At 72.7% G+C, this 92,404-nt stretch carries 85 protein-coding genes and 1 pseudogene (1 of these 86 cut by a window edge); 50 read left to right on the top strand and 36 right to left on the bottom strand.

Annotated elements, in window-relative coordinates:
* The 3 genes from ACFWE1_RS14215 to ACFWE1_RS14225 form a co-directional block, all read right to left on the bottom strand.
* A protein-coding gene (locus ACFWE1_RS14215) for a VOC family protein (protein WP_376934059.1) crosses the window boundary here: on the bottom strand, positions 1 to 285 show its 5' portion. The gene continues 120 nt to the left of window position 1, outside the view; 285 of the gene's 405 nt are visible here — the first part of the coding sequence; it begins with the start codon at positions 283 to 285; the stop codon falls past the left edge of the window.
* A gap of 168 nt (positions 286 to 453) precedes the next feature.
* Positions 454 to 741: a DUF1905 domain-containing protein gene (locus tag ACFWE1_RS14220; RefSeq protein WP_376934060.1), complete on the bottom strand. Its 288-nt coding sequence runs from the start codon at positions 739 to 741 to the stop codon at positions 454 to 456.
* An 11-nt stretch (positions 742 to 752) separates the two neighbouring features.
* Positions 753 to 1,133, bottom strand: a complete 381-nt coding sequence (locus ACFWE1_RS14225) for a DUF1761 family protein (RefSeq protein WP_376934061.1) — start codon at positions 1,131 to 1,133, stop codon at positions 753 to 755.
* A 78-nt stretch (positions 1,134 to 1,211) separates the two neighbouring features.
* Between ACFWE1_RS14225 and ACFWE1_RS14230 the strand changes: the two genes are divergently transcribed.
* On the top strand, positions 1,212 to 1,841 hold the full coding sequence (locus ACFWE1_RS14230) for a TetR/AcrR family transcriptional regulator (RefSeq protein WP_376934062.1): 630 nt from the start codon (positions 1,212 to 1,214) through the stop codon (positions 1,839 to 1,841).
* Positions 1,842 to 2,015: 174 nt separating this feature from the next.
* A complete protein-coding gene (locus ACFWE1_RS14235; RefSeq protein WP_376934063.1) occupies positions 2,016 to 2,687 on the top strand; it encodes a DUF6766 family protein in 672 nt (223 codons plus the stop codon).
* A gap of 62 nt (positions 2,688 to 2,749) precedes the next feature.
* On the opposite strand, the gene ACFWE1_RS14240 is transcribed toward ACFWE1_RS14235, so the two are convergent.
* Positions 2,750 to 3,058: an ATP-dependent DNA ligase gene (locus tag ACFWE1_RS14240; RefSeq protein WP_376934064.1), complete on the bottom strand. Its 309-nt coding sequence runs from the start codon at positions 3,056 to 3,058 to the stop codon at positions 2,750 to 2,752.
* Positions 3,059 to 3,215: 157 nt separating this feature from the next.
* Here ACFWE1_RS14240 and ACFWE1_RS14245 point away from each other — a divergent pair, with 157 nt between their 5' ends.
* From ACFWE1_RS14245 to ACFWE1_RS14265, 5 genes are all read left to right on the top strand, one after another.
* On the top strand, positions 3,216 to 3,395 hold the full coding sequence (locus ACFWE1_RS14245; RefSeq protein WP_376934065.1) for a hypothetical protein: 180 nt from the start codon (positions 3,216 to 3,218) through the stop codon (positions 3,393 to 3,395).
* Positions 3,396 to 3,510: 115 nt separating this feature from the next.
* Positions 3,511 to 3,720, top strand: coding sequence for a heavy-metal-associated domain-containing protein (locus tag ACFWE1_RS14250; protein ID WP_376934066.1), 210 nt, complete (start codon positions 3,511 to 3,513; stop codon positions 3,718 to 3,720).
* A gap of 125 nt (positions 3,721 to 3,845) precedes the next feature.
* Positions 3,846 to 4,649: a hypothetical protein gene (locus tag ACFWE1_RS14255; protein ID WP_376934067.1), complete on the top strand. Its 804-nt coding sequence runs from the start codon at positions 3,846 to 3,848 to the stop codon at positions 4,647 to 4,649.
* Positions 4,646 to 6,928, top strand: coding sequence for a heavy metal translocating P-type ATPase (locus ACFWE1_RS14260; protein ID WP_376934068.1), 2,283 nt, complete (start codon positions 4,646 to 4,648; stop codon positions 6,926 to 6,928). Before ACFWE1_RS14255 ends, ACFWE1_RS14260 begins: the two co-directional genes overlap by 4 nt.
* A gap of 64 nt (positions 6,929 to 6,992) precedes the next feature.
* Positions 6,993 to 7,301: a YHS domain-containing protein gene (locus ACFWE1_RS14265; RefSeq protein ID WP_376934069.1), complete on the top strand. Its 309-nt coding sequence runs from the start codon at positions 6,993 to 6,995 to the stop codon at positions 7,299 to 7,301.
* A 161-nt stretch (positions 7,302 to 7,462) separates the two neighbouring features.
* On the opposite strand, the gene ACFWE1_RS14270 is transcribed toward ACFWE1_RS14265, so the two are convergent.
* Positions 7,463 to 10,288, bottom strand: coding sequence for an FAD-binding and (Fe-S)-binding domain-containing protein (locus tag ACFWE1_RS14270; protein ID WP_376934070.1), 2,826 nt, complete (start codon positions 10,286 to 10,288; stop codon positions 7,463 to 7,465).
* A 77-nt stretch (positions 10,289 to 10,365) separates the two neighbouring features.
* On the opposite strand from ACFWE1_RS14270, the gene ACFWE1_RS14275 reads away from it, so the two are divergent.
* The 6 genes from ACFWE1_RS14275 (at position 10,366) to ACFWE1_RS14300 (ending at position 18,438) form a co-directional block, all read left to right on the top strand.
* The gene (locus tag ACFWE1_RS14275) at positions 10,366 to 11,016 is read left to right on the top strand and encodes a GntR family transcriptional regulator (protein ID WP_376934071.1); all 651 of its coding nucleotides are present in this window, start codon (positions 10,366 to 10,368) and stop codon (positions 11,014 to 11,016) included.
* A gap of 188 nt (positions 11,017 to 11,204) precedes the next feature.
* A complete protein-coding gene (locus ACFWE1_RS14280; protein ID WP_376934072.1) occupies positions 11,205 to 12,533 on the top strand; it encodes an MFS transporter in 1,329 nt (442 codons plus the stop codon).
* Positions 12,530 to 14,380, top strand: a complete 1,851-nt coding sequence (locus ACFWE1_RS14285; protein ID WP_376934073.1) for a glycoside hydrolase family 2 protein — start codon at positions 12,530 to 12,532, stop codon at positions 14,378 to 14,380. Before ACFWE1_RS14280 ends, ACFWE1_RS14285 begins: the two co-directional genes overlap by 4 nt.
* The gene (locus ACFWE1_RS14290; RefSeq protein WP_376934074.1) at positions 14,355 to 15,383 is read left to right on the top strand and encodes a DUF2804 domain-containing protein; all 1,029 of its coding nucleotides are present in this window, start codon (positions 14,355 to 14,357) and stop codon (positions 15,381 to 15,383) included. The genes ACFWE1_RS14285 and ACFWE1_RS14290 overlap by 26 nt, the downstream gene beginning before the upstream one ends.
* Positions 15,380 to 16,450, top strand: coding sequence for a LacI family DNA-binding transcriptional regulator (locus tag ACFWE1_RS14295; protein ID WP_376934075.1), 1,071 nt, complete (start codon positions 15,380 to 15,382; stop codon positions 16,448 to 16,450). Before ACFWE1_RS14290 ends, ACFWE1_RS14295 begins: the two co-directional genes overlap by 4 nt.
* Before the next feature lie 167 nt (positions 16,451 to 16,617).
* Complete coding sequence (locus tag ACFWE1_RS14300; RefSeq protein WP_376934076.1) at positions 16,618 to 18,438, top strand: oleate hydratase; 1,821 nt, start codon at positions 16,618 to 16,620, stop codon at positions 18,436 to 18,438.
* Between the two features lie 120 nt (positions 18,439 to 18,558).
* Here ACFWE1_RS14300 and ACFWE1_RS14305 read toward each other — a convergent pair whose 3' ends face one another.
* Positions 18,559 to 19,218 (bottom strand): fasciclin domain-containing protein, encoded by a 660-nt coding sequence (locus tag ACFWE1_RS14305; protein ID WP_189083914.1) that lies wholly within the window; start codon positions 19,216 to 19,218, stop codon positions 18,559 to 18,561.
* A gap of 225 nt (positions 19,219 to 19,443) precedes the next feature.
* Between ACFWE1_RS14305 and ACFWE1_RS14310 the strand changes: the two genes are divergently transcribed.
* From ACFWE1_RS14310 to ACFWE1_RS14325, 4 genes are read left to right on the top strand one after another with little or no spacing between them, the layout of a single operon-like run.
* Positions 19,444 to 21,195 (top strand): cytochrome c biogenesis protein CcdA, encoded by a 1,752-nt coding sequence (locus ACFWE1_RS14310; RefSeq protein ID WP_376934077.1) that lies wholly within the window; start codon positions 19,444 to 19,446, stop codon positions 21,193 to 21,195.
* A 56-nt stretch (positions 21,196 to 21,251) separates the two neighbouring features.
* Complete coding sequence (gene sigK / locus ACFWE1_RS14315) at positions 21,252 to 21,836, top strand: ECF RNA polymerase sigma factor SigK (RefSeq protein WP_376934141.1); 585 nt, start codon at positions 21,252 to 21,254, stop codon at positions 21,834 to 21,836.
* Positions 21,833 to 22,627 carry an anti-sigma factor domain-containing protein gene (locus ACFWE1_RS14320; protein WP_376934078.1) on the top strand — a complete coding sequence of 265 codons (795 nt, stop codon included), beginning with the start codon at positions 21,833 to 21,835 and terminating at the stop codon, positions 22,625 to 22,627. Before sigK ends, ACFWE1_RS14320 begins: the two co-directional genes overlap by 4 nt.
* A gap of 13 nt (positions 22,628 to 22,640) precedes the next feature.
* A complete protein-coding gene (locus tag ACFWE1_RS14325) occupies positions 22,641 to 23,963 on the top strand; it encodes an MFS transporter (RefSeq protein ID WP_376934079.1) in 1,323 nt (440 codons plus the stop codon).
* On the opposite strand, the gene ACFWE1_RS14330 is transcribed toward ACFWE1_RS14325, so the two are convergent.
* From ACFWE1_RS14330 to ligD, 6 genes are all read right to left on the bottom strand, one after another.
* Positions 23,960 to 24,109 carry a hypothetical protein gene (locus ACFWE1_RS14330; protein ID WP_376934080.1) on the bottom strand — a complete coding sequence of 50 codons (150 nt, stop codon included), beginning with the start codon at positions 24,107 to 24,109 and terminating at the stop codon, positions 23,960 to 23,962. The genes ACFWE1_RS14325 and ACFWE1_RS14330 overlap by 4 nt on opposite strands.
* Positions 24,106 to 24,750 (bottom strand): M15 family metallopeptidase, encoded by a 645-nt coding sequence (locus tag ACFWE1_RS14335; RefSeq protein WP_376934081.1) that lies wholly within the window; start codon positions 24,748 to 24,750, stop codon positions 24,106 to 24,108. The genes ACFWE1_RS14330 and ACFWE1_RS14335 overlap by 4 nt, the downstream gene beginning before the upstream one ends.
* Before the next feature lie 79 nt (positions 24,751 to 24,829).
* Positions 24,830 to 25,540 carry an SOS response-associated peptidase gene (locus tag ACFWE1_RS14340; RefSeq protein WP_376934082.1) on the bottom strand — a complete coding sequence of 237 codons (711 nt, stop codon included), beginning with the start codon at positions 25,538 to 25,540 and terminating at the stop codon, positions 24,830 to 24,832.
* A 65-nt stretch (positions 25,541 to 25,605) separates the two neighbouring features.
* Complete coding sequence (locus ACFWE1_RS14345) at positions 25,606 to 25,956, bottom strand: type II toxin-antitoxin system PemK/MazF family toxin (protein ID WP_376934083.1); 351 nt, start codon at positions 25,954 to 25,956, stop codon at positions 25,606 to 25,608.
* Positions 25,950 to 26,192 (bottom strand): ribbon-helix-helix protein, CopG family, encoded by a 243-nt coding sequence (locus ACFWE1_RS14350; RefSeq protein ID WP_376934084.1) that lies wholly within the window; start codon positions 26,190 to 26,192, stop codon positions 25,950 to 25,952. The genes ACFWE1_RS14345 and ACFWE1_RS14350 overlap by 7 nt, the downstream gene beginning before the upstream one ends.
* Before the next feature lie 56 nt (positions 26,193 to 26,248).
* Positions 26,249 to 27,478, bottom strand: a complete 1,230-nt coding sequence (ligD, locus tag ACFWE1_RS14355; RefSeq protein ID WP_376934085.1) for a non-homologous end-joining DNA ligase — start codon at positions 27,476 to 27,478, stop codon at positions 26,249 to 26,251.
* A 58-nt stretch (positions 27,479 to 27,536) separates the two neighbouring features.
* On the opposite strand from ligD, the gene ACFWE1_RS14360 reads away from it, so the two are divergent.
* Positions 27,537 to 28,019, top strand: coding sequence for a hypothetical protein (locus ACFWE1_RS14360; protein ID WP_376934086.1), 483 nt, complete (start codon positions 27,537 to 27,539; stop codon positions 28,017 to 28,019).
* Positions 28,020 to 28,065: 46 nt separating this feature from the next.
* On the opposite strand, the gene mraY is transcribed toward ACFWE1_RS14360, so the two are convergent.
* The 4 genes from mraY to ACFWE1_RS14380 form a co-directional block, all read right to left on the bottom strand.
* Positions 28,066 to 29,160: a phospho-N-acetylmuramoyl-pentapeptide-transferase gene (gene mraY / locus ACFWE1_RS14365; RefSeq protein WP_376934142.1), complete on the bottom strand. Its 1,095-nt coding sequence runs from the start codon at positions 29,158 to 29,160 to the stop codon at positions 28,066 to 28,068.
* Between the two features lie 57 nt (positions 29,161 to 29,217).
* On the bottom strand, positions 29,218 to 30,219 hold the full coding sequence (locus ACFWE1_RS14370) for an NAD(P)H-dependent flavin oxidoreductase (RefSeq protein WP_376934087.1): 1,002 nt from the start codon (positions 30,217 to 30,219) through the stop codon (positions 29,218 to 29,220).
* Positions 30,216 to 31,055: a flavin reductase family protein gene (locus tag ACFWE1_RS14375; RefSeq protein WP_376934088.1), complete on the bottom strand. Its 840-nt coding sequence runs from the start codon at positions 31,053 to 31,055 to the stop codon at positions 30,216 to 30,218. Before ACFWE1_RS14375 ends, ACFWE1_RS14370 begins: the two co-directional genes overlap by 4 nt.
* Positions 31,056 to 31,208: 153 nt before the next feature.
* Positions 31,209 to 31,529 carry a hypothetical protein gene (locus ACFWE1_RS14380; protein ID WP_376934089.1) on the bottom strand — a complete coding sequence of 107 codons (321 nt, stop codon included), beginning with the start codon at positions 31,527 to 31,529 and terminating at the stop codon, positions 31,209 to 31,211.
* A gap of 151 nt (positions 31,530 to 31,680) precedes the next feature.
* On the opposite strand from ACFWE1_RS14380, the gene ACFWE1_RS14385 reads away from it, so the two are divergent.
* The 3 genes from ACFWE1_RS14385 (at position 31,681) to ACFWE1_RS14395 (ending at position 33,036) form a co-directional block, all read left to right on the top strand.
* Positions 31,681 to 32,223, top strand: a complete 543-nt coding sequence (locus ACFWE1_RS14385; RefSeq protein ID WP_376934090.1) for a GNAT family N-acetyltransferase — start codon at positions 31,681 to 31,683, stop codon at positions 32,221 to 32,223.
* Positions 32,224 to 32,305: 82 nt separating this feature from the next.
* Positions 32,306 to 32,668, top strand: a complete 363-nt coding sequence (locus ACFWE1_RS14390; RefSeq protein ID WP_376934091.1) for a hypothetical protein — start codon at positions 32,306 to 32,308, stop codon at positions 32,666 to 32,668.
* Positions 32,665 to 33,036 (top strand): hypothetical protein, encoded by a 372-nt coding sequence (locus ACFWE1_RS14395; protein WP_376934092.1) that lies wholly within the window; start codon positions 32,665 to 32,667, stop codon positions 33,034 to 33,036. The genes ACFWE1_RS14390 and ACFWE1_RS14395 overlap by 4 nt, the downstream gene beginning before the upstream one ends.
* 364 nt (positions 33,037 to 33,400) lie before the next feature.
* Here ACFWE1_RS14395 and ACFWE1_RS14400 read toward each other — a convergent pair whose 3' ends face one another.
* Entirely contained in the window at positions 33,401 to 34,759 is a 1,359-nt protein-coding gene (locus tag ACFWE1_RS14400; protein ID WP_376934143.1) for a pyridoxal phosphate-dependent decarboxylase family protein, read from the bottom strand.
* Between the two features lie 297 nt (positions 34,760 to 35,056).
* Between ACFWE1_RS14400 and ACFWE1_RS14405 the strand changes: the two genes are divergently transcribed.
* A complete protein-coding gene (locus ACFWE1_RS14405; protein ID WP_376934093.1) occupies positions 35,057 to 35,974 on the top strand; it encodes a DNA-3-methyladenine glycosylase family protein in 918 nt (305 codons plus the stop codon).
* A 27-nt stretch (positions 35,975 to 36,001) separates the two neighbouring features.
* Here ACFWE1_RS14405 and ACFWE1_RS14410 read toward each other — a convergent pair whose 3' ends face one another.
* Positions 36,002 to 36,409: a winged helix-turn-helix transcriptional regulator gene (locus ACFWE1_RS14410; protein WP_376934094.1), complete on the bottom strand. Its 408-nt coding sequence runs from the start codon at positions 36,407 to 36,409 to the stop codon at positions 36,002 to 36,004.
* A gap of 122 nt (positions 36,410 to 36,531) precedes the next feature.
* On the opposite strand from ACFWE1_RS14410, the gene ACFWE1_RS14415 reads away from it, so the two are divergent.
* From ACFWE1_RS14415 to ACFWE1_RS14435, 5 genes and pseudogenes are all read left to right on the top strand, one after another.
* Positions 36,532 to 38,820 carry an LLM class flavin-dependent oxidoreductase gene (locus tag ACFWE1_RS14415; protein WP_376934095.1) on the top strand — a complete coding sequence of 763 codons (2,289 nt, stop codon included), beginning with the start codon at positions 36,532 to 36,534 and terminating at the stop codon, positions 38,818 to 38,820.
* Positions 38,821 to 38,845: 25 nt separating this feature from the next.
* Positions 38,846 to 39,193: pseudogene (locus tag ACFWE1_RS14420) on the top strand (DMT family transporter); the annotation flags it as partial.
* Positions 39,194 to 39,302: 109 nt separating this feature from the next.
* Positions 39,303 to 40,049, top strand: a complete 747-nt coding sequence (locus ACFWE1_RS14425; protein WP_376934096.1) for an ABC transporter ATP-binding protein — start codon at positions 39,303 to 39,305, stop codon at positions 40,047 to 40,049.
* Positions 40,049 to 42,136 carry a YhgE/Pip family protein gene (locus ACFWE1_RS14430; RefSeq protein WP_376934097.1) on the top strand — a complete coding sequence of 696 codons (2,088 nt, stop codon included), beginning with the start codon at positions 40,049 to 40,051 and terminating at the stop codon, positions 42,134 to 42,136. Before ACFWE1_RS14425 ends, ACFWE1_RS14430 begins: the two co-directional genes overlap by 1 nt.
* A 59-nt stretch (positions 42,137 to 42,195) precedes the next feature.
* Complete coding sequence (locus ACFWE1_RS14435; RefSeq protein ID WP_376934098.1) at positions 42,196 to 42,777, top strand: TetR/AcrR family transcriptional regulator; 582 nt, start codon at positions 42,196 to 42,198, stop codon at positions 42,775 to 42,777.
* Between the two features lie 210 nt (positions 42,778 to 42,987).
* On the opposite strand, the gene ACFWE1_RS14440 is transcribed toward ACFWE1_RS14435, so the two are convergent.
* Positions 42,988 to 43,917, bottom strand: a complete 930-nt coding sequence (locus ACFWE1_RS14440; protein WP_376934099.1) for a LysR family transcriptional regulator — start codon at positions 43,915 to 43,917, stop codon at positions 42,988 to 42,990.
* A 70-nt stretch (positions 43,918 to 43,987) separates the two neighbouring features.
* Here ACFWE1_RS14440 and ACFWE1_RS14445 point away from each other — a divergent pair, with 70 nt between their 5' ends.
* From ACFWE1_RS14445 to ACFWE1_RS14455, 3 genes are all read left to right on the top strand, one after another.
* Entirely contained in the window at positions 43,988 to 45,040 is a 1,053-nt protein-coding gene (locus ACFWE1_RS14445; RefSeq protein WP_376934100.1) for a YeiH family protein, read from the top strand.
* Positions 45,041 to 45,172: 132 nt separating this feature from the next.
* A complete protein-coding gene (locus ACFWE1_RS14450; protein ID WP_376934101.1) occupies positions 45,173 to 46,471 on the top strand; it encodes an LCP family protein in 1,299 nt (432 codons plus the stop codon).
* A 110-nt stretch (positions 46,472 to 46,581) separates the two neighbouring features.
* Positions 46,582 to 47,136 carry a hypothetical protein gene (locus ACFWE1_RS14455; RefSeq protein WP_376934102.1) on the top strand — a complete coding sequence of 185 codons (555 nt, stop codon included), beginning with the start codon at positions 46,582 to 46,584 and terminating at the stop codon, positions 47,134 to 47,136.
* Positions 47,137 to 47,288: 152 nt separating this feature from the next.
* Here the strand turns inward: ACFWE1_RS14455 and ACFWE1_RS14460 are convergent, their stop codons facing one another.
* From ACFWE1_RS14460 to ACFWE1_RS14470, 3 genes are all read right to left on the bottom strand, one after another.
* Positions 47,289 to 50,987: an efflux RND transporter permease subunit gene (locus tag ACFWE1_RS14460; RefSeq protein ID WP_376934103.1), complete on the bottom strand. Its 3,699-nt coding sequence runs from the start codon at positions 50,985 to 50,987 to the stop codon at positions 47,289 to 47,291.
* A gap of 184 nt (positions 50,988 to 51,171) precedes the next feature.
* Positions 51,172 to 51,396: a hypothetical protein gene (locus ACFWE1_RS14465; protein ID WP_376934104.1), complete on the bottom strand. Its 225-nt coding sequence runs from the start codon at positions 51,394 to 51,396 to the stop codon at positions 51,172 to 51,174.
* Between the two features lie 78 nt (positions 51,397 to 51,474).
* Positions 51,475 to 53,262 (bottom strand): cation:proton antiporter, encoded by a 1,788-nt coding sequence (locus ACFWE1_RS14470; protein WP_376934105.1) that lies wholly within the window; start codon positions 53,260 to 53,262, stop codon positions 51,475 to 51,477.
* 68 nt (positions 53,263 to 53,330) lie between these two features.
* On the opposite strand from ACFWE1_RS14470, the gene ACFWE1_RS14475 reads away from it, so the two are divergent.
* Together ACFWE1_RS14475 and ACFWE1_RS14480 are read left to right on the top strand one after the other, a co-directional pair.
* Positions 53,331 to 54,146, top strand: a complete 816-nt coding sequence (locus ACFWE1_RS14475; protein ID WP_376934106.1) for a DNA/RNA non-specific endonuclease — start codon at positions 53,331 to 53,333, stop codon at positions 54,144 to 54,146.
* Between the two features lie 63 nt (positions 54,147 to 54,209).
* Entirely contained in the window at positions 54,210 to 55,127 is a 918-nt protein-coding gene (locus tag ACFWE1_RS14480; protein WP_376934107.1) for an NAD(P)-dependent oxidoreductase, read from the top strand.
* Between the two features lie 33 nt (positions 55,128 to 55,160).
* On the opposite strand, the gene ACFWE1_RS14485 is transcribed toward ACFWE1_RS14480, so the two are convergent.
* On the bottom strand, positions 55,161 to 55,661 hold the full coding sequence (locus tag ACFWE1_RS14485; protein WP_376934144.1) for a MarR family winged helix-turn-helix transcriptional regulator: 501 nt from the start codon (positions 55,659 to 55,661) through the stop codon (positions 55,161 to 55,163).
* Positions 55,662 to 55,712: 51 nt separating this feature from the next.
* Here ACFWE1_RS14485 and ACFWE1_RS14490 point away from each other — a divergent pair, with 51 nt between their 5' ends.
* The 3 genes from ACFWE1_RS14490 to ACFWE1_RS14500 all read left to right on the top strand — a co-directional run bounded on the left by ACFWE1_RS14490 (position 55,713) and on the right by ACFWE1_RS14500 (position 57,269).
* On the top strand, positions 55,713 to 55,943 hold the full coding sequence (locus ACFWE1_RS14490; RefSeq protein ID WP_230768481.1) for a hypothetical protein: 231 nt from the start codon (positions 55,713 to 55,715) through the stop codon (positions 55,941 to 55,943).
* A gap of 84 nt (positions 55,944 to 56,027) precedes the next feature.
* The gene (locus ACFWE1_RS14495) at positions 56,028 to 56,672 is read left to right on the top strand and encodes a hypothetical protein (RefSeq protein ID WP_376934108.1); all 645 of its coding nucleotides are present in this window, start codon (positions 56,028 to 56,030) and stop codon (positions 56,670 to 56,672) included.
* 3 nt (positions 56,673 to 56,675) lie between these two features.
* The gene (locus tag ACFWE1_RS14500; RefSeq protein WP_376934109.1) at positions 56,676 to 57,269 is read left to right on the top strand and encodes a DUF1349 domain-containing protein; all 594 of its coding nucleotides are present in this window, start codon (positions 56,676 to 56,678) and stop codon (positions 57,267 to 57,269) included.
* A gap of 175 nt (positions 57,270 to 57,444) precedes the next feature.
* On the opposite strand, the gene ACFWE1_RS14505 is transcribed toward ACFWE1_RS14500, so the two are convergent.
* Together ACFWE1_RS14505 and ACFWE1_RS14510 are read right to left on the bottom strand one after the other, a co-directional pair.
* Complete coding sequence (locus tag ACFWE1_RS14505) at positions 57,445 to 58,758, bottom strand: FAD-binding oxidoreductase (protein WP_376934110.1); 1,314 nt, start codon at positions 58,756 to 58,758, stop codon at positions 57,445 to 57,447.
* A gap of 108 nt (positions 58,759 to 58,866) precedes the next feature.
* On the bottom strand, positions 58,867 to 61,020 hold the full coding sequence (locus ACFWE1_RS14510) for a S9 family peptidase (RefSeq protein WP_376934111.1): 2,154 nt from the start codon (positions 61,018 to 61,020) through the stop codon (positions 58,867 to 58,869).
* A 140-nt stretch (positions 61,021 to 61,160) separates the two neighbouring features.
* Here ACFWE1_RS14510 and efeU point away from each other — a divergent pair, with 140 nt between their 5' ends.
* The 3 genes from efeU to efeB all read left to right on the top strand — a co-directional run bounded on the left by efeU (position 61,161) and on the right by efeB (position 64,600).
* Positions 61,161 to 62,009 carry an iron uptake transporter permease EfeU gene (gene efeU / locus ACFWE1_RS14515; RefSeq protein ID WP_376934112.1) on the top strand — a complete coding sequence of 283 codons (849 nt, stop codon included), beginning with the start codon at positions 61,161 to 61,163 and terminating at the stop codon, positions 62,007 to 62,009.
* Positions 62,010 to 62,081: 72 nt separating this feature from the next.
* The gene (gene efeO, locus ACFWE1_RS14520) at positions 62,082 to 63,290 is read left to right on the top strand and encodes an iron uptake system protein EfeO (protein ID WP_376934113.1); all 1,209 of its coding nucleotides are present in this window, start codon (positions 62,082 to 62,084) and stop codon (positions 63,288 to 63,290) included.
* Positions 63,291 to 63,295: 5 nt separating this feature from the next.
* On the top strand, positions 63,296 to 64,600 hold the full coding sequence (gene efeB / locus ACFWE1_RS14525; RefSeq protein WP_376934114.1) for an iron uptake transporter deferrochelatase/peroxidase subunit: 1,305 nt from the start codon (positions 63,296 to 63,298) through the stop codon (positions 64,598 to 64,600).
* 16 nt (positions 64,601 to 64,616) lie between these two features.
* Here the strand turns inward: efeB and ACFWE1_RS14530 are convergent, their stop codons facing one another.
* The 3 genes from ACFWE1_RS14530 to ACFWE1_RS14540 form a co-directional block, all read right to left on the bottom strand.
* Entirely contained in the window at positions 64,617 to 65,033 is a 417-nt protein-coding gene (locus ACFWE1_RS14530) for a hypothetical protein (RefSeq protein ID WP_376934115.1), read from the bottom strand.
* Between the two features lie 48 nt (positions 65,034 to 65,081).
* Positions 65,082 to 65,570: a LysM peptidoglycan-binding domain-containing protein gene (locus tag ACFWE1_RS14535; RefSeq protein WP_376934116.1), complete on the bottom strand. Its 489-nt coding sequence runs from the start codon at positions 65,568 to 65,570 to the stop codon at positions 65,082 to 65,084.
* 100 nt (positions 65,571 to 65,670) lie between these two features.
* A complete protein-coding gene (locus ACFWE1_RS14540) occupies positions 65,671 to 67,131 on the bottom strand; it encodes a PLP-dependent aminotransferase family protein (RefSeq protein WP_376934117.1) in 1,461 nt (486 codons plus the stop codon).
* Positions 67,132 to 67,206: 75 nt separating this feature from the next.
* On the opposite strand from ACFWE1_RS14540, the gene ACFWE1_RS14545 reads away from it, so the two are divergent.
* From ACFWE1_RS14545 to ACFWE1_RS14565, 5 genes are all read left to right on the top strand, one after another.
* Entirely contained in the window at positions 67,207 to 67,851 is a 645-nt protein-coding gene (locus tag ACFWE1_RS14545; protein ID WP_376934118.1) for a pyridoxamine 5'-phosphate oxidase family protein, read from the top strand.
* A gap of 275 nt (positions 67,852 to 68,126) precedes the next feature.
* Positions 68,127 to 71,186 (top strand): AAA family ATPase, encoded by a 3,060-nt coding sequence (locus ACFWE1_RS14550; protein ID WP_376934119.1) that lies wholly within the window; start codon positions 68,127 to 68,129, stop codon positions 71,184 to 71,186.
* Positions 71,187 to 71,307: 121 nt separating this feature from the next.
* The gene (locus ACFWE1_RS14555; protein ID WP_376934145.1) at positions 71,308 to 71,763 is read left to right on the top strand and encodes a glutathione peroxidase; all 456 of its coding nucleotides are present in this window, start codon (positions 71,308 to 71,310) and stop codon (positions 71,761 to 71,763) included.
* 42 nt (positions 71,764 to 71,805) lie between these two features.
* The gene (locus ACFWE1_RS14560) at positions 71,806 to 72,444 is read left to right on the top strand and encodes a TetR/AcrR family transcriptional regulator (protein ID WP_376934120.1); all 639 of its coding nucleotides are present in this window, start codon (positions 71,806 to 71,808) and stop codon (positions 72,442 to 72,444) included.
* A 62-nt stretch (positions 72,445 to 72,506) separates the two neighbouring features.
* The gene (locus tag ACFWE1_RS14565) at positions 72,507 to 73,457 is read left to right on the top strand and encodes a DUF389 domain-containing protein (protein WP_376934121.1); all 951 of its coding nucleotides are present in this window, start codon (positions 72,507 to 72,509) and stop codon (positions 73,455 to 73,457) included.
* Positions 73,458 to 73,529: 72 nt separating this feature from the next.
* Here the strand turns inward: ACFWE1_RS14565 and ACFWE1_RS14570 are convergent, their stop codons facing one another.
* The gene (locus ACFWE1_RS14570) at positions 73,530 to 76,295 is read right to left on the bottom strand and encodes an immune inhibitor A domain-containing protein (protein ID WP_376934122.1); all 2,766 of its coding nucleotides are present in this window, start codon (positions 76,293 to 76,295) and stop codon (positions 73,530 to 73,532) included.
* Positions 76,296 to 76,715: 420 nt separating this feature from the next.
* Here ACFWE1_RS14570 and ACFWE1_RS14575 point away from each other — a divergent pair, with 420 nt between their 5' ends.
* Positions 76,716 to 77,441, top strand: a complete 726-nt coding sequence (locus ACFWE1_RS14575; RefSeq protein WP_376934123.1) for an NYN domain-containing protein — start codon at positions 76,716 to 76,718, stop codon at positions 77,439 to 77,441.
* A gap of 223 nt (positions 77,442 to 77,664) precedes the next feature.
* Here the strand turns inward: ACFWE1_RS14575 and ACFWE1_RS14580 are convergent, their stop codons facing one another.
* The 3 genes from ACFWE1_RS14580 to ACFWE1_RS14590 form a co-directional block, all read right to left on the bottom strand.
* Positions 77,665 to 78,357: an HAD hydrolase-like protein gene (locus tag ACFWE1_RS14580; RefSeq protein WP_376934124.1), complete on the bottom strand. Its 693-nt coding sequence runs from the start codon at positions 78,355 to 78,357 to the stop codon at positions 77,665 to 77,667.
* Between the two features lie 62 nt (positions 78,358 to 78,419).
* Positions 78,420 to 79,115: an endonuclease NucS gene (gene nucS, locus ACFWE1_RS14585; RefSeq protein ID WP_376934125.1), complete on the bottom strand. Its 696-nt coding sequence runs from the start codon at positions 79,113 to 79,115 to the stop codon at positions 78,420 to 78,422.
* Between the two features lie 48 nt (positions 79,116 to 79,163).
* Positions 79,164 to 79,718, bottom strand: a complete 555-nt coding sequence (locus ACFWE1_RS14590) for a dihydrofolate reductase family protein (protein ID WP_376934126.1) — start codon at positions 79,716 to 79,718, stop codon at positions 79,164 to 79,166.
* A gap of 98 nt (positions 79,719 to 79,816) precedes the next feature.
* On the opposite strand from ACFWE1_RS14590, the gene ACFWE1_RS14595 reads away from it, so the two are divergent.
* Positions 79,817 to 80,461, top strand: a complete 645-nt coding sequence (locus tag ACFWE1_RS14595; protein WP_376934127.1) for a pyroglutamyl-peptidase I — start codon at positions 79,817 to 79,819, stop codon at positions 80,459 to 80,461.
* Here the strand turns inward: ACFWE1_RS14595 and ACFWE1_RS14600 are convergent.
* Positions 80,458 to 81,711 carry an MFS transporter gene (locus ACFWE1_RS14600; protein ID WP_376934128.1) on the bottom strand — a complete coding sequence of 418 codons (1,254 nt, stop codon included), beginning with the start codon at positions 81,709 to 81,711 and terminating at the stop codon, positions 80,458 to 80,460. The two genes, ACFWE1_RS14595 and ACFWE1_RS14600, sit on opposite strands and share 4 nt — an antisense overlap.
* A 394-nt stretch (positions 81,712 to 82,105) precedes the next feature.
* Between ACFWE1_RS14600 and tdh the strand changes: the two genes are divergently transcribed.
* The 3 genes from tdh (at position 82,106) to ACFWE1_RS14615 (ending at position 85,531) form a co-directional block, all read left to right on the top strand.
* Positions 82,106 to 83,149: an L-threonine 3-dehydrogenase gene (tdh, locus tag ACFWE1_RS14605; RefSeq protein WP_243569811.1), complete on the top strand. Its 1,044-nt coding sequence runs from the start codon at positions 82,106 to 82,108 to the stop codon at positions 83,147 to 83,149.
* A gap of 17 nt (positions 83,150 to 83,166) precedes the next feature.
* Positions 83,167 to 84,375, top strand: coding sequence for a glycine C-acetyltransferase (locus tag ACFWE1_RS14610; protein WP_376934129.1), 1,209 nt, complete (start codon positions 83,167 to 83,169; stop codon positions 84,373 to 84,375).
* Between the two features lie 85 nt (positions 84,376 to 84,460).
* Positions 84,461 to 85,531, top strand: coding sequence for a LacI family DNA-binding transcriptional regulator (locus ACFWE1_RS14615; protein WP_376934130.1), 1,071 nt, complete (start codon positions 84,461 to 84,463; stop codon positions 85,529 to 85,531).
* A gap of 6 nt (positions 85,532 to 85,537) precedes the next feature.
* Here ACFWE1_RS14615 and ACFWE1_RS14620 read toward each other — a convergent pair whose 3' ends face one another.
* Both ACFWE1_RS14620 and ACFWE1_RS14625 read right to left on the bottom strand, forming a co-directional pair.
* Positions 85,538 to 86,884, bottom strand: a complete 1,347-nt coding sequence (locus tag ACFWE1_RS14620) for an MATE family efflux transporter (RefSeq protein ID WP_376934131.1) — start codon at positions 86,882 to 86,884, stop codon at positions 85,538 to 85,540.
* 64 nt (positions 86,885 to 86,948) lie between these two features.
* Positions 86,949 to 87,323: a YccF domain-containing protein gene (locus ACFWE1_RS14625; protein WP_376934132.1), complete on the bottom strand. Its 375-nt coding sequence runs from the start codon at positions 87,321 to 87,323 to the stop codon at positions 86,949 to 86,951.
* Between the two features lie 75 nt (positions 87,324 to 87,398).
* Between ACFWE1_RS14625 and ACFWE1_RS14630 the strand changes: the two genes are divergently transcribed.
* Together ACFWE1_RS14630 and ACFWE1_RS14635 are read left to right on the top strand one after the other, a co-directional pair.
* A complete protein-coding gene (locus ACFWE1_RS14630) occupies positions 87,399 to 89,408 on the top strand; it encodes a M13 family metallopeptidase (protein ID WP_376934133.1) in 2,010 nt (669 codons plus the stop codon).
* A gap of 125 nt (positions 89,409 to 89,533) precedes the next feature.
* Positions 89,534 to 90,439, top strand: coding sequence for a serine hydrolase (locus tag ACFWE1_RS14635; protein ID WP_229781845.1), 906 nt, complete (start codon positions 89,534 to 89,536; stop codon positions 90,437 to 90,439).
* On the opposite strand, the gene ACFWE1_RS14640 is transcribed toward ACFWE1_RS14635, so the two are convergent.
* Positions 90,436 to 92,112: an alpha/beta fold hydrolase gene (locus ACFWE1_RS14640; RefSeq protein WP_376934134.1), complete on the bottom strand. Its 1,677-nt coding sequence runs from the start codon at positions 92,110 to 92,112 to the stop codon at positions 90,436 to 90,438. The two genes, ACFWE1_RS14635 and ACFWE1_RS14640, sit on opposite strands and share 4 nt — an antisense overlap.
* Positions 92,113 to 92,404 lie beyond the last annotated feature (292 nt).

Here is a 92,404-nt window from a genome sequence, read left to right on the forward strand (position 1 = left end):
GGCGGCCCTGGCCCGTTCGACGAGTTCGTCGACCGCTTCGCGGCTGGGGAGGTCGAAGGAGACGGTGACCTTCGAGGGGGTGTCGGGTCCGCCGATCAGCTCCTCGGTGCCGCCGACGCTGGCGTACATCTCGCGGCTGGAGAGCATGACGTACTGCTCGGGGGCGATGGCGAAGCAGGACACGTTGTGATCCGACATCTCGGTGTTGAGGACCCAGCCGAGGGCGGTGTAGAAGGCGGTCGCGCGTTCGACGTCCGTGACGGGACAGCTGATGAAGAGACTCATGGGGGTCATACTTGTAAAATAAAAGTGCCGCGTCAAGACCTGGTTCGGGTGGCGCCGGCGGCGGCCTCGCTGCGACCGGCGCCGAGCCGTTGGTGCCGGTGGTGCTCGCGCTGCTCATCGGCGCAGGAGGCATCCTGCTGCTCCGGCGCGCACGCCGCGCGACACCATTCAGTTGAGGCGCGCGGTGAGGTGGATCGTGACGGTGTCGCCGTCGCCCTTGCCGATGCGCGAGCGGACGGCGGCGGACACCGGCAGCTTGTGGGTGCCGTCGCCGAGTGCCATGAAGGCACCCCGGAACGGCTCGCCGTCGACGGTGCCCTCGACCTTGACGAGCCCGCGGGTGCCGAAGATCTCGGCGGAGCCGGGCAGCTGGGCGCACGTCCACGTGTCGCCCTCGCGGACCTTGCCCAGCACGGAGGTGAAGGTGAGGTCGAGCGGGGTGGGGTGGTCGGTCATGACGACTCCGTTCAGAGGAAGGCGCCGACGATGGCGCCGATGATGACGAGTTTGGCCAGCCAGTCGGTGAAGTGCACGGCGGCGACGGGGACCGGAGTGTTCTCGTGCACGACGGACCCGAGCAGCAGCACTGCGGGGATCACTGCCAGGGCCAGCCCGAGCAGGGCGCCCGTGCCGGCGCCGTGCCAGTCACCGGCGACCATGAGCCCGAGGACGAGCAGCGAGACGAGCAGGCTGCGGAGCACGACGAGGAGCATCTGGACGACGGCGGGGATGCCGGGACGCGGCGTGCTGCTCGACGCGATGAGCCGGGCGACCGGCGGGGTGGCGTAGAGCACCGCGCTGGCTGCGAAGGAGGCGATGGTCGCGAGTGCGACGCCGAGGAGAGCCATGCGCTTTCCTTTCAGTACTGGTGAGTACTAATGACCGTAGCCCCGTGATTTAGTCCCGTCAAGTACTAAAGTGAAACTATGCCCGTCGCTCCCCGAACTCGAGGCCGCCCGCCGGGCCTGGCCGGCCAGGCGCTGCTGGCCGAGGCGCGGGCCGTCTTCCTCGAGCGCGGCTACACCGCCACGACGATGGACGAGATCGCCACCCGCGCCAGGATCTCGAAGAGCTCGCTGTACCGTGAGCACCCGTCGAAGTCGGAGCTGTTCGCGGCGGTCGTCGCGGACTGGGCGGCCTCCGGCAGTGACGCGACGCGTCCGATGCTCGAGCGGCTCACCGCGGCCGCGGAGCCACGCGACGGCCTCGTCGAGCTCGGTCACGGCATGCTGCGCGGCATGCTCTCGCCACCCGTCGTCGAGATGCGGCGGCTCGTGATCACCGAGGCGAAGGTGCAGCCCGAGGTGGCCGCGGCGTACCGCCGGGACAGCTGGGAGCGCAACGTCGCGGCCCTCGCGACGTCATTCGAGGCGCTCCACCGCGCCGGCGCACTCACGATCGACGACCCCCGGGCTGCGGCCGCCGAGTTCACGTGGCTCGTCGTGGGCGCCCCCCTCAATGCCGCGCTGCTCGGCGAGCGGTTCGAGGGACTCGACACTCACGTGTCGAGCGCGGTCACGACGTTCCTCGCCCGCTACGGCACCTCGACGGGGTAAGGGGACGCCGCGGCATCGGTACCGCGTCCCGCACCGCGCTTCAAGCCCCTGCCGGCCGCCCGCACCCCGGGGCTAGCGTGCGGGCATGAGAGTCGTGTTCACCGGATGGCTGGTGTGCATCGCCGCCGGAATCGTCTACATGCTGGTCATCGGGCTGCTCGGGAGGTCGGTGTGATGCGCCTCCGTCAGCACGCGCTGAGCGTGTTCTTCGCGGTGATCTTCCTCGCGGCGCTCGCGGGCCAGGCGGTCACGGGCCTCGCGCTGACCAACGAGGAGCAGGCCTCGCACGGGCTGCCGTCGGTCGGCCTCAGCGAGTACCTGCTGTCCTCGCAGTTCGTGGTCGACGTGGCCGAGAACTGGCAGTCGGAGTACCTGCAGTTCTTCCTCTTCATCCTGACGACGATCTGGCTCGTGCAGCGCGGCAGCCCGGAGTCGAAGAAGCCGGGCGACGAGGGGGTCGGCTCGGACGAGTCCCAGCTGGTCGGGCGCTACGCCCGCCCGGACTCGCCGGCCTGGGCCCGGGTCGACGGATGGCGCCGCTGGCTCTTCTCCAACTCGCTGCTGCTCGTGATGGGGGCCGTCTTCCTGCTGTCGTGGCTCGCGCAGTCGATCGCCGGCATGGTCGCCTTCAACGCGGAGCAGGCCGAGCACGGCCAGGCCGCGGTCGACTGGCTCGGCTACGCCGTCTCGGCCGACTTCTGGAACCGCACGCTGCAGAACTGGCAGTCGGAGTTCCTGGCCGTCGGCAGCATGGTGGCGTTCTCGATCTTCCTGCGACAGCGGGGCTCGTCCGAGTCGAAGCCCGTGGGAGCGCCGCACGAGGCGAGCGCCGTCGCTGCCGAGTAGCGGGGCCCCACGTCGGGACGATCGCGGTACCGGGTTCGGCTCACTCCGGCGCCGGGTTCGGCTCATTCCGGCAGCGGCTCGCCGTCGTCCGGTTCGGAGGTGACGAGCAGGCCGCTGTTCGTCGAGGCGACCCCGGCGAGCTGGGCGAGCCAGCGACGGTTCAACCGCGGAGGGCGGTTGCCCGCGTAGACGAAGGCGAGTTCGGTGCTCGGCCCGATGACGATGGTGCGGGCGCCGCCGTCGAGTCCGCTGCCCAGGGTCAGGCTGAAGGTCTCCGAGCGTCGGAGCTTGTCGAGGATGACCACCTGCAGGTGCGCGAGCGTGCGGTCCGGGACCTCGAAGTCGCGGGTGCTGTATCCGATCCTGCCCATCCGGCGACCGTACGCCCGCCGGACGGGCCGGGCGAGTGCGTTGACATCGCCGTGATGCTGTGCGCCGTCTGCCGAGCAAACCCGTGTCAACCCGCTTCTGCGCGACGGCACTCCGCGATGGACTGGGGGAAGTCACCCCAGGAACGGAGGACCCATCGTGCCCGCAGCCGATCCCGACCAGCGCCGTGAGCAGCTCACCGCGGCCCCGAAGGCCGACCCCGGCGACGCCGCGCCGCGCGTGAAGGTCACCGAGCGCGACGAGGACGTGACGCGTATCGACGTCGCCGACTCCGCGGCCGTCCGGCCGGGCAAGCCGGGCCCGAGCCGCGAGGAGTAGTGAACTCCCGCAGTCCCTTCCGCGATCCTGCGTGACTCGCGGAATACCCCCCGAGGGTATATCGTTGTGTCGTGCACAGGTACCCCGACGGGTACGAGGGCGAAAGGGAGAAGCGATGACCGCCAACGAGTACCAGGTGACCGGCATGACCTGCGGGCACTGCGAGCTGTCGATTCGCGAAGAGGTCGGCGAGCTCGCCGGCATTCAGGACATCCAGGTCAGCGCGCAGACCGGTCGGCTCGTCGTGAGCTCGGCCGGCGAGATCGACGACGCCGCGGTGCTCGCGGCCGTCGAGGAGGCCGGCTACTCGGCCGTGCGCATCTGATGCGGGCCGGGGCACGACTCGCCCTTTACGGGGCGGGGCTCGCGGTGGCCTTCGGCGGCGCGTTCGCGCTCGCCGGGGTCGTCGTCCCCGACTCCGTGGTGGCGGCATGGGCGGAAGGAAGCGACATGGACACGCACGGTGAAGACCAGAACGCGCACGGCGGGGCCGGCACGGAGACGGCGGCGCACGCGCCGAACGGCGTCTCGATCGAGGCGGACGGCTACCTGCTCTCGCCGGTGACGGCGCCCGGCGCCGTCGGCGAGGCGGGCGAGCTCCGCTTCCAGGTGCTGGATGCCTCGGGCCATCCCGTCACCGAGTACATGAGCTCGCACGAGCGCGAGCTGCACACCATCGTGGTGCGCTCCGACGGTGACGGCTTCCGGCACGTGCACCCCGTGCTCGACGAGGCGAGCGGCGTCTGGTCGCTGCCGTGGACGTGGGACGCGGCCGGCAGTTACCGGCTGTACGCCGACTTCACCCCCGCGGGCGAGGACGCCGAGGGCGTCACCCTCAGCCGCACGGTCGACGTGGTGGGCGAGTTCGCCCCCGTCGTCGCCGAACCGACCCGGCGCAGTGAGGTCGACGGCTTCGTCGTCACCCTCGACGGCGAGCTCACCGCGGGCACCACGGGCGAACTCACCCTCACCGTCGAGCGCGACGGACGACCCGTCACCGAGCTCGAACCGTACCTCGGCGCCTTCGGGCACCTCGTGGCGCTGCGGCAGGGCGACCTCGCCTTCCTGCACGTGCACCCCGAGGGCGAGGAGCCCGACGCCGGTGCGACGGGCGGGCCCGAGATCGCCTTCGCGGCGAACGCGCCGACGCCCGGCCGCTACCTGCTCTACCTCGACTTCCAGGTCGACGGACAGGTGCACACGGCCGAGTTCGTGGTCGACGCGTCGGCAGCAGCGGAGGAGGCGCACCGATGAGCACCGCAGCACCGCTCAGCGCCGGCGCTGGAGCCGGCAGCGGCATCGAGCTCGAGATCGGCGGCATGACCTGCGCCTCCTGCGCGAACCGCATCGAGCGCAAGCTGAACAAGCTCGACGGCGTGCAGGCGACCGTCAACTACGCCACGGAGAAGGCGAAGGTCACCGTGCCCGAGGGCTACGACCCGGCGCTGCTCATCGCCGAGGTCGAGAAGACCGGCTACACCGCCCTCCTGCCCGCCCCGAAGACGAGCGAACGCGCGGGCGACTCGTCGGCCGACGACGCCGACCACGACCCCGAACTGACCTCGCTGCGCCAGCGGCTCATCGGCTCGATCGTGCTCACCGTGCCGGTCATCGCGATGGCGATGATCCCCGCGCTGCAGTTCACGTACTGGCAGTGGGCCTCGCTCGCGCTCGCCGCGCCCGTCATCGTGTGGGCGGCCTGGCCGTTCCACAAGGCCGCGTGGACCAACCTCAAGCACGGCGCCGCGACGATGGACACGCTCATCTCCATGGGCACCTCGGTCGCGCTGCTCTGGTCGGTCTACGCCCTGTTCTTCGGCACCGCGGGCGTGCCCGGCATGACCCACCCCTTCGAGTTCACGATCGCGCCCTCCGACGGCGCCGCGAACATCTACCTCGAGGTCGGCGCGGGCGTGACGATGTTCATCCTCGCGGGCCGCTACTTCGAGAAGCGCTCGAAGCGGCACGCCGGGGCCGCGCTGCGCGCCCTGCTGGAGCTCGGCGCCAAGGAGGTCTCGGTGCTGCGCGACGGGGCCGAGGTGAAGATCCCGGTCGAGCAGCTCGCAGTCGGCGACGAGTTCATCGTGCGCCCGGGCGAGAAGATCGCGACCGACGGGGTCGTCGTCTCCGGCAGCTCCGCCGTCGACGCCTCCATGCTCACGGGCGAGTCCGTGCCCGTCGAGGTGGCCGAGGGCGACCCCGTCACGGGCGCCACCGTCAACGCCGGCGGCCGGCTCGTGGTGCGGGCGACCCGCATCGGCTCGGACACCCAGCTCGCGCAGATGGCGAAACTCGTCGAGGACGCGCAGACGGGCAAGGCCGAGGTGCAGCGCCTCGCCGACCGCATCTCCGGGGTCTTCGTGCCGATCGTGATCGTCGTCGCCGTCGTCACGCTCGGCGCGTGGCTCGGCGCCGGCTTCCCGGTCGCCGCGGCCTTCACCGCCGCCGTCGCGGTGCTCGTGATCGCCTGTCCCTGCGCGCTCGGCCTCGCGACCCCGACCGCACTCCTCGTGGGCACGGGCCGAGGCGCACAGCTCGGCATCCTGATCAAGGGACCCGAGGTGCTCGAATCGACGCGCAAGGTCGACACCGTCGTGCTCGACAAGACCGGCACGGTCACCACCGGCAAGATGACCCTCGTCGACGTGATCACCGAGTCGGGCGTCGACCGCGCCGAGCTGCTCCGCTTCGCGGGCGCGCTGGAGGATGCCTCGGAGCATCCGATCGCGCAGGCCATCGCCAAGGGGGCCACCCAGGAGGTCGGCCGGCTGCCCGTGCCCGAGGACTTCGCGAACGTCGAGGGCAAGGGCGTGCAGGGCATCGTCGACGGATCCTCGGTCGTCATCGGCCGCGAATCGCTGCTCGCCGACTGGGCGCTGGCCCTGTCCCCGGAGGTGGCCGCTGCCAAGGCGCACGCCGAGGGCGAGGGCAAGACGGTCGTCGCCATCGGCTGGGACGGGCGGGCGCGAGGCATCCTCGTCGTCGCCGACACCGTCAAGCCGACGAGCGCCGAGGCGATCGCTCAGCTGAAGGAGATCGGGCTCACCCCCGTGCTCCTGACCGGTGACAACGAGGCCGTGGCCCGCCGGATCGCCGCCGAGGTCGGCATCGAGCAGGTCTACGCCGAGGTGCTGCCCCGGGACAAGGTCGACGTCGTCGCCCGCCTCCAGGCGGAGGGCAAGGTCGTCGCCATGGTCGGCGACGGGGTGAACGACGCACCGGCGCTCGCGCAGGCCGACCTCGGCCTCGCGATGGGCACCGGCACGGATGTCGCGATCGAGGCATCCGACCTGACCCTCGTGCGCGGCGATCTGCGCAGCGCCGTCGACGCGATCCGGCTCTCCCGCAAGACCCTCAGCACGATCAAGACGAACTTGTTCTGGGCCTTCGCCTACAACACGGCGGCTATCCCGATCGCGGCGCTCGGCATGCTGAACCCGATGCTCGCCGGCGCGGCGATGGCGTTCTCGAGCGTGTTCGTCGTCGGCAACAGCCTGCGGCTGCGCGGCTTCCGCAGCGTCGCGAAGGACTGAACACCGACGTTCCGCGGCCAGCCACGGTCGCTTCCACCCCAACCGAGACACGAAAGGCATCATCATGACGAACGACCCCCAGGCGGCCTCCTGCTGCAGCACCGGCCTGACGGCGAGCGACGCCGCCCACACCGCTGCGGTCAGCGGCCATGGCAAGGCCAACCTGCTCGTCGTCGGCGGCGGCGGCGGCGGCGGCGCGGCCGACGACCAGACCACCTGCCCCGTGATGGTCGGCAGCCCGGTCAGCAAGGCCGCGGCCGAGGCCGTCGGGCTGTTCCGCGACTACGAGGGCGAGCGGTACTACTTCTGCTGCGCCGGCTGCGGGCCCGCCTTCGACGCCGACCCGGCCAAGTACGCGGCGAACGTGGCCTAGCGGCGATGAAGGTGGCCGGGGTCCGAAGCTCCCCCGAACCTGCGGACCACGCCGGCCACCTCACTCTTGCTGTTTCCAGATCAGGCCAAAGCGTTACAGGCGAATCCAAGATTTTTTGAAAATTCTTGGGACGGCCCGGATTCGAGCTGAATCCGGGCCGCTCAGGGCCGGGTCGCGGCCTCGAGCAGCTCCAGCAGGTGGCGGTACGGGCGGCCCGTCGCCCGGGTCATCCCGATCTCGCACGTGCGGTTCGCGGAGACGTGCCAGTCGGCGTCGGCGGCGATCACCTCGGCCGCCTCGCGGGCGGTCGCGCTCGCCGAGAGCTCCGGGTGCAGGAGTCCGCGGTCGCCCGCGAACGCGCAGCAGCTCCAGTCGTCGGGCAGCACGACCTCGGCCGCGACGGCGTGCGCGATGCGGTCGATCGCGCCGCCCGCGCCGAGCGCCGTCGTCGAGCAGGTGTGGTGCACGGCGACCCGGCCGACGGGCGCCGTCACCTCGAGCCGGGGCAGGATCCGCTCGGCGGCGAACTGCGTCGCATCGACGAAGTGCAGGGCCGGCGCCTCGCGTCCCGCGACGGCGGCGAGGTGCTGCATCGTCTCGAGCCCCTCGGTGCAGGAGGCCGCGTCGCAGACGATCGGCAACCGGCCGCCGTCGCTCGCGGCGAGGAGCGCGGGCAGCACCCGCTCCGTCATGGCCCGGTAGCCGTCGAGGTAGCCCTTCGACTTCCACGGCGTGCCGCAGCACAGCGAGCCGATGCCCTCGGGCACGACGAGCCCGACGCCGGCCCGCTCGGCGAGTTCGATCAGCGCCGACGTCGCGCCGATGCCGCCGGGCTCCGGGCCGAACATCGTGCCGATGCAGGCTGCGAAGAACACCGCCTCGGCCGTCGTCGGGTCGCCACCCGGTTGCGGGCGCTTCGCGCCGCCGCGCGGCAGGCCGCCGTCGTACTCGGGCACCGTGTCGCGGCCGAGGAGTGCCCGGCCGACCGTCGTCGCCGCCTTCGGCAGCGCCGCGGGCAGCGCGTTCGCGACGGTGAGCGCCGCACCGCCGAGGCGGGTCACCGGGCCCCAGGCCGAGGCGGCGGCCGACCAGCCGGCGTTCAGCACCGGGTTCCGGCGCTCGGCGCGCAGCCGCCGCACCAGATCGCCGGTGTTGATGTCGACCGGGCAGGCGATGGCGCAGAGCCCGTCGACCGCGCAGGTCTGCTCGCCGTCGTACTCGTAGTCGTCGCGCAGCTCGGCGGCGAGGGCGGTGTCGCCCGCCGCCTCGGCGCTCGCGATGTCGCGACGGAGGGCGATGCGCTGGCGCGGGGTCAGCGTGAGGTCCGTGCTCGGGCACGTCGGCTCGCAGTACCCGCACTCGACGCAGCGGTCGACCTCGGCCTCGACCGTGGGCACGAGCTTCAGGTTGCGCAGGTAGGAGTCGGGCTCGTCGGAGAGCACCACGCCGGGGTTCAGCAGCCCGCTCGGGTCGAACAGCCGCTTCACCTCGCGCATGATCGCGTAGAGCTCGTCGCCGTACTGACGCCGCACGAACGGCGCCATGATGCGCCCGGTGCCGTGCTCGGCCTTGAGTGAGCCGCCCTGCTCGAGCACGAGCTGCACGAGGTCCTCGGTGAAGCGCTCGTAGCGGGCGAGTTGCGCGGGGTCGTCGAACCGCTCGCCGAGCATGAAGTGCAGGTTGCCGTCCTTCGCGTGGCCGAAGATCACCGAGTCGTCGTAGCCGTGCGCGGCGAAGAGCTCGATGAGGCGCTCGCAGGTGGGCAGCAGCCGCTCGACGGGCACGACGATGTCCTCGAGCAGGGCGGTGGTGCCGCTCGGGCGGGCGCCCGCGACGGTCGTGTACAGGCCCTTCCGCACATGCCAGAGCGCGGCCCGCTCGGCGGCGTCGACCGTGAACGCGGCGGGCGTGGCGAGCGGCAGCGCGTCGAGCAGGGGTGCGGCGCCGGCCAGCGCGGCGTCGAGCGCCTCGGCGGTCTCGGCCTGGTACTCGACGAGCAGGGCGGTGTGCCCCTCGACCGCGAGGGCGGCGATCTGCGCGGGCACGTCGGCGGCCCGCTGGGCGACGAGGAGGGACGTGGCATCCATCAGCTCGATCGTCGCCGCGCCCGTCGCGACGAGCCCGGGCAGCGCGGCCGTGGCCTCGCGCAGCGAGGGAAGCACGAGCAGCGCGGTCGCCGCGCGGGGCAGCAGCGGCACGGTGTCGAACACCGCCTCGGCGACGAAGGCGAGGGTGCCCTCGCTGCCGACGACGAGGTGCTCGAGGATGCGCAGCGGCTCGGCGAAGTCGAGCAGGGCGTTCAGGCCGTAGCCCATGGTGTTCTTCATCGAGAACTGCTGCCGCACGCGCTCGACCGAGGCGGGGGAGGCGAGCAGGCGCTCGCGCAGTCGCAGCAGGCCGGCGTGCAGCTCGGGCTCGCGGGCGGCGAGGAGCTCGGCCGCATCCGGCGCCCCCGTGTCGAGCACGGTGCCGCTCGGCAGCACGAGCCGGAGCGAGGCGATCGTGCGGTACGCGTTCTGGGTGATGCCGCACGCCATGCCGCTCGAGTTGTTGGCGATGACGCCGCCGATGGTGCAGGCGATCTCGCTTGCCGGGTCGGGGCCGAGCTTGCGGCCGTGCCGCGCGAGCCGCTGGTTCACCTGGCGCACGGTGGCGCCGGGTTCGACGCGGACGGTGCGTCCCTCGTCGCCGACGCGGATGCCCCGGAAGCGCGCGCGGGTGTCGACGAGCAGCTCGTCGGTGACGCCCTGGCCGGACAGGCTCGTGCCGCCGGAGCGGAAGGTGATCCTGCGGCCGGCGGCCCGCGCGGCGGCGAACACGGCCGCGACCGCCTCGGCGTCGCCCGGGGTGACGACGGCCTCGGGTACGAAGAGGTAGTGCGAGGCGTCGTGGGCCTTCGCGAAGCGGTCGATGGAGCGCTGGCTCACCGTGACGCGCTCGCCGAGGAGGGCGGAGTCGAGGACGCTGGCGACGGCGGCAGGCGACATTAGGTGCTCCAGATTGTTAGACAAGTATACCGAGATGGTCGGACAAGTATACTGACGCGCGGCGGAAGGGCGAGCGCATGGTCGAGGGGATCCGGGTCACCGGCGTGGTCGACGCCGTCGCCGAGGCGCTGCGTGCGGCCGCGATCGGCGGCGAGCTCGAACCCGACCGCCCGGTCACCGAGGCCTGGGTCGCCGCCCGCTTCGCCGTCGCCCGGCCGAGCGCCAAGGCCGCGATCGAGAAGCTCGTGGGCGAGGGCGTGCTCGAACGCACCGCGCACCGCAGCGCGAGGGTGCGCCGGCTCGACGCCGACGCGGTGCGCGACGTCTACCGCACGCGGCGCCGCATCGAGAGCGCCGCGATCCGCGAACTCGCGGGGGAGCGGAGGCGGCCGGATGCCGCGGCCGAGGCGGATGCCGAGATCGCCGCGCACCTCGGCGGCTCGAGCGTCGACATCGTCGACCCCGACCTGCGGTTCCACTCGGCGATCGTCGACGCCCTCGGCAGCGAGCGCACGAGCCGCGCCTACCGCTCGCTCATCGAGGAGGTGCGGCAGTGCATGGCGCAGGTGCAGGGCCGTGGACTGATCTCGGTCGACACGATCCTCGCCGAGCACGAGCGCATCCTCGAGCTCATCGCGGCCGGCGACGGTGAGGCCGCCGTGGCCGTGCTCGCCGAGCACCTCGGCCGGGCCGAGGAGCGCCTGGCCGCCGCCGTCTCCACCCCCTGAGCCCGACCTCCAGCCCCGACTTGCCCAACTTTCATGAAAGTCGGGCAACTCGGGAACTGGGTCTCCGATGTGAGCTGCGCTTCCGACTTGCCCAACTTTCATGAAAGTTGGGCAAGCTGCTAGGGTTCCCGTGATTTCAACGTTGAAACCCGGGTCAGCCCCGCCCGACCGCAAGGAGTCCCCGAGCCATGGCTTCCCCCGCGCCGCTCGGCGCCCGCACCTGGACGGCGGTGCTCGTCGTCGGCCTCGTCGGCCAGCTCGCCTGGGTCATCGAGAACATGTACCTCAACGTGTTCGTCTACGACACCATCTCGACCGATCCGGCGGTCATCGCCTGGATGGTCGCGCTCAGCGCGATCGCCGCGACCGCCGCCACGCTGCTCTTCGGCGCCTGGTCGGACCGCCTCGCCCGCCGCCGCGAGTTCATCGCGATCGGCTACATCGCCTGGGGGCTCGTGACCGCCGCCTTCGGCCTGGTCGGCGCTGGCGCTGCGGGCGCGGCCGGCGGGGAGGCATCCGCCGTCGCGAGCGCCGGGGCGACCGTCGCGACCGCCGTGATCGCGATCATCGCCCTCGACTGCGTGATGAGCTTCATCGGCTCCGGTGCCAACGACGCCGCCTTCGCGGCCTGGGTCACCGACTCCACCGTGCCCGCGAACCGCGGGCGCGTCGACGGCTGGCTCGCGGTCATGCCCCTCGTCGGGATGCTGCTCGTCTTCGCCCTGCTCGACCCGCTCACGCAGGAGGGGCGCTGGGAGCTCTTCTTCGGGATCGTCGGCGGCCTGACCGCCGCCACCGGCGTCGCGGCGTGGTTCCTGGTGCGCGACCGCGGCGTCGCCCGGCACGAGCACGGCGTGCTCAAGGCCGTGGTGGACGGGCTCCGGCCCGCGACGGTGCGGCGCGAGCCCGCGCTGTTCGCGACGCTCGCGATCTGGGGCGTGATCGGGGTCAGCTCGCAGGTGTTCCTGCCCTACGTGCTCATCTACCTGCGCTACTCGCTCGAGCTCGACGGCTACGCGATCGTGCTCGGCGTCGTGCTGCTGCTCGCCTCCGCGCTGAGCGTCGTGGGCGGGCGGCTCATCGACCGCTTCGGCAAGGTGCGCGTGCTGCCGTACGCCGTCGCCGCCTTCGCGGCGGGACTCCTCGCGATGATCTTCGTGCGCGACGCCGTCGGCGTCATCGCCGCGGCCACCGTGATGATGGCCGGGATGATGGGCTCGATCGCCGCGGTGTCCGCACTGACTCGCGACCACACGCCCGCGGACCGAGCGGGCGGCGTGCAGGGCGCGCGCATGATCCTGGCCGTCATGCTGCCGATGATCATCGGGCCGGCGATCGGCGCGGCCGTCATCTCCGGCTCGGCGCACCGTTACGTCGAGCTCGGGGTCGCGCATCCGGTGCCGGGCCCGGAGATCTTCGCGGCGGCGGCCGTCGTGCTGCTGCTCGTGCCGCTCGGCATCGCCCTGCGCGCGCGGGTCCTGCGTCGCACGGAACCCGTCATGGCGGACCGCGGATGAGCCGGCGCACCCCCTGGGCCGACGACCTCGACCCCGACCACCCGCTGCCGGAGTATCCGCGCCCGCAGCTGGTCCGCGAGCACTGGCAGAACCTCAACGGCCGCTGGGCGTACGCGGTCACCGGCGACGCCCTCGAGCCGCGCGAGTGGGACGGCGAGATCGTCGTGCCGTTCTCGCCCGAGGCCGAGCTCTCCGGCGTCGGCCGGCAGCTGCAGCCCGACGAGCACCTCTGGTACCGGCGCACGGTTCGGCTCGAGGGCGGGGCCCGTGGCGGCCGGGTGCTGCTGCACTTCGGCGCGGTCGATCAGCGCTGCAGGGTGCTCGTCGACGGAGTGCAGGTGGGCGGGCACCGCGGCGGCTATCTGCCGTTCACGCTCGACGTGACCGCGCAGCTCGGCGACGGCGAGCCGCACGAGCTCGTCGTCGACGTGGTCGACCCGAGCGACACCTCGTTCCACTCGCGCGGCAAGCAGGCGTTGCGGCGCGGGGGCATCTGGTACACCGCGCACTCGGGCATCTGGCAGACGGTGTGGCTCGAGCGGGTTCCGGCGGTGCACGTCGCGGCGCTGCGGGTGCGGCCGCTGCTGGACGCGGAGGCGGTCGAGCTCGTCGTCGACGCGGGCGGATGGCCCGAGGCATCCGCTCCACTCGAGGCATCCGCTCCGCTCGAGGCGAGCGTGATCGTGCGCGCCGCCGGCTGCGAGGTCGCGCGGGTCACCGGCCCCGTCGGCGAGCCCCTGCGCCTGCCGGTGCCGCAGCCGCGCCGCTGGCACCCCGACGACCCCTTCCTCTACGAGCTCGAGGTGCGGCTCGGCGAGGACCGCGTCGAGAGCTACTTCGGCATGCGCTCCGTCGGCATCGCGCCCGACGCGCACGGCCGACCGCGGCTCGTGCTGAACGGCGAGCCGATCCTGCACGCCGCCGTGCTCGACCAGGGCTACTGGCCCGACGGCCTCTGCACGCCGCCGTCCGACGCGGCGCTCGTGCACGACATCGAGGAGATGCGGGCGCTCGGCTTCACCGCCCTGCGCAAGCACATCAAGATCGAGCCGCTGCGCTGGTACCACCACTGCGACCGGCTCGGCATGCTCGTCTGGCAGGACTTCGTGAACGGCGGACGCCGCTACCACCCGGCCGTCGTGACGCTGCCGGTGAAGCTGCCGCTGCGGCTCGACGACCGGCGGCATCGCAGATTCGGCCGGCAGGACGCCGAGGGGCGCGCCGAGTTCCTGGCGGAGCTCGAGGAGACGGTCCGCCTGCTCGGCAACGCCCCGAGCATCGCCGTGTGGGTGCCGTTCAACGAGGGCTGGGGGCAGTTCGATGCGCTCGCCGTCACCGCGCGGCTGCGCGAGCTCGACCCCGACCGGGTGATCGACCACGCGAGCGGCTGGCACGACCAGGGCGGCGGCGACCTGCGCAGCCTGCACGTGTACTTCCGCAAGCTCCGTCCCGAGCGCGGCTGGCGGCGCGAGCGGCGGGCGATCGTCGTCTCGGAGTACGGCGGCTACAGCCTGCGCCTGCCGGGCCACGAGTTCGGGCCGCGCGAGTTCGGCTACCGTCGATACGCCGGCGTCGACGAGCTCACCGAGGCCTTCGTCGCCCTGCACCGCGACGAGATCGCCCCCGCGATCGACGCCGGGCTCGGCGGCTACGTCTACACCCAGCTCGCCGATGTCGAGGACGAGCTGAACGGGCTCCTCACGGCCGACCGCACGGTGCGGAAGCTGCACGCCGACCGCGTGCGCGAGGTGAACGCCGAGCTCGCCGCCCGCTTCGCGACGGCGGTCGCGCCCGCGCCGCACCCCACGAGAAAGGCCCAGGATGCCTCGCACGATCACCGAGCGTGAGCTCACCGCCCCCGTCGCGCTGCGCGGCGCCGACAACCGGCTGAACCCGGCCGCGGTCGGCTGGACGCGCACGCCCCTGCACGACACTTCGGGCATCGACGGCCGGCGCAGCTGGGGGCGCAACAAGCGCTGGGAGTACTGGGCGGTGACGACGCCGACCCATCTCGTGGCGCTCACGGTCTCCTCGATCGACTATGCGGCGGTGCACGGCGTGCTCGTGCACGACCGGCGCACCGGGCGCACCCTCGACCGCGGGGCGATCGTGCCGTTCGGCCGCGGGGCGACCCTGCCCGCCTCCCTCGGCGACGGCCCCGCCCGGGCGCGGGCGAAGCACCTCGCGATCGACCTCGAGGAGACCGCCGAAGGCACGCTGCTGCGCGCCGAGGTGCTGGGCGCCCGCATCGAGATCCTGGCCGAGCTGCCGGCCGGTCACGAGCGGCTCGGGGTCGTGGTGCCGTGGTCGAAGCGACGGTTCCAGTACACGGTGAAGGACGTCGCCCGCCCCGCGCGCGGTCGGCTCGAGCTCGACGCGCCGGAGCTCGGCGCCCCCGAGATCGTTGAGCTGCCGCTCGGCGAGAGCTGGGCGGTGCTCGATCACGGCCGGGGCCGCTGGCCCTACCGCATGGTGTGGAACTGGGGCGCCGCCTCGGGCCGCGTCGGCGACCGCGTCGTCGGACTGCAGCTCGGCGGCAAGTGGACCGACGGCACCGGCTCCACCGAGAACGCGATCGTCGTCGACGGCCGGCTCCGCAAGCTCAGCGAGGAGCTCGACTGGGAGTACGACGAACGGAACTGGCTCGCACCCTGGCGCATTCACGGCGCGAGCGCCGAGCTGCGCTTCGAGCCGTTCTGGGACCGGGTCAGCGCGACCGAGCTCGGCGTGTTCGGCTCGCACGGGCACCAGTGCTTCGGCCACTACTCGGGCTGGGTCGAGGCCGGCGGCGAGCGCATCGAGCTCGACGGCCTGCTCGGCTGGGCCGAAGACGTGCGGAACCGCTGGTGAGCCCCCGTCGCTCGGCCGGGCCGACGCTGAAGGACGTCGCGGCCATCGCCGGCGTCTCGTACCGCACCGTCTCGAACGTGATCAGCGGCAAGGCGCCCGTGAGCGCCGCGACGCGCGCCCGGGTCGAGGCCGCCGTCGCCGAGCTCGACTACCGCCCGCAGCTCGCGGCGCGGCAGCTGCGCGTCGGGCGCAGCAATCTGCTGACCCTCTCGGTGCCGTTCCTCTCGCTGCCGTACTTCGCCCAGCTGGCGCACGCCGTCGTCACCGCGGCGGAGGCGGTCGGCTACGACGTGGTCGTCGACGAGACCCACGGCGATCCCGAGCGGGAGCTGCGCGCGGCATCCGGGTACCGCACCCTGCTGAGCGACGGCATCCTGCTGTCGGCCATGTCGATCGGCGACGAGGAGCTGATGGCGGCCCGCGGTCGCACCCCGCTCGTCGTGCTGGGCGAACGCATCCGCGCCGCCCGGGTCGACCGCGTCGTCGTCGACAGCGTGACGAGCACGCGTGACGCGACCGCGCACCTCATCGCCGCGGGTCGGCGCACGCTCGGCTTCCTCGGCACGGTTCCGGATGCCTCGAGCGGCGCCGCCGCCGCCGACCTGCGCCTCGAGGGGTTCCGCACGGCGCTTCGCGCGGCCGGGCTCGACGCGGACCCCCGGCACCTGCTCGAGGTGTCGCCGTGGGATCAGCGCTCGCCCGACGGCGACTACTCCCGCGAGGAGGGCCACGCGCGGGTGCGGGGGCTGCTCGCCGGGCCGGACGGCCTCGCGGGGCTCGACGGCCTTGTCTGCGCGAACGACCTGCTCGCGATCGGTGCGCTGCGCGCGCTGCGGGAGGCGGGGGTGGACGTGCCCGGCCGCGTCGCGGTCGTCGGCTGGGACGACGCCCCGGAGTCGGCGTACACGGTGCCGCCGCTGACGAGCATCGCGCCCGATCTCGGCGAGCTCGCCCGGCTCGCCGTCGCCTCGGTGCTGCGGCTCGTCGACGACCCCGACTCGCCGCCGCGCGTCGAGCAGGCGCCGTACCGCCTCGTGCCCCGCGCCTCCGCGCCCCCGGTTCCCTGAGCCTGTCGAAGGGAACGGGCCGCCGCTTCGACGAGCTCAGCGAACCAGGGGCTCAGCGAACCAGGGCGGCTCAGCGAACCCGCGGGTGCAATCCGCGCGAACCGGGTTAGCGTGGGGAGCAGGATGCGCCGCGCATCGTCGCGACGCGACGTTCCGGGGGGAGACGCATGTACTACAGCACGGGCAATTACGAGGCATTCGCGAGGCCGCGCAAGCCGGAGCGATCCGAGCGGGCGTCGGCGTGGTTCGTGGGGGCGGGGCTCGCCTCCATGTCCTCCGCGCTCTTCATGATCCGCGACGGCCAGCTGCCGGGGGAGCGCATCACGATCCTCGAGCGCTTGCCGCTGCCGGGCGGCGCGCTCGACGGCATCAAGAAGCCTGCGAAGGGCTTCGTCATCCGCGGCGGGCGCGAGATGGAAGACCACATGGAGTGCCTGTGGGACGCGTTCCGCACGGTGCCGTCGCTCGAGATCGAGGGCGCGAGCGTGCTCGACGAGTTCTTCTGGCTCAACAAGGACGACCCGAACTTCTCGCTCTGCCGCGTCACCGAGCAGCAGGGGCAGGACGCGCACACGAACAACCTCTTCGGGCTCAACGACACCGCGCAGAAGGACATCGTGCGCATCTTCCTCGCCACCCGTGAGGAGATGGAGCGCAAGCGCATCGACGAGGTGTTCTCGAAGGACTTCCTCGAGAGCAACTTCTGGCTGTACTGGCGCACCATGTTCGCCTTCGAGGAGTGGCACTCCGCGCTCGAGATGAAGCTCTACCTGCACCGCTTCGTGCACCACATCGGCGGGCTGCCCGACCTCTCGGCGCTCAAGTTCACGAAGTACAACCAGTACGAATCGCTCGTGCTGCCGATGTACCGCTGGCTGCTCGACCAGGGGGTCACCTTCCACTTCGACACGCAGGTCACGGACATCGACTTCGCGATCGACGGGGAGGGGGCGGATGCCTCGAAGCGCGCGACCCGCATCCACTGGGTGCAGGACGGCGCAGAAGGCGGCGTCGACCTCGGCGACGACGACCTCGTGCTCGCGACCATCGGCGGCCTCACCGAGAACTCCGACGAGGGCGACCAGCACACGCCCGCGAAGCTCGACGAGTCCCCGGCGGCGGGCTGGGCGCTCTGGCAGAACATCGCGGCGAAGCATCCGTCCTTCGGCCGTCCCGAGGTCTTCTGCGGCGACATCGCGAAGACCAAGTGGGAGTCGGCGACGGTCACGACGCTCGACGAACGGATCCCCGAGTACATCCGCCGCATCGCGAAGCGCGATCCGTTCAGCGGCAGGGTCGTGACGGGTGGCATCGTGACCGCGCGCGACTCGGCGTGGTTGATGAGCTGGACCGTGAACCGGCAGCCGCACTTCAAGCAGCAGCCCGCCGACCAGATCGTGGTCTGGGTGTACGGCCTGATCGTCGACGTGCCGGGCGACTACACGGGCAAGACGCTGCAGGAGTCGACGGGTGAGGAGATCACCCGCGAGTGGCTCTACCACCTCGGCGTCCCGGTCGAGGAGATCGACGGGCTCGCCGCGGAGGCCGCGAGCTGCGTGCCGGTGATGATGCCGTACGTCACCTCGTTCTTCATGCCGCGGGAGGCGGGCGACCGGCCCGCGGTGGTGCCGGCGGGCGCGCAGAACTTCGCCTTCATCGGGCAGTTCGCCGAGACCACTCGCGACTGCATCTTCACCACCGAGTACTCGGTGCGCACGGGGATGGAGGCCGCGTACCAGCTGCTGGGCGTCGACCGCGGCGTGCCGGAGGTGTTCGGCTCGACGTACGACGTGCGCTGGCTGCTGAACGCGACGAGCCGGCTGCGCGACGGCGCGGAGGTGGGGCTCCCGGGGCCGAAGTTCCTCCGCGAGCGGCTGTTCGCGAAGCTCGACGGCACCCAGATCGGTGAGCTCTTGACGGACTACGCGCTCATCCCCGAGCGCGGCGCGACGACGAAGCGCGAGCGCACGGACGACGCCATCGAGTGAGCGGCGCCCAGAACACCGAGTTGCCCGACTTCCATGAAAGTCGGGCAACTCGGGGGTTCCCGATGAACTCGGGGCTCCCGATGCGGGGCGTGTGCGTCGTGCTGCCGACGCAGGCCGGGATCACATCGGGGGCATCAGCACGCCGTCGATGAGGTAGACGGTCGCGTTGGCGGTGTGCACGCCGCCACAGATCACGTTGGCGTCGTTGACCTTGAGCGAGTCACCCGAGCCAGTCACCTCGACCGTGCCGCCCTGCACCGTGGTCTGCGTGCCGACGACCTCGTCGGGCGAGAGCTGACCGGGCACGACGTGGTACGTGAGGATCGAGGTGAGCGTCGCCGAGTCGGTCTTCAGGGACTCGATCGTCGCCGGGTCGATCTTCGCGAAGGCGTCGTCGACGGGCGCGAACACGGTGAACTCGTCGCCGTTCAGCGTGTCGACGAGGTTCACGTCGGGGTTCAGCTGACCGGAGACCGCCGCGACGAGCGTCGTCAGCAGCGGGTTGTTCGAGGCCGCGACGGCGACCGGGTCCTGCGACATGCCGACGATCGAGCCGGCGCCGTCGGGCACCTGCTCGGCGTAGGCCGCGCAGCCGGAGCCCACGAGGTCGGCGGCGGGGTCGGTCTCCATCGACTCGGCCGAGGGAGTCGACTCCGTCTTCGGCGTCGACTCCTCGCTGGGAGTGGACGAGCCGCCCATGCTGCACCCGGCGAGGCCGAGCGAGGTGATCGCCGCGAGGGCGACGAGGGCGGATGCGGTGCGAGTGCGGATCGTGCGCATGGACTTCCTCCTTCGGATGCGTCGGCCCGGTTCTGGCCGACACGGGGGATTCGGAGGCATCCGCCGATCGGATTGGACGGATCGCGGATGCCTCACCGGCACCTCGCCGGCACCTCGCCGGCACCCGCCCGGCACCGCGTCGGCCGCCTCGCCGAGCCATCCGATCCGGCGTCCGCTCCGAATCCCTGGCAGCCCACCCGTCGCCCAGCTGAATCGAGGGACCCCATGATCGCGCTCGCCCTGATCGGCCTGGCCGGCGGTCTCATCACCGGGATCTCGCCGTGCATCCTGCCCGTGCTGCCCGTGATCCTGCTTTCGGGCGGCGCGCAGAGCGCCCGCAGCGCCACGGGGACCGCGGTCGACCCCGACGGCGTCCCGTCCGCCGCCCCTCCCGGCCCGAGCCGCTGGCGGCCCTACCTCGTCATCGCCGGCCTCGTCGTGAGCTTCAGCCTGATCACCCTCGCCGGCTCGCTCGTGCTGGGCCTGCTCGGCCTGCCGCAGGACGTGCTGCGCTGGGCGGGCCTCGTCGTGCTCGTGCTCATCGGCGTCGGCCTCATCGTGCCGCGCTTCGAGGAGCTGCTCGAGAAGCCCTTCGCGTGGATCCCGCGGCGCAGCGTCGGCACCGAGGGCAACGGCTTCATCCTCGGCCTCGTGCTCGGCACCGTCTACGTGCCCTGCGCGGGGCCTGTGCTCGCCGCGATCACCGTCGCCGGTTCGACCGGCCGCATCGGGGTCGAGACGATCGTGCTCACCGTGACCTTCGCGCTCGGCGCCGCGGCGCCCCTGCTGCTGTTCGCGCTCGCCGGCCGTCGGGTCGCCGAGCGCGTCGCCGCGTTCCGCAAGCACCAGCGGGGCGTGCGGATCACCGGCGGCATCGTCATGATCGCGCTCGCCGTGGGCCTCGTCTTCGACCTGCCCGGCGCGCTGCAGCGGCTCGTGCCCGACTACACGGGCGACCTGCAGCGCCAGCTCGCGCAGTCCGAGGAGGTCACCCAGGCCCTCGACCTCGGCGGCCTCGTCACCGACGAGAACCGCCAGCTCGACCAGTGCACCAATGGCGCCGCCGAGCTCGAGTCCTGCGGACCCGTGCCGTCGATCCGCGGCATCCAGCAGTGGTTCAACACGCCCGACGGCGCCGCCGTCGACCTCGACGAGCTCCGCGGCCGGGTCGTGCTCATCGACTTCTGGGCCTACTCCTGCATCAACTGCCAGCGTTCGATCCCGCACGTCGTCGCGTGGGACGAGGCGTACCGCGACGCCGGGCTCAGCGTGATCGGCGTGCACTCGCCCGAGTACGCCTTCGAGAAGGAACCGCGCAACGTCGAGGCCGGCATCCGCGACTTCGGCATCGACTACCCCGTCGCGCTCGACAACGACCTCGCGACGTGGACGAACTTCCGCAACCGCTACTGGCCCGCGCACTACCTCGTCGACGCCGACGGCGTCGTGCGCCAGGTCTCCTTCGGCGAGGGCCATTACGCCGACACCGAGCGGCTCATCCGGCAGCTCCTCCAGGTCGCGGACCCGGGAGTCGCCCTGCCCGTGGCCACCGAGGTCGCCGACGAGACGCCCGACGCCGGTTCGACCACACCCGAGACCTTCCTCGGCACCACGAAGCAGGCGAACTTCGGCGGCGAGGAGCCATACCGGCGCAGCACGAGCTCGTTCGCCTTCCCCGAGAAGCTCGCCGACGACCGCTTCGCCCTCGACGGCGCGTGGGCGCTCGACACCCAGTCGATCGCGCCGGCCGACGGCGGGAAGGCCGCCGTGCGGCTCTCGTACCTCGCGAGCGAGGTGCGCATGGTGCTCGGCGGCGAGGGCACCATCACCGTCCGCGACGGCGGGACGACGCAGCGGATCGAGATCTCCGGCGTCCCCCGCTCGTACGCCGTCCACCAGTCCGACTCGCCTGAGCGCGGCACCCTCGACGTCACGGTCGAGGGCGACGTGCAGGCCTACTCCTTCACCTTCGGATGACCCAGCTGCTGGACCGACCTCGGGTCGGCCGGGCGACGCTCGGCCGGGGGTCTGCCATGCTTGGTCGGGTGAGCGTCGGTGAGGGCAGCAGCGGGGAGCCGTCGATCGACGTGCTGTTCGCGCGCACGGCCGGCGGCGACCGGGCCGCGTTCGGCGAACTGTACGACCGCACCGCCCCGCGGGTCTTCGGGCTCGTGCGGCGGATCCTGGTCGACGCGGCCCAGGCGGAGGAGGTCACGCAGGACGTGTTCCTCGAGGTCTGGCAGCAGGCGGCGCGCTTCGATGCGAGCCGCGGCGCCGCCGTCGCCTGGCTCCTGACGATCGCGCACCGGCGGGCGGTCGACCGGGTGCGCTCCGCGCAGGCGAGCGCCGAGCGCGACCTCCGCGCCGGCATCCGCGAGCTCGCCACGCCAGCCGAGGACGTCGAGGAACGCGTCGAGCTCAGCGTCGAGCACGAACGCGTGAGCGCCGCGCTCGGCGAGCTCAGCGAGGCGCAACGCACCGCGCTCGCCATGGCCTACTACGAGGGGAAGAGTCAGTCGGAGATCGCGGACGCGCTCCACCTGCCCCTCGGCACGGTGAAGACCCGATTGCGCGACGGCATGATCCGGCTGCGCCACCTGCTGGGGGTGACCTCATGACCGAACCCGACGAGGTGCTCCGCGCGCTCGCCGCGGCCTACGCGCTCGACGCGCTCGACGGCGACGAGCTGCGCCGCTTCGAGGCCGAGCTCGCCCGATCTCCCGAACTCCGGGCCGAGGTCGACGGCTTCCGCGCCGTCGCCGCCGGGCTCGGTGCCGAGACGCCTGAGATCGCGCCGCCGCCCTCGCTCAAGGCCGGGCTGTTCGCGCGGCTCGACGAGACGCCGCAGCTGCCGGCGGTGGATGCCGAACCGCTCGCCGAGCCCGTCGCGGCGCCCGAGCCCATCGCTGCGCCCTCGCCCGTGTCCGAGGCATCCGAGCCGCCCGTCGACGAGCTCGCCGCCCGTCGCCGGCGACGTCGCCTCGTCGCGTCGCTGGCCGCCGCGGCCTCTGTCGCGATCCTCGCGATCGGCGTGGTGATCGGGATCGGCTGGTCCGGCCCGAACGGCTGGGGTGCGCAGCGCGAGCTCGCCGCCCTCGAGGCGGCGCCGGACGCGCAGCGGCAGACGGTCGAGGTGTCCGGCGGCGGCGAGGTGACCGTGCTCTGGTCGGCCGAACTCGGGCGCAGTGCGGTCATGGCCGACGGCCTGCCCGAGCTCGGCTCCACGCACGACTACGAGCTCTGGTACATCGACGAGGCCGGGCCGGCGCCCGCGGGGCTCGTCGGCGCGAACAGCTGGCGCGTGCTGGAGGGCGACTTCGTCGACGGCATGGTCGTCGGGCTCACGGTCGAACCGGCCGGCGGATCCGAGCAGCCCACCACGGAGCCCATCGCCGCGGTCCAGACGTGAGCGCGGTTCAGACGTGAGCGCCGCGCTCGACCGGCTCGCCCGCGAGGTCGCCGCCGACGACGAGTTCCGCCGCCGGCTGCAGCGCCGCACGCTCGCGGTCGTGGTCGCGAGCCAGGTGCTCGGCGGCGCCGGCCTCGCCGCCGGCGTGACCGTGGGAGCGCTGCTCGCGCAGGAGGTGCTCGGCAGCGACGGGCTCGCCGGCGTCCCGACGGCGCTGTTCACGCTCGGCTCGGCGCTCGCCGCATTCCTCGTCGGCCGGGTCACCCAGCGCCGGGGACGTCGACTCGGGCTCGGCCTCGGCTTCGCCGCGGGCGGCATCGGCGCGGCGGGCGTCGTCGTCGCCGCCATCGCCGACAACGTGCCGCTGCTGTTCCTCTCGCTCTTCGTCTACGGGGCGGGCACCGCGACCAATCTGCAGGCGAGGTACGCGGGCGCCGACCTCGCGACGCCGCGCACCCGCGGCACCGCCGTCAGCATCGCGATGGTGTCGACGACGCTCGGCGCGGTCGCCGGCCCGAATCTGGTCGAGCCGCTCGGCCGGCTCGCCGAATCCTGGGGCATCCCGGCGCTCGCGGGGCCGTTCCTGCTCGGCGGGGCCGCCTACGTCGCGGCGGGTGCGGTGCTGCTCGCGCTGCTGCGGCCCGACCCCTTCCTGCTCGCTCGCCGGCTGCCGGATGCCGAGGCGCCCGCTCCCGCCGAGGCATCCGCTGCGGCCGAGGCATCCGCTCCCGCCGCGTCCAGCGTTGCGCCCCCGCCCGCCCGCCCGAGGCCCGGCGCGTACGCGGGCGCGACCGTGATGGTGCTCACGCAGATCGCGATGGTCGCGATCATGACGATGACGCCGGTGCACATGCGCGCCCACCACCACGGCCTCAGCGAGGTCGGCCTCGTCATCGGCCTGCACATCGCCGCGATGTACCTGCCCTCGCTCGTCACGGGCGTGCTCGTCGACCGGCTGGGCCGCACGCCGATGGCGATCGCCGCGGGCGTGACGCTGCTGGCGGCGGGCGTGGTGGCGGCCGTCGCCCCGGCGGACTCGCTCGGGCTGCTGATCCTCGCGCTCGTGCTGCTCGGCCTGGGCTGGAACTTCGGCCTCATCGCCGGCACCGCGCTCGTCGTGGACGCCACCGTGCCGGCGAACCGGGCGCGCACCCAGGGCACGATCGACGTGCTGATCGCCCTGGCCGGCGCCGGCGGCGGCGTGATGTCCGGCGTCGTGATGGCGGCGTCGAGCTACGCGGTGCTGGCCCTCGGCGGCGGCGTGCTCTCGCTCGTGCTCATCCCGGTGCTGTTCTGGGCGAGCCGTGCGCACCGTCGCGCGCAGCGGCCCGCCTAGAACAGCCCCCACAGCTGGGCGAACATCGCGACCGCGGGCACGAGTGGGAGCATGAGCCAGACGGCGAACACCGGCGCGGCGCAGACGCCCAGCACGAGCAGTGCCAGCGCGGACCCGGCGACGCCGAGACGGTCGAGCCGGCTCACGAGGCGTCCGGGAGCATCGCCGGGCACTCGCCGCCGGGCTCGGTCGAGCGCTCGAAGTGCCACATCTCGTTCGCGTACGTCTGGCAGAGGCCGTAGTCGGCGCCGTGCTGCGAGAGCCAGCTGTCGGCGTCGGTGGGGCCGATGTCGATCGCCCGGCCGGTGACGTGGTTCGAGCCCTCGGGGGTGCTCACGAAGCGGCGCGCCTCCTCCAGGCTGCCGTACTCGAGCACCGCGTCGTCGAGCAGCTGCTGCTGGTACTCGGCGCTGCGCCAGCCGCTCGTGATGCGGAACTCGATGCCGTCGTTCGCGGCGTCCGCGGCGGCGGCGCGGACGGCCGCCAGCAGCTCGCCGTCGAGCAGCGTGATCGCGGGCACTTCGTCGTCGAGCGAGATCCATTCCCCCTCGGGAATGTACCCGTCGGATTCGTCGATGGTGCCGTCGCCGGGGTCGCCGCCGGCCTGCTGCGCCTCTTCCGCGGGAGCGCCGATTCCTCCCGCGCCGATGCCGGACATGCCGCCGCCGGTCGCCGCCGCGGCCCCGAGGAGCGCGGCGCCGACGGCCACGAAGGCGAGCACGGCGGCGAGGGCGCCGAGCACGGCGACGCGGCGGCGGCGGGTGACGGAGTCGTGATGGGTTCGCATACGACGAGTCGACCGCAGCGCCCGTTGCCGGGCCGTCTCGGAATCCGCATACACGGGCGATACCCCGCCCGCGACCGCCTCAGTCGGCGGGGAGCGGCTCGATCAGCGTTGGGTCGTGCGGGTCGATCGCGCGGTGGGAGTTGACCCGGCGGTCGACCTCGTACTCGCGGATAGTGGGCGCGACGCGGTCGGATGCCTCGAGCAGGAAGTCGACCATCGCCTGCATGCCGCCCGCGTCGAGCTTCGCCGGATCGAGGTACCGCTCGACCTCGTCGAGCGGGAGGTACACGGGCATGCGCTCGTGGATCTCGCCCGAGGCATCCCGTGCCTCGCGCGTGATGATCGACGCCGAGACCTGCCAGCTGCCGTCGTCGAGCCGCCTGGCGGTCGAGATGCCGGCGGCCGCGAGCAGCTCGCTCTCGCCGTGCAGGTAGTGCGCCTGCTTCTTGCCGGGCTCACCCGTCCACTCGTAGTAGCCGCGCATCGGCACGATGCAGCGGCCCTGGGCGAACGCGCCCTTCCACAGCCCGTTCGTCGCGACGGTTTCGATGCGGGAGTTGAACTGCGGCCGCTTCGACTCCTTCATGAACGAGGGGTGGAAGTTCCACACCGCGGGCTCGAGCCGCCGCACGAAGGCGCCCGTCTCGCGGTCGGCGCGCTCGCGCACGATCGGGATGGTGTCGGTGGGCGCCAGGCTGTAGTTCGGCCGCCAGTCGGGAAAGTCGTCTTCGGCCTCGAACACCTCGGTGAGATCGTCGGCCTGCTGCGAGACCACGAACCTTCCGCACATGCTGCCTCCCCGGATCGCCTCCAGCCTGCCACCGACCACCGACGTCCGCATCACGTGGGCCGGCTCTAGCAGCCGGTGACCAATCGGACGCCCGCCCCGAGCTCGCTCAAGAGATACGCCGGGAGCCGTCCGGTCGGGTACGTCTGGAGATACTCGCGTCCAACCGGCCCGAGCTGCGTCACGAGTGCGACGGAGTCCTTGTCGAGTCCGCTCGCCACGGCCGGGATCAGCACGTTGCCCGGGAACGCCTCCTGGGCCAGGTTCGAGGTCAACGGAATGATCAGCACGGTGTTGATCGACGTGGCCATCAGCCAGTCGTCCTGGAAGACGATCGCGGGTCGCACCTTCGCCGGTTCGGAGCCCCGCGGCTCGCCGAAGTCGGCCCAGACCACATCGCCGCGGGCCAGGCTCACCATTCGTCGTCGTTCTGAATGGCCCGCCGGACGGCCTCGAGCATCGGCTCGTCGCGAGGTTGACCGGCTCGGCGAAGCGCGTCCTCGGCGATCGAGGTCAACTGACTCGTGTCCTCGAGCTCGTCGGCGTACCGGGTCGCGGCGCGGCGGTAGAACTCGGAGCGCGTCATTCCAGTGCGCGCGGCGATTCGCTCGAAGCGCTCGAAGTCCCGGTCCGGGAGAGAGATCGCGGTCTTCATGCAGCGAGTATAACCAGTATAACGCATGGTAGCCAAGATTCCTGCACCGGCCCCGCTCAGTCCGGCCGCCGTCCCGCCCACGGGTCGTAGTCGGCGATGAGCGGCTCCTGCGGCGGGCGCTCGCCCTCGGGCACGTGCTGCAGGTTCACCCGCACGCGGTACCAGAGCGAGCTCGCCCCACGCATGCCGTCGACGAGCACGTCGGCCGGGTGCAGCGCCGCGGCGGAGGACGGATGCCTCGCCCGCCACTCCTCGAGGGCGGCGAGCGCCTCGGGCTTCGTCTCGGTGCGGGCGAGCTCGATGAGCGGCATCGTCGAGGTGCGGCGGCCCGAGGCATCCGCTCCTCTCGGTGGCTTCTCTGCCGGGCCGAGCCGTTCGGCGAGGGCGAGCAGCCCGTCGAGCGATCCGGCGGCGTCGTCGATGCCCGCCGCGGGATCGCCGCGCTCGGCGAAGCGGCGCAGCACCGTGGTGACGGTGAAGTCCTCGGGCCGCGCGGTGCGCACCTCGTCCCAGTCGAGCGGCGTCGACACGCGAGCGTCGGCGAGCGGCCGCACCGAGTACGCCGAGGCGACGGTGCGGTCCTTCGCGTTCTGGTTGAAGTCGACGAACACGGTCTCGCCGCGCTCCTCCTTCCACCAGCGGGCCGTCGCGAGGCCCGGGGCGCGATCGGCCATCTCGCGGGCGAGCGCCTCGGCTGCGAGGCGCAGTTCGGGGTAGCTCCAGCGCGGCTCGATGCGCACGTTCAGGTGCATGCCCCGGGAGCCCGAGGTCTTCGGCCAGGCGACGAGGCCGTGCTCCGCGAGCACCTCGCGCGCGATGAACGCGGTGTCGACGATCTGCGACCAGTCGACGCCGGGCATCGGGTCGAGGTCGACCCGGAGCTCGTCGGGGTGGTCGAGGTCCTCGGCGCGCACCGGATGCGGGTTGAGGTCGATGCAGCCGAGGTTCACGACCCAGGCGAGCCCGGCGCGATCGCGCACGACGGTCTCCTCGGCCTCGGTGCCCGAGGCGTAGTGCAGGGTCGCGGTGTCGATGAAGTCGGGGTGCTGCTCGGGCACCCGCTTCTGGAAGAACGCCTCGCGGTCGATGCCCTTCACGAAGCGCTTCAGCACCATCGGTCGTCCGCCCGCGCCGCGGAGGGCGCCGTCGGCGACGGCGAGGTAGTAGTCGACGAGATCGCGCTTGGTCAGGCCGGCGTCGGGGAAGACGACCTTGCCGGGATGGCTCAGTCGCACCTCGTGGCCGTCGACCTCGATGACCACGGCGTCGTCGGAGCGGGCCGCCATGTCACCACTCTAGGTGGTTTCATGCCAACGCGGCGTATCGTCGGAGCCGGAGGCGACCATGGATCTCGAACCGGTGCTCACGAAGCTCGACCGCATCGCGGGCGGCCGCGCGGCGGGCGAGAGGGCCGACGACGAGCTCGTCGAGCAACCGCGCACGCGTCGCGCGTTCACCTGGATCAGCTGGCTGCTCGCCCTGGAGCTGCTCATCGGGCTCGCGGCCCTGGTCGTGGCGATCGTGCTGTTCGCGCAGGGCACGGTGCTCGCGTTCCCGGTGTGGATGCGGATCCTCGTCGTGCTGGGCATGACCGCGACGCTGTTCTACTTCGCCTGGCGCGCGCAGAAGGGCTACCGCTGGGCGTACTCCCGGCTTCGGCTGTTCAGCAAGATCTTCCCGGTGATCACCCTCGTCATGGCGGCCATCCCCGGGTTGTTCCCGTTCTGGATGGTGACGGAGCAGATCGTGTTCAGCCTGATCCTCATCGGCATCGCCGACTTCCTCGACAGCGACCACATGCGCCGCGTGTTCCGCCGCCCGGAGTGAGCCGCGGCGACGTGCGCGGGTGACGTCGTGCGCGGGTGACGTCGCGTCAGCTCTGCAGCCATTCGAGGTAGAAGCTGCCGACGCCGGCGGCGACGAGGAGCCCGCCGATGATCCAGAACCGCACCACGATGGTGACCTCGGCCCACCCCTTCAACTCGAAGTGGTGATGGATCGGACTCATCAGGAAGATCCGCTTGCCGTGCGTGAGCTTGAAGTACGCCCGCTGCACGATCACCGACCCCGTCTCGATCACGAACAACCCACCGATCAGCACCAGCAGCAGCTCCGTACGACTCACGATCGCCAACGCCGCGAGCGCACCGCCGAGCGCCAGCGAACCGGTGTCGCCCATGATGATCTTCGCCGGGTTCGTGTTCCACCAGAGGAAGCCGATCAGCCCACCGGTGATGGCGGTGGCGACGATCGCGAGGTCGAGGGGGTCGCGGACCTCGTAGCACCGCGCGAAGTTGTCGTTGTCGGGCGCCAGGCGGGAGCAGGCCTGGTTGAACTGCCAGAACCCGATCACGACGAACGACCCGATCGCGAGGATCGACGCCCCACCGGCGAGCCCGTCGAGCCCGTCGGTCACGTTCACCCCGTTCGACGCGGCCGTCGAGATCAGACAGATCCAGACCACGTACAGGATCGTCCCCGCGATCGTGCCGAACACCATGAAGTCCAACGGCAGATCCCGGATGAACGAGATCTTCGTATCCGCCGGCGTCGTGCCCTGCGCATTCGGGAACTGCAACGCCAACAACGCGAACGTGCCCGCCACCACGACCTGCCCGGCGACCTTCGCCCACCCCCCAAGGCCCAGGCTCTGCTTCTTCCGCGTCTTCAAGAAATCGTCGATGAACCCGACCACCCCGAGCCCGACCATCATGAACAGCACCAGCAACGCCGACGCCGTCGCACCCTCACCGCTCAGCAGCGTCGCCCCGAAATACCCGAACAGGGTGCCCAGGATGAAGATGATCCCACCCATCGTGGGCGTGCCCCGCTTCACATGATGCGACTGCGGCCCATCGTCACGGATGAACTGCCCCCACCCCAAACGCACGAACAACCGGATGAACACCGGCGTCAGAAAGAGCGTGAACGCGAGCGACAACGCCCCGGCAGTCAGTAGTGCTCTCACGAGGAGCATTCTCCCAGTCGATCGGCGAAGCGCGTCAATCCGCGCCCCCCGGCGGGTTCAGCCCCAGCGACCGAGCAGGGCCGAGGCATCCCGCGTGAACTCGTCGAGGATCTCGGCGACCGGCCGCACCGAGCGCAGCAGCCCGACCCCCTCGCCGGCGTCGACCGGCACGAGCCGGTGGTCGCCCGCCGAGTTCGCGGCCGTGAACTCCGCGCGGAACCCGTCGAGCGCGTCGCCCGAGCCGCGGAGCTCGTCGACCCGCCCCGCCCATTCCTCGACGAAGGCGTTGCGCACGACCCGCTCGGGGAACCGCTCCGGCCAGGGCAATCCGAGCGCCGCATCCGCCGCGCTCGTGTTCACGGTGTCGTCGCCCGTCGCGGCGAGCAGCACCGGCCGTGCGGACTCCGGTGTCAGCGCCTCGGGGCTCGCCATCAGCGCGGTGCCCACCCAGGCGCCGTCGGCGCCGGCCGCGAGCACCGCCGCGAGGCTGCGGCCTGAGGAGATGCCGCCCGCGGCGAGCACCGTCGTCCGGCCGCCGATCCCATCGAGCACGGCATCGAGGAGGCTGAGCGTGCCCATGCGCGGGTCGCCGTGGCCACCGCCCTCGCTGCCGCGGGCGACGACGACGTCGACACCCGCGTCGGCCGCGAGCACGGCCTCCGCCGGGGTGTACACCTGCGTGGCCGCGAGCGCGCCGATGGCGTGCACCCGCTCCACCCAGTCGAAGTGCTCGGAGAAGCCGATCGACACGAGGTGGGGGCGGGCCGCCAGGGCGAGCTCGAGCAGCTCGGGGTCGCGGCGGAGTCCCCAGCCGACGAGGCCGACCCCGAAGGGGAGCGCGGATGCCTCGGCATCCTCCCGGCCTGCCGCTTCGAACTCGGCGAGCTGCGCCGAGAGCTTCGTCGCGGATCCGGCGCTGCCCATGCCGATGAGGCCGAGCGCGCCGGCCCGCGAGACGGCGTGCGCGAAGCGGCCGCCGGCGACCCCGCCCATCGGGGCCGCGACGATCGGAACGCGCAGCCCGAGCGAAGCGGACCACGTCGTGGCGAGACCGGTCACGGTTGCACCTCCTGTTCGGCCGCCCAGCGCAGGAACGCGGGGTCGGCGGAGACGATCCTGGACACCTCTTCGCCGCCGTCGCAGCGGCAGAGGCTCACGACGGCACCCTCGGCGTCGAGCTCACGCAGCGCCCAGGTACCCCCGAAGCCCTCCCAGCGGGCGAGCTCCTCGAGCGGGGCGCTCGCGGGCTCCGGCTCGAGGGCCGGCGGCCCGAGCTCCGGCGGCCCGGCCGCGGTGGGGGAGCTGCGCGTCCAGCCGAGCTCCTCGCCGCGGTCGAAGAAGTGCCGGAAGGCGTAGATCAGGGGGCGCCAGGCACCGGGGTCGATGTGCTGCGTGCCCGGCACGTGCAGCTCGGGCAGCGCGTGCACCCGCACGACCTCGACCTCGACCATCGCGTAGCCGGGGTCGACGCCCGGGGTGATCCGGCGCACCTCGCCCTCGAACTGCAGCGGCGCCTCGCGCACTCGCGGCGGGGCGACGAGCTCGGAGCGCTGCTCGGTGAGGCCGGCGAGCTCGAACTTGCGGCGCTCGGTGCGGTAGCGGTGCGCCTTCGCTGCGGGCACCGGGTCGCGGCCGGTGACCGCGGCGAGGCGTTCGACGTTGCGCCACTGGCCCGACGACGGGAAGTTGACGGTGAGTTGCGGGCGCTCGACGAGGTTCGCGTAGGACTGCCCGTCGGTCTCGAGGCCGAGCACGAGCATGCGCCCGAGCGCCCAGTGGCTGGACGCCGGGGCGAGGTTCGCGGTGCCGTCGGCGTTCTGCGTGGCGACGAGGTAGACCGGGGTGCCGACGTACAGCACGCTCGGCTCGATCACGAGGTGCTCGTCGTGTCGCATGGCTGCCTCCCGTCCTGGCCGATGCCTCCACGCTACGCCTGCCGTGCGGCGGATGACGCGGGCCCGTGGGTCCTCGGGGTCATCGCCCTGCACGCATGGCGAAGGGCGGCGCTCCGAGTGGAGCACCGCCCTTCGGCGCGTCCGTCGAGGCCGCTAGAGCGTCTCGGGGAGATCCAGGAGCTCGCGGGAGCGCTGAATTTCCCTGATGATGTCCGCGAAGCTTCCGCCGAAGGCAGGTCCGAGGTCGGCATCCGTGTAGACCGACTGCCCCCACAGACTGACGTAGACGTTGACCCCGCTCGGCGTGCTCGAGTCGTTCTGCTTGGTCCACACCGTCGGAACGTTCGGGTCGCCGACCGGACCGACCGGTGCGGGAGGAGCGGGCGTTTCCGCTTGCGCGGCGATCGCCGGCATTCCGAAGACGAAGGCGCCGACGAGGGCGCCCGACACGGAGATCTTGGCGAGCTTGTTCATGAGTGCGGATCCTTTCGCGTGTTCCCCCCGGATCCACGGTCCATTAAGCGGGTCATCGCAGATACGCCGCATCCGGGTGAGCACTGAAGGTCTGCGACCGCGCCGACTGAGGTGCGCGTCACGCGGCGCACCGCTCCGGTAGCGTCATCGGATGCTGAGCATCCGATGGGTGACGGTCGACGACGCGGCCGGGGTCGCCGCAGTGCATGTGAACGCGTGGCGGGTCGCCTACGCGGACCTGATCGACCAGGCCGTCCTGGATCGGCAGAGCGTCGAGACGCGCACGGAGATGTGGCGGCATTGGATCACCCGTTCGCAGCTCGGGGAGGCGCCCGACGGCTACGGCGAGGTCGCGCACCGCCTGCTCGTCGCCGAGCTCGACGGTGAGATCGCCGGCTGGGCGAGCTTCGGCGGCGGACGAGACGACGACAGCCGCGAGCTCGCCGAGCTCGCCGGGCTCTACGTCGACCCGAACGCCTGGGCGCGCGGGGTCGGTCACGCGCTGATCGAGCGGGCGCAGCACGAGCTCGCCGCAGCGGGCTGGACCGACGCCTACCTCTGGGTGCTCGACGGCAACGATCGCGCCATCCGCTTCTACGAGCGGCACGGCTGGCGCGCCGACGGCGGCGAGAAGTTCGGTGAGGGCGGGAGCGTCGAGGGGTTGCACGAGCTGCGCTACGTGCGCCCCCTCTGAGACGGGATGCCTGGGCGCGCAAGTTCTCCACAGCGCGACCTGAAGCGCCGGCCGCACGTCTTGAGGTGATCAGGCTGGTGGTATGCGGATCGGAGTCTATGTCGATGGGCTCAACCTGTACTACGGTGCGCGTGGGCTGTGCACGCGCTCGACCCCCGGGTGGCGGTGGCTGGATCTTCGCCGCCTCGCCGATGCGATCGTTGCGCGTCGATCCGCATGGGGCGGATCGACGATCGATCGAGTCGTGTACTGCACGGCCAGGATCAGCGGGGCCTCGAACACGAGCGGGCAGCGCGACCAGGACGTCTATCTCCGCGCACTGCAACGGTCGGGGTCGGTGGACGAGTTCGCGATGGGCAATTACGTTTCGCGGGTCTCGTCCGCGCCGCTCGCCGTCGCCGATCGGAAGCTCGGCCGGTCCTCACGCTCCCGAGCTGGCCGATGATGATCCAGCATCGAGATGGCCGCCCCCACCCGGACGCGGTGTTCATGGCCTCGGTGGCCCGACGCGAGGAGAAGGGTTCGGATGTGAACGTGGCGTCGCATCTGCTGCTCGACGTGCTCGAACGAAGGGTCGATGCGGCGGTGGTGATCAGCAATGACAGTGATCTAGCGTTCCCGATCGCACAGGCGCGAGAGCGTGTGCCCGTCGGTACGGTGAATCCGACGAAGAACTACCGCGCGGGGAAGCTCGGCGGGACCCCGCTCGACGGGGTCGGTGGGCACTGGTGGTACCAGCTCACTGCGGGCGACGTGAAGGGGGCGCAGCTGCCGGACCGGGTCGGAACGCTCACGAAGCCGGCCGGCTGGTAGAGGCTCGCGGGCGAGCGTGATAACCTTGCGGTATACCACTCGGCCCCTCAGGGGCCGAGTTTTTTCTTGGCGTCTATGCGTGCTCCAGTTGCCAGAGGTGCGGGTTCACAGCGGATCCGAGTCCCTGTCATAGCCCGGTCATAGGGTCGGCGCGCAGCCTTGGGGTGTGTCGACGAGCACGATCGCATCGGTTCGGATGCGATGGCGGCGCGACGCGGGTTCCGCGACGACTCCCTCCTGTCGCGGCCCGCGCGCGCCGCGCTCGCGGCATGACGGTGCCGGCCGGGCTGGCCCCGCCACCGCCGGGTGATCGGGTCCCGACGATGCGGCGGGCGGCCCCCGGCGCACCGCCGCCCGGCCCGCCTCACTCCATGGAGTCGAGGATCCCCACGAGCTGCTCGAACGTCGTCATCGGGTTCACGATCGCGAAGCGGGTGTTCGGCCGGCCATCGTGCGAGCTCGGTGTGACGAAGGCGCGCTGCTCCTCGAGCAGCCGCGCGGACCAGCGCTCGTAGTCGTCCATCGTCCACCCCTCGCGCTCGAACACGACGATCGAGAGCTCAGGGTCGCGCACGAGCCGCAGTTCCGGCCGCGAGCGGATCTCCTCGGCGATGCGCTGGGCGAGCTCGAGCGAGTTCGTGATGGCCGCCCGATACGCCGCCGCGCCGTAGCTCGCGAGCGAGAACCAGAACGGCAGCCCACGCGGTCGCCGGGTGAGCTGCACGGCGTAGTCGGAGGGACTCCACTCGGGCTTGCCGGTCAGCGTGTCGAGGTACTCGGCGTGCTGCGTGTGCGCGCGGCGGCCGATCTCGGGGTCGCGGTAGATGAGGGCGCAGGCGTCGAAGGGCGCGAAGAGCCACTTGTGCGGGTCGACGATGACCGAGTCGGCACGCTCCACGCCGCGGTACCGGGGGCGGGCGAGGGGGGAGAGCATGCCGGTCAGGCCGTAGGCGCCGTCGATGTGCAGCCAGAACTCGAACTCGTCCTTGAGGGCGGCGATCGAGGCGACGTCGTCGACGATGCCGAAGTTCGTCGAGCCGGTCGTCGCGATGACCGCGAACACGTCGTCGCCGTGCTCCTCGAGCGCGGCGCGCACGGCGTCGCCGCGCAGTCGCCCGTCGGGGGCCGCCGGCACCAGCACGAGCTCGACGTCCATGACCTTCGCGGCGGACTTGTTCGAGGAGTGCGCCTCGGTGCTGCAGACGAGCTTCCAGCGGGCGGGCGTGGGCAGGCCCGCCGCGGTACGTCGCTCGCGGGCCGCTTCGCGCGCGGCGACGAGGGCCGAGAGGTTGCCGATGGTGCCGCCCTGCACGAAGACGCCACCGGCGCCGGCGGGCAGGCCGAACTCCTTGGCGAGCCAGGTGAGGACCTCGTTCTCGGCGTGCACCGCCCCGGAGCCCTCCATCCAGCTGCCGCCGTACAGGCTCGACGCCGAGACGACGAGGTCGAAGGCCATCGCGGCCTTCGTGGGCGCGGCCGGGATGAAGGACAGGTACTGCGGATGGTCGATCGTGATGCAGGCCGGGGCGAGCACGTGCTCGAACACCGAGAGGGCGCGCGTCGCGCCGATGCCCTGCTCGTCGATCGTGCGACCAGCGAGGCGGCTGAGCTCGGCCTCGGTCTCGGGCTTGTCGAGCGGGGTATCGGTCGACAGCAGACGGCGGCGCGAGTAGTCGAGCACGAGGTCGACGATGGCCTGGGTCTCGGCGGTGACGGCGTGCATCCGCGTGGGGTCGACGGCCGGTGCCGGGGTGATGGCCTCGGCGTCGGCGGTGGTGCTGGTGGGGGAGTCGGCTGCGGTGCCCATGTCTGTCCTCTCGACGGCACGGGCCAGTCTGAACCGTCATGGGGCCTCGCGCAACTTCTACGCATGAATCCAGTCTGTCGCGCAATCAATCATCATGATCACCTCCCGTTGGGTCACTTTCTTGCGCTCGAGTGGCGTAGTGCGACGGGAGACGGATGGTCCGCGGGAGCGCGAGCCCAGCTCGTCGTCGGCGGGATGGCGCACACTGGACTGGTGACCCCGGACGCGCGACTCGACTGGCGGGCGCCTCATCCGAGCGAGCTGCATCAGACGGTCGGTTCGCTCCGCCGGGGGCCCGGCGACCCCGCGTACCTGACCGCGCCCGATCGTTCGGTCTGGCGCGCGACCCGCATGGCGGAGGGTCCGGCGACGATGCGGCTCTCGCAGCGCGGCGCCGACGAGTTCCGCTGCGAGGGGTGGGGGCCGGGGGCGGCCGCCGCGGTGGCCTCGGCGCCCGAGCTGCTCGGGGCGCGCGACGACACCGCGGGATTCGAGCCGGGGCTTCCCGAGCTCGTCGAGGCGCACCGGCGCAACCCGGGGCTCCGGGTGCCGCGCAGCGGCCGGGTGCTCGAGGCGCTCGTGCCCGCGATCCTCGAGCAGAAGGTGATCACGCTGCAGGCCCACGAGTCGTGGCGGGTGCTGCTGCGTCGCTTCGGAGAGCCGGCGCCCGGTCCGACGCCGCGGCCGATGCTGGTGCCGCCGAGCGCCGAGGGGTGGCGCATGATCCCGAGCTGGGAGTGGCATCGGGCCGGCGTCGATCCGCAGCGCTCCCGGGCGATCGTGCGGGTCGCGGCGCTCGCCGAGCGCGTGGAGGAGGCGGCGCGGATGACGCCGGCCGACGCCCTCGCCCGGCTCACCGCGTTGCCGGGCGTCGGTCCGTGGACGGCGGCCGAGGTCGCCCAGCGTGCCCTCGGCGACGCCGATGCGGTCTCGGTCGGCGACTACCACCTCGCCAACTTCGTCGGCCATGCGCTCGAGGGGCGCGACATGAGCGACGAGGAGATGCTCGTCGCCCTGGCTCCGTGGGCCGGCCAGCGCTACCGGGTCATCCGCCTGCTCGGCCTCGCCGGGCATCGCGGGCGGCCGCGTCGCGGACCGCGGATGCCGTTCGTCGACCACCGCGCCCGCTGAGCCCGGAACCCCGCGGCACGGCCGGCGTCAGCCCGCCTGTCCGGCCGTGCGCTCCTCGTCGGCCTGCCACTCGACGAGTGGTTGCAGCAGCTCCATGAGCTGCAGCGCGCGCGAGCTCGGCGTGTACCGGATCGTCACGGGCGTCGTGGCGCGGACGTGCCGCTCGAGCAGGCCGTCGGCCTCGAGCTCGCGCAGCCGGGCGGCGAGCACGCGGTCGGAGATGCCGGCGACGGTGTCGCGGTACTCGGAGAAGCGGCGGGCGCCGCGCACCCCGGCGAGCAGGATGGCCGCGTTCCACTTGCGCCCGGCGAACTCGATCGCGCTCGTGAAGCGGCGGCAGGCCTCGTCGTCGATGTGGCCGAGCTCGTGCAGCCGGGCCGAGCGGCGGGCGTCGAGCTCGTCGGGCTGCGCCTCGGAGTCGGGGGAATACGCCATGGGCCGCGCTCCGTTCCACTCGGGTGATGGCACTTCCTTCGAGTAAGTAGCTTACCCGCTGCATGCGCGGCGCGCGGCATCCCGAGCATGATGGACGCGACCGCCCCGGAACGGAGCATGGAATGCACTACGGACGCCCTCTGCAGTTCGGCACCTTCGTCACGCCCGTGAACGACCCGCCCCAGCGCGCGGTGCAGCTCACCGAGCTGAGCGAGCAGCTCGGCTACGACCTCGTGACCTTCCAGGACCACCCGTACCAGCCCGCCTTCCACGACACGTGGACGCTGCTGAGCTGGGCGGCCGCGCGCACGAGCCGCATCCACCTCGCCGGCAACGTGCTGAACCTGCCCCTGCAGCGCGAGCCCGCCGTGCTCGCCCGCGCCGCCGCGAGCCTCGACCTGCTAAGCGACGGGCGCTTCGAGCTCGGCCTGGGCGCCGGCGGCTTCTGGGACGCCATCGAGGCGATCGGCGGACGCCGGCTCACGCCGGGCCAGGCGGTCGACGCGCTCGACGAGGCGATCCGTATCATCCGCGGCACCTGGGACGTCTCCGAGCGGGGGCGCTTCGCCGTCGAGGGCGACTACTACCGGGTCGACGGCGCCAAGCGCGGGCCCGCTCCGGCCCACGACATCCCGATCTGGATCGGGGCGCTGAAGCCGCGCATGCTGCGCCTCATCGGCCGGGCGGGCGACGGCTGGCTGCCCTCGCTCGCGTACCTGCAGCCGGGCGACTACGCCGAATCGGCGGCGCGCATCGACGAGGCGGCGACGAAGGCGGGCCGGAACCCCGCCGAGATCCGCCGGTTGCTCAACGTCGCCGGGCGCTTCACGGCCGGCCGCGGCGGCGACGTCCGCACTCGCGGCGGCATGGTCGAGGGCGCACCGGCCGACTGGGTCGAGCAGCTGCTGCCCTTCGTGGTCGAGGACGGCGCCGACACCTTCATCCTCGCCGGCGACGACCCGGCGAGCATGCAGCGGTTCATCGAGGAGGTCGCCCCCGCGCTGCGGGAGGCGGTCGAGCGGGAGCTCGGCGCGGATGCCTCGGCCGGCGCCATCCGCAGCACCGCGGCGCTCGCGAAGCGACGCCCCGGCATCGACTACGACGGGCTGCCCGCCTCGCTCGCCGCCACGGCCATCGAGCCCGGCGACGCGAAGTTCTCCCGGGTGCGCTCGACGTACCTGCGCGGCGGCGACCCGGGCCTCGTGCTCCAGCCCGCGACGCGCGAGGAGGTCGTCGAGGCGGTCGCCGTCGCGCGCGCCCACCGCGACGTGCCGCTCAGCGTCCGCAGCGCCGGGCACGGCATCAGCGGGCGCTCGACGAACGACGGCGGCCTCGTGATCGACCTCTCCCGGATGCGTCGCATCGAGGTGCTGGACGAGGCATCCCGGCTCGTCCGCATCGAACCGGGCGCGCGCTGGGTCGACGTCGCGGCCGCCCTCGAGCCGCACGGCTGGGTGCTCAGCTCCGGCGACTCCGGCGGCGTCGGCGTCGGCGGGCTCGCGACCGCCGGCGGCATCGGATGGCTGGTGCGCGAGCACGGCCTGACGATCGACCACCTCCGCGCGGCTGAGCTCGTGCTCGCCGACGGGCGCACCGTGCGCGTGAGCGCCGAGGAGCACCCGGAGCTGTTCTGGGCGGTTCGCGGCGCCGGCGCGAACGTCGGCATCGTGACCGCCTTCGAGTTCGAGGCCGACGAGGTCGGCGTGCTCGCGTTCGGCCAGCTCACCTTCGACGCGAGCGACACCGCCGCGTTCTTGCTCGCGTGGAGCGACTGGGTGGTCGACGCCCCGCGCGACCTCACGAGCTTCCTCATCGTGCAGCCCGGCAGTGCGAGCCGGCCGCCGCTCGCGCACGTGCTCGTGGTGGTGGACTCCGACGACGCCGACACCGTGCTCGACCGGCTGAACCCGCTCGCCGACGCGGCGCAGCTCGTCGCGCAGGACGTGCGCTTCACGACGTACCGCGGCATCGTGTCGAACGCGAGCGACGCGAGCCACAGCGCCGAGGGGGAGCCGCTGTCGCGCACCGGGCTGATCGGCCGGTTCACGCCGGAGTTCGCCCGGGATGCGACGCGCTTCCTCGAGAGCGGCGCGAGCTACTTCTTCCAGGTGCGCGCGGCCGGCGGCGCCGTGCACGACGTGCCCGCCGACGCCACCGCGTATGCGCACCGCGACGCGGAGTTCTCGGTGGTCGCGTTCGGCACGCCGAACCGCCGCACGAGCGAGCGCTGGGACGAGCTACTCGAGCCGCACATGGACGGCGCGTACCTGAGCTTCGAGTCCGAGCTCGGGCCGGAGCGCCTGGCCGCCGCCTTCCCGCCCGCGACCCTCGAGCGGCTGCGCCGCATCAAGGCGGAGGTCGACCCGGGCAACCTCTTCCGCGACAATGCGAATGTGACCCCGGCGGGCTGAGTCCGGCCGCCAGCGCGGGGTCCGGAAGGGATCCCCCATGGCCTGGCTCTTCCTCACGCTCGCGATCGGGTTCGAGGTCGCCGCGACGAGCTTCATCGGCAAGACCGAGGGCTTCACGAAGCCGTGGTGGACGATCGGCGTGCTCGCCGGGTACGGGGTGTCGTTCCTGATGCTCGCGCAGGCCGTGCGGGAGCTCGAGATCGGCATCGTCTACGCGATCTGGTCGGGCGTCGGCACGGCGGCGATCGTCGCCATCGGGGTGCTGTTCCTCGGCGAGAGCCTGACGGTGCCGAAGCTCATCGGCATCGGGCTGATCATCGCCGGGGTGATCGTGCTGAACGTCTTCGCCGGGCAGTCCGCCGCGCACGGCTGACGGCGGCGATGGGCGCGGGGCGCTTGCGGCATCCGTGTCGCGTGATTAAACTGACTGGTCAGTACAAAGACGTGCACCCCATCCCACCGCACGAATCGAAGGAACGCACGTGCCGACCATCGCCAGGGCGAACCGCCTCGCCCTCGAATCGAAGCGCGGACCCGTCTACGGGCCGCTCGACCTCAGCATCCAGGACGGCCTGACCGTGCTGCACGCGCCCTCGGGCAGCGGCCGCACGAGCCTCCTGCTCACCCTCGCCGGGCGCATGAAGCCCTCCGCCGGCACGCTCGAGACCCTCGGCCGCGGACTGCCGCGCGGCGCGCGCCGCGTGCAGCGCGAGTCCGGCATCGCGGGCTTCGCGGGCATCGACGAGCTCGAGGAGTCCGTCACCGTCGGCGCCGCCGTCCGCGAACGCGCCGCCTGGATCTCGCCGTGGTGGGCGCTCGTGCGCCGCCCCGACGAGGAGGCGCTGCGCGGCATCCTCGGTCCCGTCTTCGGCGAGACCCCCATGCCCGCACCCGACACGGTCATCTGGGAGCTCGACGAGGCCCAGACCGCACTGCTGCGCATCGCCCTCGCCATGATGAGCGAGCCGCGCCTGCTCTGCTTCGACGGCCTCGACGAGCTCGCCTCGCCCGCCGCCCGCACCGCCGTGTGGCGCAGCCTCGACGCGATCGCCCGCACCGGCACCGCGGTCGTCGTCTCGGCCGCCGCACCCGAGCCCCGCCTCTGGGCCGAGCTCGGCATCGCCCCCGCCGCCCAGTCCATCCTCCCGACGGCCGAACGGACCGCCTCGGCGCCGAACAGCGCCGACGACGACGCCGACGGCCTCGACCTCCTCCTGGAGCACGTCTGATGTTCGCCTTCCTCTCACCCGGCACCGAGCTGCGCCGCTTCCGCACGGGCACGCTGCCGAAGATCGCCATCGCGGTCCTGCTGTTCATCCCGCTCATCTACGGCGCCCTCTACCTCTGGGCGTTCTGGGCGCCCACCGACGAGCTGAAGAACCTGCCCGTCGCCCTCGTGAACGAGGATGCGGGCGCGCGTCTCGACGGCGACCGCGTCACCGCGGGCGACGACCTCGTCGAGGAGCTCACGGACGGCGGCCAGCTCGACTGGCAGGTCACGGATGCGGCGGATGCCTCGAGCGGCGTCGCCGCCGGCGACTACTACTTCGCCGTCACCATCCCGCGCGACTTCTCCGAGCGCGCCGTCTCCGTCGGCACCGACGAGCCGCGACCCGCGAGCGTCGAGGTCGACTACAACGACGCGAACAACTTCCTCGCCTCCACCCTCGGCAAGCAGGCCATGGTGCAGCTGAAGGACGCCGTCGCCGAGCAGGTCTCCAAGCGCACCGCCGACACCCTGCTCGTCGGCATCAACGACGCCGGCGACGGCATCCGCCGGGCCGCCGACGGGGCCGATCAGCTCGCCGACGGGGTCGCCACCGCGAAGACCGGAGCCGGCGCGCTCGTCGTCGGCATCGGGGAGCTCGCCGACGGCGCGGACCAGCTCAACGCGGGGGCGATCCGCCTGGCCGACGGCTCGGGCACGCTCGCCGACGGGCTCGCCCAGCTGCGCGACGGCGCGGGCGAACTCGCGGGCGGCGCCGCCCAGCTCGCCGACGGCTCGGCACTGCTCGCCGGCAAGGTCGGCGACGCGGCATCCGGCTCCCAGGCTCTCGCCGCGGGCGCCCACGCGCTCGCCGACGGCGCCGGCGCCCTCAGCGACGGCACCGCCGCGCTCGCGGGCGGAACCGGCACGCTGTCCGGCGGGATCGACGAACTCCTCGCCGCGATGCAGGCGCACCCGGAGGTGCCCGCGGCCGCCTACCTCGACAGCGTGCAGCAGCTCGCCGACGGCGCCGGGGAACTGAACCGTCAGGCGCAGGCCGCGCTGCCCGGCGCGCAGGAGTATGCGGCCAAGAGCGCCGGCTTCGCCGGCAAGACCGACGAGCTGGCGTCCGCGCTCGCCGCCGGACAGCCCGGGGCGCAGCAGCTCGCCGCCGGCGCCGCGCAGCTCCGCGACGGCACCGCCGAGCTCGCGGCGAAGTCGGGCGACGCGGCATCCGGCGCCCGCACCCTCGCCGACGGCGCGGCCACCCTCGCGGGCGGCACCGACTCCCTCGTGAGCGGCACCGGGGAGCTCGCCGCGGGCGGCACGAAACTCGCCGACGGCGCGGGAACGCTCGCCGACGGCAGCCGCACCCTCGCCGACGAGCTCGGCTCCGGAGCGGAGGCGGCGCCGCAGCTCAGCCGCGCCGACCTCGAGGCGAAGTCCGAAGTGATGTCCGCCCCGGTCTCGCTCGACGAGCGCTGGCAGAACGAATCCAAGAGCTTCGGCGAGGGCTTCGCGCCGTTCTTCATCGCCCTCGCGACGTTCGTCGGCGGGCTCATCACCTGGCTCATCCTGCGCGCCCTGCCGAGTCGCGCGCTCGCCGCGGGCGCCACCGGGCTCCGCGCCGTGATGACCGGGTTCCTGCCGGCCATGGCGATCGGCCTCGGCCAGGTCGTGATCATGGTGCTGGTGCTCGTCTACGGCATCGGGCTCGAACCGCAGTACTGGCTCGGCACGGCGGCGTTCATCTACCTCGTGACGCTCGCGTTCCTCGCGCTGCAGCAGATGTTCATCGTCGTGCTCGGCAGCGCCGCGGGCCGCGTGGTCAGCCTCGTGCTGCTCATGCTGCAGCTCAGCAGCTCGGGCGGCACCTACCCGGTCGAGACGACGCCCGCGTTCTTCCAGGCGCTGCACCCGTTCATGCCCGCCACGTACGTCGTGAACGGCCTGCGGGAGCTCATCACCGGCGGGGTCGACTCTAGACTGTGGCTCTCGGTGCTCGTCATGGCCGGCATCCTCGTCGGATCGCTCGCGATCAGCGCCTGGAGCGCCGGAAAGCAGCGGGTGTGGAGCATCGGCCGGCTGCACCCCGAGCTCGTGATCTGAGCCACGGCCCGCCGCCGACCACCGCCGACGACCACCGCCCCGCCGACCAGGAGATGACCGTGGCCCGCACCAGCACGACGAAGCGCCAGATCCTCGACGCCGCGCTCGAGCTGGCGGCCACGAGGGGCATCACCGGCACGACGATGGACGAGGTCGCCGAGCGCGCCGGCGTCGCCAAAGGCAGCCTGTACTACAACTTCAGCTCCAAGGACCTGCTCTTCGAGGCCCTGCTGAAGGAGCGGGTCGGTGCGCTCGCGGAGTCGTTGCGGCGGGCGAAGGGCGAGCGCCGCGGGCAGGAGGCCATCGAGGCCCTGGTGGCGGAGCTGCTCGACGTGATCGCGGCGAACTCGGCGCTCGCGAAGCTGATGGCGGCGGAGATCTTCCGCACCGACCGGGCCTGGCAGGAGACGCTGTTCGCGCTCCGGCACGAGGCGCTCGCCGTGTTCGCGGAGGCGATCGCCGAGGCATCCGGTCCCGCCGGTGCGGGGGACGCGGATGCCGCGGCCGCCGCCGCGGGCCTGCGCGCCTCGGCCGTGTTCGGCGCGGTGCTGATGGCGGGACTCGAGTGGCTCGTCTTCGAGCCCGAGCGCGACCGCGCCGAGGTCGCCGCCGCGATCCTCGCCACCCTCCGCCCCGCCTGACCCGCCCGCCTGCCCCGTCCCCGCCCGCCTGTCTGCCCCCGCCCGCCTGTCCACCCCCACTCCTCCCGTGTCGTCACTATTTGCGGGTCCTGGGCCGCCGCCACCCGCAAATAGTGACGACACGCGAGCATCTGGCCGGGGTCCGGGAGCGGGTGGGTTCCAGAGGGGCCGGCAGGGTCTGGCCGGGGTCCGGGAGCGGCGCCGCCCGGCCTAGGCCGGGCGCGAGGAGCGCCGGGCGATCGCGACGAGCTCGGCCGCCGCATCACTCGGCCGGGCGGTCGCGCGGCGCACGGCGCGCAGCCGCCGGCGGAGTTCGAGCCCGTCGACCGGCACCTCGACGAGGTCGCCGCGGGCGATCCAGCCGGCGACGGCGAGCTCGCTCAGCACGGCGGGCCCCGCTCCGGCCGCGGCGCTCACCCGGACGGCGGCGTTGCTGCCGAGCTCGAGGCTCGGTGCGGCGAGCTCGTGCTCCGGGATGCCGAGCCGCTCCAGCGCCGCCGCGAGCGTCGCGCGGGTGCCGGAGCCGCCCTCGCGCACGACGAGCGGGGTCGCGGCCAGCTCGGCGGGGGCGAGCTGGCGCCGTCGCGCCCACGGATGGTCCGGCGCGACCACCACCGCGAGGCGATCGTCGGCGACGGTGACGCTGCGGAGTCCCGCGGGAACCCGGGGCGTCTCGACGAAACCGAGCTCGCACGCCCCCGAGGCGACGAGAGCGAAGACCTCGGCCGAGTTCGCGACCCGCAGCTGCACCTCGAGTTCGGGCCGCGCCCGCCGCAGCCGGGCGAGCCAGGCCGGCGCGAGGTACTCGGCGACCGTGAGGCTCGCCGCGACGTCGAGGTGGGCGTCGCGGTCGGCGCGGAGAGCGGCGCTCGCCGTCATCAACTCTCGGGCGTCGTCGAGCACGCGCCGGGCCCAGTCGGCGACGGCGGCGCCGGCCGGGGTGAGGCGGGAGCCGCGCGGATGCCTCGCCACAAGGTCGAGCCCGAGCTCCGCCTCGAGCCGGGCGATGGCGCGGCTCGCGTTCGGCTGGGCCATCCCGACCGCGCGCGCCGCAGCGCCCAGGCCGCCGTGCTCGGCCACGGCGACGAGCAGTTCGAGCACGGCCAGGTCGGGCCAGCGCTGCTGGGGTGTCGAAGGCATATCACGATGATATGGCCCGATGCCCGATCGACGGCTACTGCGATGCGGTCGCGACGCCCAGAGTGAACTGGTGAGCAGTCCCGCAGGCGCCAGCCCCACCCCCAGCACCGCCGCCCGATCCGCGGGGCTGCGCGCCCTCGCCCCCGGACTGGCGCTCGCCCTGGCGGCGGCCGGTGTCTCGCTCGCCCTCACGCTCGTGCTGCCGACCGTGAGCGCGCTCCTCGTCGCGATCGTGCTCGGCGTCGCCTGCCGCAACCTGCTGCCGCTGCCCGCCTCGCTCGATCCCGGCCTCGCGCTCGCGGCGAAGCGGCTGCTGCGGATCGGCATCGTGCTGCTCGGCCTGCAGCTCGTGCTCGGCGACATCTTCGCGCTCGGTCCGGGCATGATCGCGGTCGTCGTCGCGATCGTCGCGATCGGCATCCTCGCCACGCTCGCGATCGGCCGGGCCCTGGGCGTCTCGCCGACCCAGCGCCTGCTCATCGCCTGCGGCTTCTCCATCTGCGGGGCGGCCGCCGTCGCCGCCGTGGACGGCGTCGTCGAGACCGAGGACGAGGAGGAGGTCGTCACCGCCCTCGCCCTCGTCGTGCTCTTCGGGACGCTGATGATCCCGCTGATCCCGCTGCTCGGCTCCGCGCTCGGGCTCGGCGAGCTGCGCACCGGCCTGTGGGCGGGCGGGTCGATTCACGAGGTCGCCCAGGTCGTCGCCGCCGGCTCCGCGATCGGCGGGGCGGGCCTCGCCGCGGCCGTCGTCGTGAAGCTCGCGCGGGTGCTGCTGCTCGCCCCGGTGCTCGCCGTCGTCTCGGTGCAGCGACGGCGCGCGATGCGGCGGGAGCAGGCCGACGGCGCCGTCCCCGCCGGCACGCGACCGCCGATCGTGCCCCTCTTCGTCGTCGGCTTCCTCGTCATGGTGCTCGTGCGCTGGACGGGCGTGCTGCCCGCCGGCGTGCTCGCCGGTGCGGGCGTCGTGCAGACCGTGCTGCTCGCCATGGCGATGTTCGCGCTCGGCACGGGGGTGCACTTCTCGATGTTCCGCCGGGTCGGGCTCCGCCCGGTCGCGCTCGCGGGCGCATCGACGCTCGTCGTCGCGGGCGTCGCCCTCGGCGGCGTGCTCGTCGCCGGCTGACGACTCCACCCCGACTGGCATCCCGTCACAGTGCGTTCGCGGGCGATTCCGCGACGCGCCGCCGTGTTCTGGGCGTTCTCCCTGGCTCGGTCGATAGCGTGACGACTTCGCCGGCCGACCGGAGGAGACCGGATGCCCCGCCCCAACTTGCCCCCCACGGGCCCCGCGCCGACCGCGCGCACCTCACGACGCGCCACCCGCTCGCTCGCGCACGGCCGCCGTCGTTCGCGGCGCAAGAAGGTGCTGTTCGGCGTCGCCGGCGTCGCCACAGGACTGCTGGTCGCCGGGGTCGCGTTCGCGGGCGTGATGGCGGCGCGCGTCGCCGGCAACATCGCCGGCAACTCGGTGGCGCGTCCCGGCGACACCGACGGACCGGAGATCCCCGACTGGAACGGCGCGGTGAACCTGCTCATCATGGGGTCCGACGTGCGCGCGGGGCAGACCTCGGCGAACTACGGCGACGAGGGCGGTGCGCGCTCCGACGTGATGATGCTGCTGCACGTCTCGAGCGATCACAGCAACGCGACGCTCGTCAGCATCCCGCGCGACACGATGCTGCCGACGCCGGAGTGCACCACGCCCGCCGGCGACACGATCGAGGCACGCGAATCCGTGCAGATCAACGGCGTGCTGAACGACGGCCCGTACTGCTCGCTCGACACGATCCGCGACTTCACCGGGCTCGACGTCGACCACTTCATCATCGTGGACTTCGACGGCGTGATCGGCGTGACCGACGCGATCGGCGGGGTCGAGATCTGCCTCGCCGAAGACGTCGACGACCCCGACTCGGGCCTCACGCTCGCCGCGGGCGAGCACACCATCCAGGGCGCCCAGGCGCTCGCGTTCCTGCGCACCAGGCACGGCATCGGCGACGGCAGCGACCTCGGACGCATCGCGACCCAGCAGACGTACCTCTCCGCCCTCGCGCGCAAGGTGAAGGATGCCGGCACGCTCACGAACCCGGTCGCCCTCTTCGGGCTGGCGGATGCCGCGAGCCGCTCGATCACCGTCGACGACGGGCTCGCGGGGCCCGACGCGCTCGTCGGCCTCGCCGGCACGCTCGCGAACATCGATCTCGCGAACATCGCGCTCGTGCAGCTGCCCGTGCAGGACTACTGGGCCGACCCGAACCGGGTCGAGCCGATCCAGGACCAGGTCGAGGCGCTGTTCGCCGCGCTCGCCGCCGACGAGGCGCTCACCTTCGCCACCGATGACACCGAAGACCCCGAGGACCCCGAGGCCGGTTCCGGCGACGAAGCTGCAGCCGACGACACCCCGGCCGCCGAGGGTCCGACGGCCGACGCGCCCGCCGCCGACGCGCCCGCGCCCACGCAGAGCGCCACGGCGACGCCGAAGCCGAAGGCGACGCTCCCCCCGGGAACGAAGGGCCAGGACGCGGCGACGAAGAGCTGCGCCGGCGCCTCCTGATCGGCGCCCGGTTCGGGACGACCATGACGTCGGGATTCCAGCTTCGCGGATGCGTGAGATAGGCTCGCGGCTGGATCCGGGGACCCGATTGAGTGAATGAGGAGGGTCTCATGGCTGTGCGCCGGAAGATCGTCGAACCCGGAACCGAAGCGCCGAAGGCATCTGGATGGAAGCGGCGAGCGGCGGTCGCCGCACTCGCCGTCGGCGCGCTGGCGGGAGCCCTGGTGCCCGCCGCCGCGGAACCCGCGTCGGCGTATTACACGAGCGACGCCAGGGACTTCGAGGTGCTGACGCACATCCAGAACCAGGGGTGGACCCAGGCGTCGGGAACCCGGAACCAGGGCTTGCGACTCGAAGCGATCCAGGTCCGGCAGCTGAACGACAAGCGGCTCTGCCTCCGCGCGCACGTCGCGAACATCGGCTGGCAGCAGCAGCAGTGCACCAGCGGGCGGGGGTCGGTGATCACGGTCGGCACGACCGGTCGCGCCCTCGCGATTGAAGCGGTCGAGGTCACCCGGATCGGCTCGTACCGCCTGTGGGCGTACGCGCACATCCAGAACATCGGCGACCAGCGCGCCGGGGTCGACGTGGGGCCGGACCGGTTCACGGTGGGCACCACCGGGCGGGGCCTCCGCATGGAGGGGTTCCTCCTCAACAACGCCTGAGCCCCGGCGGTCCCGAGGGTCGGCTGGCCAGCCTCGACCGCGCCCGGGCAGGCGCACGCAGGCACACGCACGCACCGGATGGCGTGCAGCCGCATCCGGTGCGTGCGCGGGGCGCCGTGCCGGGCAGCCCCCAATGCTGCCCGGCCCCGCCCTCAGCCGGCCGTCGGCGACGGCAGCCCCGGCCCGGGAACCCCCGTGCCCGGTCCGGAACCCGGTCCGTCGTCCGTCAGGCCGCCGTCCTGCGATCCGCCGTCGGCCGACCCGGTGCCCGAGCCGCCGTCGCGGCGGGCGGCTCGGCGCTCACGGCGCTCGGCCCGCCGGGCCATCCGCCGGTCCCGTCCGCGCTCGAACAGCAGGTACAGGATCGGCACCAGCACGAGCGTCAGCAGCGTCGAGGAGATGAGCCCGCCGATGACGACGATCGCGAGCGGCTTCGAGATGAACACGCCGCCGCCGGTCAGCCCGAAGGCCATCGGCAGGAGGGCGAAGATCGTCGCCGCAGCGGTCATCAGGATCGGGCGGAGGCGCAGTCGCGTCCCGTGACGCACCGCGTCCTCCAGCGTCGCGCCGCCCTCGCGCAGCTTGTTCACGAGGTCGATCAGCACGATCGCGTTCGTCACGACGATGCCGATGAGCATGAGCAGGCCGATGAGGGCCGGCAGGCCCAGCGGCGTCCCGGTGAGGAAGAGCCCGAGCAGGGCGCCCGTCGCCGCGAACGGCACCGACACGAGCAGGATCATCGGCTGGCGCAGGTTGCGGAACGTGCCGATCATCACGAACAGCACGAGCACGATCGCGGCGAGCATCGCCAGACCGAGCTGGGCGAACGCCTCGTCCTGCTCCGCGGAGACGCCGGTGACCTCGTAGTGCACGCCGCTCGGCAGGGTCACCTCGGCCATCGCCGCGGTGACGGCCGCGTTCGCGGCATCCAGGGCCCCGCTCTTCGGGGTGACCGAGATCGCGACCTCGCGCTCGCCGCCGATGCGGCTCACCGAGGGGGCGGTGCGCTCCTCGGTGACGGCGGCGACGTCGGCGACCCGCACGGGCGTGCCGCGCAGCTCGCCGGCGGCGGTCTGCTCCTGCTCCATCCGCTCGGCCTCCGCGCGCTGCTCGGCGGCGTCGTCCTGCGCCTGGCGCAGCTGCTCGACCTGCTCGTCGCTCGCGGCGATGCCCTGCTCGGTCTGCGCGATGGCGGACTCGAGGGAAGCGAGCTGCTCCTGGCGCTCACGGACGGCGGCGGCGTTCGCCTCCTCCTGCGGCGTGCCGGGCTTCGCCGGCACGATGGGCGCGGCCCGGAGCGCCGCGAGCTGCCCGCGCAGGGCGGCGAGCTGATCGCGCAGCTCGCCCCGCGCCGACTGCGCGTCGGAGATCTGCTGCTCGAGCGCGTTCGCGGCCTCGGCCTGCGCACTCTCCGCCTGCTGCTCCTGCTCGGCCTTCAGCTTGTCGAAGGCGGCCTTCTGCGCCGCGGCGGTCTGCTTCGGCGTCACCGGCAGCAGCAGCTCGGCGACGCCGTCCGCGCCGCCGCTCACCGTGGCCGTGCGGATCACGATGTCGCGCTCGCGGCCCTCGAGCATGAGCGTGCCCGCCGGTGTGCCGCTCAGGGCGGCATCGATCGCCTGGGCGATCTGCTGCTGGTCGAAGCCGAGTGCGGCCGCCTTCGCCGGGTCGACGACGACGCGGACGACCGGCTGCTCGCCGGACAGGCTGCTCGTCGCCTTCTCGACGCCGGGTTCGCCCTCGAGCGACGACACGAGCGCATCGCTCGCCTCGCGCAGGGCGACGGGGTCGTTGCCGAGCACGCGCAGCTCGATGCCGCCGGCGCCGAAGCCGCTGGTGTCGACCGCGGTCAGCTCGAACTGCTCCGGGTCGCCGAGCGGCTCGAGGGCGCGCTCGACGCGGGCGCGGACGGCGTCGGCCTTGGCCCCCTCCTCGAGCAGGACGTCGTAGCTGATCTTGGCCGGCTCGCCGGCCGTGCTCGACTGCGCCGGGATCGCGGCGACGACGTCGCGCACCCCCTCGACCTCGCCGAGCGCGCGCTCGACGGGCTCGGCGGCCTCGGCCCGCGTCGCGAGGTCGACGGCGTCCTTCGGAGTCTGCTCGAGCGTGAGGCTCTGCTGGCCGGACTCGCCGAGGAAGTCGGTCGGGATGACGACGCTGAGCGCGAGCGTCGCGACGAGGACGACGACCGAGGCTCCAAGGGTGACGAAGGGATGCCGCCGGGTCGCGCCGAGCGCGGGCATGATGCTGCGCTGCAGCCGGTCCTCGGGGCTCCGCATCTCGGCCCGGGCGATGGCGGCGGCGTCGAGCGGGGCGTCGTGGTCGGCATCGGTCGCGGTCGCGGCGCTCGCGTCGGCCGGTGCATCCGCCGTCGAGTCCCGCTTCGCCGCGCGGCTCTTCAGGAACCAGTACGCGAGCACCGGCACGATCGTGAGGGCCACGACGAGCGAGGCGAGCAGCGCGATCGTCACGGTGATGGCGAAGGGGCGGAAGAGCTGGCCGGTGAGGCCGGAGACGAAGGCGATCGGCAGGAACACCGCGACCGTCGTCAGGGTCGACGCGGTGATGGCGCCGGCGACCTGCTTCACCGAGGTGACGATGTCGGCCGGGGTCGGTGCGCGCCGTTCCGCGTGTCTCGAGATGTTCTCGATCACCACGATCGAGTCGTCGACGACGCGGCCGATCGCGATGGTGAGGGCGCCGAGCGTGAGGATGTTCAGGGTGTTGTCGCTCCACCAGAGCCCGATCATCGTGATCAGCAGCGACAGGGGGATCGACACGGCGGCGATCACGGTCGAGCGCCACGAGCGCAGGAACGCGAAGATCACGATGACCGCGAAGAGCAGGCCGAGCGCGCCCTCGACCGAGAGGTCGTGGATGGACTGCTCGATGTACGGGGCCTGGTCGAAGAGGGTGACGAACTCGGCGCCGAGGGACTCGGTGAAGCCGTCGAGCTGCGCCCGGACACCGTGCGAGAGGTCGACGACGTTCGCACCGGAGCCCGGGGTGATCTGGACGGTGAGCGCGGGCTTGCCGTTCACGCGCGAGATGCTCGTCGCGGCGACGGACTGCAGCGAGACGTCGGCGACGTCGCCGACGCGCACCGAGCCCTCCTGCACCTGCACGGGCAGCGCCTGGATCGCCTCGATGCTCTCGAGGCCGGGCCCCACGGTCACCGAGACGGCACCCTCGGCGCCCTCGACCTGACCGGCGGGCTGCACGGCGGCGTTCGCCTGCAGCGCCTGCAGCACCGAGGCGGCCTCGACCTTCAGCCGCTCGAGGTCGGCCGGGCGGATCGCGACCTCGACGCGCTGCTCCTCACGCCCCGACAGCGTCGCCTCGCGCACGCCGTCGACCGAGCGCAGCGCCGGCAGCACCGTCTGCTCGAGCTGGTCGGCGAAGACGAGCGGGTCGCCGGCGGAGCCCGCGGTGAGGATCATCGCCGGCATGTCGCTGCTGGACCCCGACATGACGTCGATCCGCGCGCCCTGCGGCAGCGCGGCCTTCGCCCCGTCGACGGCGGAGCGGATGGCCCGCTCGGTCTCCTCGGCGTCGAGCTCGAAGGGCCACGTCACGGAGATCTGCGCCGAGCCCGTGCTGGAGACGGAGGTCACCTCGGTGATGCCGGCGACCGAGCGCAGCGACTGCTCGACGGGCTCGGTGGCGACCTCGGCCATCTGCTCGGGTGCGAGGCCCGGCGACTGCACGGAGATGAACGCGCCGGGGTACTTCACCGGCGGCATCAGCTCCTGGCGGAGCGAGCCCATCGCCACGAGCCCGAGCAGGGCGATGGCGATGGTGATGAGGCCGACGATGGCGCGATTGGCGAGGCTGGCTCGGGTCAGGAAGGTCATGGCGATCTCCGGTCGGGGGCACGGCCGGATGGAGCGGGCATCGGTGCACGAGCGCGCCGGGCAGGGGCCGCGCCGGGCGATGATTCCAGTTCACTCGGCGAGGCGGGGGTCGGGCATCAGCCGGGCGAGGGAGATGCGTGGTACCCCGGGACGACTCCCGCGGGATGACGGGCGTCCGGCGCCGTCAGGCGGCGTGCCGGGCCTGCGGGGAGAGCTCGAAGCGGAAGCGTCGGCGGTGGCCGCGGCGCCGGGCCCGCAGCCGCTCCGCACGGGCGAGCGACTCGGGGTCGAGGGCGCCGACGCGGTCGACGGAGGTGGGCCGCAGGTGGTTGCCGTCCCTGGCGCACGCGCAGGGCAGACGGGTCTCCTCGCCCAGCGGGCCGAAGACGAACTCGAGGTGGCGGGCCATCCGGTCTCCCTCCGTTCGCGATGCGCCTACTGGAGGGATGCGGATGCGGCGCGATCATGACGCGGATCGCGCCGCGGATTACTCGATCGCCTTCAGCTCGATGCTGATCTGCTCGGCGTCGAGGTCTTCGAGGGCGGCGCTCAGCGAGGCCGCGCTGAACCGGCCCTCGTCGCGCGCGTCGAGCAGGGCGTCGCGCTGGGCGCGGATCATCCGCAGCCGCAGTTGGCGCACCCGCTCGGGATCGACGAGGCGGCGCGGCCCGGCCTCCGGCTCGGCTCCGGGCGCGCGCTCGGCCGGCGGGGCGGCCCCCGCCGAGGCATCCGCGCCCTCGACCTCGGCGAGCTCGTCGTCGGCGTCCTCGCCGACGCCCTCCTGATTCGAGAGCTGCCAGGCGGCGCGCATGCGCTCGGCCATGGCGCGGATGGCGGGGTCCTCCGAGCCGGCGAGCTCCGCCATCGCCGCCGACTGCAGCACGTGCCGGAGCTCGCGGCGCTCGGCGGCGCCGTCCTCGGGGTCGCGGGTGGGCATCACCCAGCGCACCAACCACGGCAGGGTGCCGCCCTGGATCAGCAGTGAGCCGATCGCGACGAGGAAGGCGATGAAGACGAGCAGCGAGCGGTTCGGCGTGTCCGAGGGGAGGGTCTGCGCCGCCGCGAGCGTCACCACACCGCGCATGCCCGCCCAGACGACGATGGTGCCCTCGCGCCAGCCGAGCCGCTCGTCGAGGTAGTAGTCGATGTCGGCGACCCGGCGGCGGAACATCGAGCGCATCCGGTCGGCCTGCGCGGGCGAGGCCTTCGGGTGCACCGGGATCGCGGCGCCCGGATGCGTCTGCTGCTTCGTGCGGATGAACTCGCGGATGCTCTCGGCGCGCTTCGCCCGGCGCGCGAGCCCGGCGAACAGCGGGGCGACGTACGCCGCGCGGATCAGGATCGTCGCGGCGAGGGCGATCGCCGCGAGTCCCGCCGCGTGCCAGGCGCCCGAGTGCGCGGTCTCGACGTCGTCGACGATCGCGGTGAGCTCGAGTCCCATGATGAGGAACACGGCGCCCTCGAGCACGAGCTCCACCGTGCGCCAGTTCTGCGCGTCGGAGAGCCGGTGCTGCGGGCTCAGGAACTTCGCCGCCCCGCGCCCCGTGACGAGCCCCGCGACGACCGCCGCGACGAGCCCGGAGGCCCCGAAGTGCTCCGCGGGGATCGAGGCGAGGAACGGCATCGTGAAGGAGATCACGGTGTTCACGGTCGGGTTCATCACGCGGGCGCGCACCCGCAGGTTGACCCAGCCGATGACGACGCCGATCACGGCGGCGAGCACGACGGAGTAGACGAAGGAGCCGGCGACGCTCCACAGCGAGACGGTCGCCGCCATGCCCGCGATCGCCGAGCGCAGCAGCACGAGCGCGCTCGCGTCGTTGAGCAGGCTCTCGCCGTCGAGCATCGCGACGACGCGCGGCGAGACGCCGAGCCGCTTCACGATCGAGGTGGCCACGGCGTCGGTCGGGCTCACGATCGCGCCGAGCGCGATGCCCGCCGGGATGCCGAGGTCGGGGATGAGCCAGGCGAAGAGCAGCCCGAGCAGCACCGAGGTGACCACGACGAGCACGACCGAGAGGCCGCTGATGGCGCCGAAGTCGCGGCGGAACTCCATCGCCGGCATCGACACCGCCGCCGAGTAGAGCAGCGGCGGCAGCACGCCCGCGATGATCCACTCCGGGTCGACCTCGAAGGCGGGTACGACCGGCAGGAGGCCGACGCCGAGGCCGACGAGCACGAGCAGGAGCGGCGCGGCGACGCCGAGCTTGGGCGCGAACGCCGTCGCCGCGGCGATGGCGAGGAGCGCGAGCACGGCGGCCAGCAGCAGATCCATGGGGACATTCTGCCGTGCCGCGCCCGGCCGCCGCACCGACGTCGGCGGGGTGTGCTGGGCTTGGGGGCATGGGGTACGAGACGGACTTCCTCGGCGGCGAGCTGCCGATGCCGGTGCCGCTGCCGCTCGATGCCGCGCAGCCCGATGCGGAGCCCGACACGGTGCTCTTGGACTACGTGCACTTCTCGGTGCGGCTCGATCAGCGGCGTCGCTTGGCGAGGGTCACGGGCGTCAACCTCGACGGGGCGCAGCTCGTCGAGCGTGAACGCTCGGGCGACCGCTGGCGGCTCGACCCCCGTGTCCCCGCCGACTGGCAGGCCGGCCCCGCCGTCTACGCCGACAACCCCCTGGACCGCGGCCACCTCGTGCGCCGGCGCGATCCGGTCTGGGGCGATCCGGCCGTCGCCGCCCGTGCCGAATCCGACACCTTCCACTACCCGAACGCCGCCCCGCAGGCGGCCGGCTTCAACCAGTCCAAGGAGCTCTGGCTCGGCCTCGAGGACCACGTGCTCGCCTTCGGCGCGAACGAGCGGCTGCGGCTCAGCGTCTTCACCGCGCCCGTGCTCGTCGCGGACGACCCGCCTTACCGGGGTATCCGCCTGCCGCGCCGCTTCTTCAAGGTCGTCGCGTGGCTGCGCGGCGAGCGGCTCGCGGCCGCAGGCTTCGTGCTCGACCAGTCCGCGCTCGTCGCGTCGCTCGTCGAGCGCGGGGCGGGCGCCCTGCCAGAGCTCGGCGGCTTCCGCACCTTCCAGGCCCCGATCGCCGAGATCGCCGAGTTCGCCCGGCTCGCGATGCCCCAGCTCGTCGCCGCCGACCGTATGCCCCGGGCGGTCGCCGCGAGCGGGTGGCGCAAGCTCTCCGGGCCCGAGGAGTTGTTGCTGTAGCGCCGCGGCCGGGCAGGCGTACGGTGGAAGTGAGCATATCGACACCGGGGTCGGGAGGTCGTCATGTCGGTCATCGCCTGGATCGGGCTGGGGCACATGGGCGCGCCGATGGCGGGCAACCTCGTCGCAGCGGGCCACGAGGTGCGCGGCTTCGACGTCGCCCCGGAGGCCACGGCGGATGCCTCGGCCAGGGGCGTGCGCGTCGCGGCGTCCATCGCCGAGGCCGTCGCGGGAGCCGAGGCGGTCTTCACCTCCTTGCCGCGCAGCGAGCACGTCCGCGCCGTGTACGAGGGACCCGGCGGCGTCTGGGAGACCGCGCCCGCTTCGGCGCTGCTGCTCGACACCTCCACCGTCGACGTCGAGACCTCGCGCTGGTGCCACGAGCAGTCGGCGGCCCGAGGCATCCGCTTCGTCGACGCGCCCGTCTCCGGCGGCATCGCCGGTGCCGCGGCCGGCACGTTCACCGTCATGCTCGGCGGCGAGGCCGAGGCGACGCGGCTCGCCCGCGGCTTCGTCGCGCCCTTCGCCGGGCATGTCTTCGAGCTCGGCGGGGCGACGAGCGGCATCGCCGCCAAGCTCGCGAACAACCTGATGCTCTTCGTCTCACTGCTGGGCGTCGCCGAGGGGGCGGCGCTCGCCGCGTCGCTGGGGCTCGATCCCGGGCGCTTCTTCGAGGTCGCGGCCGTCTCGTCGGGGGAGTCGTGGCCGCTGCGCACCTGGTACCCCGCGCCGGGGGTCGTGCCGACGAGCCCGGCGAACCGCAACTTCGACGCGACGTTCACGGCCGCGCTCGCCGAGAAGGACCTCTCCTTCGCGGTCGAGGCCGCCGGGGCGGCCGGGGTGCGCACGCCGGCGGCCCGGATCGCGCTCGACCAGTTCGAGCGGCTGATCGGTGAGGGCTACGGCGCGAAGGACTGCAGCCTCATCGCGAAGTTCGCCTCGCCCGACGGGCGCATCGCCGGGTTCGACCCGCACGCCTGAGTTCGTGGGCCGCCGGTGGGCTGCCCCGCGTGCTCAGCGCTCGCCGCGCTGCACGGCGTCGATGACCTCGCCGAGTCGGTCGCGCAGCGAGCCGAGCTCCTCCAGGGTCATGCCGAGCCGGTCGACGACCTGCGGCGGGATGCCGAGCGCCTGCTCGCGCAACGCCCGGCCCGTGGGCGTCAGCTCGACGTCGAGGGCCCGTTCGTCCTTCGCGCTGCGCTGCCGGGTCAGGTAGCCCTGCGCCTCGAGCCGCTTCAGGAGCGGCGAGAGGGTCGCGGGCTCGAGCTGGAGGGCGACGCCGAGGTCGCGGACCGTGCGCGGGCTGCGCTGCCACAGCGCGAGCATCACGAGGTACTGGGGGTGGGTGAGGCCGAGCGGCTCGAGGATCGGCCGGTAGACGCCGATCACGCCGCGGGCGGCGACGGCGAGGGCGAAGCAGACCTGGTTCTCGAGGGCCAGGAGGTCGATGGGCTCACCGTCGACCTCGACGATCGAGGCATCCGTGCGGTCGTCGCTCGCGCGCTGGTCGTGCATGGTCACCCCTCCAGTATTGCGCATGAGCTAATAATTAGTACACTAATGATTGTGACACGAAGAGAACACCCCGCAGGCGATTCGCCCCGACGGGGGTATGCGGGCCTCATCGACAAGCTCAACGCGAAGCTGCTGCCGTACATCGGGCCGCCGCCCCTGGGGCCGTACGACGAGGAGCCGGTCGCCGAGCGCCCGCCCGCCTGCCCGCTCTGCGGCAAGCCGATGTCCGAGCACGACATCGACCGCTCGGGCGAGCGCACCCAGCTGCACTGCCCGACGTGATCGCCGCGGCCGCCGCCCCCTCCCATCGTCCGGGCTCGCGCCGCTAGGCTCGAAGGCGGGCATCGGAGTCGGAAGGGAGCCCGCATGCGCTGGTTCCGTCGGAGGCGTCCGAAGTTCAAGCCGTTCGATCGCGCCGCCCTGCCGGAGGTCCAGCCGCCCAGCGTCGAGGAGATGATCGACGAGGGCGTGATGCTCGCCGAGTCGGCGGGCCGCATGACCCTGCGCAACCGCTTCGTGGTCGAGGCGCTGCGCGGCGAGGAGCGCTACGACGATGCGCGCGCCGCGGCCGCCGCGCGCGAGGTGCTCTACGAGCTGGTGCAGCAGGCCGACGCGACCGCCGAGCTCTCGGCGGAAGACCGCGAGGCCGCCGCGAAGCGCGAGGGCAAGGCGAAGCACCAGCACGACTACCGGCGCGCCGACACCGGCAACCTGCGCCGCCGCGAGAAGGTCTACACCTCGGTCGCGAAGCGGCTCTGGGAGCTGCGCGAAGACCCCGAGTACCTGCGGGAGTTCGCCAACCGCGCGCGCGATGAGGCGTGGCACGACGTGGCCGGCGCGATCGAGGCCCGGCTCGACCGGGAGTGGCCGCAGATCGAGGTGGATGCCGAGTACGAACTCGCCCGCCCGCAGCGCATGCGGGAGCTCTTCGAGGACCTCGAGCGCGCCGTCGAGACCGCCGAGCTGAAGCGCGCCGAGCGCGAGGACCCGTTCCACGGGTACGTGGGCTGACCCATGCGCATCCCGTGGAGCGACGGCCGCTGGACCCGCGAACCCGCCTCGAGCGAGCAGCGCGGAGACGCCCTCGTCGTGCGGGCGCTCGAGGGGAGCGACTACTGGCGCGAGACCCTGTACGGCTTCGTCCACGACGACGGGCACGCCCTGCTGGGCGAGTGGCCCGCGGATGCTGCGATCGAGGTCTCCTTCGACAGCGCGTCGCTCAGCGAGCTGTACGACCAGGCCGGGCTCATGCTCGTCGCCGGCCCGGAGCGCTGGGTCAAAGCGGGCGTCGAGCTCAGCGACGGCGTGCCCCAGCTCGGAGCGGTCGTCACCGATGGCCGTTCGGACTGGTCGATGGCGCCGGTGCCCGAGTGGGCGGGGCGGGTCGTGACCATCCGCGCGAGCCGGATCGCCGACGCCGTGGTGCTGCGCGCCCGAGCCGACGACGGGCCGTGGCGCACGTTCCGGGTGACGCCGTTCCCGGCCGACGCGACGGCCGGCCCGATGGTCTGCGCGCCGTCGCGCGACGGCCTCGAGGTGACCTTCACCGCCTGGCGGCGTGTGGCGCCCGACACCGAGCTGCACGCCGACCCGCCGTTGGTTCGCTGAGCCCGTCGAAGCGCGGTTTGGTTCGCTGAGCTCGTCGAAGCGCGGTTGGTCCGCTGAGCTCGTCGAAGCGCTTCGACAAGCTCAGCGAACCAGGCCGCCTCGGCGCTTCGACAGGCTCAGCGAACCAGGCTCAGCGAACCAGGCTCAGCGAACCAGGCTCAGCGAACCAGGCCGCCTACGCGGGCGCGATCGCGTGCCCGTGCCGGAACAGCCGCTGCGGGTCGACCTCGGCCTTGATGCGGCGCAGTCGGGCGAGCGTCTCGGGCGGGTACATGGCGCGGATGACGTGCGCTCCGCGCTCCTCGGAGAAGTTCCCGTAGACCCCGCTGAGTCGGCCGAGCACGCCCTCGTGCAGCGCGCGGAGCTCGGCGACCTGCTGCTCGGGGGCGTCCTGCGGCAGCACCGCGTTGACCACGACGAAGGTCTCGGCGTCGCGGAAGGCGATCGGCGTCGCCTCGGCCGGCACCCGTCCGAACGCCCCGCCCAGCGTGCGCAGCAGCAGCATCGTGGGCGCCGGACCGGCCAGCGCCGCGAGGCAGGCCTCGAGCAGCGCGTCGTCGAGTTCGGACGCGAAGCCGTTGCCGCCGACGAAACGGAACGGCGGCTTGCCCGGCGGGGCGTCTTCGAGCAGCTCGGAGTAGGCGACCGGCCCGAGCACCATCTCTTCGAGCGAGTCGAGCGCGAGCAGCGGCGTGAGCGTCTCGCGCAGCTCGGCCTCGCTGCCGCGCCGGGCGACGGCGACCATCGGACCGGCCGGCACTTCGGGGGCGAACGGCGGAAAGACCAGCAGGGTCGAGTTCAGCGCCTCGTCGGCCCGCACGACGTCGCGCCAGGCCCGCAGCACCGCCGGGGCATCCGCCTGGGCGAAACGCAGACGACCGCCCGCGAGCCCGTCGGCCGGCACGGCCTCGAAGGTGAACGAAGTGACCACACCGAAATTGCCGCCGCCGCCGCGGATCGCCCAGAACAGCTCGGGGTGGTGCTCGGCATCGACCCGCAGCACCTCGCCCGCCGCGGTCACGAGCTCCGCCGAGCGCAGCGCGTCGACCGTGAGCCCCTGCTGGCGCACGAGCCAGCCGATGCCGCCGCCGAGCGTGAGGCCGCCGACGCCGACGTCGCGGGTGTCGCCGGAGCTCACGCCGAGGCCGGCGGGTTCGAGCGCGGCGGCCACATCGCCCCAGCAGGCGCCGCCGCCCACCGTGACGAGGCGCCCCTCGCCGAGGGAGACGCCGTCGAGTTCGGCGAGATCGATGACCAGCCCGCCGTCGACGGGCTCGCTGCCGTGCCCGCCGGAGCGCACCGCGACCGGCACGCCGTGCTCGGCGGCGACGCGGACGGCGGCCGCGACGTGCTCGGCGCTCGCCGGGCGAACCACCGCCTCGGGGGAGCCGACGCCGGCGAAGACCGCGCGCCCGGCGTCGTATTCGGAGTCGCCGGGCCCGAAGGCGCGACCGGGAAGGACCTGCTGCAACGCTGCGAGGATGGCCATGTGCGCCAGTGTGCCACCGACCGCCGACGTCCGCTGGTTCGCTTCGACAGGCTCAGCGAACCAGGCGCTTCGACAAGCTCAGCGAACCAGGCTCAGCGGAGCTGCCGGCTACTCGCCGCTCGGGTGCGCCTTCGCCCGGTCGATCACCCAGGCGTAGGCGAATGCCCGCTCCCGCCACGAGGCGTAGCGTCCGGAGACGCCGCCGTGCCCGGCCGCCATCTCGATCCGCAGCAGGGGTTCGGCGCCGGCCTCGCGCAGCCGCGCCACCCACTTCGCGGGCTCGACGTAGAGCACGCGGGTGTCGTTCAGCGAGGTGACCGCGAGGATCGGCGGGTAGTGCCGTCCGCCGTGCTCGCCGTCGCGCACGTTCTCGTAGGGCGAGTACGACTTCATGTACGCGTACACCTCGGGGTCGTGCAGCGGGTCGCCCCACTCGTCCCACTCGATGACGGTGAGCGGCAGCGAGGGGTCGAGGATCGAGGTCAGCGGATCCACGAAGGGCACTTCGGCGAGGATGCCGCTGAACGCGCCGGGCGCGAGGTTCGCGACGGCGCCCATCAGCAGGCCGCCGGCGGAGCCGCCCTGGGCGACGAGCCGGTCGGGTGCGGTCCAGCCCTCGTCGCTCAGGTGCCGCGCGACGGCGACGAAGTCGCTGAAGGTGTGCTTCTTGCGGAGCTTCTTGCCGTCCTCGTACCAGTGCCGGCCGAGCTCGCCGCCGCCGCGCACGTGGGCGACGGCGAAGATCATGCCGCGGTCGAGCAGCGAGAGCCGGGCGATGCCGAAGCCGGGGTCGATCGAGTGCTCGTACGAGCCGTAGCCGTAGAGCAGCGTCGGCGCGGGTGTGCCGGGGGTCACGAGGTCGTGCCGGTAGACGAGCGAGATCGGCACGCGGGTGCCGTCCTCGGCCGTCGACCACTCGCGGCGCTGCACGTAGCGGGTGGGGTCGTAATCGCCGAGCACGGGCTGGCGCTTGCGCAGCCGGCGCTCGCCGGTGGCGACGACGACGTCGAACACGGTCGAGGGGGTGACGAAGCTCGTGTAGCCGATGCGCAGCTGCGGCTGCGCCCAGTCCGGGTTGCCGCGCACGCCGACGGCGAAGAGCTCCTCGTCGAAGGCGAGTTCGTGCAGGGTGTCGTCGGCGGTCGCCCCCTCCGGGATGCCGGCCGCCGGCACCTTCGCGATCGCGACGCGCGGCAGCCCGCCGCGGCGGTACTCGACGGCGACGAAGTCGCGGAAGGCATCCACGCCCTCCAGCCGCACGGTGGGGTCGTGCGGCAGCAGCATGCGCCGCGGGCCCTCGGGATCGTCGGCGGCGACCGAGACGAGCTCGAAGTTCGGCGCGCCGTCGTTGTGCGTGATGAGCAGGCGGTCCCGCCCGCCCGCGACGAGGTGCTCCACGTCGTACTCGACGCCCTCGCGGCGCGGCCACACGACGCGGAACTCGCCGGTCGGGTCGTCGGCGTCGAGCAGGCGGGTCTCGCTCGTGATGTTCGAGCCCGCCTCGATGACGAGGAAGCGGCGGCTCCGGGTCATCCCGACGCCGAGCCAGAAGCGCTCGTCCGGCTCGGAGAAGACGCGGACGTCGGCGGATGCCTCGGTGCCGACCTCGTGCCGCCAGATCGTGTCGGGCCGCCAGGACTCGTCGACGGTCGCGTAGAAGACGAAGCGGCCGCTGGGGTCGAACAGAGCGCCGCCGGAGGTGCCGGGGATGACGTCGTCGAAGGTGTGGCCAGAGCCGTCGATCGCCCGGATGCGCAGCTCGTACCGTTCGTCGCCCTCGACGTCGACGCCGGTGAGCAGCAGGGTGCCGTCGGCGGAGACGTCGAAGCTGCCGAGCGCGAAGAACTCGTGCCCCTCGGCCTCGGCGTTCTCGTCGAACAGCAGCTGTTCGCCCGGCAGCGCCTCGCCGCCGGACTCGGGCAGCACGGGCGGCTCCCAGTCATCGGGGCCGGCCGCGGGCACGCGGCAGTGGATGCCGTATTCGGCGCCCTCGCGGGTGCGGGTGAAGTACCACCACTCGCCCTCGCGGGTCGGCACGGAGAGGTCGGTCTCCTTCGTGCGCGCCCGGATCTCCTCGAACACCTGCTCGGTGAGGAGGGAGAGGTGCTCGGTCTTCGCCTTCGTGTACGCGTTCTCAGCGTGGAGGTGGGCGAGCACCTCGGGATCGTCCTTCTCGCGCAGCCACTCGTAGTCGTCGACCACCACGTCGCCGTGGTGCTCTCGCTGGGTCGGTCGCTTGGGGGTCACGGGCGGAGTGAGCACGTCCCCACGCTACCCCCGAGGCGGGCCCGAGGGCCCGGCCGCATCCGAAGCTGAGAATCCGTTTCGCCGCGGCGGCCCACTTAGGTTAGCCTTAGCTGCTCTCATCAGAGCCATCCTCCGTCCAGACCCAGGAGACGCCCGTGCTCGCCAACTACCTGATCGGCCTCCGCGAAGGCCTCGAGGCCGGCCTCATCGTCGGCATCCTGGTGGCGTACCTCGGCAAGACCGGCCGCCGCGACCTCCTCGGGCGCCTCTGGGTCGGCATCGGCCTCGCCGTCGCCGTCTCGCTCGGCGTCGGCGCCGTGCTCACCTGGGGCCCCTACGCGATGACGTTCCAGGCGCAGGAGATCCTCGGCGGTGTGCTCTCGCTCCTCGCGGTCGCGATGGTCACCTGGATGATCTTCTGGATGGGCACCCACGGCCGCACCCTGTCGAGCGAGCTGCGCGGACAGGTGGATGCCGCGGTCGAGCGCTCCTCCTGGGCGATCGTGCTCCTCGGCGCCCTCTCCGTCGGCCGCGAGGGCGTCGAGACCGCCCTGTTCGTCTGGGCGAACGTCGCCGGCGGCAGCGACCCCGTGCTCGGCACGCTCGGCGCGCTCGCCGGCATCGCCACCGCGATCGTGATCGCCTGGGGCATCTCGAAGGGCCTCGTGCGCTTCAACCTGGGCGCCTTCTTCACCTGGACCGGGCTCTTCCTCATCCTCGTCGCGGCCGGCGTGCTCGCCTACGGCATCGGCGACCTGCAGGAGGCCTCGGTCATCCCGGGCTGGGGCGCGCCCGCCTACAGCCTCACCCAGGTCATCCCCGCCGGCGGCTGGCTCGACACCCTCCTGGGCGGCATCTTCAACTTCACGCCCGAGCCCACCTGGGCCCAGGTCATCGGCTGGACGGCCTACGTCGCCGTCACGATGGCGCTCTACCTCGTGATGCTGCGCCGCCGGCACACCGCGGCCGCGGCGCCGCCCGCCCCGGCGCCCGTCGCCGGCTGAATCCGACGCCCGTCGGCCCGCCAGACCGTCGCCAGCAGTGATCCGATCCACTCACCGACCCTTGGAGCATCCATGACCCGTCGTGCCCTCCCCGTCGCCGTCGCGGCGACCGCGCTCACCGCGCTCGCCCTCACCGGCTGCGTGGCGAAGTCCGAGCTCGCCCAGGCGATCGCCGTCGACCTCAGCGACGACGCCTGCGCGGTCGCCACCGGCACGGCGCCCGCGGGGGCCGTGACGTTCTCGCTCACGAACTCGGGCAGCGACGTGAACGAGTTCGAGATCCTCGCCGACGACCAGCTGCGCATCGTCGGCGAGAAGGAGAACGTGACGCCGGGGCAGACGGTCGACTTCACCGCCCAGCTCGAGCCCGGCACCTACTACACGGCGTGCAAGTTCCAGCAGGTCGGCGCCCCGGTCGGCCTCGCCGAGTTCACCGTCACCGGGAAGGCCTCCGCGGTCTCCGCCGACGAGCAGGAGCTCAGCGACCAGGCCGTCACCGAGTACCTCGCGTACGTGCGCTCGCAGTCGTCCGAGCTCCTCCCGCTCGTGCAGCAGCTCGCCGACGCCTACGCCGCCGGCGACGACGATGCGGCACGTGCGCTCTTCGCGAAGGCGCGCGTGCCCTACGAGCGCATCGAGCCCACCGCCGAGGCCTTCGGCGACCTCGACCCGAAGATCGACTTCCGCGAGGTCGACGCCGTCGCCGACGGCCTCGACTGGACCGGCTTCCACCGCATCGAGAAGGACCTCTGGGCGCCGAAGCCCGGCGAGCTCAACTCCGACGGACAGGACGCCCTGAAGGACTGGGCGCCCTCGACCCCCGAGGAGCGGAAGGCCTACGCCGACGGGCTCGTCGCCGACGTCACCCAGCTGCACGAGCTCGTCACCGACTCCGCGTTCTCCGTGTCGCTCGCCGACATCTCGAATGGCGCCATCGCCCTCCTCGACGAGGTCGCCGCCGGCAAGATCACCGGCGAGGAGGACTGGTGGAGCGGCACCGACCTCTCCGACTTCGCCGCGAACGTGCAGGGCGCCGGCGTCGCGTTCGGCGCGGTGCGCGCACTCGCCGAGTCGAAGGGCGACGAGGGCACGGCGCTCGCGGGCGAGATCGACGAGCGCTTCGGCGCGCTCGAGGACGAGCTCGCGAAGTACGGCTCGCTCGACGCGGGCTTCGTCGACTACGCGACGCTGACGGATGCCGACAAGAAGGCGCTGAGCGACCGCGTGAACGCGCTCGCCGAGCCGCTGTCGCAGCTCACCGCCACGGTGCTCGGGGTCTGATCGCGATGACCGAGCCGGACGACGCCGCCGAGCCCGAGTCCCGCGGCGTCTCCCGCCGCGGCCTGCTCGGCCTGCTCGGTGCGGGGGCGGCCGGCGCGGCCGCGGGCTTCGCGGGCGGCGCGGCGACCGCGGGGGTGGCCCTCACGGCGGGCACCCACGGCGGCGGCGCGGCCGGGGCATCCGTGTTCCCCTTCTACGGGGCGCACCAGGCCGGCATCACCACGCCCGCACAGGACCGGCTGCACTTCGCCGTCTTCGACCCCGACGCCGGGCTCGACCGCGAGGGCCTCATCGGGCTGCTCACCGACTGGACGGCCGCGGCGGCCCGGCTCAGCCAGGGCCTCGAGGTCGCCGAGGGCGGCGCGGTCGGCGGCTCCGACTACGCACCGCCGGCCGACACCGGCGAGGCGCTCGGCCTGCCCGCCTCCGGGCTCACGATCACCTTCGGCTTCGGGCCCGAGCTCTTCGAGACCGCCGACGGCGGCGACCCCTTCGGCCTCGCGGCCCGTCGCCCGCCCGAGCTCGTGGCGTTGCCGCGGTTCCAGGGCGACGCCCTCGAGCCGGCGCGCACGGGCGGCGCGCTCTGCATCCAGGCGTGCGCCGACGACCCGCAGGTCGCCGTGCACGCCATCCGCAATCTCAGCCGGATCGCCTTCGGGCGCGCGACGCTGCGCTGGTCGCAGCTCGGCTTCGGCCGCACCTCTTCGACGTCGACGGCGCAGGCGACGCCGCGCAACCTCTTCGGCTTCAAGGACGGCACCGCGAACATCAAGGCCGAGGAGCCCGGCGTCGCCGACGAGCACGTGTGGGTGCAGCCGGGCGACGAGCCGGCCTGGCTCGCCGGCGGCTCGTACCTCGTGGCCCGGCGCATCCGCATGGTCATCGAGAACTGGGACCGCGTGCAGCTCGGCGAGCAGGAGCAGCTCGTCGGCCGTTCGAAGGGCGAGGGCGCCCCGCTCTCCGGGGGCACCGAGTTCACCGAGCCGGACTTCGAGGCGGCGGGCGCGACCGGCGCGCCGCTGATCGACCCGGCCTCGCACGTGCGGCTCGCGCACCCGACCATGAACGGCGGCGCGCGCCTGCTGCGGCGCGGCTACAACTTCGTCGACGGCAACGACGCGCTCGGCCGCCTCGACGCCGGGCTGTTCTTCCTGTCGTTCCAGCGCTCGCCGGAGCAGTTCGTGCGGGTGCAGACCTCACTCGCGGCCGACGGCCTGAACGAGTACCTGAAGCACGTCGGCTCGGCGATCTTCGCCGTGCCGGGCGGTGTGGCGGAGGGCGAGTTCGTGGGGCAGCGGCTGTTCGACTGAGCCGGCCGGCGCCGCCCTACTCCTGCGTGGAACGGGCGCCCTCGACGACGGCCCAGCGGTCGCCCCCGAGCGGCTGCAGCTGGCCGGAGACCTCCGCGCCGTCGCGCACGGCCGTGAAGTCGATCGCGCCGAGCGTGCCGCCGACGATGCCCTCGCCGCCCGAGAACCGCGGCTGCTCGTAGCCGATCTCGATCATCGCGTCGCGGCGCTGCCCCTGGTCCCAGTTGCCGGAGAGGAAGCCGAGCATCGCGAGCCCCGAGAGCGGTCCGGCGACGACGAGTACGTAGCCGAGGTCGCGCATCCAGCGGTGCTCGCGACCGGCGATGGCGAGCACCGCGCCGGCGAGCAGCACGAGGGCCGAGAAGACGAGCGGCCAGGGGCTCCACGGCTCGAGGACGACCACGGGGGAGTCGAGGGCGAGGGCGGGCGGCACCCGGTCAGGCTACCGGAGCAGGCTGCGCGCGGCCTGCGTCGCGCTCGCTCAGCCGAGGCCGGTCTTCGTCCAGTCGAGGTTGAGCTCGTCGCCGATGTAGACGGCCTCGCCGAAGTCGTGGACCTGCGGATTCATGCGCAGCAACTGCTGCTGCGGCAGGTCGAAGCGCTGCGCGATGTCGAAGAAGCTGTCGCCCGAGACGACCGTGTACCGGATCGGCATGCCGTCGCCGTCGAGCACGGGGGTGCCGGTGGCGCCCGGGATCGGGCCGAGATCGACCGCCGGACCGGGTTCGACGACGGGCGCCGGCTCGTTCGGCACGGGTTCGGGCGCCGGCGGCGGCTCGGGTGCTGCGACCGGTGCGGTGGGCGTCGGGGTGGGCGTCGGCGTCGGGGTGGCCGTGACGGTGACGACGACGGTCTCGGCGGGCGGCGGCGAGGCCGGGGCGCAGGCCGCGAAGCCGACGATCGCGAGCGGGACGATCACGGCGGCGCCGAGCGTGCGGCGTCGTCGCGCGATGCTGGGGACTGGCCTCACGAGGGCTCCTCATCGATCCGGTGGGCTCGGTCAGCCTAGCTCTCAGTCGGCGCCGGTGGGGACGCCGCGGCGAGAATGTGGAACACACCCTCCGGCCGGTTCACTGGGCGAACTGCCCTCGCTCGAGCGCCGCACGGATCCGCTCGAGCGCGGCGGCCAGGGCGAGATCGCCGACGCCGGCATAGCCGAGCACGATGCCGGCCGGGCCGGCGCCGCGATCGCCGCCCGCCGCGTACTGGGCCAGCGGGGCGACGATCACGCCCTCCTCGGCCAGCTGCGCGACGAGGGCGCGTTCCGCTGCCCGGTCCCGGAGCTCGAGCACCGCGTGCAGGCCGCCGTCGATCGCGGTGAGGCGGGCCCGCTCGGGGTCGAGGCCGCCGAGCGCGTCCTGCACGAGTCGTCGCCGGTGCGTGTACTCGCGGCGGGTCGCCGCGATGTGTCGACGCAGCGCGCCGCGCTCAAGGTAGTCGGCGACGGCGAGCTGCACCGGGCCGGCGACCGGGGTGTCGAGCTCTGCGCGCGCGGTCGCGACGGCCGCGCGCAGACCGGCGTGCGCCGGCAGCACGAGGTAGCCCAGTCGCAGCCACGGGGTCAGCACCTTCGAGAAGCTGCCGACGAGCACGACCCGCTCGCCGCCGTCGAGCGAGGCGAGCGCGGGCAGCGGAGCGCCCGTGTGCCGGAACTCGCTGTCGTAGTCGTCCTCCACGACGAAGGCGTCGGCGTGGGCCGCGAGTTCGAGGAGCGCGAGCCTGTCGGCGACGGGCAGCCGCCCGCCGAGGGGGTACTGGTGGCTGGGCGTCACCATGACGGCGTCGAGCCGGGCACGGCCGCGCCGCTGCAGGGCGCGTTCGAGCGCGCCGAGCTCGAGGCCCCCGTCGGCGAGGGGCAGCGGCACCGGCGTGGCCCCGTGCCGCTCGAGCGCCCGGCGTCCGGCGGGGTAGCCGGGGTCCTCGACCCCGACGCGCACCGCCCCGCCGCGGAGTGCGACGAGCGCCCGCGCGACGAGCGCGAGCGCCTCGCTCGTGCCGGCGGCCACCACGACGTCCTCGGGTGCGCAGTGCACCCCGCGGGCGCTTCGCAGGTGCTCGGCGATCGCGGCGCGCAGGGCGGGGACGCCGAGCGGCGGCGGCGACGACGACGGCGGATGCGCGGCAGCGGCTCGCCAGGCGGCGCGCCAGGCCCGCTCGTCGAGCCGCGCGGTGGAGGGGACGCCGGGGGAGAGGTCGGCGAGGGGCGCCCGGGCGGCGGGCGACGCCGCAACAGGATTGGGCGAGGCATCCGATGCGTCGGCGGGTTCCTGCGTCGTCCGCGGCTCCAGTTCGGCGACGCGCGTCGCCGCCCCCTGCCGGAGCTCCAGATAGCCCTCGCCCGCGAGCTGCTCGTAGGCGGCCACGACGGTGCTGCGGGAGATCGCGAGCTCGCGGGCGAGGCCGCGCGTCGACGGCATCGCGTCGCCGGCGCGCAGGCGCCCGTCGAGGATGTCGCGCCGGAGTGCCGCGACCAGCTGGGCGACGAGCCCGGCGCCCGCTCGGCGGTCGAGGAGGAGAAGCGGCTCGGCCATGGCTTCCAACTGGTCTGTATGAATCACGGAGAACTGGTCTACACACGATACCAGTGGGCGGGCGAGACTGCCTGCATGAGTGTCTCCCCCCGCCGCATCCGCCGCAAGCCCGAACGTCAGCGTCACGAACGTGCCGAACTCGACGCCCTGCTCGATCAGGAGCTCGTCGGCCACCTCGCGGTCGTCGCCGACGGCCAGCCCCTCGTGATCCCGATGGCCTACGCCCGGGTCGGCGACGAGCTGCTGCTGCACGGCTCCACCGGCGGCGGCTTCGCGCTGCGGGCGGCGGCCGAGCGCGCGACTGTCGCGTTCGCGGTGACCTCGCTCGACGGGCTCGTCTACGCCCGCTCGCTGTTCGACAGCTCGATGAACTACCGCAGCGCCGTCGTCTACGGCGTGCTCGAGACGGTGCCCGCTGCCGAGGAGCACGATGCCCTCGTCGCCCTCTCGGCCCACCTCATGCCCGGTCGCCCGGCCGAGGTGCGCGACACGACGAAGAAGGAGTACGCGGCGACCCGGGCACTGCGGATGCCGATCGAGGAGTTCGTGATGAAGGCCCGCGCCGCCGGTGTCGGCGAGGCCCCCGACGACGGCGAGGACCACTCCGCCTGGGCCGGCGTCGTGCCGCTCGGCCGGGCCTGGGGCGAGCCCGAGCCCTCGCCGCTCACCCCTGCGGGCACCCCGCTCCCCGAGTCGGTGCGCCGCCTCACGGGCGTCTGAGGTGCCTCGCGCGCAGGAATAGGGCGATCGCCGGATGCCCCGCCGGTACCTCAGTCGCGAGGCTCGAGGTACCGAACAGGGGAGAAGATCATGGAATTCGCAGACGCCGTGCTCGCCACGAGCACCTACGCCGCCGATCTGCGACGCGCCGAGCAGGTGCTCGAACTGCGCCGCGCCGCCGAGGAGCGCGCCACCGCTCGCACGTCGTGACGACCGCCGATCCGCTGACGGCGGAGCGCGTGCCCGCCGTCGGCGGTGCGTGGCAGCATGAAGAGGTGACCACCTCCGCCAGCGCCATGATCGGCCGCGACGCCGAGCTCGCCTGGCTCGACGGGCTGCTCGGCGAGGCCGAGGCCGGTATGCCTCGCACGGTCGTCGTCGGGGGCGAGGCGGGCATCGGCAAGAGCCGGCTCATCCGCGAGTTCGCGGCCCGCGTGGGTTCCGTGGCCGGGGCGGCCGATCCGGCCACCAGCGCCCGGGTCATCGTCGGCCAGTGCGTCGACCTCGGCACGGTGGCCGCGCCGTACGCGCCCATCAAGGCGGCGCTGCGCAGCCTCGTCGCCGACATCGGCGCCGAGCGCGCCCTCGACACTGTCGGCCCAGGGCGGGCCGCCTTCGTGGCGCTCCTGCCCGAGCTCGCCGAGTCCGGCGGGGCGGGCGAGCCGGTGCCCGCCGTGGCCGGCGGTCCCGGCGCGAGCGGTCAGCTGCACGAGGCCGTCGCGGTGCTGCTCGAGACGGTGTCCCGCGAGCGGCCGGTCGTGCTCGTGGTCGAAGACCTGCACTGGATCGACCCGGCGAGCCTCGGGCTGTTGCGCTTCCTGGTGCGCGCGCTCACGGCCAGCCGGGTGATGCTGCTGCTCAGCTACCGCAGCGAAGACGTGACGCGGGGGCATCCGCTGCGCCCCTTCCTCGCCGAGCTCGAGCGCGACCGCTGGGTCGACCGTCGCGAGCTGTCCCGGCTGTCGCGCGACGAGGTGCGCGAACTCGCCGCCTCCCTCGCCGGCAGCTCGCCCGACGAGGGGTTGCTCGACACCCTCTTCCGCCGCAGCGACGGCGTGCCGTTCTTCGTCGAAGAGGTCGTCGGGCTCGACGGCTGCACCGACGAGGGCCAGCTGCCCGACACCCTGCGCGACCTGCTGCTCGCCCGGTACGAGCGGCTGAGCGACGAGGCGCAGCAGCTGCTCCGACTCATCGCGACCGGCGGGGTGCGGGTCGGGCACCCTCTGCTCACCCGGGTCTTCCGTGGCGGCGACGACGAGCTCGACGAGGCGGCGCGAGAGGCCGTGCTCGGCGGCGTCCTGGTCGTCGACGGCGAGGACTACGGCTTCCGGCACGCCCTCGTGCGCGAGGCGATCCTCGCCGACATCCTGCCCGGCGAACGGGCCAGGTTCCATGCCAGGTACGCCGAGGCGTACGAGGCCCTCGCGGCCGCCGGCAGTCGCCGGCTCGCGGCCGAGATCTCCTACCACTGGCTCGGCGCGAACGACGCGATGCGGGCGTTCCCCGCCACGGTGCAGGCCATGCGCGAGGCCAGGGCGGCCTCGGCCTTCGCCTCCGCGGCCCAGCTCGGCGAGCGGGCGCTCGCGCTGTGGGACGTGGTCGACGGGGCCACCTCCGGCGGGGCCACCTCCGGCGGGCCGGACGGCGAGCGCGGGGCCGGCGGCGGCGCGGCGGAGATCGCGGGCATGAGCCGCACCGAGCTGATGGGGCGCACGGCGTCCCACCACCGCAACGCGGGCGAGAACGATCGCAGCCTCGCCGTGATCAAGGCGGCGCTCGCGGAGTGCCCGCGCGACGACCCCAACTATCCGAGGCTGCTGCGCGACCGTGCGCTCACGCTCGGCAGCGACGGGCGACCGGGCTCGATCCCGCTGCTGCTCGAGGCGCTCGAGGTGCTCGGGCCAGACGGCCCAGCCGAGCTGCGCGCCTCGGTGCGCACTTCGCTCGCCGGGCGCTACATGATCGACGGGCAGCTGCCCGAGGCGGCCGAGATGGCGCAGAGTGCGCTCGAGCTCGCGGAATCGATCGGCGCCCCGCGGCTCGCCTCCGTCGCGTTGAACATCGCCGCGGTCAGTCGCGCCCACCTCGAAGACCCCCTCGGCGCGGCTGAGCAGCTCGAGCGGGCGAAGCAGCTCGCCGAGGGCGACGGTTCGGCCCTGCTCCGCTATTGGGTGAACGCCTCCGACCTCTACAACCTCCTCGGCGACTACGAGCTCGCGATCGAGCTGGCCGAAGAGGGGCTCGCCCGGGCCCGGGCCACAGGCCTCGAGCGCAGCAGCGGCGTCATCCTGGCTTCGAACGCCGTCGACCCGCTCTTCGCGCTCGGCCGCTGGCAGCGCGGGCTCGAGCTCATCGAGCGGGCGCTGGCGCTCGATCCGCCCGAGCCGTTCAAGATCTACCTGTGGCGCGCCGAGGCATGGGCCGAGCTCTGGCGCGGCGATCTCGCGAGTGCCGACCACGTGCTGCGCACGAACCGGGCCGCGATGAACGCCGTCGGCGAGGTCGAGCTGCAGACCCGGCAGAGCGTGGGCCGCGTCGCGACCGAGATCGCGCTCGCCCACGGCGACGTCGTGACCGCCTGGCGCGAGGCCGCGCCGCTCCTCGACGAGCACGAGGGGGCCATCGCCGGCTACGGGCTGCCCTACGCCTGGGCGCTCGCGCGCACGATCGCCGCGGCCCGCTCGGGGCACGCCGCCGCGAACGCCGACGAAGCCGAGCTGCTCGCCGCCGCCTCCGCGGCCGAGCCCCGCTTGCGTGCGCTGCTCGCTCGCTTCGCCCACTGGCCGCTGCACCCGCTCTGGGTCGCACTGATCGACGCCGAGCTCGAGTCCGACCGTGAGCACGCCGTCGAGGCCTGGCGTCGCGCCGTCGACGCCGTGGACGATCCGCGGGCGCTGCGTCTGCTCGGGCCCTACGCCCGGCTGCGGCTCGGCGAGGCCGAGCTCGAGGCGGGGGAGCGGCAGGCGGCCAAAGCGAGCCTGCAGCTCGCCCACGACGAGGCCGAGCGCTCCGGCATCGGGGCGGTGCTCGCCTCGGTGGTGCGCGTCGCGAGCGCCGCGGGGCTCGTGCTCGAGGGGGCCGGCGCCGGCCGGGCGATCGGCGTGACCGACGCCGTCGACGCGGCGGCGGATGCCACGGCCGAGCTGACCGCCCGCGAGCGCCAGGTGCTCGCGCTCATCGCCGAGGGGCTCAGCAACCGGCAGATCGGCGAGCGGCTGTTCATCAGCGGCAAGACCGCGAGCGTGCACGTCTCCGCCATCCTGCGCAAGTTGGGCGCGGCCACCCGTACCGAGGCGGTCTACCGCGCGGGGCTCGCGGCGACGCCGCCGACGTAGTGCCGCGGTTCTCCCGCCCGGCTGGGAGTCTGCCGACGCCGGGCGGCTCGCCGCTCGAGCGGGCGTAGGCTGGCCCAGGAGGTACGACGTGACCGCTCTGGACGACATTCCCTTCTCCACCATGGACGGCGAGCAGCGCTCGCTCGCGGACTACGCGGGCCAGACGGTGCTCGTGGTGAACGTGGCCTCGCGCTGCGGCCTCACCCCGCAGTACGCGAAGCTCGAGGAGCTGCAGCGGCGCTACGCCGACCGGGGCTTCACCGTGCTCGGCTTCCCGAGCAACCAGTTCCTGCAGGAGCTCGGCAGCAACGAGGCGATCAGCGAGTTCTGCTCGACGACGTACGGCATCTCGTTCCCGGTGCTCGACCGGGTGCGGGTCAACGGCCGCAACGCGCACCCGCTCTACCAGGAGCTGAAGCAGACGCCGGATGCCTCGGGCAAGGCCGGCCGCGTCACCTGGAACTTCGAGAAGTTCCTCGTCTCGCCCGGTCGCGAGGTCACCCGCTTCCGGCCGACGACCGAGCCCGACGCCCCCGAGGTGATCGAGGCGATCGAGTCGTCTCTCCCCGCCTCCTGAGCCGGTAGCGTGGTGGGTCGAGCACCAAGGAGCCCCACCCGCATGAAACCCGGACCCCGGCGCAGCATCAGCCAGGCCGACATCGTCGACGCCGCGTTCGAGATCCTCGAGGAGAAGGGCTTCGCCGCCGTCTCCGTGCGGGCGGTGGCGGCCGCGCTCGGCCTCACCCCGACCGCGCTGTACACGTACTTCCCCTCGAAGGGCGCGCTGCAGGCTGCGATGATCGAGCAGCTCCTGGCGGGGGTCGCCGAGGCCGAGTCCGGCGCCGAGCCCGCCTGGCGCGAGCGGATCCACGCGATCGCCGCCGCGCTGCGCGGTCGCATCGCCGGCCACGCCGGCTCGATCGCCCTGCTCACGAGCGGTCCGCTCGACGGCGAGCGGTCGAAGGACGTCGCCGAGGCGCTCATCGCCGCGTTCGCCGAGGCGGGCCTGGGCGCCGACGCGGCGGCGCTCGCCGGGCACGCGGTGCGGGCGCAGGTCATCGGTGCGGCGGCGCTGGATGCCGCGGCCGCGGCGGCCCCGGAGGAGGCGCCCGCCCCGCAGACGCTGTGGAAGGAGCCGAGCCGGCATCCGCGGCTCGAGGCATCCGCCCAGCTGGGGCTCGACACGGGCGAAGCCGACGAGGCATCCCGGCGCTGGACCCTCGACCGCCTCATCGACGGGCTCGTCTCCACGGCGTAACCGGTCGAGCCGGTCGCGCGCGCCTCGCCCGCCCCGCCGCGCTCCGGCGGCACACTGAGCGCATGCTGCACTTCCGGATGATCGTGCCGAGCGGGCTCGGGCCGGCCGTGGATCGCGTGCTCGACGTGCACCGCGATCACGTCTCCAACGTCATCCGGCTGCCCGGCGCCGGAGCCGAGCCGACGGGCGACGTCGTGCTCTGCGACGTGGACCGGGTGGCCGCGAGCGAGCTCCTCGGCGAACTGCACGCCGCCGGCCTCGACCGCTCCGGTTCGATCGCGATCGAGTCCGTCGAGCTCACGCTCTCGCCGAACGCGAAGCGCAGCGCCGCGAGCGTCTTCGGGGGCGAGGACGACGCCGTCGTCTGGCAGGAGGTCGAGGCCCGCGCGGGCGACGAGGTGCGGCTCACCGCGACCTTCCTCGTCTTCATCGCCGTCGCGACGATGATCGCGGCGGTCGGGGTCGTCAGCGACCAGCCGATCCTCATCGTCGGAGCCATGGTCGTCGGACCCGACTTCGGCCCGCTCGCCGCCATGGCCGTCGGAATCGTCCGGCGCAGGTGGCGCGTCGTGGGGCGGTCGGCGGTCGCCATCCTCGTCGGCTACGCCTCGGCCATCGTCGTGGCGATGCTGTTCAGCCTGCTGATGGTGAGCTGGGGCGTGTTCCCGGCGGACCCGTTCGCCTCCTCGCATCCGGCCACCGAGTTCATCTGGACGCCGAACGTGCTGAGCTACATCGTCGGCTTCCTCGCGGGCATCGCCGGGGTGCTCTCGCTCACCTCGGCGAAGTCGGGGGCGCTCATCGGCGTGCTCATCTCGGTCACGACCGTGCCGGCCGCGGGTGCGGCGGCCCTCGCGCTCGCGGCGGGCGAGTGGCACACGCTCGGCACCTCGCTGCTGCAGCTCGTCGTGAACCTCGCGGCGATCGTCACCGGCGGCGTGGTGACCCTGTTCGTGCAGATCCAGGTGGTGCGCGGCGGGGTGCGCCGCGGCGAGCGGATCGGCAGCCGGTGACACGGCCGAGCGCCGGCCCTCACGAGGAGAGCCGGCGCCCGGGTGCGCGGCGGGGCCGCGCGGTGCAGCGGGTCAGTCCGCCTTCGGCGGCGTGATCTGGATCAGCGCCGTCGTGTTGTCCTTCATCGGCTTCTTCAGCTTGATGACGGTGCCGTAGCCCACGCCGTCGTCGGCCGGGTTGCCCGAGCCGAACGGCCCGACCCCCGCGTCGACGCCGTCGTACGCCGGCAGGCGGTTGCCCTCGAGGTCGTACAGCGGGGTGCTGTACTGGGCGTTGCCCACCGAGGGCACGACGGTCGAGGCGTCGCGGTCGCGGTAGAACAGCGTGCCGTCCGACTCGCGCAGCGCGAAGCCGGGCACCCAGCCCTGGTCGTCGGTGAAGGTGCTCACCGGCTTGAGGGCGGGGATCTTCGTGCAGTACTCGGTGAACGCGTCATCGACGATGCACTCCGTGAAGGGGTACGTCTTCTGCACGCCGAAGGCGGCGTTCGAGGACTGCGCCCGCGAGGGCATCACATTGAGCGTCGACGGGTCGAGGTCGGCGGCCGCTCCGGTCCGCTGCAGCGGATTGAAGTGGCTGTCGACGATGAGCAGGCCGCCCTTGGCGCCGTAGCTGGGCAGCGCCGCCTCGTTGGCCGTGATCATGTTCGAGTCGCCGTACGTCGTGTCCCGGTACCAGACGAGCATGCCGGGGGCGTTGTAGGCGAGCTTCTCGACCTTCCAGGCGCCCTCCTGGTACACGCTGTTGTACGCGTACTTCAGGCCCTGGTCGAAGCCGTCCATGTTCCGCCACTCGACGAGGTAGTACTGCGCCTTGACCGAGGTGCCGGTGTCCTGACGCCAGCCGGGCCCGGTCGTCGTCGTGAACGAGGCGACCTCGGCGGTCCAGCCGTTGTCGCCCTGCTCGACGTCGTCGCTCCAGACGGTGTCGGCGCCGCTCGTGACCGCGAAGTCGTCGGCGAACCATCCGCGCTCCTGGAAGGCGGCGTCCGTCGCGAGCCGCAGGCGCAGCTGCACCGTCTGCCCGGCGTACGAGGTCAGGTCGACGTAGTCGTGGCGCCAGCCGCCGGTCGAACCGGTCAGGCCGTACTTCTTCGGCGTTCCGGCGCCGAAGTCGCTCAGCCGGCCGTTCGGGTCGGCGTAGCCGTCAGGGGTGGTGACCTCGGCACCGGCCTCGTCGAAGACCTTCTGCTCGGTCCACGTCGTGCCGCCATCGGTCGAGACCTCGACGAAGCCGAAGTCCCAGTCCTCCTCGATCACGAAGTCGTTCCACATCCAGAACTTCGGGTCGGTGGCCGGCACGTCGATCGTGCGGCCGAGACGGAGGTCGGCCCAGTCCTGATCGGAGCCGGTGTACCACATGTTCTCACCGCTGTGCGGGGTCGCGAGGGTCACCACCTTGTCGGGCAGGTTGACCTTCACGCCGTCCTCGGAGCCCTTCAGCGGCCGCGAGTTCTGGCCCACCTTGAAGGTGTCCGGGCGGTCGCCCGGGTTCATCTCCGCGGGGTCGACCCAGCCGAGCACGTACTTGTCCCAGAGGCCCATGTGCGTCGGCATCGACTGGAAGATCGGGCCCGCGTGCGAGCCGGAGCTCATCAGGTCCCAGAAGTCGACGTCGGAGTCACCGGCGTTCGAGGTGTCGTACAGGTCGGGCAGGCCGAGGTCGTGGCCGTACTCGTGCGCGAACACGCCGACGCCCGAGTCCTCGGGCTGCACGATGTAGTTCGACAGCTTGAGGTCGGTGCCGGGGATCGGAGCCCCGCCGGCCACGGCGGAGGAGTGCGCCCAGATGGCGTAGGTGCCCTCGGCACCGCCGCCGCCCGACTTGTCCTCGCCCGCGTGCACGAGCACGACGTGGTCGATCACGCCGTCGGGCTCGAAGAGGTCGCCGTCGCCGTCGCGGTCGCCCTGGTCCTCGATGTCGTAGTCGGCCCAGGGGAAGTCGGGCTGCGCGGCCGACAGCGCCGCGACGGCATCGATCGGCAGCTGGCCCGGCCCGAGCGGGTTGTCAGGGTGGCCCTGCATGTCCTGCATGGGGCCGGCCTCGTAGACGCCCTCTTCGTTCTGGTGGCAGACCGTCGCGCCGTAGTACGCCTCGGAGTGCGGCACCGTCACCCAGGCGGTCGCCTCACCGGTGACGGTGTAGGCGCCCTGCGACATCTCCTCGTACATGTTCTTCATCGTGTAGCCGGAGATGTCGATGCCCTTGCGGCCGTCGGGGCCGCGGAGGTCCTTGCGGACGCGCTCCGTGATGCCCTTGTCGCTGAACAGCATCTTGTTGTAGTGCTCGCTCGAGAAGTCGGGCACCCACATCGAGTTGTTGTCCTCGAGCTCGTAGTCGGCCGGGTTCGGGATGTTGTTGTGCAGCGGGCCGCTCTGCGGAGCGCCGGGCTTGCACTCGGTCGCGCCGAACTCGGTCGGCACGTACACGTCGCTGAAGTCGTCGACCACTGTGTCGTCGAACTCCACGAGGATCGTGAGGAGCTTGGCCTCCTGCGTCTCGTCGGCCTGCTTGTAGTTCGGCTTCTTGTGCTTGTTGCCCTTCCAACCGTGGCCGTGCCCGTGGCCGCCGCGGTCCCACTTCAGTTCCTTCGGGCTCTTGCCGGTCTTGTTGGACTGGTCTTCGAGTTTCGCGAGTCCCTGCGCCGCGACCGGGTTGCCGGCCGCGTACTTCGCATCCACGGCCTTCGCCTGCTCGAGCGCGGACATGCCGCGGGCCGTGTCGTTCTTCGCCCCGTTCACGTCGACGACCACTTCGTCGTCGCCGAAGGCGCTTTCCGCTCGCGGTGCGACGTAGTTCATGTAGTACTCGTCGTCACCGATCACCGGCGCGGACACGGGCGATGGCGACGCATTCGCTGGCGCGATGCTCAAGGTCGCCAAGCCGGCGGCCGTGAGCGCGAGCACAGAGGTCGTCGCCACCACGCGCCGCGCGCGAGTGGAGTTTCCAGACATGCTTCTCCCTCCGAGCACCGACGCGTGGGTTCGTCGCGCCGGTGCGACTGGCACGCGTCGATCAGACGCGCGTACTCGGCATCATGCACCGTGTACCCCGTTTGGGGGAAGAGGGGAATTCCGATTCGATGGCGGATCGCCGCGATCGGGCCGGCGGCGAGGGGCCGTTCGTGAGGATCTGCGATCTTCGGTCTGCCTGCATCTGCGACGGAGTCATCTCACTCCAGGCGGAACTGATGACCAGCTAGAAGGCGTGTGAGTGAGGTTGGAAGCCCTGGTGCATTGGTGCTGTACATTGCCCCAATGCGGATCGGCGTCTACATCGATGGGTTCAATCTCTACTATGGCGGGCACGGTCACCTCGGCAGCACGCCTGGTTGGAAGTGGATTGATCTTCGCGCTCTGGCGACCCGCTTCGCCACTTGGCAATCTGCTTCGGTGGGTCGTGTCGTGTATTGCACCGCTCGCGTGAATGATCCTGCGGATCCGCAGCAGACCCAGCGCCAGGACTTCTATCTCAAAGCGCTCGAGCTGCATGGAGCAGTTGACGTGATCGAAGAGGGCTACTACACGTCCTGGGCCAAGGAATCGATCTTGACAGCTGAGAAGGCTGGAACGAGGGCGCCGACTGCTTTCGTCGATCAAGGATCGGCCGAGACGTGGTCACCCGGTCTTCGCATCCGGCGAAACGCGAACGGCCACGTGTTCGCCACCGTCCGGAAGCGGGAGGAGAAGGGCTCTGACGTAAACGTCGCCACTCATCTTCTCGCCGACGTGCTTCAGCAGCATGTCGATGGAGCGATCGTCATCTCGAACGACTCCGACCTCGCCCTGCCGTTGCAGATTGCCCGTCAACATGTTCCTGTCGGCCTGATCAATCCGCAACCGAGGCCGCTGGCGGGCGCTCTGAAAGGCCTTCCGAGCGAAGGTGTAGGCCGTCATTGGTGGCGGCGGCTCGCGCCGGCTGATCTTTTGGCCAGCCAGCTTCCGGATCCGGTTCACGGAATTGCAAAGCCGGCGACCTGGTAGCCCGGCCCGCGTGGTAAAGTGAAACCACCAACCCGTCCTCCAAGTGAGGGCGGGTCTTTTCTTGCATGAACAGAGGCATGAGCGCCTGTGCTGGTCTACTTGTTCGTCTCCGGATGTGGAGATTCAACCCCTGAACATGTTCGCGAGCTGACCGGCGTGAGTGCGCGCTGAGCAGGCGCTTCTGGAGCTGGTCACTCGCTTCGACGGGCTCAGCGGACCAGGCTCAGCCCAGCAGCAGCTTGCCGAGCTGGTCGCTCGAGTGCACGATCGCGAGCGCGTCGGCGGCCTCGGCGGGCGAGCCGTAGCCCCACTCGACGACGATCGTGGGCACATCGTGCGCGGCGGCGCCCAGGATGTCGTAGCCGCGGTCGCCGACCATGACGGCGTGCGAGGCATCCACTCCGGCGCCCTCGAGGCGGCGCAGCGCCTCGGCGACGACGTCGGCCTTCGTGGTGCGCGACTCGTCCTCGCTCGCACCGGTGATCGTCGTGAAGTACCCGGCGAGCCCGGCGTGCTCGAGCACGGTGCGGGCGACGGCCTCGGGCTTCGAGGTGGCGAGGGCGACCGGGATGCCGGCGGCGTGCAGCCGCTCGAGCAGGCCGGCGATGCCGGGGAAGACGGGTGAGCGGATGGCCCGCTCGTTGTAGTGCGCGCGGTAGATGCCGAGGGCGTGCCTGGCCTGCTCGTCGTCGAGCCCCGCCGAGAGGCGGAGGCTGTCGAGCAGCGGCGGGCCCACGTAGTCGCGCAGGGTCGCCTCGTCGGGGACGGGCAGCCCGACGGCCTCGAAGGCGTGGGCGAGGGAGCGGGTGATGTCTCCGGCGGAGTCGATGATCGTGCCGTCGAGGTCGAACAGCACGGCCGACCAGCTTCGGGTGGCGACGACGGGTGCCGGGGGGAGCAGCGTGTCAGAGGTCACCGTGACATCCTATGGGCGCACGCCTCGGTGAAAGCCGAGTGCCGCTCGGGTCCGCTCGGTGCTCAGAACAGCCGGGCGTGCCCGCTGTCGACGCCGCGCATCTCGTCGTAGTCGAGCACGACGCAGCGGATGCCCCGGTCTTCGGCGAGGGTGCGCGCCTGGGGCTTGATCTCCTGGGCGGCGAAGACGCCGCGCACGGGCGCGAGCCGGGGGTCGCGGTTCATCAGCTCGAGGTAGCGGGTGAGCTGCTCGACGCCGTCGATGTCGCCGCGCCGCTTGAGCTCGACGGCGACGCTCGCCCCCGCCTCGTCGGTGGCGAGGATGTCGACCGGGCCGATCGCGGTCATGTACTCGCGGCGGATCAGGGTGTACCCCTCGCCGAGCCGTTCGATCTGTTCGGCGAGCAGCTGCTGCAGGTGGGCCTCGACGCCGTCCTTCTGCAGCCCGGGGTCGATGCCGAGCTCGTGCGCCGAGTCGTGCAGCACCTCGTGGATCTTCACGATGAGCCGGTCGGCGGTCTTCTTGTGCGTCACGGTCCAGACCTGGGTGATGCCGCCGGCGGCCTGCTCCTCGTCGGGCTCCGACTCGGCGAGCGTGCACGGCGGGCTCATCCAGTTCAGCGGCTTGTAGCTGCCGCCGTCGGAGTGCACGAGCAGGCTGCCGTCGCCCTTGACCATGAGCAGGCGGGTCGCGAGCGGCAGATGGGCGGAGAGCCGGCCGGCGTAGTCGACGGAGCAGCGGGCGATGACGAGACGCACCGTTCGAGTGTACGCGGCCGTCGGGACGCGCCCGCTGCTCGGCGCCGCTCACGCGCGCAGGTACGTCACCACCACGACCCCGTTGTCGAAGCGCCGGGTGTCGACGAGCCGGAGCTGCTGGCGCACGCCGTCGGGGAGCGCCTTCGCGCCGCCGCCGAGCAGGCACGGCGCGATATAGAGCGAGAGCTCGTCGACGATCCCCGCGCGCAGCGCCTCCGCGGCGAGCATCGCGCCGCCGACGAGCACGTCGGCCTCCGCGGTGCGGGCGAACTCGCGCACGGCCTGCGGGTCGAAGCTGCGCTCGAGCGTCGTGCGCGGGGTCGGCACCTCGTCGAGCGTCGCCGAGTAGACGACCTTGTCGGTCGCTCGCCATATCTCCTGGAAGTCGGCCTCGACGGGCGCGAGCTCGGCGGGATCGAAGTCCTCCCACACTCGCATCACCTCGTAGAGCCGGCGGCCGTAGAGGTGCGTGCCGACCGTGCGCATCCGGTCGTTGATGAACTGGTGCTGATCGGGACTCGGTTCGCTGAAGTCGAAGCTGCCCTGTTCGTCGGTGATGTACCCGTCGAGCGAGCAGTTCGTGGAGTAGAGCAGTGCGGCCATGGCGGTACCTCCTGGCGCACATGGTGCACCCCTCGGGCGGATGCCGCCAGAGCCCATGTGCGCCGGGTCGGGGTCGCCGCTCATGGAATCCTGGAGCGATGCGCATCCTCGTCACCGGCTTCGAACCGTTCGGCGAGGACGCCGAGAACGCGAGCGGCGAGACGGTCGCACGGCTGCCCGAGCGCTGGAGCGACCCGGCGATCGAGCTCGTCACCGCGATCCTGCCGGTGTCGTTCGGGGGTGCGCCCGCCCGCCTCCGGCAGCTCATGACCGAGCACCGCCCCGATGCCGTGCTCGCGCTCGGCGAGGCCGGGCGGCGTGCGGCGGTCACCCCCGAGCGCGGTGCGCGGAACCTGATCGACGCGCGCATCCCCGACAACGACGGCGCGCAGCCGCGCGGGGTGCCGATCGACGACGGCCCCGAGCGGCGCACGGCCCGTTTCGACGTCGACGCGATGGTCGACGCGATCCGTGCGGTCGGGGTTGGCGCCGAGGCATCCGACGATGCCGGTGGCTTCGTCTGCAACCGGATCGCCTACGAGCTCGCGCGCTCCGAGCTGCCGGGTGGATTCCTGCACGTGCCGGCGGTGCGGAGCCGCGGCGTCGCCACGGTCGGCGCGGAGACCGGCGGTGCGGAGACCGGCGGCATGGCCGGGGTCAGCACGCTCGGCTTCGACGAGCTCGCACGCGCCGCGGAGGCGGCCGTGCGCGCGCTCGCCGAGGGCGTGCGGCCGGTTCGCTAGCTCCGCGAGCGCTCGCGCGCCGCGGGAGCGAGGATGCCGGCGACCGCGGTGAGCGCCAGGATGACGAGCAGCGCGTTCAGCAGCCCGAAGTGCTCGCCGAGGAAGCCGATGAGCGGCGGGCCCGCGAGGAACGCGAAGTAGCCGATGATCGCGACCGCGCTCACCCGGGCGGCGGAGTTCACCGGGTCGTCGGCCGCGGCGGACATGCCGACCGGGAAGCCGAGCGAGCAGCCCACCGCCCAGAGAGCGGTGCCGACGACGATGACCCACGGCTCGGTGCCGAAGATGAACATCGAGATGCCGACGACCGCGGTCACCGAGAGGACTCGCAGCACGGGCACCCGTCCGAAGCGGTCGAGCAGCGGGCCGCCGAGCACGCGGGAGACCGTCATCGACACGGTGAAGACGCTGAACACGAGGGCGCCGGTGGTCGCGTCGAAGCCGTGGCCGTCGACGGCGGCGAGGGTGATCCAGTCGTTCGCCGAGCCCTCGGCGAACGACATGCTCAGCATGATCGCGCCGATGAGGAGGAGGCGGGCGTCGGCCCAGACGGACAGGCTGGCGCGCAGGCGCTCCCGCCACGGCGGCTTGGGGGCGCCGTGCTCCTTCGGGTCGCCGAGCTCGGCGCGACGCGGCACGAAGCGCACGGCGATGATGACGGCGATCGCGATGATCCCCGCGATGATGCCGAGGTGCGCGAGCACGGGCAGGCCGAGCCCGGCGGCGCCGGCTGCGAGCACGGCGCCGGCGACGGTGCCGAAGCTGAAGAAGGCGTGCATGAGCGGCATCAGCGTCTTGCCGATCTCACGCTCGGCCTCGGCGCCCTCGACGTTCATCATCACGTCGACCGCGCCGTTGCCGAAGCCGAAGAAGGCGAGGCCGACGACGATCGTGACGACCGAGGGCACGAGCGAGCCGCCGATGCCGATGAGCACGAGGCCGACGGAGACGAGCAGCAGCATCGCGATCATGCCGGCGCGCGCGCCCAGGCGGGCGAGGAAGATCGGTGCGACGACGAGGCCGATGATCGAGCCGACCGACATGCCGAGGATGACGAGGCCGACGCCCTGCGTCGACAGCTCGGTGAAGTCGCGCACCGCGGGGAGGCGGGCGACCCAGCTCGCCATGCTGAGGCCGGAGAGGAAGAAGATGGTGAAGACGGCGTTGCGCCAGGCCGCGAGGTGGCGGGGCGTGCGTCCGCGCTTGGGGGTGCGGGCGGCGGTTCGGCTCTCGTCTGGGGTGTCGGTCATCTCAAGCGCTTCATCGTGGGTCGGCTGGGTCATCCGGTCGTCCTCGCGGTCGTCGTCGGCCCGAGCGGCCGGGATGCCGCTCCCAGTCTGGCCGATGCGGGATGGTCGTGCGGAGGTGGGGTGCGCGGCGGGCCGGGGTCCAGTCCGGCCCGCCACGTCCCTCGAATCGATTCGAGTCGAATCGATTCGACCACGATAGCGACCGCATCGTCGTCGTGCAAGAGCTCCACCCGGCCCCCGGCCATCCGCGCGGGTGGCCGGGCCGATCGCGTCCCCTGAAACATCCGGCCGCGCGTCGATACGATGGCTGAGGCATCCGGCGCACCCACCGGACCGACTCGCACGGACCGCCGCACCCAGCGGTTCCGTGCCCTGAACCACGATGGAGTTCCACATGAAGGCCCTGTTCAAAGCCGCGCCCGGTGCCGGATTCGAGTTCGTGGACCGGCCGGAGCCCGAGGTGGGGCCGGCCGACGTGAAGATCCGGGTGCTGCGCACGGGCATCTGCGGCACGGACCTGCACATCGAGAAGTGGGACGACTGGGCCGCGTCGACGATCGCGACGCCGCTGATCCCGGGGCACGAGTTCTCGGGCGAGGTCGTCGAGGTCGGGCCGCTCGTGCACGACGTCTCGGTCGGCGATCTGGTGTCGGGCGAGGGGCACGTCGTGTGCGGCATGTGCCGCAACTGCCGTGCCGGACGCCGGCAGATGTGCATCCGCACGCAGGGCGTCGGCCTGCACCGCGACGGCGCGTTCGCGGAGTACATCGTGATCCCCGGGCAGAACGTGTGGGTGCACCATTCGCCGGTCGACCCCGAGCTCGGCGCGATCTTCGACCCCTTCGGCAACGCGGTGCACACCGCGCTCGCCTTCGGTGTGGTCGGCGAGGACGTGCTCGTCACCGGCTGCGGACCGATTGGGCTGATGTCGATCGCGGTCGCCCGGCACGTGGGGGCGCGCTTCGTGGTCGCGACGGATGTCTCGCCGGCCCGCCTCGAGCTGGCGCGCCGCATGGGCGCGGACGACGTGGTGGATGTGTCGAAGGAGCGGGTGCGCGAGGCGCAGGAGCGGCTCGGCATGCGCGAGGGCTTCGACGTCGGCTTCGAGATGAGCGGTTCGCCGAAGGCGCTGCCGGAGCTGCTCGAGAACATGAACCACGGCGGCCGGATCGCCATGCTCGGCCTGCCCGCCGAGCCGTACGCGATCGATTGGGGCAAGGTCGTCACGCACATGCTGACGCTGAAGGGCATCTACGGGCGCGAGATGTTCGAGACCTGGAACTCGATGTCCGCGATGCTGCAGACGAGCGAGCCGCTGAGGGACGCCGTCGCGAGCGTGATCTCGGACCGCTTCCCCGCGCGCGAGTGGCGGGCGGCGTTCGACGTCGCCGCGTCCGCGGGCGCGGGCAAGGTCATCCTCGACTGGACCGAAGTATAGGAACGGGTGGAACGCACATGTACGGAGACGTGAAGGCGCAGCTGCGCGCCGAGCTCGACGAGATCGAGGCCGCGGGGCTCACGAAGCGGGAGCGCGGCATCGTCGGACCGCAGTCGTCCGAGGTGGACATCGCCTCCGGCGGTGCCGAGGGCGTCGGCCTGGCCCGGGTGCTCAACTTCTGCGCGAACAACTACCTCGGCCTCGCCGACGACCCGCGCATCGTCGCCGCGGCGCACCGCGGTCTCGACGAGTGGGGCTACGGGATGGCGAGCGTGCGCTTCATCTGCGGCACGCAGACCCAGCACCTCGAGCTCGAGGCACGCGTGTCGGAGTTCCTCGGCTACGACGACACCATCCTGTTCTCCTCCTGCTTCGACGCGAACGGCGGCGTCTTCGAGACGCTGTTCGGCCCGGAGGACGCGATCATCTCCGACGCGCTGAACCACGCCTCGATCATCGACGGCATCCGCCTGTCCAAGGCCCGGCGCTACCGCTACGCGAACCGCGACCTCGCCGAGCTCGAGCAGCGGCTCGTCGAGGCATCCGACGCCCGCCGGAAGGTGATCGTCACCGACGGCGTCTTCTCGATGGACGGCTACATCGCCCCGCTCCGGGAGATCTGCGACCTCGCCGACCGCTACGGCGCGCTCGTCTTCGTCGACGACTCGCACGCCGTCGGCTTCGTCGGCGACAACGGGCGCGGCACCCCCGAGCTGTGCGGCGTCGAGGGCCGGGTCGACATCACGACCGGCACCTTCGGCAAGGCGCTCGGCGGCGCCTCCGGCGGCTACGTCGCGGCCCGGCAGGAGATCGTCGACCTGCTGCGCCAGCGCGCCCGCCCGTATCTCTTCTCGAACACGCTCGCCCCGGCCATCGTCGCGGGCACGCTCGAGGCGCTCGCGCTGCTGTCGTCGTCGGGCGAGCTGCGCGAGCGGCTGAAGGCGAACGCGGCCCTGTTCCGCTCGCTGATGACCGAGGCGGGTTTCGAGCTGCTGCCCGGCGAGCACCCCATCGTTCCGGTCATGTTCGGCGACGCGGCGCTCACCGCCCGCATCGCCGACGCCCTGCAGGCCCGGGGCGTGTACGTCACCGCCTTCTCGTACCCCGTGGTGCCGAAGGGCGAGGCGCGCATCCGCGTGCAGCTCTCGGCCGCGCACTCCGAGGACGAGATCCGTGCCTGCGTCGAGGCCTTCACCGCCGCGCGCGAGGAGGTCGCCCCCGCCTGAGCGCGGCGCGGGGCCCGGGTGCGGGCGGAGGCGGCCGCTCGAATCGATTCGTGCGGCTCGCAGGCCCGGCCCCTAGACTCGGGGCATGACCGCCCGACCGACCCTCGCCGACGTGGCCGCCCGCGCCGGCGTCTCGGCGTCGACCGCGTCGCTCGCCTTCTCCGGCTCGGGCCCCGTGTCGGATGCCACGAAGGAACGGGTGCTCGCCGCCGCCGCCGAGCTCGGCTACGCCGGACCCGACCCGCGGGCGCGCTCGCTCCGGCGGGGCCGCTCGGGCATCGTCGGCGTCGTGCTGGAGGAGCGGGTGCGCAGCGCTTTCCTCGACCCGGTGAAGATCCGCACCCTCGACGGCATCGCCGACGGCATCGCCCCGCTCGGCGCGGCCCTGCTGCTGCTGCCGTTCGTCGGCGGCGAGTCCGAGGGCGCCACCATCGAGGACGCCCCCGTCGACGCCGTCGTGCTCATCGGCTGCAGCCCGCGGGTGGGGCACTCGCTCGAGATCCTGCGCCGCCGGGGCATCCCCACCGTGGCGATCGAGGGCGGACCCACCGGCGACGATGTGCCCGACATCTCCATCGACAACCGCGACGCGACCCGTCGCGGCGCCGAGCACCTCGAAGCGCTCGGCCACCGCGACGTCGGCGTCGTGACGCTGGCGTTCGACGCGGAGCGCACGAGCGGCCCCGTCGACGCGGCCCTCGAGGCGCGGGCGACGACCCAGGTCACGATCGAACGGCTGCAGGGCGCGCGTGACGTGTTCCCCGAGGCGCCCGCGGTCGCCGCGGCGACGAGCTCGGTCGAGGACGGCCGCCTCGCCGCGCGCCTGCTGCTGGCGGATGCCTCGGGCCGGGTGCTTCCCGCCGAGCGCCGTCCGACGGCCATCATCGCGCAGAGCGACCTGCTCGCCGCCGGGGTGATCCTCGCCGCGGAGGAGCTCGGGCTCACCGTGCCGGGCGAGCTCAGCGTCGTCGGCTTCGACGGCATCCGCGTCGACGGCCTGCGGCACGACCTGACGACGCTCGAACAGCCCTCGACCGACAAGGGCCGCGCGGCGGGCGAGGCCGTGGTGCGCCTGCTCGCGGGCGAACCCGCGGCGTCGCTCGCGTTCACGAGCACGCTGCACCTCGGCGACACGACGGCACCGCCCGCGCGCTGACTCGCGCTACGCCACCCCGGTGACCATCCACCGGCTGCCCCGGGCGCGCAGCGAGAGCGTGATCGCTCGGGCCGCGAGGTAGCCGAGGGCGAACGCCGCCATGAGCCAGGCGAGCGCGGCGGCACCGGGGGCGCCCGAGGCATCCGCCCACCAGACGGCGCCGAGCGCGAGCGGCGCGTACGCCGCGAGGTTCACGAGGCCGGTCCAGGCGAGGTAGCGGGCGTCGCCCGCGCCGATGAGCACGCCGTCGAGCACGAAGACCAGTCCGCCGAGGGGCGCCGAGATGCCGAGCACGACGAGGGCGGGCGGCAGCAGCGCTGCGACATCGGCCGAGGAGGTGAACAGCTGCGGCAGCACCCATGCGGTCGAGACGACGAGCGCGCCGATCACGAGGCCTGAGCCGATGCCCCACTGCAGGCAGCGGCGCAGCACGAGCCGCACCTCGGCGACGTCGCCCGCGCCGAGCCCTCGGCCGACGAGCGCCTGCGCGGCGATCGCCAGGGCGTCGAGCGCGAAGCCGAGGGTGAAGTAGATCGAGATCGCCACCTGGTAGGCCGCGAGTTCGTCGGGCCCGAGCGCCGTCGCCGACCAGGTCGACAGCAGCAGCGCCGCCCGCAGGCTCAGCGTGCGCAGGAACAGCCAGCCGCTCGACGAGGCACCGCCGAGGAGGCCGGCCCGGTGCGGACGCCAGCCCGCGCCCGCGCGCCGCGCGTGCCGGCCGACGACGATCAGGTAGACGGCGACCATGCCCCACTGGGCGACGACGGTGCCGACGGCCGAGCCGGCGATGCCCCAGCCGGCGAGGTAGATGAAGACGAAGTTCAGCGCGATGTTCGCGGCGAAGCCGATGCCCGCGACCCAGAGCGGCGTGCGGGTGTCCTGCAGGCCGCGGAGCAGGCCCGTCGCGGCGAACACGAGCAGCATGGCCGGCAGCCCGGCCATCGAGATGCCGAGGTAGCTGACGGCGGCCTCGGCCACGGCCGGGTCGGCGCCGAACGCGCCGACGAGCGCGGGCGTCGCGGCCCAGCCGGCGAGCCCGAGCAGTGCGCCGAGCCCGAGTGCGAGCCAGAGCCCGTCGATGCCCGCCTGCACCGCGCCGCGCTCGTCGCCCGCGCCGAGCCGTCGGGCGACCGCCGGCGTCGTCGCGTAGGCGAGGAAGATCATCAGCCCGATGATCGTCTGCAGCACGGCGCTGGCCAGGCCGAGCCCGGCGAGCGGCGTCGCGCCGAGGTGGCCGACCATGGCGGTGTCGGCGAGCAGGAACGCGGGCTCGGCGATGAGCGCGCCGAGCGCGGGCAGCGCGAGGCGCAGGATGTCGCGGTCGACGGAACGGCGGTGGGGCGTGGTGCTCATGTGCCCGTCGAGCCTACGGCCTGCCGCCGACGGGCTCGCCCCGCCTCGGCTCAGCCGCGCACCCTCACGCCTTGTCGACGATCTCCTTGCCGAGCGGGGCGAGCGAGACCGGGATCATCTTGAAGTCGGCGATGCCGAGCGGGATGCCGATGATCGTGATGCAGAGCGCCACGCCGGACAGCACGTGCCCGATCGCGAGCCAGAGCCCGGCGAGCAGGAACCAGATCACGTTGCCGATGAACGCCCATGCGCCGGAGGTCGGCTTCTGCACGACCTCGCGGCCGAACGGCCAGAGCGCGTAGCGCGCGATGCGGAACGAGGCGATGCCCCACGGGATCGTCACGATGAGCACGCACATGATCACCCCGGCCACGAGGTAGCCGAGGAACAGCCAGAACCCGGAGAGCACGAGCCAGATGACGTTGAGCACGGTGTTCATACGGCTTCCATCTTCGCACCGCCCGGTGGGAAATCGCGGGCCACCGTTCAGGCTGCGCCGCCTAGGCTGGAGCGCATGACCGACGACGGCACCCTCAGCTCCGGCATCGCGCTCGACGAACTCGACCCGGGCGTGCGCCCGCAGGACGATCTGTTCCGACACGTCAACGGCAAGTGGATCGATCGCACCGAGATCCCGGCCGACAAGGCCCGCTTCGGCTCGTTCATCGAGCTGCACGAGGAGGCCGAGCGGGCCGTCCGCGAGATCATCGTCGAGGCGCAGGCCGCCGACCCCGGCACCGAGGAGCGCAAGGTCGGCGACCTCTTCGCGAGCTTCATGGACGAGCAGCACGTCGAACTCCTCGGCGCGACGCCGATCGCCGGCCAGCTCGTCGAGGTGTCGCTCATCGGCGACGTGCCGAGCTTCCTCGAGACCCTCGGCCGCCTCGAGCGCCAGGGCGTCGCGGGCTTCGCGCAGCTCTTCGTCGACAACGACCCGGGCGACCCCGAGCGCTACCTCGTCTTCGTCGAGCAGGGCGGCATCGGCCTGCCCGACGAGAGCTACTTCCGCGAGGAGCGCTTCGCCGAGGTGCGCGAGGCGTACCGCTCGCACCTCGAGCGGATGTTCCGGCTCGCGAAGCTCGACGGCGCCGCCGAGCGCGCGGCACGCGTGTTCGAGCTCGAGACCGCGATCGCCGCGGTGCACTGGAGCAACGTCGACTCCCGCGACAGCGAGAAGACCTACAACCTGAAGAGCTGGGCGGATGCCGCGGCGCTCGCCTTCCCCGGCGCCGACCCCGCCTCCGGCGGTCTCGCCGTCTGGCGCGACGCGATGGGCGCCCCGGAGGCGGCCTTCGCCGAGCTGGTCGTCCGCCAGCCGAGCTTCGTCGAGGGGCTGGGCGCGCTGCTCACGGAGGAGCGCGTGCCGGCGTGGCGCGACTGGCTCGCGTGGCAGGTCGTGCGCGGGGCATCCCCCTACCTGTCCAAGGACTTCGTCGAGGCGAACTTCGACTTCTACGGTCGCACCCTCACCGGCACCCCGCAGCTTCGGGAGCGCTGGAAGCGCGGCGTCTCCCTCGTCGAGGGGGCGATGGGCGAGGCCGTCGGCCGCATCTACGTGGAGCGGCACTTCCCGCCCGCCGCGAAGGAGCAGATGGACGAGCTCGTCGGCTACCTCGTCGAGGCCTACCGCGAGTCCATCGTCGGTCTCGACTGGATGGGCGAGGAGACCAAGCGCAAGGCGCTCGACAAGCTCGCGAAGTTCACGCCGAAGATCGGCTTCCCGGTGAAGTGGCGCGACTACTCGAGCCTCGGCATCGAGCCCGGCGACCTCGTCGCGAACGTGCGGGCGACGGCGGAGTTCGAGTTCCGCCGCGAGCTCGGCAAGATCGGCAAGCCGATCGATCGCGACGAGTGGTTCATGACCCCGCAGACGATCAACGCGTACTACAACCCGGGCTTCAACGAGATCGTGTTCCCCGCGGCCATCCTGCAGTACCCCTTCTTCAGCCCGGAGCGCGACGCGGCCGCCAACTACGGCGCGATCGGCGCGGTCATCGGGCACGAGATCGGCCACGGCTTCGACGACCAGGGCTCGAAGTACGACGGCGACGGGCGGCTCACCGACTGGTGGACGGCCGACGACCGCGCCGCCTTCGAGGAGCGCACCAAGGCGCTCATCGCCCAGTACGACGCGCTCGTTCCGGCGCAGCTCGCCGAGAGCGGCGAGGATGCCTCCGAGCTCCCGCACGTCAATGGCGCGCTCACCATCGGTGAGAACATCGGCGACCTCGGCGGCCTCGCGATCGCCTGGAAGGCGTACCTGCTCTCCCTCGGCGGCGCGGAGCCGCCGGTGATCGACGGGCTGAGCGGCGCCGAGCGCTTCTTCCTCTCCTGGGCTCAGGCCTGGCAGATGAAGGCGCGCGACGCGGAGGTGGTGCGGCTGCTCGCCATCGACCCGCACTCGCCGAACGAGTTCCGCTGCAACCAGATCGTCAGGAACATCGATGAGTTCTACACTGGCTTCGGAGTGACCCCCGACGACGCCCTCTGGCTCGACCCGGCCGAGCGGGTGACGATCTGGTAGTCCGCTCCACGGTCCCGGAAGGCCGTGACCGGAACCCGCCCCACCAGATACCGTTGAGCTCGAGCGTGCCGCACCCCGCGGCGGGGGAGCGCCGAGCCCGTGAGCAGGAGAGTGCAAGCGCCGTGGTGACCCCCTCGCAAGGCTCAGAGCGCAGAGCGCGCCATGCCGATGTCCGGCGAGGGAAGCACCGCACCGACGAGGCGAGCGAGGACTTCAGCCGCGGCTTCGACGCGCTCGGGGAGCTCGCGCTCGCCGGGGTGCAGGTGTCGGCGCGAGCGACTGATCTCGCCACCGGCCGGGTGCTGTTCTCGGTCGACGACCACGTCGTGATGCCGACCGCGTCGATCGGCAAGGTGCTGCTGCTCGTCGAGGTCGCCGCCCGGCTGGCAGAGAGCGAGACCGAGGCGCTCACCGTGCTCGACCGCGATGCCCGCGACGCCGTCGGAGACGCCGGCATCTGGCAGCACCTGCAGTCGCCCTCGCTGCCGATCGCCGACCTCGCCGCGCTCATCGGCGCGACGAGCGACAACCTGGCCACCAACGTGCTGCTGCGTTACGTGGGGCTCGAGGCGGTGCGCGCCCGCACCGAGGCGCTCGGCCTCACCCGCACCGCGCTGCTCGACCTCGTGCGCGACCACCGAGGCCCCGACGACGCCCCGCAGCTCTCCATCGGCTCGGCGAAGGAGCTCACCTGGCTGTTCGCCTCGCTCGCGCGCGGCGAGATCGTCTCGCCCGAGGTGTCGCAGCGCGTCGTCGGCTGGCTGACGCTCAACACCGACCTGTCGATGGTGTCCGCGGCGTTCGGGCTCGATCCGCTCGCGCACCGGCGGCCCGACCACAGCGTGCTGCTGATGAACAAGACGGGCACCGACGGCGGCGTGCGCAGCGAGGTCGGCGTGCTGCGCGGGCCGCGCGCGAGCGTCGCCTTCGCGGTGTCGATGTACTACGCCGACACGCAGCTCTCGAGCCGGCTCGCGGTGCTCGACGGCATGCGGCAGGTCGGGCTCGACCTGCTGGAGTTCGTGCACTAACCCGGCGTCTTCGCGGATGCGTCGGTTGCCTCGGGTGTCGCGGTTGCCGCGGTTGCGTGGGTTGCCTCGGTTGACTCGGGGGCGTCCGCGACGCGCCGGCCTTCCTGTTCCGTCAGCCCGGCGATGCCATCGAGCACCGCGCGCGCCGTCTCGGGCGCGCCGAGCACGCGGAAGTGGCCGGCGATCGGCACCTCGATGTTGCGGGCGCCCGGCAGCTCGCTGCCGTCGGGGATGTGCGGGTCCCAGCGGCCGAAGACTGAGACGATGCGCGCGTCGACCTCGCGCGCCTCGCCGAGTGCATGGATCGTGGCGTCGCCCGGCAGCAGGGCGAGCAGGCTCCGGTCGGCGAAGAAGAAGCGGGCGCGGCTCGAACCGCCGAACGGTGTACAGATCGCGACGACGCCGAGCAGGCCGAGCTTGGCACCGGGGGTCGACCCGGTGGCGTCTGCTCGCTCCAGCTCGTCGACGAGCAGCTGCTTGCCGACGAGCCCGCCCTTGGAGTGCCCCACGATCACCCGGCCGGCCGGCGGCGCCGGCCGGCGGGCGAGCGCCCGGCCGAGCAGCGTCGCGGTCGCCGAGATCGGGCGGCGGTTCGCGCCGAGCCCGTGCACGACGCGCACGCGATGGCCCGCACGGTGCAGGCGTTCGGCGAGCGGGCGCAGGAAGGTCCAGTGCTCGTAGATGCCCGGCAGCAGCACGACTTCGGGCAGCGAGTCGTCGCCGCGTTGCCAGTGCCTCGCGTCGCGTCGGTCGAACGGGGCCGCGAGGTGGCGCCAGCCCGCGTAGAGGTAGTCCGCGGCCCACCAGCGCGCGGCGCGCCACCAGGGGACGTTCGCGTTCGCGTTCCCGTTCGCGTTCGACTTTGCCCTCGGGCGAGTGCCGGGGCGCGTCCGGCGACCGGTCGGCACGGGCTGGGCGACGGGATGTCCGACCGGTTCGCCTGCGGCATGCGCCGCGACGAGCCGCGCGACCTCGGCGCCCGCGGTGATCATGGTCTCGTGCCCGCGGCCCGCGACCTCGACGAGGCGCCCGTCGGGCAGGAGGGCCGTGACCAGTTCGGCCCAGTCCCGCGGGGCGACCTGGTCGTGCTCGCCGCGGACGACGAGCGTGCGCGCCCGGATGCGCGGCAGCACGAGCTCGATGCGGTGGGCGAGCATGTCGGCGAGCTTCGCGAAGTACCAGCGCGGTCCGGCCTGGACGTAGTAGCGGATGCCGAGCGCGAGTACCTTGAGGTGACTGAAGGCGAGGTCCTGCACGAGGCGGAGCGCCTGCATCGCGGCGGTGCGCTCCCGGCGGTTGATCGTCGGGGCGATGAGGACGACGGCGGCGACGAGCTCGGGTCGCTGCGCCGCAGTCTCGGCGACGATCTGGGTGCCCATCGAGTGTCCGACGAGCACGACGGGCTCGTCCGGGCACTCGGCCGCCACCAGCTCGCCGAGATAGGCGCCCGACGAGGCCATGTCGAGCGATTCCTCGGGCTCCGGGGCGTCGCCGAAGCCGGGAAGGTCGAGCGCGAGCACCCGGCCCGAGCGGGCGAGCGTCTCGGCGAGGTCCGACCAGGTGCGATGGCCCATGCCGACGCCGTGCACGAGCACGTACGTCGGACCGCCGTCGATGCCGGTCTCGGTGATGACGGTTTCGTGGTCACCCCGCCGGAACCGTCGAATCGTCATGGTCGCAGTCTAGGCAGGCGGATGCGTGGAGGAGGGGAGGGTGACGAGCGACGGGTGGATGGGGTAAACGGGGTCGGCAGGCGCCAGGCTGGGCGCGGCTGGACTGGGCTGGTGCTCAGAAAGGTGCGGGTTCGGGGTAGCGCTCGGGATCTTGGTAGCGCTCTGGGGTGTGTTGGGGTGGGAGTTGGTGTTGGGGTGTGGTGGTGGCGGTGTGGCCGGTGGGGGTGTGCCAGGTGATGGTGCCGTCGGGTGCTTTGGTGACCTGGAATTTGGTGTGGTGTTTGAGGGTGTG

The sequence above is a fragment of the Agromyces sp. NPDC060279 genome, assembly GCF_042726785.1.
Lineage (GTDB): Bacteria > Actinomycetota > Actinomycetes > Actinomycetales > Microbacteriaceae > Agromyces.

Excerpts from the sequence above, each read along its gene's own strand:
- ACFWE1_RS14220 (WP_376934060.1), bottom strand. The coding sequence starts at position 741 with ATGACCGACCACCCCACCCCGCTCGACCTCACCTTCACCTCCGTGCTG.
- ACFWE1_RS14225 (WP_376934061.1), bottom strand. The coding sequence starts at position 1,133 with ATGGCTCTCCTCGGCGTCGCACTCGCGACCATCGCCTCCTTCGCAGCC.
- ACFWE1_RS14230 (WP_376934062.1), top strand. The coding sequence starts at position 1,212 with ATGCCCGTCGCTCCCCGAACTCGAGGCCGCCCGCCGGGCCTGGCCGGC.
- ACFWE1_RS14235 (WP_376934063.1), top strand. The coding sequence starts at position 2,016 with ATGCGCCTCCGTCAGCACGCGCTGAGCGTGTTCTTCGCGGTGATCTTC.
- ACFWE1_RS14240 (WP_376934064.1), bottom strand. The coding sequence starts at position 3,058 with ATGGGCAGGATCGGATACAGCACCCGCGACTTCGAGGTCCCGGACCGC.
- ACFWE1_RS14250 (WP_376934066.1), top strand. The coding sequence starts at position 3,511 with ATGACCGCCAACGAGTACCAGGTGACCGGCATGACCTGCGGGCACTGC.
- ACFWE1_RS14255 (WP_376934067.1), top strand. The coding sequence starts at position 3,846 with ATGGACACGCACGGTGAAGACCAGAACGCGCACGGCGGGGCCGGCACG.
- ACFWE1_RS14260 (WP_376934068.1), top strand. The coding sequence starts at position 4,646 with ATGAGCACCGCAGCACCGCTCAGCGCCGGCGCTGGAGCCGGCAGCGGC.
- ACFWE1_RS14265 (WP_376934069.1), top strand. The coding sequence starts at position 6,993 with ATGACGAACGACCCCCAGGCGGCCTCCTGCTGCAGCACCGGCCTGACG.
- ACFWE1_RS14270 (WP_376934070.1), bottom strand. The coding sequence starts at position 10,288 with ATGTCGCCTGCCGCCGTCGCCAGCGTCCTCGACTCCGCCCTCCTCGGC.
- ACFWE1_RS14275 (WP_376934071.1), top strand. The coding sequence starts at position 10,366 with ATGGTCGAGGGGATCCGGGTCACCGGCGTGGTCGACGCCGTCGCCGAG.
- ACFWE1_RS14280 (WP_376934072.1), top strand. The coding sequence starts at position 11,205 with ATGGCTTCCCCCGCGCCGCTCGGCGCCCGCACCTGGACGGCGGTGCTC.
- ACFWE1_RS14285 (WP_376934073.1), top strand. The coding sequence starts at position 12,530 with ATGAGCCGGCGCACCCCCTGGGCCGACGACCTCGACCCCGACCACCCG.
- ACFWE1_RS14290 (WP_376934074.1), top strand. The coding sequence starts at position 14,355 with ATGCCTCGCACGATCACCGAGCGTGAGCTCACCGCCCCCGTCGCGCTG.
- ACFWE1_RS14300 (WP_376934076.1), top strand. The coding sequence starts at position 16,618 with ATGTACTACAGCACGGGCAATTACGAGGCATTCGCGAGGCCGCGCAAG.
- ACFWE1_RS14305 (WP_189083914.1), bottom strand. The coding sequence starts at position 19,218 with ATGCGCACGATCCGCACTCGCACCGCATCCGCCCTCGTCGCCCTCGCG.
- ACFWE1_RS14310 (WP_376934077.1), top strand. The coding sequence starts at position 19,444 with ATGATCGCGCTCGCCCTGATCGGCCTGGCCGGCGGTCTCATCACCGGG.
- sigK (WP_376934141.1), top strand. The coding sequence starts at position 21,252 with ATGCTTGGTCGGGTGAGCGTCGGTGAGGGCAGCAGCGGGGAGCCGTCG.
- ACFWE1_RS14320 (WP_376934078.1), top strand. The coding sequence starts at position 21,833 with ATGACCGAACCCGACGAGGTGCTCCGCGCGCTCGCCGCGGCCTACGCG.
- ACFWE1_RS14335 (WP_376934081.1), bottom strand. The coding sequence starts at position 24,750 with ATGCGAACCCATCACGACTCCGTCACCCGCCGCCGCCGCGTCGCCGTG.
- ACFWE1_RS14340 (WP_376934082.1), bottom strand. The coding sequence starts at position 25,540 with ATGTGCGGAAGGTTCGTGGTCTCGCAGCAGGCCGACGATCTCACCGAG.
- ACFWE1_RS14345 (WP_376934083.1), bottom strand. The coding sequence starts at position 25,956 with ATGGTGAGCCTGGCCCGCGGCGATGTGGTCTGGGCCGACTTCGGCGAG.
- ACFWE1_RS14350 (WP_376934084.1), bottom strand. The coding sequence starts at position 26,192 with ATGAAGACCGCGATCTCTCTCCCGGACCGGGACTTCGAGCGCTTCGAG.
- ligD (WP_376934085.1), bottom strand. The coding sequence starts at position 27,478 with ATGGCGGCCCGCTCCGACGACGCCGTGGTCATCGAGGTCGACGGCCAC.
- ACFWE1_RS14360 (WP_376934086.1), top strand. The coding sequence starts at position 27,537 with ATGGATCTCGAACCGGTGCTCACGAAGCTCGACCGCATCGCGGGCGGC.
- ACFWE1_RS14375 (WP_376934088.1), bottom strand. The coding sequence starts at position 31,055 with ATGCGACACGACGAGCACCTCGTGATCGAGCCGAGCGTGCTGTACGTC.
- ACFWE1_RS14380 (WP_376934089.1), bottom strand. The coding sequence starts at position 31,529 with ATGAACAAGCTCGCCAAGATCTCCGTGTCGGGCGCCCTCGTCGGCGCC.
- ACFWE1_RS14385 (WP_376934090.1), top strand. The coding sequence starts at position 31,681 with ATGCTGAGCATCCGATGGGTGACGGTCGACGACGCGGCCGGGGTCGCC.
- ACFWE1_RS14390 (WP_376934091.1), top strand. The coding sequence starts at position 32,306 with ATGCGGATCGGAGTCTATGTCGATGGGCTCAACCTGTACTACGGTGCG.
- ACFWE1_RS14395 (WP_376934092.1), top strand. The coding sequence starts at position 32,665 with ATGATGATCCAGCATCGAGATGGCCGCCCCCACCCGGACGCGGTGTTC.
- ACFWE1_RS14400 (WP_376934143.1), bottom strand. The coding sequence starts at position 34,759 with ATGCACGCCGTCACCGCCGAGACCCAGGCCATCGTCGACCTCGTGCTC.
- ACFWE1_RS14410 (WP_376934094.1), bottom strand. The coding sequence starts at position 36,409 with ATGGCGTATTCCCCCGACTCCGAGGCGCAGCCCGACGAGCTCGACGCC.
- ACFWE1_RS14415 (WP_376934095.1), top strand. The coding sequence starts at position 36,532 with ATGCACTACGGACGCCCTCTGCAGTTCGGCACCTTCGTCACGCCCGTG.
- ACFWE1_RS14430 (WP_376934097.1), top strand. The coding sequence starts at position 40,049 with ATGTTCGCCTTCCTCTCACCCGGCACCGAGCTGCGCCGCTTCCGCACG.
- ACFWE1_RS14440 (WP_376934099.1), bottom strand. The coding sequence starts at position 43,917 with ATGCCTTCGACACCCCAGCAGCGCTGGCCCGACCTGGCCGTGCTCGAA.
- ACFWE1_RS14450 (WP_376934101.1), top strand. The coding sequence starts at position 45,173 with ATGCCCCGCCCCAACTTGCCCCCCACGGGCCCCGCGCCGACCGCGCGC.
- ACFWE1_RS14455 (WP_376934102.1), top strand. The coding sequence starts at position 46,582 with ATGGCTGTGCGCCGGAAGATCGTCGAACCCGGAACCGAAGCGCCGAAG.
- ACFWE1_RS14460 (WP_376934103.1), bottom strand. The coding sequence starts at position 50,987 with ATGACCTTCCTGACCCGAGCCAGCCTCGCCAATCGCGCCATCGTCGGC.
- ACFWE1_RS14465 (WP_376934104.1), bottom strand. The coding sequence starts at position 51,396 with ATGGCCCGCCACCTCGAGTTCGTCTTCGGCCCGCTGGGCGAGGAGACC.
- ACFWE1_RS14470 (WP_376934105.1), bottom strand. The coding sequence starts at position 53,262 with ATGGATCTGCTGCTGGCCGCCGTGCTCGCGCTCCTCGCCATCGCCGCG.
- ACFWE1_RS14475 (WP_376934106.1), top strand. The coding sequence starts at position 53,331 with ATGGGGTACGAGACGGACTTCCTCGGCGGCGAGCTGCCGATGCCGGTG.
- ACFWE1_RS14480 (WP_376934107.1), top strand. The coding sequence starts at position 54,210 with ATGTCGGTCATCGCCTGGATCGGGCTGGGGCACATGGGCGCGCCGATG.
- ACFWE1_RS14485 (WP_376934144.1), bottom strand. The coding sequence starts at position 55,661 with ATGCACGACCAGCGCGCGAGCGACGACCGCACGGATGCCTCGATCGTC.
- ACFWE1_RS14495 (WP_376934108.1), top strand. The coding sequence starts at position 56,028 with ATGCGCTGGTTCCGTCGGAGGCGTCCGAAGTTCAAGCCGTTCGATCGC.
- ACFWE1_RS14500 (WP_376934109.1), top strand. The coding sequence starts at position 56,676 with ATGCGCATCCCGTGGAGCGACGGCCGCTGGACCCGCGAACCCGCCTCG.
- ACFWE1_RS14505 (WP_376934110.1), bottom strand. The coding sequence starts at position 58,758 with ATGGCCATCCTCGCAGCGTTGCAGCAGGTCCTTCCCGGTCGCGCCTTC.
- efeO (WP_376934113.1), top strand. The coding sequence starts at position 62,082 with ATGACCCGTCGTGCCCTCCCCGTCGCCGTCGCGGCGACCGCGCTCACC.
- efeB (WP_376934114.1), top strand. The coding sequence starts at position 63,296 with ATGACCGAGCCGGACGACGCCGCCGAGCCCGAGTCCCGCGGCGTCTCC.
- ACFWE1_RS14540 (WP_376934117.1), bottom strand. The coding sequence starts at position 67,131 with ATGGCCGAGCCGCTTCTCCTCCTCGACCGCCGAGCGGGCGCCGGGCTC.
- ACFWE1_RS14545 (WP_376934118.1), top strand. The coding sequence starts at position 67,207 with ATGAGTGTCTCCCCCCGCCGCATCCGCCGCAAGCCCGAACGTCAGCGT.
- ACFWE1_RS14555 (WP_376934145.1), top strand. The coding sequence starts at position 71,308 with ATGGACGGCGAGCAGCGCTCGCTCGCGGACTACGCGGGCCAGACGGTG.
- ACFWE1_RS14560 (WP_376934120.1), top strand. The coding sequence starts at position 71,806 with ATGAAACCCGGACCCCGGCGCAGCATCAGCCAGGCCGACATCGTCGAC.
- ACFWE1_RS14565 (WP_376934121.1), top strand. The coding sequence starts at position 72,507 with ATGCTGCACTTCCGGATGATCGTGCCGAGCGGGCTCGGGCCGGCCGTG.
- ACFWE1_RS14575 (WP_376934123.1), top strand. The coding sequence starts at position 76,716 with ATGCGGATCGGCGTCTACATCGATGGGTTCAATCTCTACTATGGCGGG.
- ACFWE1_RS14590 (WP_376934126.1), bottom strand. The coding sequence starts at position 79,718 with ATGGCCGCACTGCTCTACTCCACGAACTGCTCGCTCGACGGGTACATC.
- ACFWE1_RS14595 (WP_376934127.1), top strand. The coding sequence starts at position 79,817 with ATGCGCATCCTCGTCACCGGCTTCGAACCGTTCGGCGAGGACGCCGAG.
- ACFWE1_RS14600 (WP_376934128.1), bottom strand. The coding sequence starts at position 81,711 with ATGACCGACACCCCAGACGAGAGCCGAACCGCCGCCCGCACCCCCAAG.
- tdh (WP_243569811.1), top strand. The coding sequence starts at position 82,106 with ATGAAGGCCCTGTTCAAAGCCGCGCCCGGTGCCGGATTCGAGTTCGTG.
- ACFWE1_RS14610 (WP_376934129.1), top strand. The coding sequence starts at position 83,167 with ATGTACGGAGACGTGAAGGCGCAGCTGCGCGCCGAGCTCGACGAGATC.
- ACFWE1_RS14615 (WP_376934130.1), top strand. The coding sequence starts at position 84,461 with ATGACCGCCCGACCGACCCTCGCCGACGTGGCCGCCCGCGCCGGCGTC.
- ACFWE1_RS14620 (WP_376934131.1), bottom strand. The coding sequence starts at position 86,884 with ATGAGCACCACGCCCCACCGCCGTTCCGTCGACCGCGACATCCTGCGC.
- ACFWE1_RS14625 (WP_376934132.1), bottom strand. The coding sequence starts at position 87,323 with ATGAACACCGTGCTCAACGTCATCTGGCTCGTGCTCTCCGGGTTCTGG.
- ACFWE1_RS14630 (WP_376934133.1), top strand. The coding sequence starts at position 87,399 with ATGACCGACGACGGCACCCTCAGCTCCGGCATCGCGCTCGACGAACTC.
- ACFWE1_RS14640 (WP_376934134.1), bottom strand. The coding sequence starts at position 92,112 with ATGACGATTCGACGGTTCCGGCGGGGTGACCACGAAACCGTCATCACC.